The organism is Aeromonas sp. Y318-3, from assembly GCF_027706185.1.
GTDB lineage: Bacteria > Pseudomonadota > Gammaproteobacteria > Enterobacterales > Aeromonadaceae > Aeromonas > Aeromonas veronii.
In genome coordinates this window covers 312,460-427,802 of record NZ_JAPDCN010000002.1, presented here as the reverse complement: position 1 = coordinate 427,802, position 115,343 = coordinate 312,460, and the positions used below count along the sequence as shown (strand labels likewise).

General features: G+C 59.8%; 102 protein-coding genes, 3 tRNA genes and 1 pseudogene (2 of these 106 only partly in view). 51 read left to right on the top strand and 55 right to left on the bottom strand.

Features of this window, described 5'->3' with window-relative positions; genetic code table 11:
• From asrB to cysG, 3 genes are all read left to right on the top strand, one after another.
• A protein-coding gene (gene asrB, locus OKB77_RS04445) for an anaerobic sulfite reductase subunit AsrB (protein ID WP_058058511.1) crosses the window boundary here: on the top strand, positions 1-573 show its 3' portion. It extends 267 nt beyond the left edge of the window; the window shows 573 of its 840 coding nt (coding positions 268-840); its start codon lies off the left edge, out of view; it ends in the stop codon at positions 571-573.
• 11 nt (positions 574-584) lie between these two features.
• A complete protein-coding gene (asrC, locus tag OKB77_RS04440) occupies positions 585-1,595 on the top strand; it encodes a sulfite reductase subunit C (RefSeq protein ID WP_150388917.1) in 1,011 nt (336 codons plus the stop codon).
• Between the two features lie 197 nt (positions 1,596-1,792).
• Positions 1,793-3,184: a siroheme synthase CysG gene (cysG, locus tag OKB77_RS04435; RefSeq protein WP_150388916.1), complete on the top strand. Its 1,392-nt coding sequence runs from the start codon at positions 1,793-1,795 to the stop codon at positions 3,182-3,184.
• 100 nt (positions 3,185-3,284) lie between these two features.
• Here the strand turns inward: cysG and OKB77_RS04430 are convergent, their stop codons facing one another.
• From OKB77_RS04430 to OKB77_RS04390, 9 genes are all read right to left on the bottom strand, one after another.
• Complete coding sequence (locus OKB77_RS04430) at positions 3,285-3,887, bottom strand: hypothetical protein (RefSeq protein ID WP_150388915.1); 603 nt, start codon at positions 3,885-3,887, stop codon at positions 3,285-3,287.
• A 252-nt stretch (positions 3,888-4,139) separates the two neighbouring features.
• The gene (locus OKB77_RS04425; RefSeq protein ID WP_005333757.1) at positions 4,140-4,457 is read right to left on the bottom strand and encodes a heavy metal-binding domain-containing protein; all 318 of its coding nucleotides are present in this window, start codon (positions 4,455-4,457) and stop codon (positions 4,140-4,142) included.
• A 172-nt stretch (positions 4,458-4,629) separates the two neighbouring features.
• Complete coding sequence (gene dedD, locus OKB77_RS04420; protein ID WP_040066443.1) at positions 4,630-5,430, bottom strand: cell division protein DedD; 801 nt, start codon at positions 5,428-5,430, stop codon at positions 4,630-4,632.
• Positions 5,431-5,504: 74 nt separating this feature from the next.
• Positions 5,505-6,764 (bottom strand): bifunctional tetrahydrofolate synthase/dihydrofolate synthase, encoded by a 1,260-nt coding sequence (gene folC, locus OKB77_RS04415; RefSeq protein ID WP_190973230.1) that lies wholly within the window; start codon positions 6,762-6,764, stop codon positions 5,505-5,507.
• Between the two features lie 2 nt (positions 6,765-6,766).
• Positions 6,767-7,630, bottom strand: coding sequence for an acetyl-CoA carboxylase, carboxyltransferase subunit beta (gene accD / locus OKB77_RS04410; protein WP_005333765.1), 864 nt, complete (start codon positions 7,628-7,630; stop codon positions 6,767-6,769).
• A gap of 119 nt (positions 7,631-7,749) precedes the next feature.
• Positions 7,750-8,559, bottom strand: coding sequence for a tRNA pseudouridine(38-40) synthase TruA (gene truA, locus OKB77_RS04405; protein WP_040066446.1), 810 nt, complete (start codon positions 8,557-8,559; stop codon positions 7,750-7,752).
• Between the two features lie 200 nt (positions 8,560-8,759).
• Positions 8,760-10,964: a FimV/HubP family polar landmark protein gene (locus OKB77_RS04400; protein WP_150388913.1), complete on the bottom strand. Its 2,205-nt coding sequence runs from the start codon at positions 10,962-10,964 to the stop codon at positions 8,760-8,762.
• A 271-nt stretch (positions 10,965-11,235) separates the two neighbouring features.
• The gene (locus OKB77_RS04395; protein ID WP_040066449.1) at positions 11,236-12,252 is read right to left on the bottom strand and encodes an aspartate-semialdehyde dehydrogenase; all 1,017 of its coding nucleotides are present in this window, start codon (positions 12,250-12,252) and stop codon (positions 11,236-11,238) included.
• Positions 12,253-12,445: 193 nt separating this feature from the next.
• Positions 12,446-13,567, bottom strand: a complete 1,122-nt coding sequence (locus OKB77_RS04390; RefSeq protein WP_270816983.1) for a 4-phosphoerythronate dehydrogenase — start codon at positions 13,565-13,567, stop codon at positions 12,446-12,448.
• A gap of 248 nt (positions 13,568-13,815) precedes the next feature.
• On the opposite strand from OKB77_RS04390, the gene OKB77_RS04385 reads away from it, so the two are divergent.
• The 3 genes from OKB77_RS04385 (at position 13,816) to OKB77_RS04375 (ending at position 16,932) form a co-directional block, all read left to right on the top strand.
• Positions 13,816-14,559, top strand: coding sequence for a phosphatase PAP2 family protein (locus tag OKB77_RS04385; protein ID WP_150388911.1), 744 nt, complete (start codon positions 13,816-13,818; stop codon positions 14,557-14,559).
• Positions 14,560-14,658: 99 nt separating this feature from the next.
• Entirely contained in the window at positions 14,659-15,336 is a 678-nt protein-coding gene (rnt, locus tag OKB77_RS04380; RefSeq protein WP_005333780.1) for a ribonuclease T, read from the top strand.
• A gap of 273 nt (positions 15,337-15,609) precedes the next feature.
• A complete protein-coding gene (locus OKB77_RS04375) occupies positions 15,610-16,932 on the top strand; it encodes a Na+/H+ antiporter family protein (RefSeq protein ID WP_270816982.1) in 1,323 nt (440 codons plus the stop codon).
• Positions 16,933-17,066: 134 nt separating this feature from the next.
• Here the strand turns inward: OKB77_RS04375 and OKB77_RS04370 are convergent, their stop codons facing one another.
• The 6 genes from OKB77_RS04370 to ydiJ form a co-directional block, all read right to left on the bottom strand.
• On the bottom strand, positions 17,067-18,983 hold the full coding sequence (locus OKB77_RS04370; protein WP_270817007.1) for a putative bifunctional diguanylate cyclase/phosphodiesterase: 1,917 nt from the start codon (positions 18,981-18,983) through the stop codon (positions 17,067-17,069).
• 1 nt (position 18,984) lies between these two features.
• Positions 18,985-19,467 (bottom strand): molybdopterin-binding oxidoreductase, encoded by a 483-nt coding sequence (locus tag OKB77_RS04365; protein ID WP_270816981.1) that lies wholly within the window; start codon positions 19,465-19,467, stop codon positions 18,985-18,987.
• Positions 19,468-19,800: 333 nt separating this feature from the next.
• Entirely contained in the window at positions 19,801-21,702 is a 1,902-nt protein-coding gene (locus tag OKB77_RS04360; RefSeq protein WP_005337260.1) for a DEAD/DEAH box helicase, read from the bottom strand.
• Positions 21,703-21,882: 180 nt separating this feature from the next.
• Positions 21,883-22,344 carry a hotdog fold thioesterase gene (locus tag OKB77_RS04355; RefSeq protein WP_005352771.1) on the bottom strand — a complete coding sequence of 154 codons (462 nt, stop codon included), beginning with the start codon at positions 22,342-22,344 and terminating at the stop codon, positions 21,883-21,885.
• Between the two features lie 168 nt (positions 22,345-22,512).
• On the bottom strand, positions 22,513-23,001 hold the full coding sequence (locus tag OKB77_RS04350) for a hypothetical protein (protein WP_129503821.1): 489 nt from the start codon (positions 22,999-23,001) through the stop codon (positions 22,513-22,515).
• Positions 23,001-26,072: a D-2-hydroxyglutarate dehydrogenase YdiJ gene (gene ydiJ / locus OKB77_RS04345; protein ID WP_190973229.1), complete on the bottom strand. Its 3,072-nt coding sequence runs from the start codon at positions 26,070-26,072 to the stop codon at positions 23,001-23,003. Before ydiJ ends, OKB77_RS04350 begins: the two co-directional genes overlap by 1 nt.
• A 167-nt stretch (positions 26,073-26,239) precedes the next feature.
• On the opposite strand from ydiJ, the gene OKB77_RS04340 reads away from it, so the two are divergent.
• From OKB77_RS04340 to OKB77_RS04325, 4 genes are all read left to right on the top strand, one after another.
• Entirely contained in the window at positions 26,240-27,166 is a 927-nt protein-coding gene (locus tag OKB77_RS04340) for a cation diffusion facilitator family transporter (RefSeq protein WP_005361338.1), read from the top strand.
• A 300-nt stretch (positions 27,167-27,466) separates the two neighbouring features.
• Positions 27,467-29,002: a TerC family protein gene (locus OKB77_RS04335; RefSeq protein ID WP_064338218.1), complete on the top strand. Its 1,536-nt coding sequence runs from the start codon at positions 27,467-27,469 to the stop codon at positions 29,000-29,002.
• A 195-nt stretch (positions 29,003-29,197) separates the two neighbouring features.
• A complete protein-coding gene (locus OKB77_RS04330) occupies positions 29,198-30,319 on the top strand; it encodes an alkene reductase (RefSeq protein WP_111900571.1) in 1,122 nt (373 codons plus the stop codon).
• Between the two features lie 147 nt (positions 30,320-30,466).
• Positions 30,467-31,453 (top strand): zinc-binding dehydrogenase, encoded by a 987-nt coding sequence (locus tag OKB77_RS04325; RefSeq protein WP_111900572.1) that lies wholly within the window; start codon positions 30,467-30,469, stop codon positions 31,451-31,453.
• A gap of 111 nt (positions 31,454-31,564) precedes the next feature.
• Here the strand turns inward: OKB77_RS04325 and OKB77_RS04320 are convergent, their stop codons facing one another.
• Positions 31,565-32,629 carry an adenosine deaminase gene (locus tag OKB77_RS04320; RefSeq protein WP_111900573.1) on the bottom strand — a complete coding sequence of 355 codons (1,065 nt, stop codon included), beginning with the start codon at positions 32,627-32,629 and terminating at the stop codon, positions 31,565-31,567.
• A 197-nt stretch (positions 32,630-32,826) separates the two neighbouring features.
• On the opposite strand from OKB77_RS04320, the gene OKB77_RS04315 reads away from it, so the two are divergent.
• The 5 genes from OKB77_RS04315 (at position 32,827) to OKB77_RS04295 (ending at position 38,329) form a co-directional block, all read left to right on the top strand.
• Positions 32,827-33,576, top strand: a complete 750-nt coding sequence (locus OKB77_RS04315) for an HAD-IIA family hydrolase (protein ID WP_005337281.1) — start codon at positions 32,827-32,829, stop codon at positions 33,574-33,576.
• A gap of 54 nt (positions 33,577-33,630) precedes the next feature.
• Positions 33,631-35,205 carry a cation:proton antiporter family protein gene (locus tag OKB77_RS04310; protein ID WP_150388907.1) on the top strand — a complete coding sequence of 525 codons (1,575 nt, stop codon included), beginning with the start codon at positions 33,631-33,633 and terminating at the stop codon, positions 35,203-35,205.
• A gap of 129 nt (positions 35,206-35,334) precedes the next feature.
• Positions 35,335-35,703: a cupin domain-containing protein gene (locus OKB77_RS04305; protein ID WP_064338224.1), complete on the top strand. Its 369-nt coding sequence runs from the start codon at positions 35,335-35,337 to the stop codon at positions 35,701-35,703.
• A gap of 192 nt (positions 35,704-35,895) precedes the next feature.
• Entirely contained in the window at positions 35,896-37,560 is a 1,665-nt protein-coding gene (gene asnB / locus OKB77_RS04300) for an asparagine synthase B (RefSeq protein WP_005361356.1), read from the top strand.
• 244 nt (positions 37,561-37,804) lie between these two features.
• The gene (locus OKB77_RS04295; protein ID WP_150388906.1) at positions 37,805-38,329 is read left to right on the top strand and encodes an acyloxyacyl hydrolase; all 525 of its coding nucleotides are present in this window, start codon (positions 37,805-37,807) and stop codon (positions 38,327-38,329) included.
• 401 nt (positions 38,330-38,730) lie between these two features.
• Here OKB77_RS04295 and OKB77_RS04290 read toward each other — a convergent pair.
• The 11 genes from OKB77_RS04290 to OKB77_RS04240 form a co-directional block, all read right to left on the bottom strand.
• Positions 38,731-38,817: transfer RNA gene (locus tag OKB77_RS04290), tRNA-Leu, on the bottom strand.
• A gap of 41 nt (positions 38,818-38,858) precedes the next feature.
• Positions 38,859-38,932: transfer RNA gene (locus tag OKB77_RS04285), tRNA-Cys, on the bottom strand.
• 35 nt (positions 38,933-38,967) lie between these two features.
• Positions 38,968-39,043, bottom strand: a tRNA-Gly gene (locus tag OKB77_RS04280).
• A 181-nt stretch (positions 39,044-39,224) separates the two neighbouring features.
• Positions 39,225-39,779, bottom strand: coding sequence for a CDP-diacylglycerol--glycerol-3-phosphate 3-phosphatidyltransferase (gene pgsA, locus OKB77_RS04275; RefSeq protein WP_031227442.1), 555 nt, complete (start codon positions 39,777-39,779; stop codon positions 39,225-39,227).
• 199 nt (positions 39,780-39,978) lie between these two features.
• The gene (gene uvrC / locus OKB77_RS04270) at positions 39,979-41,832 is read right to left on the bottom strand and encodes an excinuclease ABC subunit UvrC (protein ID WP_270816980.1); all 1,854 of its coding nucleotides are present in this window, start codon (positions 41,830-41,832) and stop codon (positions 39,979-39,981) included.
• Positions 41,833-41,959: 127 nt separating this feature from the next.
• The gene (uvrY, locus tag OKB77_RS04265; protein WP_005337448.1) at positions 41,960-42,604 is read right to left on the bottom strand and encodes a UvrY/SirA/GacA family response regulator transcription factor; all 645 of its coding nucleotides are present in this window, start codon (positions 42,602-42,604) and stop codon (positions 41,960-41,962) included.
• A 212-nt stretch (positions 42,605-42,816) separates the two neighbouring features.
• Positions 42,817-43,566, bottom strand: a complete 750-nt coding sequence (gene kdsB / locus OKB77_RS04260; RefSeq protein WP_199416059.1) for a 3-deoxy-manno-octulosonate cytidylyltransferase — start codon at positions 43,564-43,566, stop codon at positions 42,817-42,819.
• Positions 43,563-43,751, bottom strand: coding sequence for a Trm112 family protein (locus tag OKB77_RS04255; RefSeq protein WP_005347033.1), 189 nt, complete (start codon positions 43,749-43,751; stop codon positions 43,563-43,565). Before OKB77_RS04255 ends, kdsB begins: the two co-directional genes overlap by 4 nt.
• A gap of 122 nt (positions 43,752-43,873) precedes the next feature.
• Entirely contained in the window at positions 43,874-44,869 is a 996-nt protein-coding gene (lpxK, locus tag OKB77_RS04250; protein ID WP_199416060.1) for a tetraacyldisaccharide 4'-kinase, read from the bottom strand.
• Entirely contained in the window at positions 44,869-46,632 is a 1,764-nt protein-coding gene (gene msbA / locus OKB77_RS04245; protein ID WP_005350892.1) for a lipid A ABC transporter ATP-binding protein/permease MsbA, read from the bottom strand. The genes lpxK and msbA overlap by 1 nt, the downstream gene beginning before the upstream one ends.
• A 104-nt stretch (positions 46,633-46,736) precedes the next feature.
• Complete coding sequence (locus OKB77_RS04240; protein WP_270816979.1) at positions 46,737-48,938, bottom strand: DNA internalization-related competence protein ComEC/Rec2; 2,202 nt, start codon at positions 48,936-48,938, stop codon at positions 46,737-46,739.
• 27 nt (positions 48,939-48,965) lie between these two features.
• Between OKB77_RS04240 and OKB77_RS04235 the strand changes: the two genes are divergently transcribed.
• Together OKB77_RS04235 and OKB77_RS04230 are read left to right on the top strand one after the other, a co-directional pair.
• Positions 48,966-49,484, top strand: a complete 519-nt coding sequence (locus OKB77_RS04235; protein WP_005350890.1) for a DUF2062 domain-containing protein — start codon at positions 48,966-48,968, stop codon at positions 49,482-49,484.
• Entirely contained in the window at positions 49,478-49,981 is a 504-nt protein-coding gene (locus OKB77_RS04230; protein WP_139741415.1) for a DUF2062 domain-containing protein, read from the top strand. The genes OKB77_RS04235 and OKB77_RS04230 overlap by 7 nt, the downstream gene beginning before the upstream one ends.
• 116 nt (positions 49,982-50,097) lie before the next feature.
• On the opposite strand, the gene OKB77_RS04225 is transcribed toward OKB77_RS04230, so the two are convergent.
• The 9 genes from OKB77_RS04225 to glpT form a co-directional block, all read right to left on the bottom strand.
• Positions 50,098-51,288: an amino acid aminotransferase gene (locus OKB77_RS04225; protein WP_005350888.1), complete on the bottom strand. Its 1,191-nt coding sequence runs from the start codon at positions 51,286-51,288 to the stop codon at positions 50,098-50,100.
• 145 nt (positions 51,289-51,433) lie between these two features.
• The gene (locus tag OKB77_RS04220; RefSeq protein ID WP_162518375.1) at positions 51,434-52,375 is read right to left on the bottom strand and encodes a hypothetical protein; all 942 of its coding nucleotides are present in this window, start codon (positions 52,373-52,375) and stop codon (positions 51,434-51,436) included.
• 171 nt (positions 52,376-52,546) lie between these two features.
• Positions 52,547-53,419, bottom strand: a complete 873-nt coding sequence (gene hdfR, locus OKB77_RS04215) for an HTH-type transcriptional regulator HdfR (RefSeq protein ID WP_270816978.1) — start codon at positions 53,417-53,419, stop codon at positions 52,547-52,549.
• The gene (locus OKB77_RS04210) at positions 53,419-53,790 is read right to left on the bottom strand and encodes a DUF413 domain-containing protein (RefSeq protein ID WP_005350885.1); all 372 of its coding nucleotides are present in this window, start codon (positions 53,788-53,790) and stop codon (positions 53,419-53,421) included. Before OKB77_RS04210 ends, hdfR begins: the two co-directional genes overlap by 1 nt.
• Before the next feature lie 298 nt (positions 53,791-54,088).
• Positions 54,089-54,571, bottom strand: a complete 483-nt coding sequence (eco, locus tag OKB77_RS04205) for a serine protease inhibitor ecotin (protein ID WP_005337529.1) — start codon at positions 54,569-54,571, stop codon at positions 54,089-54,091.
• A gap of 218 nt (positions 54,572-54,789) precedes the next feature.
• Positions 54,790-55,878 (bottom strand): glycerophosphodiester phosphodiesterase, encoded by a 1,089-nt coding sequence (gene glpQ, locus OKB77_RS04200; protein WP_005337531.1) that lies wholly within the window; start codon positions 55,876-55,878, stop codon positions 54,790-54,792.
• A 106-nt stretch (positions 55,879-55,984) separates the two neighbouring features.
• On the bottom strand, positions 55,985-57,472 hold the full coding sequence (gene glpD, locus OKB77_RS04195; RefSeq protein ID WP_270816977.1) for a glycerol-3-phosphate dehydrogenase: 1,488 nt from the start codon (positions 57,470-57,472) through the stop codon (positions 55,985-55,987).
• A 310-nt stretch (positions 57,473-57,782) separates the two neighbouring features.
• Positions 57,783-58,541: a DeoR/GlpR family transcriptional regulator gene (locus tag OKB77_RS04190; RefSeq protein WP_005347045.1), complete on the bottom strand. Its 759-nt coding sequence runs from the start codon at positions 58,539-58,541 to the stop codon at positions 57,783-57,785.
• 102 nt (positions 58,542-58,643) lie between these two features.
• Positions 58,644-60,002 (bottom strand): glycerol-3-phosphate transporter, encoded by a 1,359-nt coding sequence (gene glpT / locus OKB77_RS04185; protein WP_005337540.1) that lies wholly within the window; start codon positions 60,000-60,002, stop codon positions 58,644-58,646.
• A gap of 489 nt (positions 60,003-60,491) precedes the next feature.
• On the opposite strand from glpT, the gene OKB77_RS04180 reads away from it, so the two are divergent.
• The 4 genes from OKB77_RS04180 to OKB77_RS04165 all read left to right on the top strand — a co-directional run bounded on the left by OKB77_RS04180 (position 60,492) and on the right by OKB77_RS04165 (position 65,527).
• The gene (locus OKB77_RS04180; protein ID WP_005350866.1) at positions 60,492-61,340 is read left to right on the top strand and encodes an MIP/aquaporin family protein; all 849 of its coding nucleotides are present in this window, start codon (positions 60,492-60,494) and stop codon (positions 61,338-61,340) included.
• A gap of 54 nt (positions 61,341-61,394) precedes the next feature.
• Entirely contained in the window at positions 61,395-62,897 is a 1,503-nt protein-coding gene (gene glpK, locus OKB77_RS04175) for a glycerol kinase GlpK (RefSeq protein ID WP_270816976.1), read from the top strand.
• A gap of 226 nt (positions 62,898-63,123) precedes the next feature.
• A complete protein-coding gene (locus OKB77_RS04170) occupies positions 63,124-65,100 on the top strand; it encodes a methyl-accepting chemotaxis protein (RefSeq protein WP_270816975.1) in 1,977 nt (658 codons plus the stop codon).
• Positions 65,101-65,293: 193 nt separating this feature from the next.
• Positions 65,294-65,527, top strand: a complete 234-nt coding sequence (locus OKB77_RS04165; RefSeq protein WP_019446771.1) for a hypothetical protein — start codon at positions 65,294-65,296, stop codon at positions 65,525-65,527.
• 171 nt (positions 65,528-65,698) lie between these two features.
• On the opposite strand, the gene OKB77_RS04160 is transcribed toward OKB77_RS04165, so the two are convergent.
• Positions 65,699-66,601, bottom strand: coding sequence for a LysR substrate-binding domain-containing protein (locus OKB77_RS04160; protein WP_139433711.1), 903 nt, complete (start codon positions 66,599-66,601; stop codon positions 65,699-65,701).
• A gap of 191 nt (positions 66,602-66,792) precedes the next feature.
• On the opposite strand from OKB77_RS04160, the gene OKB77_RS04155 reads away from it, so the two are divergent.
• The 4 genes from OKB77_RS04155 to dkgB all read left to right on the top strand — a co-directional run bounded on the left by OKB77_RS04155 (position 66,793) and on the right by dkgB (position 68,991).
• Positions 66,793-67,179, top strand: coding sequence for a DUF6404 family protein (locus tag OKB77_RS04155; RefSeq protein ID WP_100654787.1), 387 nt, complete (start codon positions 66,793-66,795; stop codon positions 67,177-67,179).
• Positions 67,180-67,254: 75 nt separating this feature from the next.
• Positions 67,255-67,473 carry a hypothetical protein gene (locus OKB77_RS04150; protein ID WP_159163860.1) on the top strand — a complete coding sequence of 73 codons (219 nt, stop codon included), beginning with the start codon at positions 67,255-67,257 and terminating at the stop codon, positions 67,471-67,473.
• Positions 67,474-67,825: 352 nt separating this feature from the next.
• A complete protein-coding gene (locus OKB77_RS04145; RefSeq protein WP_270816974.1) occupies positions 67,826-68,122 on the top strand; it encodes a putative quinol monooxygenase in 297 nt (98 codons plus the stop codon).
• 65 nt (positions 68,123-68,187) lie between these two features.
• Positions 68,188-68,991, top strand: a complete 804-nt coding sequence (gene dkgB / locus OKB77_RS04140) for a 2,5-didehydrogluconate reductase DkgB (RefSeq protein ID WP_270816973.1) — start codon at positions 68,188-68,190, stop codon at positions 68,989-68,991.
• A gap of 161 nt (positions 68,992-69,152) precedes the next feature.
• Here dkgB and OKB77_RS04135 read toward each other — a convergent pair whose 3' ends face one another.
• Positions 69,153-70,163: an HAD family hydrolase gene (locus tag OKB77_RS04135; protein ID WP_270816972.1), complete on the bottom strand. Its 1,011-nt coding sequence runs from the start codon at positions 70,161-70,163 to the stop codon at positions 69,153-69,155.
• A gap of 340 nt (positions 70,164-70,503) precedes the next feature.
• Here OKB77_RS04135 and OKB77_RS04130 point away from each other — a divergent pair, with 340 nt between their 5' ends.
• Together OKB77_RS04130 and OKB77_RS04125 are read left to right on the top strand one after the other, a co-directional pair.
• Positions 70,504-71,682 (top strand): MFS transporter, encoded by a 1,179-nt coding sequence (locus OKB77_RS04130; protein WP_270816971.1) that lies wholly within the window; start codon positions 70,504-70,506, stop codon positions 71,680-71,682.
• 167 nt (positions 71,683-71,849) lie between these two features.
• The gene (locus OKB77_RS04125) at positions 71,850-72,521 is read left to right on the top strand and encodes an NAD(P)H-dependent oxidoreductase (protein ID WP_270816970.1); all 672 of its coding nucleotides are present in this window, start codon (positions 71,850-71,852) and stop codon (positions 72,519-72,521) included.
• Positions 72,522-72,636: 115 nt separating this feature from the next.
• Here OKB77_RS04125 and OKB77_RS04120 read toward each other — a convergent pair whose 3' ends face one another.
• The 8 genes from OKB77_RS04120 to OKB77_RS04085 form a co-directional block, all read right to left on the bottom strand.
• Positions 72,637-73,245 (bottom strand): HvfX family Cu-binding RiPP maturation protein, encoded by a 609-nt coding sequence (locus OKB77_RS04120; protein WP_201950474.1) that lies wholly within the window; start codon positions 73,243-73,245, stop codon positions 72,637-72,639.
• Complete coding sequence (locus OKB77_RS04115; protein ID WP_270816969.1) at positions 73,242-74,036, bottom strand: HvfC/BufC family peptide modification chaperone; 795 nt, start codon at positions 74,034-74,036, stop codon at positions 73,242-73,244. Before OKB77_RS04115 ends, OKB77_RS04120 begins: the two co-directional genes overlap by 4 nt.
• Positions 74,029-74,886 carry a DUF692 domain-containing protein gene (locus tag OKB77_RS04110; protein WP_270816968.1) on the bottom strand — a complete coding sequence of 286 codons (858 nt, stop codon included), beginning with the start codon at positions 74,884-74,886 and terminating at the stop codon, positions 74,029-74,031. Before OKB77_RS04110 ends, OKB77_RS04115 begins: the two co-directional genes overlap by 8 nt.
• The gene (locus OKB77_RS04105; protein WP_270816967.1) at positions 74,874-75,203 is read right to left on the bottom strand and encodes a hypothetical protein; all 330 of its coding nucleotides are present in this window, start codon (positions 75,201-75,203) and stop codon (positions 74,874-74,876) included. The genes OKB77_RS04110 and OKB77_RS04105 overlap by 13 nt, the downstream gene beginning before the upstream one ends.
• Entirely contained in the window at positions 75,196-76,155 is a 960-nt protein-coding gene (locus tag OKB77_RS04100) for an MBL fold metallo-hydrolase (protein WP_042081514.1), read from the bottom strand. The genes OKB77_RS04105 and OKB77_RS04100 overlap by 8 nt, the downstream gene beginning before the upstream one ends.
• Positions 76,156-76,283: 128 nt before the next feature.
• The gene (cydX, locus tag OKB77_RS04095; protein WP_005337572.1) at positions 76,284-76,394 is read right to left on the bottom strand and encodes a cytochrome bd-I oxidase subunit CydX; all 111 of its coding nucleotides are present in this window, start codon (positions 76,392-76,394) and stop codon (positions 76,284-76,286) included.
• A gap of 16 nt (positions 76,395-76,410) precedes the next feature.
• Entirely contained in the window at positions 76,411-77,550 is a 1,140-nt protein-coding gene (cydB, locus tag OKB77_RS04090) for a cytochrome d ubiquinol oxidase subunit II (protein ID WP_270816966.1), read from the bottom strand.
• The gene (locus tag OKB77_RS04085) at positions 77,550-79,121 is read right to left on the bottom strand and encodes a cytochrome ubiquinol oxidase subunit I (protein WP_270816965.1); all 1,572 of its coding nucleotides are present in this window, start codon (positions 79,119-79,121) and stop codon (positions 77,550-77,552) included. Before OKB77_RS04085 ends, cydB begins: the two co-directional genes overlap by 1 nt.
• A 122-nt stretch (positions 79,122-79,243) precedes the next feature.
• Between OKB77_RS04085 and OKB77_RS04080 the strand changes: the two genes are divergently transcribed.
• A complete protein-coding gene (locus OKB77_RS04080; protein WP_270816964.1) occupies positions 79,244-80,659 on the top strand; it encodes an aminotransferase-like domain-containing protein in 1,416 nt (471 codons plus the stop codon).
• Between the two features lie 93 nt (positions 80,660-80,752).
• Here OKB77_RS04080 and OKB77_RS04075 read toward each other — a convergent pair whose 3' ends face one another.
• Together OKB77_RS04075 and OKB77_RS04070 are read right to left on the bottom strand one after the other, a co-directional pair.
• Entirely contained in the window at positions 80,753-81,211 is a 459-nt protein-coding gene (locus OKB77_RS04075; RefSeq protein WP_270816963.1) for a GNAT family N-acetyltransferase, read from the bottom strand.
• 154 nt (positions 81,212-81,365) lie between these two features.
• Complete coding sequence (locus OKB77_RS04070) at positions 81,366-82,004, bottom strand: tellurite resistance TerB family protein (protein ID WP_042656069.1); 639 nt, start codon at positions 82,002-82,004, stop codon at positions 81,366-81,368.
• Between the two features lie 138 nt (positions 82,005-82,142).
• On the opposite strand from OKB77_RS04070, the gene OKB77_RS04065 reads away from it, so the two are divergent.
• Positions 82,143-82,610, top strand: coding sequence for an acyl-CoA thioesterase (locus tag OKB77_RS04065; protein ID WP_021230653.1), 468 nt, complete (start codon positions 82,143-82,145; stop codon positions 82,608-82,610).
• Positions 82,611-82,704: 94 nt separating this feature from the next.
• Complete coding sequence (rsmS, locus tag OKB77_RS04060) at positions 82,705-82,860, top strand: pleiotropic regulatory protein RsmS (protein WP_074042636.1); 156 nt, start codon at positions 82,705-82,707, stop codon at positions 82,858-82,860.
• A gap of 57 nt (positions 82,861-82,917) precedes the next feature.
• Here rsmS and OKB77_RS04055 read toward each other — a convergent pair whose 3' ends face one another.
• Entirely contained in the window at positions 82,918-83,760 is an 843-nt protein-coding gene (locus tag OKB77_RS04055) for a LysR family transcriptional regulator (RefSeq protein WP_270816962.1), read from the bottom strand.
• A gap of 176 nt (positions 83,761-83,936) precedes the next feature.
• On the opposite strand from OKB77_RS04055, the gene OKB77_RS04050 reads away from it, so the two are divergent.
• Positions 83,937-85,199, top strand: a complete 1,263-nt coding sequence (locus OKB77_RS04050; RefSeq protein WP_270816961.1) for a cyanate transporter — start codon at positions 83,937-83,939, stop codon at positions 85,197-85,199.
• Positions 85,200-85,249: 50 nt separating this feature from the next.
• Here the strand turns inward: OKB77_RS04050 and rluF are convergent, their stop codons facing one another.
• Complete coding sequence (gene rluF, locus OKB77_RS04045; RefSeq protein ID WP_270816960.1) at positions 85,250-86,281, bottom strand: 23S rRNA pseudouridine(2604) synthase RluF; 1,032 nt, start codon at positions 86,279-86,281, stop codon at positions 85,250-85,252.
• A 446-nt stretch (positions 86,282-86,727) separates the two neighbouring features.
• Here rluF and OKB77_RS04040 point away from each other — a divergent pair, with 446 nt between their 5' ends.
• Entirely contained in the window at positions 86,728-88,308 is a 1,581-nt protein-coding gene (locus OKB77_RS04040; protein ID WP_270816959.1) for an alpha/beta hydrolase, read from the top strand.
• 214 nt (positions 88,309-88,522) lie between these two features.
• Here the strand turns inward: OKB77_RS04040 and OKB77_RS04035 are convergent, their stop codons facing one another.
• Positions 88,523-88,891, bottom strand: a complete 369-nt coding sequence (locus tag OKB77_RS04035; protein ID WP_193860805.1) for a VOC family protein — start codon at positions 88,889-88,891, stop codon at positions 88,523-88,525.
• 204 nt (positions 88,892-89,095) lie between these two features.
• Complete coding sequence (locus OKB77_RS04030; RefSeq protein ID WP_042056561.1) at positions 89,096-89,359, bottom strand: hypothetical protein; 264 nt, start codon at positions 89,357-89,359, stop codon at positions 89,096-89,098.
• A 214-nt stretch (positions 89,360-89,573) separates the two neighbouring features.
• Here OKB77_RS04030 and OKB77_RS04025 point away from each other — a divergent pair, with 214 nt between their 5' ends.
• The 9 genes from OKB77_RS04025 (at position 89,574) to gloA (ending at position 100,429) form a co-directional block, all read left to right on the top strand.
• The gene (locus tag OKB77_RS04025) at positions 89,574-92,717 is read left to right on the top strand and encodes a DUF3427 domain-containing protein (protein ID WP_270817006.1); all 3,144 of its coding nucleotides are present in this window, start codon (positions 89,574-89,576) and stop codon (positions 92,715-92,717) included.
• A 181-nt stretch (positions 92,718-92,898) separates the two neighbouring features.
• The gene (gene rsxA / locus OKB77_RS04020; protein WP_005337600.1) at positions 92,899-93,480 is read left to right on the top strand and encodes an electron transport complex subunit RsxA; all 582 of its coding nucleotides are present in this window, start codon (positions 92,899-92,901) and stop codon (positions 93,478-93,480) included.
• Between the two features lie 2 nt (positions 93,481-93,482).
• Positions 93,483-94,061 (top strand): electron transport complex subunit RsxB, encoded by a 579-nt coding sequence (gene rsxB / locus OKB77_RS04015; protein WP_005350799.1) that lies wholly within the window; start codon positions 93,483-93,485, stop codon positions 94,059-94,061.
• 14 nt (positions 94,062-94,075) lie between these two features.
• Positions 94,076-96,787: an electron transport complex subunit RsxC gene (rsxC, locus tag OKB77_RS04010; protein ID WP_199428664.1), complete on the top strand. Its 2,712-nt coding sequence runs from the start codon at positions 94,076-94,078 to the stop codon at positions 96,785-96,787.
• Positions 96,788-96,798: 11 nt separating this feature from the next.
• Positions 96,799-97,851, top strand: coding sequence for an electron transport complex subunit RsxD (gene rsxD / locus OKB77_RS04005; protein WP_005337606.1), 1,053 nt, complete (start codon positions 96,799-96,801; stop codon positions 97,849-97,851).
• A 43-nt stretch (positions 97,852-97,894) separates the two neighbouring features.
• Positions 97,895-98,527 (top strand): electron transport complex subunit RsxG, encoded by a 633-nt coding sequence (gene rsxG, locus OKB77_RS04000; RefSeq protein WP_005359614.1) that lies wholly within the window; start codon positions 97,895-97,897, stop codon positions 98,525-98,527.
• 15 nt (positions 98,528-98,542) lie between these two features.
• Positions 98,543-99,304, top strand: coding sequence for an electron transport complex subunit E (locus OKB77_RS03995; RefSeq protein WP_407704807.1), 762 nt, complete (start codon positions 98,543-98,545; stop codon positions 99,302-99,304).
• A 13-nt stretch (positions 99,305-99,317) separates the two neighbouring features.
• A complete protein-coding gene (gene nth, locus OKB77_RS03990; RefSeq protein WP_199428665.1) occupies positions 99,318-99,959 on the top strand; it encodes an endonuclease III in 642 nt (213 codons plus the stop codon).
• Positions 99,960-100,015: 56 nt separating this feature from the next.
• Positions 100,016-100,429, top strand: coding sequence for a lactoylglutathione lyase (gene gloA / locus OKB77_RS03985; RefSeq protein WP_005347113.1), 414 nt, complete (start codon positions 100,016-100,018; stop codon positions 100,427-100,429).
• Between the two features lie 86 nt (positions 100,430-100,515).
• Here gloA and OKB77_RS03980 read toward each other — a convergent pair whose 3' ends face one another.
• The gene (locus OKB77_RS03980) at positions 100,516-101,391 is read right to left on the bottom strand and encodes a flagellar protein MotY (RefSeq protein WP_333563152.1); all 876 of its coding nucleotides are present in this window, start codon (positions 101,389-101,391) and stop codon (positions 100,516-100,518) included.
• Between the two features lie 207 nt (positions 101,392-101,598).
• On the opposite strand from OKB77_RS03980, the gene OKB77_RS03975 reads away from it, so the two are divergent.
• The 4 genes and pseudogenes from OKB77_RS03975 to OKB77_RS03960 all read left to right on the top strand — a co-directional run bounded on the left by OKB77_RS03975 (position 101,599) and on the right by OKB77_RS03960 (position 105,320).
• A complete protein-coding gene (locus OKB77_RS03975; protein WP_005359609.1) occupies positions 101,599-102,564 on the top strand; it encodes an autotransporter domain-containing protein in 966 nt (321 codons plus the stop codon).
• Positions 102,565-103,189: 625 nt separating this feature from the next.
• Positions 103,190-103,729: a hypothetical protein gene (locus tag OKB77_RS03970; protein WP_270816958.1), complete on the top strand. Its 540-nt coding sequence runs from the start codon at positions 103,190-103,192 to the stop codon at positions 103,727-103,729.
• Between the two features lie 87 nt (positions 103,730-103,816).
• Positions 103,817-104,200, top strand: a complete 384-nt coding sequence (locus OKB77_RS03965) for a hypothetical protein (protein ID WP_270816957.1) — start codon at positions 103,817-103,819, stop codon at positions 104,198-104,200.
• A gap of 80 nt (positions 104,201-104,280) precedes the next feature.
• Positions 104,281-105,320, top strand: a pseudogene (locus OKB77_RS03960) (IS481 family transposase).
• 223 nt (positions 105,321-105,543) lie between these two features.
• On the opposite strand, the gene OKB77_RS03955 reads toward OKB77_RS03960, so the two are convergent.
• Positions 105,544-106,680 (bottom strand): porin, encoded by a 1,137-nt coding sequence (locus OKB77_RS03955; protein ID WP_139472845.1) that lies wholly within the window; start codon positions 106,678-106,680, stop codon positions 105,544-105,546.
• 396 nt (positions 106,681-107,076) lie between these two features.
• Here OKB77_RS03955 and dinG point away from each other — a divergent pair, with 396 nt between their 5' ends.
• From dinG to OKB77_RS03940, 3 genes are all read left to right on the top strand, one after another.
• Positions 107,077-109,149, top strand: coding sequence for an ATP-dependent DNA helicase DinG (gene dinG, locus OKB77_RS03950; RefSeq protein ID WP_139411342.1), 2,073 nt, complete (start codon positions 107,077-107,079; stop codon positions 109,147-109,149).
• 142 nt (positions 109,150-109,291) lie between these two features.
• Positions 109,292-109,951: a YccT family protein gene (locus OKB77_RS03945; protein ID WP_270816956.1), complete on the top strand. Its 660-nt coding sequence runs from the start codon at positions 109,292-109,294 to the stop codon at positions 109,949-109,951.
• 181 nt (positions 109,952-110,132) lie between these two features.
• On the top strand, positions 110,133-111,029 hold the full coding sequence (locus OKB77_RS03940; protein ID WP_047439244.1) for a histone deacetylase family protein: 897 nt from the start codon (positions 110,133-110,135) through the stop codon (positions 111,027-111,029).
• A gap of 135 nt (positions 111,030-111,164) precedes the next feature.
• On the opposite strand, the gene ylqF is transcribed toward OKB77_RS03940, so the two are convergent.
• Complete coding sequence (gene ylqF, locus OKB77_RS03935; RefSeq protein ID WP_270816955.1) at positions 111,165-112,115, bottom strand: ribosome biogenesis GTPase YlqF; 951 nt, start codon at positions 112,113-112,115, stop codon at positions 111,165-111,167.
• 323 nt (positions 112,116-112,438) lie between these two features.
• Between ylqF and OKB77_RS03930 the strand changes: the two genes are divergently transcribed.
• The 3 genes from OKB77_RS03930 to OKB77_RS03920 form a co-directional block, all read left to right on the top strand.
• Positions 112,439-113,836 (top strand): alkaline phosphatase, encoded by a 1,398-nt coding sequence (locus tag OKB77_RS03930; protein WP_005334065.1) that lies wholly within the window; start codon positions 112,439-112,441, stop codon positions 113,834-113,836.
• Positions 113,837-113,847: 11 nt separating this feature from the next.
• Entirely contained in the window at positions 113,848-115,239 is a 1,392-nt protein-coding gene (locus OKB77_RS03925) for an alkaline phosphatase (RefSeq protein ID WP_270816954.1), read from the top strand.
• Between the two features lie 72 nt (positions 115,240-115,311).
• Positions 115,312-115,343: the beginning of a hypothetical protein gene (locus tag OKB77_RS03920; protein ID WP_224970212.1), read on the top strand. Its footprint extends 655 nt past the window's final position; 32 of the gene's 687 nt are visible here — the first part of the coding sequence; the start codon lies at positions 115,312-115,314; its stop codon lies beyond the right edge, outside the window.

Genomic DNA, 115,343 nt, shown 5'->3' with positions numbered 1-115,343 from the left:
GCGCTGTTTGCCCTCGATGTGGGCGACAAGGTGTGGATGCGCGGCGTCCACGGCAACGGCTATCCGCTGGAGACCTACCGCAACCAGCACCTCATCGTGGTGGCGGGCGGTACCGGCGTCGCGCCGGTCAAGGGGCTGCTGCGCCGCTTCAGCAAACATCCGGAAGAGGTGAAATCCCTCGACATGATCCTCGGCTTCAAGAACGAGCAGGCGGTGCTCTATCGCCACGAGATGCCGCTCTGGGCCGAGCAGCAGAACCTCATCGTCACTCTGGATGAGGGTAAGGAGAGCGAGCAGTTTCGCATCGGCCGGGTCACCGACTACATCGACCAGCTGGATCTCGCTGACAAGGAGGATATCCAGGTGATCGTGGTCGGCCCCCCCATCATGATCCGCTTCGTGGTGCTCGCCTTCCTCGAACGGGGCATCCCCAAGGATCGCATCTGGGTCGACTACGAACGCCGCATGGCCTGCGCCGTTGGCAAGTGTGGCCACTGCCGGATGGGCGACACCTATATCTGCGTGGATGGACCGGTCTTTCGTTTTGACCAGGCCCAGCATCTGATCGACTGAGGGAGAACACCATGAGTCTCGATATCGACATCATCAAGGCCCGCGCCAAGAACGAATACCGCCTCTCCAAGGTGCGCGGCGAAGCGATGATCAGCGTACGCATTCCCGGCGGGATCATGCCCGCCCACCTGCTGGCGGTGGCCCAGCAGATCGCCGAACAGTACGGCAACGGCCTGATCCACCTCACCACCCGCCAGAAGCTGGCGATGCCCGGCATCAAGTATCAGGACATGGACAAGGTCAACGCCGCCCTCGAACCCTTTATCAAGGAGATCGAGGTGGAGACCTGCGGCATCGAGGTAGAGGACACCACAGCCGGTTACCAGACCATCGGCGGGCGCAACATCGTCGCCTGTCAGGGCAACACCATCTGCCAGAAGGGCAATATCGACTGCACCGGGCTGGCCCAGCGGATGGAGAAGCACCTCTACCCCAACCCCTATCACCTCAAGATGGTGATCGCCGGCTGCCCCAACGACTGCGCCAAGGCCAACATGGCCGACTTCGGTATCCTCGGCATCGCCAAGATCCACTTCAATGCCGAGCGCTGCATCGGCTGCGGCGCCTGCGTCAAGGCGTGCAGCCACCACGCTGTGGATTGCCTCGCCATCAAGCATGGCAAGGCGGTCAAGGAGGAGAGCAAGTGCATCGGCTGTGGCGAATGCGTGCTGGCCTGCCCGACTATGGCCTGGCAGCGGGATCCCAAGCAGCTCTATATGGTCAAGCTGGGGGGACGCACCAGTAAGAAGACCCCCCGTACCGGCAAGCTGTTCCTCAACTGGGTGACCGAAGAGGTGCTGCACGCGGTGATCAAGAACCTGTTCGAGTTCGAGGCCGAGATGCTGGATGGCAAACCCATCTACCTGCACATGGGTCACCTTATCGACCGGGCCGGTTATCACAAGTTCAAGGAGCGGGTGCTGCGCGGCGTCACCCTCAACCCGGAAGCCATGGTCGCTGACCGCATCTTCTGGGCCGAAGATCAGTACGTCGCCAACATGCATGTCAAAGCGGTGCAATAGGAAAAACCTCGTTTGGGGAAGCGTGATCAAGTGGCCGACACCGGTGGGGATCTGTCGTGGGCCCGGGCGTAGATCACCCTTCCCCTTTTTTATTCCCGTCGGGGGATCTTTCCCCCGACCATCCGGGGTGCGTCACGGCGCGCCCTGCTATCTCGCCCGGCGCGGCATTGCGAGCGGGCCAGCATCCGGAGCCTGTTATGGACTTTCTCCCTCTCTTCTGTCAGCTGCAAAACAAGCCGGTCCTGATCGTCGGCGGCGGTGAGGTGGCGGTGCGCAAGGCGCGCCTGCTGCTCGATGCCAAGGCGAAGATCACCATCAATGCCCCGCATCTGGAACCCCAGCTGATGAGCTGGGCCGAGCAGGGTCGCCTGACCGTCTGCGCCGCCAGCTTTCATCCCGAACTGCTCGATGGCAAGTGGCTGGTGATCGCCGCCACCAACCAGCAAGAGGTCAACCAGCAGGTCTTTCATGAGGCGAACCTGCGCCAGATCTTCTGCAATGTGGTGGACTCTCCGGCCCACTGCAGCGCCATCATGCCCGCGATCATTGACCGCTCGCCGCTGATGGTGGCCATCTCCAGCGCAGGCGCGGCGCCGGTACTGAGCCGCCAGCTGCGGGAAAAACTCGAAGCGTTGCTACCGCAACACCTCGGCCAGCTCGCGGCGCTGGCGGGCAAGCTGCGCGAGAGGGTCAAACTCATTCCGGACAAGCTGGCCCGCCGCCGCTTCTGGGAGCGATTCTTTAGCCACGATCGCCTCGCCCGCCAACTGGCCCGCGGCCAGCAGCAAGCTGCCGAACAGAGCGTCGCAGAGCTGCTCGATGAGCCGCTGCAGAGCAAGGGAAGCGTAACCCTGGTCGGCGCAGGCCCCGGCGATGCGGGGCTGCTCACCCTAAGCGGTCTGCAGCAGTTGCAGCAGGCGGATGTGGTGGTCTATGACCGACTGGTCTCGCAGGAGGTGTTGGCGCTTGTGCGCCGGGATGCCGAGCGGATCTTTGTTGGCAAGGAGGCGGGCCGCCACTGCGTACCCCAGCAGGCGATCAACCAGCTGTTGCTGGAACAAGCGCTGCTGGGCAAACAGGTGGTGCGGCTCAAGGGGGGCGATCCCTTTATCTTTGGCCGGGGTGGCGAGGAGCTGGAAACCCTGGCCGAGGCGGGCATCCCCTTCTCGGTGGTACCGGGCATTACGGCAGCCTCAGGCTGCGCCGCCTACAGCGGCATTCCCCTCACCCACCGCGATCACGCCCAGCGGGTGCAGTTCATCACTGGCCACGACAAGGAGGGCAATATCGCCCAGGAGTGGTCGGCGCTGGCGGCCCCCCGCCAGACCCTGGTGTTCTACATGGGGCTGGCCCATGCCGCCCGCATTCAGGATGAGCTGCAAACCCACGGCATGCCCGGTCACACCCCGGTGGCGCTGGTGGAGCAAGGCACCCAGCTCAGTCAGCGGGTGGTGCGCGGCGAGCTGCAGCAGTTGGCCGAACTGGCCCGTCAGGTGAAGAGCCCGAGTCTCATCATTATCGGCTCGGTGGTCACTCTGGCCGACAAGCTGGACTGGTATGGGGAAGCCAACGCCATCCACGGCATCTAACCCCGCACGACTATCATCCAATAGAGACAACAAAACAGAGAGCGGCCATGCCGCTCTCTGTTTTTTGCATCAATGACCAAGCCGTGGCACGGCGCGTCTGTTACTCCAGTGTGATGGGGCCGGTGTTCTGAACATCGCTGTCATTCCAGTCGCTCTCATCGCGAATACGCGGATCCCCCTGCAAGGTGTAGAGGATAGAGCCCTGACGAAACTGCAGCGCACCATCGGCCCGTTTCGCCTTCACCTTGACTCCGTTGACCCACACCTGCTCCTTGCCATCCACCTGAATATTGGCCACCGTGGCGCCTGTCTCGCGGTTCTTGGCGATCCACTTGCCCTGATAGGGCGAGTCCCCCTTGGCCATCGGCAGTGCGGCTGCCTTGCCCGCCGACCAGGCGTGCACGGTGCAAAAGCCGTGGGCCCGGCGATCATGCTTGATGTCGTAATCCAGCGTGGGTTCGCTGGCGGGCAGATCGAAGGTGATCCCGATGACCACCTTGCCGTTTGTGGCCGAATAGGCGGCGGGCGCCAGCGTTTTCAGGGTCGCCTTCTTGCCATTGATAAAGACGTTGCCCCCTTGTGACTTGACCCGGATATCGGTGGGACAAGTCGCGCTGAAGTTGGGCAGCGCCGCGAGGGCACTGCCGGCATGGGCGGTCATGGCCAACATGACAAGGGTCAGCAGAACAGGTTTTTGATTCATTTTGATACGCCTTCAAGAGAAGAGAACCTCGTCCGTGAGCAGTGTCGTTCCTGATGGCGGCACTCTAGCTTGACCCTCTCGGGCTACCCAGTTAAAAAAAATAAAACCGGTCAGTGGAGTTATTAATAAATATAAATATTTAAAATCAATATTTTAAGTGACAACCCCTCCAGCCACCACGTATCAGACAGGCAATAAAAAAGCCGATAACCCGGTTATCGGCTCATTGCCCATGCAGAGGCGGGTGCCCGATCAGACCACCACGGCGGTGCCACTGATGCTGACCATCAGCATGCTGCCATTTTGCCCCACCACCTCGTAGTCGATATCGATGCCGACCACTGCGTTGGCACCAAGGGCCGCTGCGCGCTCTTTCAGCTCATCGAAGGCGATCTCGCGGGCACGGGCCAGCTCTTTTTCATAGGCACCGGAGCGGCCGCCGATGATGTCGCGGATCCCGGCAAAGAGATCCTTGAAAATGTTGGCGCCGAGAATGGCTTCGCCAACCACGATGCCGCGGTATTCACGAATGGTTTTGCCTTCCAGCGTGGGGGTCGTCGAGAGGATCATCTTGAACTCCTGTGAGTAGCAGAAGGGCTCAGACTACCCCAACTGCCCGAAAATCCCAACCGGAGGGTGACCTGTACGACGCCGTCCTTAAAAATCACGGCGGCCAGATAAAAAAACACCGCGCAAAGGGCGCGGTGTTTGTTTCAGAGGGACATTGCCAACGGCACCGCCGTTACGGATTGTAAGAGACCACCGAGCCACTGAGGCCGGTCATCTGGGAGATCCGCCCCTGCATGCCCTGCAGTTTGGCCTTGGAGACATCCGGTCCGATAAAGACCCGGTTGAGCTGACCCTGCACCGGTGTGCGCGGCGAGGTGTGGGCAGAGTAGCCCGCCGCCCGCAGCTTGCTCACCAGCGCGTTGACGCTGTCGACGTTCTTGAAGGCGCCAAGCTGAAGGATCCAGCTGCCCTGCGCCGGTGCCGCAGCAGGCGCGGGAGTGGTCGGCTGGGTCATCTTGCTTTCAATCAGATCGTCGAGGGACTTGATCTGACCCGCCTGCGGCTTGGTCGGTGCGGGTGCCTTGGCCACTTCAACCGGTTTGGCTGGCGTCGGCTTGGGTGCTGGCTTTGGCGGTTCTACCGGTTTTTTGGCCACCACTTCCGGCTTGGGCTGTGGCTTGGGTTGGGCATTCTGTTGCGGCTGAACCGGTGCCGGTGCGGCAGGGGTTGTCGCCGGCTGCGCACCGTTGCCCTGACCGGCGAGGGTCATGGGGTCAGCCACCTCTTCCACTTGCCACTGCTGGGCCGCAGAGGCCTGTTGCTGGCTGGCCAGATGATCGGCTGGCAGGCTGCTGGCTGCCGAGACCTGCAGCGCGGGCTTGGCAGGCTCCAGCTCGGGGCGCAGCGGGATCTTGGCAAAGGCCTCCTCCTTTTGTGCCAGCTTGTGACCATCCAGCAAGTCCGGCAGGAAAATAACAACCAGGGCCACCAGGATGACGGTGCCCACCAGACGGTTTTGAAACTTCGAGGCCAAGTTGAATCCTACCTTTACGTAACTCAATATGCGATTTGGCTCCCCGCCCGAAGGCCGGGGAGCCGGGGTGTGGCCTAGACGGCGACACCCGCCAGAATGTCGGCGACAGTGTAAAACGAACCAAACACAATGACCATATCGTCCGGACTCGATGCGGCCAACGCTGCCTGATAAGCGGCGCTGACATCATCAAACTCTCTGGCAGGGCCCTTTCCCTCCCCCAGCGCCGCAGCCAGTTGCGCAGCAGTGGCGGCGCGCGGGCCGGTGAGGCTGGCCAGATACCACTCGCCAATCAGACCATCAAGTTCGGCAAGGGATCCCGCCATGTCCTTGTCTTTGAGCATGCCGACCACGGCGCGGCGCACACCCGCGCAGGGCATCTTGCGCAATTGCGCTGCCAGATAGGCTGCCGAATGGGGGTTATGGGCTACATCGACGATCACCAGCGGCGCACTTTGCAGCTGCTGCATCCGGCCAGCCAGACGGGCATTGGCCAGCCCGTCACGAATGGCGGACTCCGGCAGCGGCAAGCCGAGGGACTCCAACGCCGCCAGTACGGTCACCGCGTTCATCAGCGGCAGCGCCGGTTTTGGCAGATCCCGCCACTGGTTGAGGCCGTGATAATCCCAACCGCTCTCGTGCTCATCGCCACGAAAATCGATACCAACCTGACGCAGGTTGGCGCCAAGACGCGCAGCTTCGCTCGCGATAGTCGCAGGCGGATTGGGCTCGCCACTGATGGCGGGTTTACCGGCGCGATAGACCCCAGCCTTCTCCACCGCCACTGCTTCGCGGGTATCACCCAGCCAGTCGCAGTGATCGAGGGCAATGGAGGTGATCATCGCCACATCGGACTCCACCACGTTGGTGGCGTCGAGCCGACCGCCCAGTCCCACTTCCAGCAGCAGCACATCGGGGGCGGCGCGGCAGAAGAGCCACAAGCCAGCCAGGGTGGCGAACTCGAAGAAGGTAAGGGCAATCTCGCCACGCGCCGCTTCCACTTCGGCAAAAGCGGCGCAGTGATCGCTGTCGGACAGCTCTTGCCCGTTGACCCGCACCCGCTCGGTAAAGCGCAGCAGATGGGGCGAGGAGTAGACGCCGACCTTGTAGCCTGCGGCCATCAGAATGCTGGCCGCCATGGCACAGCTGGAGCCCTTGCCGTTGGTGCCCGCCACCGTGATCACCTTGAACGGCAGCTGGGTGAGATCCATGCGCCGGGCGACAGCACCGACCCGATCCAGCCCCATGTCGATATTGACCGGATGGATCTGCTCCAAATAAGAAAGCCAGTCGACAAGCGACCGGCTTTGGGATTGTTGCATGTTTGAACTCATCTTCACTCTTCGATGACGTGAGTATTCAGCATTTTGGCAAGCAGGCTGGCCAGACGGTTACGCATTTCGCGGCGATCGATGATGATATCGATGGCACCCTTTTCCAGCAGGAATTCGGAGCGCTGGAAGCCTTCCGGCAGCTTCTCGCGCACGGTCTGCTCGATAACACGCGGGCCGGCAAAGCCGATCAGCGCCTTGGGCTCGCCCACGTTGATGTCACCCAGCATCGCCAGACTGGCAGAGACGCCACCCATGGTGGGGTCGGTCAGCACGGAGATATAGGGCAGGCCCGCCTTGGTGAGTCGGTCCAGCGCTGCACTGGTCTTGGCCATCTGCATCAGGGAGAAGAGGGCTTCCTGCATGCGAGCACCACCAGAGGCGGAGAAGCAGACCAGGCCACGGCCTTCCTTGATGCACTCCTCGACGGCGCGCACAAAGCGGGCACCGACCACGGAGGCCATGGAGCCACCCATGAAGGAGAATTCGAACGAACAGGCGACAACCGGTACCCCTTTGAGGGTCCCTTTCATCACCACCAGCGCATCTTTCTCCGCCGTCTCTTTCTGAGCGGCAGACAAACGATCCTTGTAGCGCTTGGAATCCTTGAATTTCAGTACATCCTGCGGCTCCAGCTCGGCACCGATCTCGGTACGACCCTGCTCATCGAGGAAGCTCTCGAGACGGGCGCGGGCGCTGATGCGCATATGATGATCACACTTGGGGCACACTTCGAGGTTGCGCTCCAACTCTGCCCGGTAGAGCACCTGTTCACAAGCACTGCACTTGGTCCACACCCCTTCCGGAATGTTGTGACGACGGGGCGCAGTGATCTTGCTCTTGGGAAGAATCTTCTCAAGCCAGCTCATGGAATTCCTTAATGCTTTTGTGCCTGACAAAACGCATCGAGCCTAGATTGTTCAATGACTTAATAGCTCGATGGCAACAAATGACGGGTCATTAAACCACAATTTTTCGGGCGCAGTTACTAAAAACTGGTCGTACCCGGTGCCGAGTCCGGCAGCCACAGCGGGCCGAGCGGCAACTGCGGTAGAGCAAACTCGGCTGGGTAATCCACGTCGACCAGATAGAGGCCACCGGCCTTGGCGGTCGGCCCGGCCAGATTGCGATCCTTGGCAGCCAGCACCTCGGCAATCCACTCCACCGGTTTGAGCCCCTGCCCCACCAGCAGCAGGGAGCCGGTGATGTTGCGCACCATATGGTGCAGGAAGGCGTTGGCCTTGATGTCGAGCACGATGTAGGGGCCGGAGCGGCTGACACACAGATGGGTCACATTGCGCCACGGGGTGTTGGATTGGCAGGCGACGGCACGGAAGGTGCTGAAGTCGTGCTCCCCCAGTAGGCTCTGGCCCGCCTGGTGCATCAACTCCGCATCGATGGTCTCGTGGTAGTGGCTGACGCCACTGCCGAGGATCGCCGGCCGGTAGTTGTGGTTGTAGATGACATAGCGGTAGCGACGGGCGGTGGCGCTGAAGCGGGCGTGGAAGCTCTCGTCCACCTGCTTGACCCAGCGCACGGCGATATCCGGCGGCAGGTTGGAATTGAGCCCCAGGGTCCAGGCCCCTTCGGCACGGTTCGCCTCGGTATCGAAGTGGATCACCTGACCGGTCGCATGGACACCGGCATCGGTGCGTCCGGCACACTGGATGGAGACAGGGTGGTTGGCAATCCGGCTCAGCGCCGTCTCCAGTTCAGCCTGCACGCTGATCACTTCACGCTGACGCTGCCAGCCGAAATACCGGCTGCCGTCATATTCAATACCTAGGGCAATTCGCATGGATAAACTTGTCTTGTTGTGAAAACGCAGTGAAAGAAACGGGGCGGATTATACGCGCTCAGCCTGAAAAGTCCCACCACGCACGCAATTGGCCCAGATTGAGAGCCTGCGCGGCCATACTCGCACCGTTGCAACTCGCCAAAAGAAGAGGGCAGCCTGCTGGCTGCCCCCGTTTTGCTGATCCCGTGATGGGAAATGCTTTAGCCCAACCGCTTGAGCAACTTCTCGGCTTCGGCGCGCTGGTGATCGCTGCCCTGCTCCGCAGCCTCTTGCAGCAGCTCGCGGGCGCTATCCTTGTCATCAATCTCGAGGTAGGCACGGGCCAGATCCAGCTTGGCCCCCACACCGCCGTCGTCGGCATCCACGTCAAATCCGGTGGATTCCGGCAGCACCTCGGGGAAGCCATCGAGCCCCACATCCAGCGAGAAGCCCTGATACGGCTCCTGCTCCGGCGCGGTGGCATCCGCTTCGGCCAGCAGCTTGTCGATCTCGACGTAGCCACTCTCCTGTGCCTGCTCACGGGGCTGGAGATCTGCCGGATGTGATTCCACCTCGGCGAACGCATCTTCGAAATCGGAGAGCGCCAGCTCGTTGGGATCCCACTCCAGATCCAGCTCCGCTTCCTTCGCCTTGACAGGCTCAAGACCGAGCTCGGCCAGCATGGCATCCGCACTCTCGTCGGCGTCCTCTGCGGCACTGAGATCAATGGCGTTGTCATCTTTCCCTGTGGCGGGCTCGTCGAGGGCACTGTCGAAATCGCCGAGATCGAAGCTCGCCAGATCGTCGTCAGCGGCACCGACTTCGTCGATGGAGCTCAAATCGGGCTCGAGGTCGGCGGAGAGATCCGCATCCAGCTCGGCAAACAGGGCTGCCTGCAGCTCCTCTTCGCTCATGATCTCGTCAGCGGCCTTGGGCTTGGGGTTGAACTCGCTGGCCAGATCCATGGCGGGCTCGTTGGCCAGCGCGATAGGCTCATCCAGCGAGAGATCGAGATCCGGCACAAGGTCCGGGTCACGACTGGCTGGCTGGGCCGCCATCCGCTCGGGCTCAAAGCCCTGCAGCTCCATCTCGCCCTCGTCGCTGAACACCAGATCGACATCCGGCTTGGCGGCCGGCTCGTCAGGCTCCATCGGCATAAAGCCATCGGGGGTGTTGAGATCCGGCACCGGGCGCACCGGCTCGTTGTCGGTCACATCGACGCTCAGCAGATCATCAAACTCGCTCTGCTCCTGATCCATCATCATGGCGGTGGATTCGGAGAGGCTCTTCTCCTGCTCTTCCAGTTCGCGGCGGGCCCGGGCACGCAGCCACAGGGTCACCAGCGCCAAGACCAGCAGCACAGGCAGCAGAATGATCATGGCGAGGTTGAGCGGTGAGGAGAGCAGATCCATCAACCAGTTTTTCTCAGGCTCAGGCTCGGCTGCCACCGGCGGGACCGGTTGAGCCTTGAGCTCGGCAATCTCTTTTTGCAGCGCCGTCTGATCCTGCAGCTGGGCCTTGAGGGTCTCCACCTCTTCGGTCAGGGATTGCAGACGCAGCTTGAGCCTGTGGTTCATCTCGGTCACCTGGCCGAGCTGGGCATTGGCATCTTCCAGTGCCAGCGCCATCTCGGTGGCCGGTTTGCCCACCGGTTTATCCAGATCGGAAGGCAGAGGCGCCGGGGTGGTGCCTTCTGCTGCGCTCGGAGCAGGTGCTACCGCCTCTTTCGGCGCAGGCTCGCTCACCTTGGCCACTTCTTTGGTTTCAGCAGCCGGTTGCGGTGCCACCACCGGGGCGGGAATGGGGGCGGCTTTCGCCACTGGCAGCGGCGCAGGCGCAGCCTTCACCGGCTCGGTCTTGGCGGCTTCCACCTTCGCGGGCTTGGCGGCAGCCGGCTTGGCTGTATGGGCCTGCTTGTCAGCCAGATATTTGGGGCTTAACCCCTTCCAGCTGGCGTTGTCGCTACGGAACTTGGCGCGGGCCTGAGCATCAGTGATGACGCTCGCCTCGGCCGCGGTCGGCAGCAGAATGCGGGATCCCACCAGAATGTGGTTGATATTGCCATCGGCAAAACTGCGGGGGTTTTTCTCGTAAATCGCCACCATGGTCTGGTAGACGCTGACCCGATTGGAGGGGCGATATTTGCTCGCCAGGCTCCAGAGGGTATCGGTCGGACGAACAGGGCCATAGCTACCGGCATTGGCAGTGACCTGACGCACCACCGGCTGGGCGGTTGTACGCACCGGTTGTGCGACGGGTCTGGCGACCGGCTGCGCCAGTGGCTGGGAATTGACGGCGGGAGGTGCGGGTTCGTCAGGGCCTTTTAGCTCGACAAAAAAAGGCTCCCGCGCCGAGTCTTCAGCCTGGACGGTGCCCAGCAGACCCAATGCGAGTAGCGTTGCCAATGTTATGCGGGAATGTCCCATATTCGTTCCTTCGTATGACGGCCCTATCACATTGAAAAATCTGGATAGTTACCCCAAAACAGTCGGTTCAATATAAATCAGGCTCGCCTGGCAAGCCAGCAGTCCGACACATTTAGCACCCAACTTGACCCTGAGTGTAGGAAAAAACTTAATCAGTTGATATCGCAACAGAATCTTGAAGTGACGGAGTGCGGCATGGGTCACACCCTGGTTTGATCACAGGCCGGATGCGCAGCACTCCCTGCTGCGCATCTGTGGCATCTGACCAGCCTTACAGATAGTCGCGAACCAGCAGCTCGGCAATCTGTACACTGTTGGTTGCCGCGCCCTTACGAACGTTATCGGCCACGATCCACATATTGATACCACTCGGGTGAGAAATATCCTGGCGTACCCGACCCACCAGCACCTCATCCTTGCCGGTTGCGTCACGCACCGGGGTCGGATAGTCCCCTTCGTCATCAAACAGGGTCACACCCGGCGCACTGCGCAGCAGATCCTTGACCTGTTCGGCATCGAGCGGCTGGTGCAGTTCGACGTGTACCGCCTCGGCGTGGCCGTAGAAGACCGGCACCCGCACGCAGGTGGGGTTCACGGCAATGCTGGCATCCCCCAGGATCTTCTGGGTTTCCCATACCATCTTCATCTCTTCACGGGTGTAGCCGTTGTCGGTGAAGCTGTCGATCTGCGGGATCAGGTTAAAGGCGATCTGTTGCGGATAGAGGGTCGGTTCCACCGGACGACCGTTGAGCAGATGAGCTGTCTGACCTGCCAGCTCGCTGACCCCCTCTTTGCCGGAGCCTGATACGGATTGATAGGTGGCCACGTTGATGCGGGCAATGCCCACTTCGTCGTGCAGCGGCTTCAAAGCCACCAGCATCTGGATGGTAGAACAATTGGGGTTGGCGATGATGTTGCGATTGCGAAAATCGGCCAGCGCATCCGGGTTCACTTCCGGGATCACCAGCGGGATATCTTCGTCGTAACGGAAGCAGGAGGTGTTGTCGATGACGATGCAGCCGTGTTCGGCAGCAATCGGCGCCCACTTGGCAGAGACCTCTGCACCGGCGGAGAAGAGTGCGATCTGTACCTGGCTCCAGTCAAACTCCTCCACATCGAGGATCTCGAGGTTTTTGCCGCCAAAGCGCACGGTATCACCGGCGCTGCGGCTGGAAGCCAGCGGATAGAGGGTCGCTACCGGAAATTCGCGCTCTTCCAGGATCTCGATCATCGCCTGACCCACGGCGCCGCTGGCACCCAATACCGCTACGTTAAACTGCTGGCTCATTCTGTTCTCCTCTGATAATGCTGCAATGGCGCCGGGTGGCGCCATGGTCGGCAGGCTCCCGCACGGCGAGATGACGCTGCCTGATATGGCTGAGCCAGCGCAGTAGTATCTGCGCCAGCTCAGTAAAAAAGGGGGTCGAGGTAGCCAGTACGGCTCACCTCTTCCAGTTATCTTCCAACTCCTAGTCCCCGATTCAGGGGCGTGACAGCGCAAATCCCAGCTCGCCCAGCGCCTGGTCGGCAAACGCCCCCTCAACCTGCAGGGAGGATAGTTCACGGCGCTCGGGATAGTGTTTGCGCTGCTCGTCAAAGCTGCCGGGCAAGCCGAGTCGGGCCCGGAAACGGGCATCATCGCGGCGCACATCATAGACCAGATGAACCAGCTGCTTGATCAGCGCCTGATCCGGCGCGCGGCCCGGCACCACTGCCTGCACATCGGGGGCGGGCAACAGCCCACTCAAATCCTGACGAGGCTGGTGTCCCAGCTGCTGGCACAGCGCCTGGTAGAGCATCCAGGTACCGCGCGCCTTCCCCTCCAGGCTGTAACCAGCGATATGGGGGGTGGCAATCTCGGTATGGGGCACCAGCGCAGCCAGTGGCTCGGGCTCGTTCTCCCACACATCCATCACCAGTCGCAAAGGCGCATCGCCCAACTGGCGCGCCAGCAGGGCCCGGTTATCCCACACCTCGCCCCGGGAAGCATTGATCAGGATCTGCCCGGCAGGGCGCGCGGCAATCTGTTCGGCATCGAGCAGATGGTAGGTGGCATCCTGCCCTTCACGGGTAATGGGCACATGGAAGCTGACGATATCGGCACCAAGAGCGGTCTGATAATCGACAAAGCCCGCATCGGGGGTATTACGCGCCTTGGGTGGATCGCTGCGCAGTACCCGCATGCCGAGCGCTTGGGCCTTGCCAGCCACACACTCGCCGGTATTGCCCGCGCCAATCACCGCCAAAGTCATGGCCGAGAGGTCGAGTTCATAACGCTCCGCCAGCACCAGCAGGGCGGAGAGCACATAATCCCCCACCGAATACTTGTTGCAACCGGGGGCGCTGAAGAAGGGAATATTGCGGCTTGCCAGCAGGGCCTTGTCCACATGGTCTGTGCCTATGGTGGCGGTGCCGACAAACCCGAGTTTGGGGCTGGTCGCCAGCAAATCGCCGTTGACGCGGGTGACCGAACGCACCAGCAGCACATCGGCATCCAGCAGATCGTGTGCCTGCATCTGCCGCCCAGGCAAGGGGATCACCTCGCCAAATTCGGCAAACAGCTCCACGGCATGGGGCATATTCTCATCAACGACTATCTTCATCGGGCTCTCTTTGGTCACAACCGCCACGGGGGCGCCATTCTAGCGCAAAGCCGCCCGAGATTTCAGCCTGTGATGCAATCCGGCGCGAAAGGGGACCACATTGCGCGGCAGCCTCTCCATCAACCCGCTAAAACAGAGGATGTCGCCACAAATGTGTAAGCAGAGGTAACAAACGTGCTGCTCGGCTTTGTCCGGGCATGTCACGGTGGCACAATGCCCCTCTTTTTTCGCGATCGCCCATACCCACCATGCCGCCACACGCTTCGTCGCTCCCAACGTCAACCGCCTCACTCACCCGCAGCCAGGTGCTTGGCTTCACTGCCCTGTTGATCCTGCCCCTGCTGCTGCTCGCCACCCTGCCCTGGCAGCCTTTTCTGACCGGCTCCCTGCAATCAGGTTGGTTATGGTGGTCATACGCCCTCACCCGCATGGTCGATCTTCCCGGGATCGGGGTCAGTGGCGCCCTCTTGCTGTTGCTGACCCGCTACAAACTCAAACTGGAGCTGGCTCCCTTCATTGCGCTGGGGTGTGTGCTGGCAACCTTGCTCGCCAGCGACTGGGTGCTCAAGAGCCTGATCAAACACCTGACAGAAGAGCCCAGACCCTATCTGCTCTGGCTTGAGAGTCAGGCGCTGATCCCGGCCATCAAGCACTTCTACGCCAGTAGCATCGATGTGCGCACTGAACAGGTTCACGCCGCCAGCCAGTTGCTGGCCCTGCCAGAGTGGCTCGGCCACCACTGGCAGGCCGAGGTGAACTACGCCTTCCCCTCCGGCCACAGCATCGCCGCCATCAGCCTGGCCCAGTTCTTTGGCCTTATCTGGCTTGCCCGCGCCCCCACAGGCGTCTGGCTGCTGCCGTTGTGGGCGCTGGGGGTTGGTCTGTCGCGCATGGTAATGGGAATGCATTGGCCGGTGGATGTGCTGGCCAGCGCCCTGTTGGGCACGCTCACGGCGCTGATTGCCGCCCGCTGGTGGCTGCACAGATATTAAATCGAGCGCCACCTTGCCGCGGTATCCTGCGTGGGATGGGAGGACAAGCCTGTGCTTTTTTGCCATAATGCCGCCTCATTTTATCCCGACCGAGATCCCATGACCGACGCAGTTCATACCCTCAAGGGCCGTTTCCGTGGTTTTTACCCCGTCGTCATCGATGTTGAAACAGCCGGGTTCAACGCCAAGACCGATGCCCTGCTCGAAATCGCGGCTTACACCCTGAAAATGGATGAGCAGGGCTGGCTCGTTCCCGATCAGGTATTCCACTTTCATGTCGAGCCCTTCGAAGGGGCCAACCTGGAAAAGGCTGCGCTGGAGTTCACCGGCATCGACCCCTACAACCCGTTGCGTGGCGCTGTCTCGGAAAAAGAGGCGCTGACCGAGATCTTCAAGGGGATCCGCAAGGGGATGAAGGAGCAGGATTGCGGCCGCGCCATCATAGTGGCCCACAACGCCACCTTCGATCACGGCTTCGTGATGGCTGCCGCCGAGCGCGCAGGCCTCAAGCGCAATCCGTTCCACCCGTTTGCGACCTTCGACACCGCAGCTCTCTCCGGATTGGCGCTGGGGCAGACCGTGCTGGCCAAAGCGTGCCAGAGCGCCCGCATCCCGTTTGACAATAAAGAGGCGCACTCTGCCCTCTATGACACCGAACGCACCACAGAGCTGTTCTGTCATATCGTTAACCGCTGGAAGAGCATGGGGGGTTGGCCGCCAGCGCATCCGGATGATGACACAACCGATGCCCCTGCCGACGATGAGGGACAAGAATAAACGGATGAAGGCTGCCACTGGCAGCCTTCGCTTTTTGGGGACGTGATTGATTGCACGGCGCACCGGAAATCGCCATCAAGGTCACTATCCACCGCTGCGCACGGGATGCACGGAGACAAACAGGTCACAAACCCTCATGTTGAGCAACCTTGTGCCACATGTTGCTGCGATATAAGGGGTTTGACTGATTTTTTACTCGACATTTGTCACATTTTTCGCAAACTAACTCCCCTTCACATGACAGACAGCAATAACAAACTATAAGGAAATCAAATGAATCCAGTTGTTATCGCAGTCGGGCTGATGCTGGTGCTCAGTCTGCTGCGGATCAATGTGGTGGTCTCCCTGGCGCTGGGGGCCATAGCTGGCGGCCTGGTCGGTGGGCTGTCGTTGACCGATACCCTCAGCACCTTCAGTGGTGGCCTGGGCGGTGGCGCCGAGATTGCCCTCTCCTACGCCATGCTGGGCGCCTTTGCGGTTGCCATCTCCCGCTCCGGGATCACCGACCTGCTGGCCCGCAAGGTGATCAACCAGTTGGGCAAGGATGCCAGCTCGACCCGCATCATGTGGGTCAAAACCCTGCTGCTCTCTTCCGTGCTGGCCGTGGCGATCTCCTCCCAGAACCTGATCCCGGTTCACATCGCCTTTATTCCCATCCTGATCCCGCCGCTGCTGCATGTGATGGCGCAGATGCAGATCGACCGTCGTCAGGTGGCCTGTGTCATCACCTTTGGCCTGACAGCTACCTATATGGTGCTGCCGGTCGGCTTTGGTGGCATCTTCCTGAACAACATTCTGGCCAAGAACCTGATTGATAACGGCGTGCCCATCACCACCAGCCAGATCCCGCTGGCGATGGCCATTCCGGTCGCCGGTATGGTACTGGGCCTGCTGATTGCGGTATTCATCAGCTATCGCAAACCGCGCCAGTACGATCTGGCCAAGATCCTGGATGCCGAGCCCGAAGCGGTCGAGCTCAACCTTACCCACATCTGGGTGGCTCTGCTGGCCATTGGCGTGGCGCTGGGGCTGCAACTGATGACCAACAGCATCGTACTGGGTGCACTGGCCGGTTTTGTCATCTTCACCTGCGGCGGCGTCATCAAGTTTCGCGAAAGCCAAGATGCCTTCACTCAGGGGGTGCGGATGATGTCGCTGATCGGCTTCATCATGATCTCCGCCGCCGGTTTTGCCGCGGTGATGAAGGCAACCCACGGGGTCGACTCTCTGGTTCAGGTGGTTGCCTCAGGCATCGGCCAGCACAAAGGCATCGCCGCCTTCCTGATGCTGCTGGTGGGTCTGCTCATCACCATGGGGATCGGTTCTTCCTTCTCCACCGTGCCCATCATCGCCACCATCTATGTGCCGCTCTGCCTGCAGCTTGGCTTCTCACCGATGGCGATCATCGCCTTGGTCGGTACCGCTGGCGCGCTAGGGGATGCGGGTTCACCGGCCTCCGACTCGACGCTGGGCCCCACCTCCGGCCTCAACGCAGATGGTCAGCACGACCATATCTGGGACAGCGTGGTGCCCACCTTTATTCACTACAACATCCCGCTGGTGATCTTCGGCTGGATTGCCGCCATGGTGCTCTGATAGCCCCTCGGGCTGCGACCTCTGCACATCACAATGCAAAACAAGAAGGCGACCAGATGGTCGCCTTCTTTATTTATTCGGCTAGATAAACAACAGCACGGTAGCTTGTGGTAACGGTGAAAAGGCACCGCTCGCTAACCAAGCGCCACCTCCTGCATGATGCTCCGATTGATAAAGTAGCGATGGCAGAACAGCAGAAAGTCCTGTAGTGGCAAGGGCCTGGAGTAGAAATAGCCCTGAATTTCATCCACGCCGATGCTCAACACCGCCTTCAGCTCATCATTGTTTTCCACCCCTTCCGCCACCACCCGCACACCGAGTTGATGAGAGAGGCTGGTGATCGCCTCGACGAACAGCGCCTGACGGGTGTCATTGTCGATGGCCGTGATAAATGAGCGGTCGATTTTGAGCTTGTCGAAATAGAGTTCCCGCAAGTAGGAGAACGATGACCAGCCGGTGCCGAAATCATCGAGGGCAACCCGCACTCCGATCTGACGCAGGGTATCGATGATCTGCTTGCTCAGCTCGATATCATCCAGAGCAATCGTTTCGGTCAGCTCGACGATCAGCTGTTGCAGGCTTAGCGGCCCCTCTCTCATGTTCTCATCCAGCTGGGCTGCCAACCCCATAGTGAACATGGAACTCGAGAGGTTGACCGAGATCTCCAGCGGTTCAATCAAGTCGCTCGGGAAAGTGGCGAGATCATGTTGCAAGCGCCGGAAGATCCATAACCCGAGCGCCTCCCCCAGCCCGTTATCTTCCGCCAGCGAGATGATATCGAGGGGCGGAATAAACCCGTACTCCGGGTGATTCCAGCGGATCAGTACCTCAGCCCCCAGTCGCACCCTACCTTGACCACGGACAATGGGCTGATAGTAGAGGCTCAATTGCAAATTGCTGTGGTGCTGGATCAGCTCGCGCAACTCGGTCGACAAACGGCGGTTGCGCAGATAGTGCTGATACATGCTGCTGGAGAAAACCACGTAACGATTCAGCCGCTTGCGCTTGGCACTGTCGAGGGCGATATCGGCAAACAGCAGCATCTCCTCCGGCGTGTGTACCGGTCGCACGTACTGGCTGACCCCCATAAAGACCCGCACCCGGTGGGCGGGATCAGTCGCCAAGGCGAGCCCGGCAAGTTCGTTACGCAGCTGCTCCAGAAATGGAAAGCGCAAATAGGTGGGCATAACGCCGGAAATAATGATGGCAAACTCATCGCTACCGGTTCGGGCGGCAAAGAGACCGTCAACCGATACCGCGCGGATCCGCTCGGCCAGTTGCGTCAGCAATGCATCCCCCACCTCGTAGCCCAGGCTGTCATTTACCTCCCTGAAATGGCCAAGATCCACCAGACAGACGGTCACGCTGCTGCGCCCCCCTTTATGTCCCGTCAGCTGCTTGAGGTGTTTGATCAAGGAGGCCCGGTTTGGCAAGCGGGTTAGCGCATCATTCCACGCCAGAAAGTGCTGGTGGCGCACTTCGCGAAACAGCATCAGCAGCATCACCACGGTCGCCAACATCAAGAAAGCCAGAATGAAGAAGTTTTGGATACGCGACGAGTTGAGTACCTGCCGCTGGGCAATAGCGGATGGGCCGGTGAAATTTTTCACCATCACATCGCGGATGGCAGCCAGATCCCGAGCCAACTCCTCGGCGAAACGAGCAAGTTCTTTCGAATCTCGCTCTCCACTGACCACGACCTGCTCATACTTCTCGAACAGGGCCATGATCTTCCCTACCGCTTGTTCAGCACCAAAGCGAGCTCGGACCTGCTTTGCCTCTTCACCGTGCAGGAAGACATCGAGGCGGTTCCAGGCAATATCAAAACGCTTGTTCATCTCTTTCTGACTGGTCGAACCGGTGCGATAGAGAGAGAGCGCCTCATCAAAGCCACGGATTTCCAGCTCCAGCTGCGCCAACGCCCAGGCGGAGAGTTGGGTATAGCGGGTCACAGCATTAAAAGCACGGTCATAGTTCCAGACCGACCAGATGGCGACCCCCAAAAAGGCAGTCACCATCAGGATCAAGCTCAGAAACTTGCCGCGCAGCATCTTATTTGCTCTCAATCGCCGTCAGTTGCCACACCATCCGGCTGTGATAGAGCTCCTTGTTCAGCTCCGGGTGATCAGAGAGGGGATAGATGATCCAGAGCGGCCCCTTGTTGCGCAGGGTCAACACCTTGCCATCCTGCTTCTCGGCCAGCAGTACCGCATATTTATCTCCATCTTCCAGCGGCACAGCCGCCCAGTAGTCATTGATGGCGACCGCCTTGACCTCCCCACTCTTGAGACCATACATCTTGACCAGATCTCGCAGCAGCACGCCACGATAGGTGTGATCCCCCTCGGTCCAGGGGGTCTGGGTCTTGACCTCTGTCTGAGGTAAGGCCTCAAACTCGGCCCGGGTCAACACGATCTCCCCTTTACCATGGCAACAGCCATCCCCCTTGATCTTGAGGAAGGGATCATCAGCCAATACCATGCCAGAAACGAGACAGCCGGATAACAGCAGCATCCTGCCAAGCCATCCACCCATGATAGACCTCCGTATCGTACTGTTTGTTTTATTGGTTTCACTCTACTCACCCACATGACAACGGCAGAGTCACAATGCAAAACAATGTTGCTGCAACCAGCTCACCACATCAGGCAACCAGCATCAGGCTGTACCCGAATGCCACCAAAAGCATGGCATCCAGGCTCCGAATGTCACAACTGCATCGGAAAATATTCATGTCCCTTTGGCTCACGACCTGAGTTGTGGAACAGAAATATGACCCCCACACAGGCAAACTGACGGTACAGTCCCTATCGCAGATACAAAAAAAGGCCGCTCAATGAGCGGCCTTCTTCATAACGGGATCAGCAATCAGCTTTCGCGACGCTTGCCACCGAATTTGCGATCTTTGTTGAAGCCACCTTCACGGCGCTCCCCGCTCTTGTTGAACGGACGGTCACCCTGGGGACGGCGATCCTTGTTGAAAGGACGGTCGCCACGGAACGGACGATCACCACGGGGCGGACGGCTGCTGGTGTTGCCACCGGCCGGCACTTCGGTGTAGCGAGTGATTTGCAGCGGACGCTGGCAAACACGGGCTTTCTTGATCACTTCCAGTACATCGGCGGTCATGCCTTTCGGCAGATCGACGGTGGAGAAGTCATCAGCGATGTCGATGTTGCCAATGAAGCGGCTCTCGATGTTCGCTTCGTTGGCGATGGCGCCCACGATCTGGCCCGGCTTGACGCCGTGATGGGCACCCACGTCTACGCGATAGCGCTCCATCTCCACGTCCGGGTTGTCTTTCAGCGGACGCGGCTCCAGGGACGGCATCCGACGGGCAGGACGATCACCACGGTCACCGAAGTCACGACCGCCACGGTCGTTGAAGTCACGGCGCTCGAAGCCACCACGATCGTTGCCAGCATTCAGCAGCGGATCCGGAATGGAGTCATCCAGCAGCAGCGGTTGGTCACCCTGTACCAGCTTGGCCAGTGCGGCAGCCAGCTCCAGCGGATCGGCAGAATCCTCTTCGATCAGCTCGTTTACCAGATTGTGGTAGATCTCGAGCTCTTCACCCATCATGGTTTCGCGGATGCGCTCCTTGAACTTGGCCAGACGATGCTGGTTGATGTCCTCGGTGCTCGGCATCTTCATCGGCTCGATGGCCTGACGGGTTGCGTGCTCGATGGCGCGCAGCATGCGACGCTCGCGCGGAGCAACGAACAGGATGGCTTCGCCTTTACGACCGGCACGACCGGTACGACCGATACGGTGAACGTAAGATTCGGTGTCGTACGGAATGTCGTAGTTCACTACGTGAGTGATACGCTCAACGTCCAGACCACGGGCGACAACGTCGGTGGCGATCAGGATGTCCAGCTGGCCCTGACGCAGCTTGTCGACGGTACGCTCACGCAGTTTCTGCGGGATGTCGCCGTGCAGCGCTTCACAGGCGTGACCACGGGCGGCCAGCTTGCCAGCCAGCTCTTCGGCAGCGTTCTTGGTACGTACGAATACCAGCAGGGCTTCGTAGGATTCCACTTCCAGCAGACGGGTCATGGCGTCCAGCTTGTGCAGACCGGTCACTTGCCAGTAGCGCTGGCGAATAGTGGTCGCGGTAGCAGTCTTGGAGGCGATCTTGATCTCTTTGGGCTGCTTCAGGTGCTTCTGGGCCACGCGACGGATCTGCTCCGGCATGGTGGCAGAGAACAGGGCAACCTGACGAGTGCTCGGGCACTGCTCCATGATCCAGTCAACGTCGTCGATGAAGCCCATACGCAGCATTTCATCAGCTTCGTCCAGTACCAGAGCTTTCAGGCCGGAGAGGTCCAGGTTCTTGCGACGGATCAGGTCCATCACGCGGCCCGGAGTACCAACGACAACCTGGGCACCGCGACGCAGAGCGCGGGTCTGGGTTTCGTAGGAGGCACCGCCGTAGATGGGCAGTACGTGGAAATCGGGCATGTGGTGGGCGTAGCGTTGGCACGCTTCAGCCACTTGCAGCGCCAGTTCGCGGGTAGGCGCCAGCACCAGGATCTGGGTGTTGCGGTTACCAGCTTCCAGACGAGACAACAGAGGCAAGGCAAAAGCAGCGGTCTTCCCTGTACCGGTTTGCGCCTGCCCCAGCAGATCGTGTCCCGCCATCAGGTGGGGAATTGCTGCGGCCTGGATTGGTGACGGGCGCTCATAGCCCACGTCCTGCAGCGCTTTCAATACAGGCGCGGCCAGTCCAAGCTCACTAAAAAGGGGCAGTTGTTCGGTATCAGACATAGATTCTTCCAGATTAAGGCAGGCGGCTAACACCGCGGAATAGCAAAAAGGCGGCGATTATAGCGCCACTTTGTTCTGCTGTCTTGAAAAATGTGATAAGCCTCTCAAGACGTTGGCAATTATAGAGGGATCTGGCGAGTATGGCTTGCTTATTTTGCACTCATAGTGCGTTATTGCAGATCACTCCTCGCTGGAGTCCTTGCCCCGCTTGTGTTTGAGCACCGCCATGGTCAGTCGGCTGGTGCACAATAAACGTTCACGTTCGTCCCGAATTTCAATCTGCCACACCTGGGTTGTTGCTCCCAGATGAAGCGGCGTGCAACGCCCGGTCACCACCCCTTCCCGCTTGGCTCGCAGATGGTTGGCATTCACCTCCAACCCCACACAGTAGCTATCTGGCCCGACCGCCATATTGGCGGCAATCGATCCCAAGGTTTCCGCCAGCACCACGGATGCGCCGCCATGCAGCATGCCAAGGGGCTGGTGAGTGCGATGATCCACCGGCATGGTCGCTTCAAGCCAATCGGCGCCAAAAGCCGTGTAGACGATATCGAGATGGGCCATCAGGGTGTTGCGAGAGGTGGCGTTGAGCCCCTCCAGACTCATGGGTTTACGCCAGATGGGCGCAATATCGTGACTCATTGCGAGCAGACTCCTTATGTAAGCGATGAATGCGTACCGATATGAGTGAAACTCCCTCCATCGGCAAAATGGTTCGGTTATATGAGTTGTTGGTTACCAGGTGACGTGTTAACAACGCAGCCCCGACCCGGAGCTGCGTGTTACACAATCATGCCCTTAAGCGGGATGTCACCAGGGGTAGGTAACGCCGGGCCACTCGGACCAAGGCACATCTCGCCCCGGCAAGCGGGGGGCTGGCCACTGCCACACCCTGGCGAGCCACTCGCGCAGCTGAATCTCCAGCTCCTCATCCGTGATGGGCGCCTCGGCCACCTTCCAGAAGAAGAGCTCCACCGCTACCTCAGGCAACACCGAGGGGTAAAGATAAACCCCGCCCCAGAATTGCGGCTCCCGATCCGGGCTCCAGAGGCCATAGGCAAAGGAGCGCTTGGCCAGAAACTCCGACTGCTGCCACTCCAGATCCCCTTCGTGCTGGCTCAGGCTGAAGTTGGCGGAGGGCCAGAGATCATGCGGGCGAAACAGCTGATGGAGCTGCTCGCGCTCGCGCAACATGGCGACAAACTCCACCACCGCCTGAGCGGGAGTGGCGGGTAACAGCAAGAAACGTGGATGCCGATAGGCCTTCGGCACCCGAAACCGCTTGGGGAACGTCAGCATCAGAGCAGCTCCAGCAGGGCTTGCAATGGATGTTTGAGCTTTTCCCCCTCCATCCGCTTGACCTGACTACGGCACGAATAGCCGGTCGCCAGACAGCGCGCTTTGGGTAGACGGGCGAGCGGGTCAGCCCAGCTCAACCCATAAATGCCCTTGGAGTTCTCCACCAGTTTGACATCGTGACCATAGGTGCCCGCCATACCGCAACACCCCACAGAGACCGGCTGCAAACTGGCCCCGAAGCGGCCAAACAGGGTGCTCCAGTCACCGTGAGTGGAGGGCTTGGCGGTCTTCTCGGTGCAGTGGGCAAAGAGATACCAGGGCTCGCTCCCCTCCTCGCTCTTGGTCTTGTCGATTCGAGCAGGCAACTGATCTACCGGCAGCGAGAGCAGCCACTCCTGCGGCAACAACACCTGAAAATCACCGCGGGCCGACCCCAGCGCCTTGGCATACTCATCGCGATAGCAAAGCACCATGGCCGGATCCACCCCCACCATGGGAATGCCAAGCGCCGCCACCTTGTTGAGGAACTGGGCGCTGTTGGCGGCGGTGCGGGCAAAGGCCCGCAGGAACCCCTTGATATGCTGGGGTTTACCGTTGGGTTTAAAGGGCAGCAAGTAGGGCTGGAAGCCGAGCTTGCTGGCGAGTTTCACCAGGTCGCGCACCACGGGGGCGTCGTAATAGCTGGTGAAGGGGTCCTGCACGATGAGCACCACCTGCTTGCGCTGCTCGGCACTCATCCGCTCCAGACCCGGCAGATCAAAATAGCGGGCGCGGTTATCGTGCAGGCTCTCGGCCAGGGTCGGCACCGAGAGCAGCGGCACATCGACCATGCCGATGCTCTTCTCGGTCGCCTTCTGGGCCCACTCTTTTTCGAGGAAGAAGTTGACCAGCTTCGGCGCCTTGGCAAGCAGCGGCGCATAGCTCTCCACCGTGCCGACGAAGTAATCCTTGGGGGCGCGCAGGTAGCGGCCGTGATAAAGCTGCATAAAGCGGGCGCGAAAATCGGGCACATCCACCTTGATCGGGCACTGGCTGGTGCACGCCTTGCAGGCCAGACAGCCCGCCATCGCCTCCATCACCTCGTGGGAGAAATCATACTCGCCGCGCTGTTTGGCCCAGCTGTTGCGCACCTTGTCCACCAGCTGTTTGAAGCGCACACCACCGGATTGCAGCGCCACCTCTTCCGCCAGCGGGTCAAAGCCCTGCTCCGCCAGCTGACGCAACCATTCACGCATCAGACCCGCCCGCCCTTTGGGGGAGTGGCGGCGATCACGGCTGATCTTGACCGAGGGGCACATGGGGGAGTCGGTCTCGAAGGTGAAGCAGAGACCATTGCCGTTGCAATCCATGGCGCGGGTGTAGCTGGTGCGCACCGCGAGCGGGATCTGGCGGTCATACTTGCCGCGCTTGGGGCCATCCACCGACACCAGCTCGGCGCCGCTACCGTAGGGGATGCAGATCTTGCCCGGGTTGATGCGGTTGGCAGGGTCGAATACCCCCTTGACCCGCTGCAGCTCTTCCCACAGCTCGCCAAAAAAGGCGGGGCTGTATTCGGAGCGAAAGCCCTTGCCATGCTCGCCCCACATCAGACCGCCATATTTGGCGGTCAACGCCACCACCTGATCGGAGATGCGGCGCAGCAGCACCTCCTGCTCGGGATCGCACAAATCCAGCGCCGGACGCACATGCAGCACACCGGCATCGACGTGGCCAAACATGCCGTAGTCGAGGCCGTGGGCATCCAGCAGAGCGCGAAACTCCATGATGAAATCGGCCAGGGATTCGGGCGGCACGGCGGTGTCTTCAGTGAAGGCCACTGGCTTCTTGCGCCCTTCGGCGTTGCCCAGCAGCCCCACCGACTTCTTGCGCATGGTGTAGATGGTTTCGATGCTCGGCAGGTGGTCACACACCTGATAGCCGATGATCCCCGCCTCCCCCTTGGCCAGCAGGTCGTCGATACGACGGCAGAGCTCTGCCACCTTGGCCTTGTGTTCCGCCTCGTCGGTATCGGCAAACTCGACGATGTTGAGTCCCTGCAGATCCTTGCCGGGCACATCCTGAATAAGTTCTTTCACCGAATGCCAGATGATGTCGGCGCGAGCCAGCCCGAGCACCCGGGAGTCCACCGTCTCTACCGAGAGAGCCTGCGCCTGCACCATAAAGGGGGCATTGCGCAGGGCGGAGGGGAAGCTGTCGTACTTGACGTTGACCAGGGTGCGGTAGCGCGGGATGGGGGTGATGTTGAGTTTGGCTTCGGTAATAAAGCCCAAGGATCCTTCCGAGCCGCACAGCACCCGGCTCACATCCAGCGTGTCGGTATCGGGTTGATAGAGGTGCTTGAGATCGTAACCGGTCAGAAAGCGGTTGAGCTTGGGGAAAGTCGCCTCGATGTCGGCGCGGCGCTCCTTGCCGATGCGATAGAGGGTGCGATAGATCTCCCCTTCGCGATTCTCCAGCGCCAGCTTGTCGGCCAGTCGCTCACCGGTCAGCGGCTCGGTGGCCATCAGGTCGCCGTTCTCCAGCACCGCTTTGAGCCCCAGCACGTGATCCGAGGTTTTGCCGTAGACCAGCGACCCCTGCCCCGAGGCGTCGGTGTTGATCATGCCCCCTAAGGTGGCGCGGTTGGAGGTGGAGAGATCCGGCGAGAAGAAGTAGCCGTGGGGCTTGAGATAGACGTTGAGCTGGTCTTTCACCACCCCGGCCTGGGCGCGCACCCACCCCTCATCCAGATTAATTTCCATGATCTGGTTCATATAACGGGAGAGATCGACGATAATGCCGCCGCCCAATGACTGACCATTGGTGCCGGTACCGCCACCACGAGGGAAAAAACTCAGGGAGGCGAACGCCGGCTCTGCGGCCAGCTTGAGCATTGCTGCTATGTCGTCCGCACTGCGCGGATAGAGAACCGCCTGAGGTACTACCTGATAGACGCTGTTATCCGTCGCCATCGCCAACCGGCTTGCATAAGACTTTTCGATATCACCACGAAATGCGCTGCGCTCTAGCAACTCAAGAAACTGCAGGGTTGTGGGTGACAAACTGTCCTGGTAATCGAGTCTCGGGATCATGAATCCTTGTTCCCATCCTTTGCTTGATGCCGGCACGCCGGCGACAACGACTGGCCAGCCGCCTGTCAATGGCAGTCAGGCCAGTCCGCTCACATGTGAGCGGGCAGTATATCAGCTAGAAAACCGCTTGCGCTTGGCAATATTCACCATTTGAAAGGAGGACTTTTATGGCTCACCACAGCCATGTTATCAGTACGCTGGTCACCACCGAAAAACAGGCGCTTACCCTGTCGCTGTTCGGTTGTATCACCTTTGCCATCTTCGGCATCGGCTACGGCCTCTTCGTCGGTTCCAACGCCATCATGCTCGATGGTATCTTCACCCTGTTCAGCATGGGCATGACAGGCCTCGGTCTTGTTACCGCCTATCTCGTTACCCGCCCTTCCGATGCGCGCTTCCAGTATGGCTACGCCCACTTCGAGCCCATCACCAACGTCATCAATGGCACCATTATTCTGCTGCTCTGCCTTGGCGCTCTCTATAGCGGCATCACCACCCTGCTGGATGGCGGACGGGAGATCGATCTCGGCCACGCCCTCATCTATGCCGCCGTCTCCACCTTCTTCTGCGCCATCATCTATCGCATCGAAGCCCAGGTCGCCGAGCAGGTAGACTCCGAGCTGGTGCGGGTCGACTCCAAGGAGTGGCTGGTGGATACCCTGCTCAGCGCCACCCTGCTTATCGGTTTCGTGGTCGCCATCGGCCTCGATGCCATCGGCTACGGCCAATACAACCGCTACATAGACCCGGTGCTGGTCTCGCTACTGGCCCTCTGTGCCACCCTCATTCCCATCAAGGTGCTCGGTCGCAACCTGCGGGAAGTGTTGAAGATCGCCCCCAAGGGAGATGTGCCACGGCAAGTCGAGCAGGAGATCGAGGCGCTGCGCCAGCGCCACGGCATCGAGTGCTACAGCCATCTGGCCAAGAGCGGTCGCCGCTTCGATCTGGAATTGAACATTCTGGTGGCGCCGGGTCAGGAGTGGCCCGTCGAACGTCAGGATGCCCTGCGCCAGGAGCTCTGGTCTCGCCTTGGCGACACCCTGGGCGATGCCTGGCTCTCGGTCTGTTTCACCCGCGAAAAGCGCTGGTTGTAACGACCGCACGGGGGAGCGCGGCACCGCCGCCTCCCCTGTCGCATCACAACCCCATCACGCCTCGCTGACGCTGCTCTTGCCAAATTGGCGCCAGCCGCTATCATCAGGGCTCATTTTTCACCCGAGGTTTTATTGCCCATCATGGACAATCCCCGAAGTTGCCCTTCGTCTCTCTCTGTCAAAGCCTATCTTTTTCTGCTTAATCAGCGCCTCTGAATAACACCTTTGCCTTGCTGTTACTGCGGCCATCGTGCGCCGTGATCACTGTTTGCTCTGTCTGTTTTTATTGAGGTCGTCACAATGGAATTGCTGCTGGATCCCCATATCTGGATCGGTCTGTTTACCCTGATCATTCTGGAAATTGTGCTGGGGATCGACAACCTGGTCTTTATCGCCATTCTGGTGAAAAAACTGCCCCCCGCCCAGCGGGACAAGGCACGCGTCATCGGCCTGTCGCTGGCCCTGCTGATGCGACTTGGGCTCTTGAGCGTCATGTCATGGCTGGTCACCCTGACCACCCCGATTTTGCACCTGTGGGATCACCCCTTCTCCGGTCGGGACCTGATCCTGATGGGGGGCGGCCTGTTCCTGCTGTTCAAGGCCACCTCCGAGCTACATGAGCGGCTGGAAGCCAAGCCCCAGGATGATGGCCCGGTCGGCGCCTACGCCAGCTTCGGCGTGGTGATCGCCCAAATTCTGGTGCTCGATGCGGTCTTCTCGCTCGACTCCATCATCACTGCCGTCGGCATGGTGGAACACCTGGGCGTGATGATGGCCGCCGTGACCATCGCCATGGTGGTGATGGTGCTCGCCTCCAAACCGCTGACCCGTTTCGTCAACGCCCACCCCACTGTGGTGGTGCTCTGTCTGAGCTTCCTGCTGATGATCGGCTTCAGCCTGGTGGCGGAAGGATTCGGCTTCCATATTCCGAAGGGTTACCTCTATGCAGCCATCGGCTTCTCGGTGCTGATCGAGTTTTTCAACCAACTGGCCCAGCGCAGCGCCATGCGTCACGAATCCAAGCAACCGCTGCGCGAGCGCACCACCGCCGCCATCTTCAAATTGATGGGCAGCAAGGCCTATCAGGATCAGCCGGATGACGATCTGGATGCCGCACCTGCCGAGCCGCTCAGCTTTGGCGAGGAGGAGCGCTATATGGTGACCGGCGTACTGTCGCTGGCCGAGCGCTCCATTCGCACCATCATGACCCCGCGCTCGGAGATGGCCTGGATCGATATCAACGACTCCAGCGACGAGATCCGCGCCCTGCTGCAGCGCGAGCCCCACAGCCTGTTCCCTATCTGTGACGGGGATCTGGACGAGGTGATCGGAGTGGTCAAGGCGCGGGACCTGCTGTTTGCCTTGAACGAAGGGCAATCTTTAAGTGAACTGGCCAAGCAGAACGACCCCATTATCGTGCCGCAAACCATCAACGTGATCCGTCTGTTGGCGGAGCTGCGCAAAGCCAAGGGGAGCCTTATTCTGGTCTCCGACGAGTTTGGCGTGATCCAGGGGCTGGTCACCACCCACGATCTGCTGGAGGCCATCGTCGGCGAGCTGCCGGATGAGGACGAAACCCCGGATATCGTGCGCGATGGCGAAGGGTGGCTGATCAACGGCAGCACCAACATCCACCATGTGGAGCAGGTGCTGGAGCACGAGGGGCTGGTAAGCGAGAGCGATGAATACGTGACCCTGGCGGGCATGCTGCTCTCCCACTTCGGCACTCTGCCCACCCCGGGTCAGCAGTTGCAACTGCAGCAGCTCAACTTCGAGGTGATCGAGGTGAGCGAGCGGCGTATCGAGCGGGTGAAAGTGATGCCCGCCACGGCTTGAGCCTGCCACCAGCAGAATACAGAAGAGGGCCAGACGGCCCTCTTTTTTATGCTTCAACTTTATGCCTCAACGCCTCTTTCCCGACGGTTTGCACTGATTGCTGCATCAAGCACAATTCTCTTGTGCAATTACCCCCCTTTTTCACAACAAGATGGCGGCATAAAGTGGCCTCACTTCCACCATGAGGAACTCAAGATGAGCCACGATCACCTGTTCTGCCCGCTGCGCCTCGGCCAGCTGCACCTTGCCAATCGCATCGTCATGCCCCCCATGACCCGCTCCCGTGCCAGTCAGCCGGGTGATGTGGCCAACGCCATGATGGCGAGCTACTACGCCCAGCGCGCCGAGGCGGGCCTGATCATCAGCGAAGGCACCCAAATCGACCCCATGGGCAAGGGCTATGCCTGGACGCCGGGGATCTACAGCGCCGAGCAGATCGCTGGCTGGAAACTGGTGACCGATGCCGTGCACGCCAAGGGGGGCACCATCTTCGCCCAGCTCTGGCACGTGGGCCGCGTCACCCATCCGGATAACATCGGCGGCGCCCAGCCCATCTCCGCTTCAGCCCTGCCCGCAGTGGGCGTCAAAGTGTTCGTCGATAACGGCAGCGATGCGCCGGGCTTTGTCGAGACCGTCACTCCGCGCGCCATGACTCAAGCCGATATCCATGCGGTGGTAGGCCAGTTCCGTCAGGCGGCTCGCAACGCCATCAGCGCCGGTTTTGACGGCATCGAGTTACACGCCGCCAACGGTTATCTGATCAACCAGTTCCTCGACTCCGAATCCAACGCCCGCACCGATAGTTATGGCGGATCGCTGGAAAACCGGCTGCGCTTTCTCAAAGAGGTGACCGAGGCGGTAAGTAGCGAAATCGGGGCCGAACGTGTCGGGGTGCGTCTTGCGCCGCTCACCACCCTCAACGGCACAGTCGATGCCAACCCGCAGGAGACCTATCTGGCGGCCGCCCGTCTGCTGGGCCAGCTCAACGTGGTCTACCTGCATATTGCCGAAGCGGACTGGGACGATGCCCCCCTGATGCCGGAGAACTTCAAGCAGGGTCTGCGGGATGCCTTCCCCAACACCCTGATCTACGCCGGTAAATATGATGGCGAGCGGGCACGCGCCGCCCTCGAAGCGGGCTGGGCCGACATGATTGGCTTTGGCCGTCCCTTCGTTGCCAACCCGGATCTGCCGAACCGGCTGCGCCACGGCTATCCGCTGGCCCCCCACGATCCGGCCACCCTGTTTGGCGGCGGCGAAAAAGGGCTGACCGACTACCCCGTCTATCAGGCCGATGACGCAGCAGCCAGCCGCTGATTACCAATGGCCAACCGGCCACGTAACGCAGGCCCCACTGGTTGGGGCCTGCCGTATTGTTGCGCATTAGCAACAGTGATATGACTGACCGAATCACTGTTGCAATGATCTCGTTGTTATCTCCCCTCGCTTTCACAAGGAGTCATCATGAATCACACCCAAGCCTGGTGCTGGCATGCCCCCGGTGAACCGACCCAGCTTACCCTCGCCGATCTGCCCTTGGCACCGCTCGCCCCTGACGAGGTGCTGGTGGCAAACCGGGTCATCGCCTTCAATCCGGTGGACTGGAAGCTGATCGAATATGGCCACTCCAACTGGCAGGATGGTCAGGTGCCCGGCGTCGATGGCATGGGCACTATCGTGGCCCTCGGCGCCAACGTCAGCCATCTGCGTCTCGGCGCCCGGGTCGCCTATCACACCGACCTGCGCCACCACGGCAGCTTTGCCCGCCACACCCGGGTACCGGCCCGCGCCCTGCTGCCGGTGCCCGATGCCCTGAGTGACGAGGCGGCCGCCGCCCTGCCCTGTCCCGGCCTCACCGCCTGGCAGGCGCTGGCCAAGCTGCCGCGCCTGCACGGGGAAGCGCTGCTCATCACAGGTGCTGGCAGCAGCGTCGGCCGCTTTGTGATGCAGCTCGCCCTCCAGCAAGGAGCGCGGGTCTTTGCCAGCGCCAGTCCACGCCACCATCAGTGGCTCAAACAGATCGGTGTGCAGGGTGTAGCCGATTATCGGGATCCCGACTGGCTGGCCACCCTGCAGGCCGCCAACGGCAACGAGCCGTTTGAGGGGATCATCGATCTGGTCTCCAGCCAGCAGGCAGAGAGCTTGCTGCCCGCGCTGGGCTACTACGGTCACATGGTGACTGTGCTCGGGCGTATCCCGCACAATCCGCTGCCCGCCTTTGCCCATTGCCATTCGTTGCACGAGATTGCACTGGGTGCCCAACACGCCTTTGGCTCGGACAAACAGTGGAGCCGACTGGTGGCCGCCGGTGTCGCCATGATGGAGCAGATGGCGAGCGGCGAGCTGACCCTGCCGCCGCTGATGGTCGGCGATTTCGAGGCGCTGCCCACCCTGCTCGAGCGCTTCAAGCGCGAAGGACAGGGCGAGAAGTTTCTGGTGCGAGTGGCATAACGCTGACCTTCCCTGATAACCACACCGACCATTGAAACGAAAGAGGCCCGCCAGTGATGGCGGGCCTCTCTTTATATAGTGCATGTCATCTCGACTTCATTGGCGCCTGACTCAATACAGGCTCACCCCGTGAGTTGCGGCATAACTGCGGATCTCCCGGGTCAGCCGCGCCTTGTCGGCCAGAGAGAGCCAGCTCGCCTCCACCGCATTGAGCGACAAGCGGCAGAGCTGGCTCATGGTCGCGCCAAGGCCATCGGCCAGCGCCACAAAGTTGGCATTCATATAGCCGCCAAAGTAGGCAGGGTCGTCCGAGTTTATGGTGACGCAAAGCCCCTGCTCCAGCAGCCGCAACACATTGTGCTGGGCCATATTGCCGAACACCTTGAGCCGGGTGTTGGAGAGGGGGCAGACGGTGAGCGGCAGCCGGGTATCCGCCAGATAGCGCAGCAGCTCGGGATCGTCTGCCGAACGCACTCCGTGATCGATGCGGCATACCTGCAGCTCGTTGATCGCCTGCCAGATGTAGTCGGCAGGCCCCTCTTCACCGGCGTGAGCCACTACCGGCAGCCCCAGCTCGCGGCATTTGGCAAAGACCCGGGCAAATTTAGTGGGCGGATTGCCCCTCTCCCCGGAGTCGAGGCCGATGCCGTGAATCCGTGACAGGAAGGGCATAGCCTCTTCCAACGTAACGAACGCTTCATCCTCGCTCAGGTGGCGCAAAAAGCTCATGATCAGCCGCCAGCTGATGCCAAACTCCTGCTCCCCGCGCTGCAGCGCCCGCTCGATGCCGCCGAGCACGGTAGCAAAGGAGATACCGCGGGCAGTGTGGGTCTGCGGGTCGAAGAAGATCTCCACATGCACCACCTTGTCGGCGGCGCACAGCTCAAGATAGGCCCAGGTGAGGTCGAAGAAGTCCTGCTCGGTCACCAGCACGCTGGCGCCGCGATAGTAGAGGTCGAGAAAGGATTGCAGGCAGTCAAAGTCATAGGCGGCGCGCACGCTGGCCACGTCGGGCCAGGGCAGTGGCACACCGTTGCGGCGGCCCAGCTCAAACATCAGCTCGGGTTCGAGGCTGCCCTCGATATGCAGGTGCAGCTCCAGTTTCGGCAGTCCGGCGATAAATTGCGCGGCGGTGAGGTGTTCGGGGGTGACTGGCTTGGGAATCGGGGTGTCCATGGCAACGGCTCCATCAGCAAAGTGATCCGGCGTCAGCCCCTCCACCAGACTGACCCGACGGCAGCTTTATTGTGCACCGAAGTGACGAGACAGGGGAGACTTGTCATCAAACAGACTTATAATGGCGTCACAAAAATCATAAATGATTGAACATCTTAACGATTGGCGGCTCGCCTGCGCCCTGACAAGGAGTTTTCATGAAGAAGAACGTCATCTGCGATATCGACGGTGTCATCCTGCACAACAACGATCTCATCCCCGGTGCCGACCGTTTCGTCCATCGCCTGCTGGAGCAGGGCAGCAAGCTCTTGTTCCTCACCAACTACCCAGCCCAGACCCAGAAAGATCTGCAAAACCGCTTCCGTTCCGCAGGTATCGAAGTGCCGGAGGAGTGCTTCTATACCTCCGCCATGGGCACCGCCGACTTCCTCAAGCGTCAGGATGGCAAGAAGGCCTATGTGATCGGTGAAGGGGCGCTGACCCACGAGCTCTACAAGGCCGGTTTCACCATCACCGATATCGACCCGGACTTCGTGGTGGTGGGCGAGACCCGCAACTACAACTGGACCATGATGCAACAGGGGGCCAAGTTCGTCGATCAGGGAGCCCGCTTTATCGCCACCAACCCCGACACCCACGGCCCCATGATGCACCCGGCCTGCGGCGCCCTGTGCGCCCCCATCGAGCGAATGACCGGCAAGAAGCCGTTCTATGTCGGCAAGCCGAGCGCCTGGATCATCCGTGCGGCGCTCAACCGGATGGAGGCCCACTCCGACGACACCATCATCATCGGCGACAACCTGCGCACCGACATTCTGGCGGGCTTTCAGGCCGGTCTCGAGACGGTGCTGGTGCTCTCCGGGGTGAGCAAGGTCGCCGATATCGACCGCATGCCGTTTCGCCCGAACCATATTTTCGACTCCGTGGTCGACATCGATATAGTCTAATCACCACCCAAGCGTTAAACAGGGCAGGTCTCTCCTGCCCTTGCAGGATCTGTTATGGAACCCATTCTGATCGCCGTGGCTTTTGGTTGCGGCATGGTAGTCAATCTGATTGGCCTGCCCCCCCTGCTCGGCTTTCTGGCCGCCGGTTTTATCCTTAACGGCATGGGATATGAAAATACTCCCGCCCTCAGCGAGGTAGCCGATCTCGGCGTCACCCTGCTGCTGTTCACCATCGGCCTCAAGCTCAATATCAAAACCCTGATGCGGCGCGATGTGTGGGGCACCACCAGCCTGCATCTGCTGCTCTCCACCCTGCTCTTTACCGTGGTGCTGCTGGTCTGCAAGGGACTGGGGCTTGAACTTGCCCTGTCGCTGGACTGGAAGCTGGCGCTGCTGCTGGGCTTTGCCCTCTCCTTCTCCAGCACCGTCTTCGCGGTCAAGGTGCTGGAAGATCGCAGCGACATGAATGCCCTCTACGCCCGCCTCGCCATCGGGGTGCTGGTCATGCAGGATGTGTTCGCGGTGGCGTTTCTGGCGTTTTCCAGCGGCAAGTGGCCCAGTATCTGGGCACTCTGGGTGCTGGGGCTGCCGTTGCTGCGCCCGCTGCTGTTCAAGCTACTGGAGCGTGCCGGGCACGGCGAATTGCAGGTGCTGTTCGGGGTGTTTCTGGCGCTGGTGGTCGGGGCCGCCGGTTTTGAAGTGGTCGGCCTCAAGCCGGATCTGGGGGCGCTGATCATCGGCATGCTGCTCGCCTCTCATCCGGCTGCGGCGGGATTGGCCAAGGCGCTCTTCAACCTCAAAGACCTCTTTCTGGTCTGCTTTTTTCTCACCATCGGCCTCAACGGCCTGCCGACCCACGACACCATGTTGCTGGCACTGGCGCTGGTGCTGGCCCTGCCGCTCAAAAGTGTCCTCTACTATCTGGTCTACAGCGGCGCTCACCTGCGGGTGCGTACCGCCCTGCTCTCGACCCTGGCGCTCACCAACTTCTCGGAGTTTGGCCTGATCGTCGCCGCCATCGCCGCCAAGGCAGGCTGGCTCTCCCACGAGTGGCTGGTGGCGGTCTCGCTGGCACTGGCGGCCAGCTTTATGATCTCCGCTCCCCTCAATGCCCAGAGCGAGCGCATTTACCACCGCATCGGCCACTGGCTGCGGGGATTGCAGGCGAGCAACCTCCATCCGGAAGACAGACCCATAGAGCTTGGCGATGCCGGGGTGATCATCCTCGGTATGGGGCGGATCGGTCAGGGAGCCTACTTCGAGCTGGAGAACAAGTACGGCAACGTCATCCTCGGGGTGGAGAACGACAGCGAGAAGCTGCCCACCCTGCGCGCCCAGGGGATGAACGTCATCGAGGGGGATGCCACCGATACCGACTTCTGGGACAAGGTGCTGCTCTCCAATCAGGTCAATCTGGTGCTGCTGGCGATGCCCCATCACTCGGGGAATCTCTACGCCATCGAGAAGCTGCGCAGCCACGGGTTCAACGGCAAGATAGCCGCCATCGTCCGCTTCGAGGATGATATCGCCTCCTTGCAGGAGCAGGGGGTGGATGCGGTGTTCAACGTCTACAACGAAGCGGGCAGCGGCTTTGCCCGTCATGTGATCCGCCGCTTGCAGCCACTTTGAGTCGTCGGGCTGCGGCTCTTGGCAAGGGAATGCACATCGTTTAAGTTATGCACAACCTCGTTTAATAAAACGAACAAACGCGGGGCCTGGATGGCCCCGTTTTCATATCCCCATTGCCAGGGAGGCACCATGAAGACCCTCAACGACTGGATTTTGCTCGATCGCCATGAGGCGGCCCCTACCCCGCTGATGCCAGCCCCCGAGCGCATTAAAGCGGGCAACCCGGCGCAAACGGTGTGGAACCACTACTCCGACCCAAGCCAGCAGTTTCACGTGGGCTTCTGGAGCTGCGAGCCCGGCCGCTGGACCATTCACTACACCGAGCACGAGTATTGCCAGCTGCTGGAGGGGGATGTGGTGATCCACGACAGTGAGGGCGGCCAGCTGGCCCTCAAACCCGGCGATCAATTCGTGATTCCGGCAGGCTTTGTCGGCGAGTGGGAGACCCTCACCCCCTGTCGCAAGGTCTATGTGATCTTCGAACCCGCCTCGGCTTGACGTTCACGTCACCCTGCCCCGTTGCCGCAGCCATTATTCTGTTGATCCGCTTGACGCTTACGGCATGATTTTCAGCGGTTTTCCCGCTTGCAAAAGGTTTTTCCGCTAGGCATTGTGTCTGACGAGGAATGTAAATGGAATTTCGAGCCCAAACGTGGGGGGCTCATATAAAAATCAAGAGGATTACCGCCAATGTGTTCAATTTTCGGCATTCTGGATATCAAGTCCGATGCAGTTGCCCTGCGCAAATCGGCGCTGGAGATGTCCAAGCGACTGCGTCACCGCGGGCCTGACTGGTCCGGCGTCTACAGCTCAGACAAAGCCATTCTGGTGCATGAGCGTCTGGCCATCGTCGACCCGGGCAATGGCGCCCAGCCGCTCTACAACCCCGAACGCACCCATGTGCTGGCGGTCAACGGCGAGATCTACAACCACAAAGAGCTGGAGAAAACCCTCAAGGTCGACTTCCAGTTCCAGACCAAATCCGACTGTGAAGTGCTGCTGGCCCTCTACAAGGAGAAGGGCCCGGCGTTTCTCGACGATCTCAACGGCATCTTTGCCTTCATTCTTTATGACGCCGAACAGGATGCCTACCTGATTGGTCGCGACCACATGGGAATCATCCCCCTCTATACCGGCCGCGACGAGCACGGCAACTTCTATGTCGCCTCCGAGATGAAGGCGCTGGTGCCGGTCTGCAAGAGCGTCGAAACCTTCCCGCCGGGACACTACCTCTGGAGCAAGGATGGCGAGCTAAAACAGTGGTACAAGCGCGACTGGATGGAATACAGCGCGGTCGAGCACAACGTCAGCGACAAGGCCGAGCTGAAAGCCGCGCTGGAAGCCGCGGTCAAACGCCAGCTGATGTGTGACGTGCCTTATGGCGTGCTGCTCTCAGGTGGGCTGGACTCCTCCGTCATCTCCGCCATTACCAAGCTCTATGCGGCGCGCCGCATCGAGGACGATGGCAAGAGCGAAGCCTGGTGGCCGCAACTGCACTCCTTTGCCGTCGGTCTGGAAGGGTCGCCGGATCTCGCCGCCGCCCGTAAAGTGGCCGATCACCTCGGCACCATCCACCACCAGATCCACTTCACCGTGCAGGAGGGTCTGGATGCCCTGCGGGACGTCATCTATCACCTCGAAACCTATGACGTCACCACCATCCGCGCCTCCACGCCCATGTATCTGATGGCCCGCTACATCAAGGCGATGGGGATCAAGATGGTGCTCTCCGGCGAAGGCTCAGACGAGCTGTTCGGTGGCTATCTCTACTTCCACAAGGCGCCCAACGCCCGCGAGTTCCACGAAGAGAACGTGCGCAAGCTCGCCTCTTTGCACCTCTATGACTGCCTGCGCGCCAACAAATCGATGGCCGCCTGGGGGGTGGAGGGTCGCGTGCCCTTCCTCGACAAGGAGTTCATGGACGTGGCGATGCGTTTGCAACCTGCCGACAAGATGTGCGGCAAGGGCAAGATCGAGAAGCACATCCTGCGCGAAGCGTTCGAAGATCTGCTGCCCCACGAAGTGGCATGGCGTCAGAAGGAGCAGTTCTCCGACGGCGTGGGTTATTCGTGGATCGACAGCCTAAAAGCCATGGTAGAACAAGAGGTGACGGATCAGATGTTCGAGGCGGCCGCATTCCGCTTCCCCATCAACACCCCGCTCACCAAGGAGGCCTACTTCTACCGCGCCATCTTCGACGAGCACTTCCCGCTGGAAGCCGCCGCCCGTACCGTGCCCTACGGCAAGTCGGTCGCCTGCTCCACCCCCACCGCGCTGGAGTGGGATGCCAAGTTCAAGGAGATGGCAGATCCCTCCGGCCGCGCCGTGATGGACGTGCACCAGCAGGGCTACTGAGCCTGCACGCCAAACCGGGCGGGTAACGCCAGATAGCAAAAAGCCCTTCACCATGGTGAAGGGCTTTTTCATCTCCCGCAGTCGCGCCCGCCAAATCACATCAGACCATCACAGATAGTTGATTTTTCATAAATATTTAATTTTTTACCGAGTGACCATGCATTGACAGGGAGCGCGTCGATTGACTATGCCTGAAGGGTGATCAACAGGATCACCAGGATGACAACAAGGATCGGGAGGGGGCATGGACGCTAACACTCTATCAAGGATCGGCCTGCTGACAGCACTGCTGGCCAGTCCGTCTGCAATGGCAAATGACAATGTCGTGGTACTGCAGCTTGGCAAGGCCTTCAGCAATGAAAAGCTCGACATCAACATCGCCGACGCCAAGTTCCACCACATGTTCTGGCGCTGGGGAGACTCAGGCTGTCAATTTGGGCTGGGGGTACGTGCCGGTACGCTCAAGGTAGAAGATGAAGAGACCGCCAGACTGGGGGGCGGCGCCCGTATCGAATGCCAATGGGGTAACTGGGTGACCTGGCTCCCCGGCGAAATGGTCTGGCTCAATCAGCATCAATTTGGTACCCGCGGCCACGGCTACAAGGATTACGGCGGCCCCTTCCAGTTCACTCTGGGTATCGGCCTCGGTTACGCCATCACCAAGAATTGGCTGATCGGCTATCAGTATGAGCACATGTCCAACGCCTATATGTATGACAAGAACCCGGGGCTGGACAGCCATACCTTCCATATCGAGTACCGGTTCTGATTACAGGCTTATGCCTTGGTCTGTAGACTACGCAACGGAATACAGGTGTGCATGGTCCAAAACGAGCAGACGATAACATCGTTCACCAACGGCGATGCCACCCAGAAGAAGAATATCGACGTGCAGCTAGAAGAAACGCAGGAGTGATAACTGGATCCGAGAATGGCCCCACAATGTGGGGCCATTCTCATTTCTGTCTGACAGCACACCGAAACATGGCCAGGGAAAGTCGCCGCATGAAGTGCGCCGTCAGGCAGAGCTGCATCCTACAAGAAGATCCTGTTACTCCACATGACAGGAAGGGTGAACCACTTAAAAAAGCGCTGTCGCCACTTTGGCGCCATTTAGGCAAAAGAAAAGGCCACTATATCTAGTGGCCTTCTGTAACTCTTTGATTTTAATGGTGCCCGAGGCCGGAATCGAACCGGCACGACGCGAACGTCGAGGGATTTTAAATCCCTTGTGTCTACCGATTTCACCACTCGGGCACCGCAATCGGTATCAAGCTCGCGTGGCGGGCTTGTCAATATGGAGGCACGTTCCGGAGTCGAACCGGACTAAACGGATTTGCAATCCGCTGCATAACCGCTTTGCTAACGCGCCATGCAAAAGAGAGTTGGCTCTCTATTGTCTGAATTTGGAGCGGGAAACGAGACTCGAACTCGCGACCCCGACCTTGGCAAGGTCGTGCTCTACCAACTGAGCTATTCCCGCATTGGTCTGGCTGACTGCCTGACTACGAGGACGCATTCTAGCGATGTTCCTCGCCCAGTCAACCAGAAATATTTAATTACCTGATCGTTCGGGCATTTTTTGCCCTTTTTGAACAGTTTTAGCGCCTTTGGCCGTTTCCTGCCTCAAATCAGCGGAAACCTCACCTTGCGGCGCAAGTGACTCACAGGTTGGCGTGGTGGGTCAAATCGCCCCAGGCCGCCTTCATGTACTGGAACATCGACCAGAAGGTGAGCACGGTGGCGACATAGAGCATCACATAGGCGAGCCATACCATCCAGACGTTGTATTGCCAGATAAGACCGGTGAGCGACACCATCTGGATCATGGTCTTCCACTTGCCAATCCAGCTGACCGCCACCGAGGAGCGTTTGCCGAGCTCAGCCATCCACTCACGCAGGGCGGAGATGATGATCTCGCGGCCAATCATGGTCATGGCGGGGATGGTCACCCAGATGGTGTTGTAGTGTTCGACGATAACCACCAGTGCGGCGGCGACCATGATCTTGTCGGCAACCGGGTCAAGGAAGGCGCCAAAGGCGGTGGACTGATTGAGCTTGCGAGCCAGATAGCCATCAAACCAGTCGGTGGCAGCGGCCAGAATAAAGATGATGGCGGCAGCCAGATAGGACCATTGATAAGGCAGATAGAACAGGATGACGAAGACGGGAATGAGCAAAATCCGGAAAAACGTCAACAGGTTAGGTATATTTGTCATTATTTTCAGCCACTTCTTGTACGTCGCTACATAGTGCGCCAAAGCCGATTTGCGATGCAACCGCACTGGCGCCCGTCTTGGTCTTTTTAATCCATCAATCTTCTCAAAATGCGAGGGCCATTATGGCATTTACGGCCCCCCCGCGTCACGGCTCTTGTGCATCAAGGAGTTAGCGATTTTGCCATGCTGCTAACCCTGCTCAGGCGCTGTGCAAGCCATCGTGGATGGTCTGGGCCAGCTCCTGACTGATGCCGGGTACCTTGGCCAGTTCATCCACGCTCGCCTTTTTGACCTCCTGCAGGCCGCCCAGATATTTGAGCAGCGCCTGCCGCCGCTTTGGCCCCACCCCCGGAATATCCTCCAGCGTGCTGCTGGTGCGGGCCTTGGCCCGTCTGGCCCGATGGCCAGTAATGGCAAAACGGTGGGATTCATCGCGAATATGCTGAATAAGGTGCAAAGCGGGCATATCTGCCGGCAAATGCAGTTCTTCGTGGCTCTCCCCCATGATGAGAGTTTCCAACCCCGCCTTGCGGGTGACCCCCTTGGCAATCCCCACCAGCAGCGGATATTTACCGCCGAGAAACTCCAGCTGACGGGCCAGGATCTCTTCGGCGCGGCGCAACTGACCGAGGCCACCGTCAATAAACAGCACGTCCGGCACCTTGTCCGGCTCCTGCTGCTTGCCAAAGCGGCGCTCCAGCGCTTGCTCCATCGCCGCGTAGTCATCACCGCCAGTGATACCGTCGATATTGAAACGACGATATTCCGATGAGAGCGGCCCCTCCCGGTTGAACACCACGCAAGAGGCCACGGTGCGCTCCCCCATGGTGTGGGAGATATCGAAACACTCCATGCGGGCGATGGGGCGCTCCAGCTCCAGCAGCTCTTCCAGCTGGTCGTAGCGGGCGGTGATGGTGCTCTTGTGAGCCAGCCGCGAGCGCAGCGCCGTCTCGGCGTTGATAGAGGCGAGCTTGATAAAGCGGGCCCGCTCGGCGCGGGTACGGCTCACCACCCGCACCTTGTAGCCTGCGGTCTGGCTCAGAGTCTCGGCGATGACGCTTTCGTCCTCAAGGGCCACATCGAGCAGCACCTCGCTCGGGATCTGCCGCCCCCCCTGCCCCGACAGATAGAACTGCAGCAGGAAGGATTGCACCACCTCGTCAAGCGGGGTGTCAGCCGGCACTTTCGGGAAGTAGCTGCGCGAGCCGAGCACCTTGCCCTGACGGATAAAGAGCACGTGAATGCAGGCCGCACCTTGCTGGAAGGCGACCCCCACCACATCCAGCTCGTCCAGTACGTTGCCGCTCACCGACTGCTGTTCGGTGACCCGGCGCAGCGCCAGGATCTGATCCCGATAGCGGGCCGCCTCTTCAAAGCGCAGATCGCCGCTGGCAGACTCCATCTTGCCAACCAGCTCGCCAATCACCTGCTGGTTCTTGCCCGCCAGAAACAGCTTGGCCAGCTCCACCTGCTGGGCATATTCGGCTTCGCTCACCAGTCTAGGAACACAAGGGCCAGCGCAACGCTTGAGCTGGTAGAGCAGGCAGGGACGGGTGCGGTTGGCATAGACCGCATCTTCGCACTGACGCACCGGAAATATTTTCTGCATCAGATGCAAACTCTCGCGCACCGCGCCGCCAGAGGGGTACGGGCCGAAGTACTCCCCCTTCACCTTGCGGGCACCGCGATGGACGCCGATGCGTGGATGCTGGTGCGCGGTGATGATGATCCAGGGGTAGGATTTGTCGTCCCGCAGCAGCACGTTGTAACGGGGCTGGTACTGCTTGATCAGGTTGTGCTCGAGGATCAGCGCCTCAGTCTCGGTGTGGGTGACGGTGACCTGGATATCGGCGATCTGTCGCACCAGGGTGCGAGTCTTGATGCTGTCGACGTTGGTGCGAAAGTAGGAGGCGAGCCGCTTTTTCAGATCCTTGGCCTTGCCCACGTAGATCACGGTGCCACCGCTGTCATACATGCGGTAGACGCCACTTTGATGGGTGACGGCGCTCAGAAACGCCTTGCTGTCGAAGAGAGGTTCGGGAGAGAGGATCATCAGCTACTCGGCTCACACAAAGGCAAAAATTGACGGGCAGAGCATACTGCCCCCGCCGCCTGAAAAGCAAAAGGGCAGAAAAGCAAAAAGGCGGCACGCGCCGCCTTTGTGACCACACGCCACCCGATTAGAGGGTATCGGCATCCAGCATGCCATAGCGAATGGCCAGATGGGTCAGTTCCACGTCACCGTTGATCCCCAGCTTGCTGAACAGCCGATAGCGGTAGCTGTTGACCGTCTTCGGGCTCAGGTTGAGCTGCTCGGAGATATCAGTCACCTTCTGCCCCTTGGTGATCATCATCATGATCTGCAGCTCGCGCTCGGAGAGGGACTTGAAGGGATTCTCGTCAGCGGAGGCAAACTGGCTGAGGGCCATCTGCTGGGCAATCTCCGGGGAGATGTAGCGCTGACCGGAGTGCACCAACCGGATCGCCTGGATCATCTCGTCGGGGGCTGCCCCCTTGGTCAGGTAACCGGCGGCGCCGGCCTGCATCACCTTGGTGGGGAACGGATTTTCTGAATGAATGGTCAGCACTATGATGCGCACATCGGGGCGGATCCGCAGAATTTTGCGGGTCGCTTCCAGACCACCAATACCCGGCATGTTCATGTCCATCAGGATCACGTCCGGATGGTGTTGGCGACAGAACGTAACTGCGGTCTCGCCGCTCTGTGCCTCACCCACCACCTTGATCCCGCGCACATCTTCAAGAATGCGTCTTATCCCTGTACGCACCAGCTCATGATCATCGACCAGGAATACATTTATCACCCAAACACCCCGTTTTATCTCGTTTTAGCCGCCCGGTTAGGGTTAACAGGGCGTCTTGCATCATAACCAAACTCGTCGCTTTGGCAAACCATGCACGCCAAAAGTTTGAGAAAACCCATGTTTAGCGTTTAAAATCAAATAATTATATAAAATTTCAAAACAAAAAACGGTGCCTTGCGACACCGTTTTTCATGACGTTAGTGCTGTGGCCATCACTTGGCCAAAAAGGCGCGCACCTTCTCCAGATCGGCCTGGGTATCCACCCCGACCGGCGGCGCTTCAAGGGCCTGGGCGACATGGATCTTCTCCCCGTACCAGAGCACCCGCAGTTGCTCCAGTGCCTCGACCTGCTCCAGCACGCTCGGTGCCCAGTCTACGTAACGCTGGATAAAGCCGGCGCGATAGGCGTAGATACCGATATGACGCTGGTAGTGGTCACCAATCTGCTCGTGACTGTTGGCAAAGCGATCCCGATCCCAGGGAATGCTGGCGCGACTGAAGTAGAGGGCGTAGCCATCCTTGTCAGTCACCACTTTCACTGCGTTCGGGTTGAACGCCTCTTCGGCATCCTGGATCGGCACCGACAGGGTCGCCATCGGCGCCGTGGCGGCGGCCAGATTATCCGCTACCTGACGAATGATGGCGGGCGGAATGAGCGGCTCATCCCCCTGCACATTGACGATGATGGTATCGGCGGCAAAGCCGTAGTGACGGCACACCTCGGCCAGACGCTCGGTGCCGGACTGGTGATCCGGTGAGGTCATGCACACCTCGACGCCGGTGCTCTGCAGTGCCTGCTGTACCCGCTCGTCATCGGTGGCAACGATCACCCGATCGGCACCTGATTGCAGGGCTTTCTCCACCACGTACTGCACCATGGGTTTACCATGGATATCCGCCAGCGGCTTGCCCGGCAGACGAGTTGACGCATAGCGAGCAGGAATGACGACGACGAAACTCATGACGGCAGCTCATCGCTGTTGAGCGGACGGGCACGGTTCTCCAGTAGTACCGGGATCCCCTCTTCCAGCGGATAGGCCAGCTTGTCGAAGCGGCAGACCAACTCATGAACTGCTTTGTTGTAATGCAGCTTACCCTTGCAGACCGGGCAGGCGATGATGTCGAGCAACTTGATGTCCAAAGCCAAAACGATACTCCTTCACGATGTCGCGCTGGCGGCTTCATCACGCCAGCGATGGATGTCGAGCAACCAGATATTCCATACGGGACCGCTATTGGTCCACTTCTCCCCCGCTCAGGCAAGAGAGATTAATCTTGCGCCCTGGTCGCGCCCTTTGCCTTCACCCCCAGCTTGTGCAGCAGGGCATCGAGCAGGGAAGCGGGCAACTCGGCACTGACCGGCAGATACCACCAGTTTGCGAGGGCAAACGGACGACACTTGACCGCATCCTTCTCGGTCATCAGCAGCGGCTTGCTGGCAAAGCGGCCAACCAGCTCATCCCGATCGAAGGGGTGATGATCGCCGTAGGCGGCCTGCTGATCCAGCGGGTAGCCGAGCCCTTCCAGGGTGGCAAAGAAGCGGGGAGGATGACCGATCCCCGCCAGCGCATCGACCGGCCCCGACAAGGGGGCAGCCAGCGGGGCATCGTCGCATACCCGACGCGGCGCATCGGCGACCAGTTGCATGGGGTACTCCCCCTTGCCCGGCTCGCCGCCGTTGCAGATGATGGCGTCCACCCGTTTGAGGCGAGTGACCGGCTCGCGCAGCGGCCCCATCGGCAGCAAGCAGGCGTTGCCGAAACGGCGCATCCCATCTACCACCACCAACTCGATGTCGCGGGCCAGCGCATAGTGCTGCAGACCATCGTCGGTGATGATGATATCCACCTCACCGCTCTGCTCCAGCAGTCGTACCGCGTCGGCCCGTTTCGGAGCAACCACCACGGGGCAGCCGCAGCGCCGGGCAATCAGCACAGGCTCATCTCCGGCCTGCGCCGTGGTGCTGGTCTCATCCAGCCGATAGGGGTAATGGGGCGCCTTGCCACCATAACCACGGCTCACCACCCCGGGGCGATAGCCGCGGGCTTGCAACTGCTCCACCAGCCAGACCACCACCGGCGTCTTGCCGTTACCCCCCACCGAAATATTGCCCACCACGATCACCGGCAAGGAGGAGCGATACCCCTTGCACCAGCCGTGACGATAGGCGTAGCGGCGGGTGCCGCTGATGATGGCAAACAGCAGGGCAAAGGGGGCCAGCAACCAGCGCCAGCCACTTTTGCGATACCAGAGCCGTTCCAGCATCAGGCCTTGCTTCCCGCGTTGCCAAACTGAATGGCGCGCAGCTGGGCATAAGTGCCGCGCTGCTCCATCAGTGCTTCGTGGTTCCCGCGCTCGACGATATGGCCTTCGTCGATCACCAGGATCTCGTCTGCCTTCTCGATGGTGGAGAGACGGTGGGCGATCACCAGCGAGGTACGCGCCTTGCAAAGCTCGTCGATGGCCGCCTGAATGTGGCGCTCGGACTCGGTATCGAGGGCCGAGGTGGCCTCATCCAGCAGCAGAACCGGCGCATCGCGCAGCAGAGCGCGCGCAATGGCAACACGCTGGCGCTGACCACCAGAGAGGGATGCACCGTTTTCGCCAACCACAGTGTCATACCCGTTGCTCATCTTGCTGACAAACTCGTCGGCGTGAGCGATACGGGCGGCCTGCACGATCTGGTCGCGGCTGTATTTGTCTTCTGCGGCGTAGGCGATGTTGTTGGCCACCGAATCATTGAACAGGTGAACATGCTGGGAGACCAGCGCGTACTGCTTGCGCAGCTCGCTCAACTTGTATTCGCGAATGTTGATGCCGTCCAGCAGGATCTCGCCCTGATCGATGTCGTAGAAGCGGGTCAGCAGGCTGGCAATGGTACTCTTGCCAGAACCGGAACGGCCCACCAGCGCCACTGATTTACCCGCCTCCACCTTGAAGCTGACGTTGTGCAGCGCCGGGGTGTCCTTGGTCGGGTAGGTGAAGGTGACGTTGCGAAACTCGATCTCGCCGCGGGCACGCTCCAGAGTGCGGGTGCCGGTATCCTGCTCCGGCTCGGTGTCGAGCAGGCCAAACAGGCTGTGGCAGGCGGTGATGGCGCGCTGGAACTGGTTGTTGACGTCGGTCAGGCTTTTCAGCGGCTTGAGCAACATCATCATGGAGGTGATCATGACGGTAAACGTACCGGCAGTCAGAGTTGACTTGACGCTGTCGATGGTCGCGACGTAGAGGAAGGCCGCCAGCGCGATGGACGCCACCATTTGCACAACAGGACTGCCGATGGCATCGGCGGCGACCATTTTCATGGTCTGCTGGCGCATGTTGTTGCTGACCTGGAAGAAGCGTTTCTCTTCAACCTTCTGGCCACCAAACATCAGCACCTCTTTGTGCCCTTTGAGCATCTGCTCGGTGGAGGTGGTGATATCCCCCACCGCCTGCTGAATGTGACGGCTGATCTGGCGGAAACGGCGGCTGATAAGGCCGATGATGATGCCCACCAGCGGGCCAACCACCAGGAAAATCACCGACAACTGCCAAGAGTGCCAGAACATCAGGCCGAGCAGACCGACCACGGTCGCCCCTTCCCGCACCAGGGTCACTAGCGTGGTGCTCGCCGCCGAGGAGACCTGACTGGCGTCATAGGTCACCTTGGAGAGCAGATGACCAGTGTTCTGACGGTCGAAGAAGCTCATCGGCATTGCCACCATGTGATTGAACACCTGCTGTTGCAGACGCATCACGACGTGGTTGCCAACCCAGGCCATGCAGTAGTTGGAGAGAAAGTTGGCGACACCGCGCAGGGCCACGATGCCGAGGACGAAGAAGGGCATCCATTTCAGAACGGTGCTGTCGTTGCCATTGATGCCCTGATCGATCAGCGGCTTGATGGAGTAGACAAAGGTGGTATCCACGGCGGCGTAGCCCAGCATCCCGATGATGCCACCGACCAGGCCCAGCTTGCGATCACGGACATAACCGAGCAGGCGTTTGAATACTGGCCAGCTCTCTTGTGAGGTTTCTTGTTGCATGAATAGCCGTTAGTAATGGAAATGACGGGCTATTCTAGCCAAAGCGCAGGCTTACACCAAGCGCCGCCACCTATATCGCATTCCTACACGGCAGAAATGGCCGATTATTGCTCAAACCACACGCGCGGTCGCCACCACTCGCCACTGCGCCGGTACCAGGGCCCCAGATCTCGCTCGGCAGTGACGCTCAAGCCCGCTGCGGTGGGTTTGACCAGCATCGCCCCTTGCTGACCGGTGATCCACTGGCGGGCATCCCGATAGCGGGCCACTACATCGGGACGGGGAAAGCCCCACTGATTCATAAAGCCGGCGCTGTGGATCACCTCCTGCGCCGCTACCGCCGCAACAAACGGGGGCGTGGAGGAGGTGCGACTACCATGATGGGGGCTCACCAGCAAGGTGCTGGCCAACCCCTCCCCCTCCAGCGCCACCAGCCGCTGCTCGGCTTGCCGCTCGATATCTGCGCTCAGCAGCACGCTGCGCTGCCCATCGCTGATACGCACCACGCAGCCATCGTTATTGCGCCCGCCACCGGGGCGCTCGGGCCAGAGCACTGCAAACGAGAGCCCCTGCCAGCGCCACTGTTGCCCACGCTGGCAGAGCGTTGTTCCCTCACTGAAGGGGTAAGAGGAGAACTCGTGGCGCACCGGCATGGCGCTGAGCAGTCGCTTGCGATTGCCGGCATGGTCCCGATCCTTGTGGCTGATGATGAGGCGATCGATGACCCGGATCCCCAGATGGCTCAGCTGGGGCAGGATCACAGCGTCCGCCATGTTGTAGCCTCCGGGATAACGATCGCCGGTGTCATAGAGGATGGCTCGCTCCCCCTTGCTGATCAGCACCGCTAGCCCTTGCCCCACGTCCAGCACCCGCAGTTGCCAGCGGACAGGCGTTGGCCAGAGCGCCAATAACAGCGCACACAGACCCGGTAGCCAGAGCCAGCGTGCCGGGCGCCACTGCGCGGCGAACCAGAGCAGCAACAGCAGGGAGCAGAGCGGCAGCCACCAGCCGGGCAGTGGCCACCACAGTTGCAGTTGATCGGCCAGCCAGTTCAGGATCGTCAACACCCACCCGAGCCCCAGATCCGCCAGCCAGAACAGGCCGTAGGCAAGCGAGGTGGATAGAGGCGCCAGCAGCACACCGATCAGGGCCAGCGGGATGATGGCGATACAAAAGAGCGGCACCGCCAACAGGTTGATCACCATGGCAAGGGGCGCTATCCCCTCGAACAACGCCAGTTGCAGCGGCAGCAGACCGAGCAGCAGCCAGAGCTGGATCTGCCAGAGCCCCGGCTTGTCGTGGACATATCCCACCAGCAGCAAGATGGCCACCGCCAGAAACGAGAGCCAGAAGCCGGCCGAATAGAGGGCGAAGGGATCCCAGAGGGTCAATACCACAAAGGCCCACAGCCAGATGCGCCAGGCCGGCCACTCCCGCCGGCTCCAGTGCAGCACACTCCACACCAGCACCATGATCAGAGCCCGCTCGGTCGCCACCGCAAACCCGGCCAACGCGCTGTAGACAGCGGCAAACAGCAGAGAGGTGATGATGGCGCCACGCAGACCAAACAGCCTGCCCAGCCACCACCCGAGCACCGCCACCAGCGCAATGTGCTGCCCTGAAATGGCGATGATATGGGTCAGGCCGCTGCCGCGAAACAGCTCCCACTGGGCATCTGTGATGCCGCTCTGCTCGCCAAAAGTGAGCGCCGCCAGCAAGGGGGCATAGTCAAGCGGACGCCAACTCTCGGTCGCGGCCCCCAACCAGCGTTCACGCCAACCCGCAGGTGCCTGTTGAATATCTATCACCCGACGCAGATTGCCGGTGGCGGTGATCCCCTTGCCCAGCAGCAGACGCCGCCCATCCAGCCCCGCCTCGTTGGCCAGACCGTGAGCCGGTTTCAACGAGGTCACCAGGGTGATCCGGCTGCCTACTGTCATGGCGGGCAATGCCTGATAGGCATTGACCCGGATCAGGGGCTCAGGTGTCACCGGTTGCTCGTCGAGGGTGCTCACCCGCAGCAGCAGCCGGACAAATTTATCCCCCTCGGGCTCTGCACTTTGCAGCTCTGCGGTTATCATGTGGCTCGTCTGATCGCCCAACCGCTCCAGCCAGGCCAGCCGATAGGCAAGATTGGCCTGCATCCAGAGGATGCCGAGCAGGAGAAACAGCCACCGCCAGGCACGGCAATATGCAAGGGGGATCAGCAGAGACAGCAACAGGCCCCCCCATGCGAGTGAAGGTAACCATGGCCAGAGCAGTGAGGAGCTTGCCCCCAGGGCAAACGACAACAGACGTAGATCCATGGAGCAAGTATTTAGCAAGGTTTCAATATGCCCAAACGACTCATTAAACGCTGGATGCCCGATCAGCAAACCCTGAAAGAACACAAGCACCTGCGGCTGTTCGGCAAACTGCTGCTCGATGCCAACCTCTGGCACCTCAACCGCCGCTCGGCTGCCGGGGCATTTGCGGTGGGCCTCTTCATGGCCTGGGTGCCGCTCCCCTGCCAGATGCTGCTGGCCGCCGGTGGCGCCATCCTGTGCCGGGTCAATCTGCCGCTCTCGGTGGCGCTGGTCTGGCTCTCCAACCCCTTTACCATGCCGCCCCTGCTCTATGGCGCCTATCTGGTAGGTTGCCAGTTGCTGGGACATTCGGCGCAGCAGATAGAGATTGAGTTCACCTGGGAGTGGCTGGTCTCGGTACTGGGCACAGTGGCACCGCCGCTGTTGCTGGGCTCGCTGATCCTGGCCCTGCTCAGTTCCCTTATCGGCTACACCCTGATCCGTACCTTCTGGCGGATCAGCACGGTGCGCCAGTGGCAAAAACGCAAGATGGCCCGCCCATGCTGAGTCGCTGGTTTGCCCGCTTCAAGCTCGATCCCGATACCCTGCGCCAGCAGAAGTGGTTTGCCCTGTTTGGTGAGCGACTGCTTGCCCCTGCCCTCTGGCAAGGGGGCACCCGCGCCCTGAGCGGCGCGGTGGCGGCCGGGATCTTCGCCTGCTGGTTCCCCATCCCGATGCACTCGCTCATCGCAGTCGGTCTGGCGCTGGCATTCAGCCTCAACCTGCCGCTGGCGCTGCTGGCGGTCTGGTTCAACAATCCGCTGACTTTGCCGTTCATGTATCTCTACGCCTATCGCACCGGTTGTCTGGTACTGCACCAGACGCCGGAGCCTTTCCACCTCAACTGGACCCTCCACTGGCTGGAGCAGGAGGCTGCGACCCTGGTGCCCCCCTTCCTGCTCGGCAGCCTGCTGCTGGCGGTACTCACCGCCCTGAGCGGCGGCGCCCTGACCGCGCTGCTGCTGCAACTGCGCAAACTGTGGCAAGGTGCCCGCCACCAGTGAGCCCACCTTCCCATCGTTTGACGATCAGCCGTTGGCGATCAAAAAAGCCCGTCACCAAGGTGACGGGCTTTTTCATGGCATAGTGCTGCATAGTGCCAGAGCATCAGGCGATGCGATTACAGCACCTTGGCAATGGCCTCGCACAGGGGATCGATATTGGCGCGGGTAATACCGGCGACGCTGATCCGGCCTGAGCCGACGATGTAGATGGCAAATTCGCTCTTGAGGCGCTCCACCTGATCCTTGGTGAGGCCGGAGAAGGAGAACATGCCGTTCTGCTCGCGGATAAAGCTGAAATCCTGGCTCACGCCGAGGGCAGCCAGCTTCTCTACCAGCAATTCGCGCATCTCGCGAATACGCACCCGCATGGCGGCCACTTCTTCGACCCACTCGGCATAGAGAGCCGGATCGCTCACCACGGCGGTGACCACAGCGGCACCGTGTGACGGCGGGTTGGAGTAGTTGGCACGGATCACGGTCTTGACCTGAGTGAAGGCCACATCGGCGATCTCCTTGGTCGCGCTGACCAGCGTGAAGGCGCCGACCCGCTCGTTATAGAGGCCGAAGTTCTTGGAGAAAGAGCTCGCCACCAGCAGCTCGTCATGGCACTCGGCGAAGATGCGCAGACCTTCGGCATCCTCTTCGATACCACGGGCAAAACCCTGATAGGCAAAGTCAAACAGCGGCAACCAGCCGGCGGCCGCACTCTGCTTGGCCAGTGCGCGCCACTGATCGCTAGTGGGGTCGATACCGGTCGGGTTGTGGCAGCAACCGTGCAGCAGCACCAGCTCACCCGGCTGCACTTCGGCCAGCGAGGCCTGCATAGCGGCAAAGTCGAGTCCCTTGGTGGCGGCGTCGTAGTACTTGTACCACTTGACGGTCAGGCCCGCGGCCTGGAACACGCTGACGTGGTTGGCCCAGGTGGGATCGGAAATCCAGATGGTCTTGGCCAGACCGTTGCGCACCACGAATTCGGCCGCGATACGCAGGGCACCGGTACCGCCCGGCGCTTGGGCTGTCTTGGCACGGCCACTGGCAACCAGCGCAGAGTGCTGCCCGAACAGCAGTTGCTGCACGATGCGGCCATATTCGATATTGCCTTCAATACCGAGGTAGTTCTTGGTCTTCTCGTCGGTCAGCAGCTTCTGCTCGGCTTTCTTGACACAGTGAAGAATGGGGGTGGCACCGGACTCGTCCTTGTAGATCCCTACGCCCAGATTGATCTTGTGGCTGCGAGAGTCAGCGCGGAAGGCTTCGGTCAGGCCCAGGATCGGATCCGCTGGGGCGGCAACAACCTTTTCAAACATGGTATTCCCTGTATTCCGTTGAGTTCGTTGGGTGGCAAAGCGGCTTGATAAACAAAAGCGCTCATCTGGCGAGCGCTTCGTCAACTCTTTATATCACCGCGTTCAATGAGGGAAAACCGCTTTTTGGCTCGCTTTCAGACCAATTTCAACCAACGGCATGCCACGCTGGCGCCAGTGCGCACACCTCGGCCGACAAGCCACCATTGGACTCAACCAAACCGCTACAAACTGCTAACAATGACTTGGGGATCCGGCTCGGTTCCCACGGCCTAGCCTCGGTCAAAGGTTGGGCATACGCACTGAGAATGGGGGCCAGATCACGGGGCAGCCACCAGCTGGCCGGACGACCCAAGCGCTGGGCCAGCGCCTGCAGCCGATCCACCCCGGCAGGGTCGAGGGCGGTGAGATGACTCCACAGCACATTGGGGGGCAAGGCGGCCACCACCTGCTGCAAGGCCAGAGGAGCCGATGGGGGAGCCCACACCAGCAAGGTGCCAGCATCAAGGGGCATCTCGGCAAAGGCGCCGACGCTGTCTGTGGTGATCACCCGCTCGATACTCCCCTCCCCCCACAGGATCTTGCCAAGACCCGCCAGGGTGCGCTCGGGCAGGGCCACCTCCCCCAGCGCCTGCAACCAAGGGCCTGCGTCGATCAGGGTGCCGCCGCTAAAAAAGAGGCTGAACGGCTGGGCTGCGCGCAAGCGCAACAGCTGATCGGCGCAGAGCCGGATCCCCTTGTCCTCGAAATCGATCTGCTCGTTGGGGGTGAAGTTCACCTCGCTCTTGCGATAGAGCGCCGCCAGCACCCGTTCGTTGATCTGCTCCCCCAATTGCCAGCCCTGAGCATGCAACCACTCCTCGGGCTCGGGAGGAGCGGTGGCGATCTCGGCCAGCATCAGCTCGCGGGTGAGATAGCGCCGCCCGGCCGGGGTGAGCTCATAGCTGTGGCTGCCATGGGCGAGCAGCAGCTGGTTATCCTTGAGCAGGCCCACCAGCGGTTGCCACTGGCGGCCACGGATCACCACAGGTGAGTGGCTCAGCAACTGCTGCGCCAGTGCCCGCCATTCGGGGTGACTAAAGTCGATCAATTACAATCCATCCCTGTCAGTGCTCAATCGGATAAACAGCCTGAAAAGGTACCGTTACAGACCGATGACGCCAAGCCTCCCGCGCCAATTACGTGACTTCGCTCCCTGCAATTTTCCCCAAACAGAAGAGCCCACCGTGGGGTGGGCTCTTTCTTGGATAACACTCGACGCTTATTCGACGTTGAGACGCAGCTCGGCGTCGTGCCAACCCAGTGGCAGGGTCAGCAACTGATCGATCAGCTCCCGGCGATCGGATTTCTCCAGATAGGCGAGATAGAGCGGACGGCTCAGCGGCTGGCCCCCCTCCACCAGATGGAGCACCCCCTTCTCGAGGAAGGGGCTGACCATCCGCCGTGGCAGGTAGGCAGCGCCACCGTTGGCCAGCACGAACTGCAACGCCATGCTGGCGGAGCTGGAGTGCAGCACCGGGGTCTTTTGCAGGCTCTGCAAGCGGCTGGGTTGCGGCTCGAAGCTGGTACCCCAGTCGAGGTGGATGTGCGGCATCTGCATCAGGTTGTCGGCATTGGCGGCCGGATCCCGGCTCACCAGCTCGAACACCAGCTCACCGATGGGATGCAGGGCAATCTCGTCGATCTTGGTGGGCTCGGAGAGCAGGGCCAGATCGAGGGAGCGCTCCAGCAACTGGCGGCAGAGGTGCTCGCGGGAGGCTGTTTCCAGCCGCACCGCCAAACCGGGCGCCAATGCATAGATGTGATTGAGCCAGTCGTTGAAATCGAGCTCCCAGAACACCGCGGGCGCGCCGATGGCCAACTGCTGGCTGAATCCTGGCGAGAGCGCCACATCCTGCTTGGCACGACCAAGGGTGTGCAAGATGGCGTCTGCGTAGGGCAGCAGACGCTCACCGGAGGCGGTCAGGCGGATGTTGTTGCGATGACGGGCAAACAGACTGACACCCAGTTGCTGCTCTAGCTGGCGGATCCGGAAACTCACCGCCGACTGGGTCAGGTAGAGATTTTCAGCAGCCCGGCCAAAGTGCCGGGTCTTGCTCACCTCGATAAAGGTCCGAAGCAGCTCGGTATCCATTAATCGATGGACTCGTCACTGCCACCGCCGCTGCCACCACCGACATCAAAGCTGCCGCCACCGCTGCTCTCTTCGCTGGCGCCGCCAACGACGGTGCAGAGGCGATGAACGCGCTTGGGACCGATCACCTTGAGGTATTTGAACCACACCTTGGCATGGGGGTTGGCACCGGCTTCGCCGGATTTGACCTGTTCGACGAAGGCGGACTCGACATCGTCACGGGGTGCAAGGTTGCCCTGGTAGAGTGCCAGCATGGCGGTACCATACTTTTCCAGACTGTCCGCTTCGGCCACAGTGAATTCGCCACTGCGACGCAGGCCACGGGGAAAATGTTTGAAGTCGTTGAAACGCTTGTCTGATTCGAAGCTCATAGTGCTCTTTTTTCTGGTTAGTTTGACCTTTGCGGGCAAGTATCATCAGGCCATCGCCGAGTGCAAAATCAATTTTCTCACTATGTTAATAAATATCTTTTATCGAAGTCACTTTGCCCCATCGTTGACGCCGATTTTGTGGCATAACACACAAAAAACGTTGATAAATAATAAACTTATGTAAACGTGCAGCCAATTTGCACGTCACTTTTTGGACTGTGCAGGCAAAAATAAAGCGCCATACGGCGCTTTATTTATCACATCAGGTGAACCAGCTGAACCTTTGGTTCAAACATGCTTACTCAATCATGGCCGGTTGGGCCAGGTTGTCGGCACGCCACAAACGGTAGCGCACTTCATACTCCTGCGGCACGTAGATCACGAACGGCAGTTTTGAGTTGTAGTTCACGAAGAAGCCCTGACCGTAGATCTGGACGAAGGTCTCTTTCTGCTGGTTATCCGGGCACATCATCAGGGTGCTGATGGGGTCGGAAACCTTGCCCAGTTTCAGGTAGTTGTAGCCCCAGCCTTTGACGCTGTGCTGTTCCAGGTTGCCTGCAAAACGCGGTACGTTGCAATCAACCATCATTTTTTTGCCGACCTGCAGCTCGACCATCATGTCGGCTTCTTTCTCGACTTCAGGCAGGCGGATCACCACACGTTCCTGATTCACGTCAGCGGCTGGGAACATGCTGATATCAAATTTTTTCGGCTCGGCGGCAAAGGCATGGCCACCCAGCAACAAGGCGCCCAGCAGGCTAAAACGCAATACGGTTTTCATCTGTACCTCATGGGGTTGGTTCAACGCCGCTAGACTAACCGCTCTGCCGATTTCATGCCAGCGATCTGCTACGTAAAAACTGCGTAAAATGATGCAGATCCGGCACACCATGACGTGATCTGGCTATTTTCTGACAGGGCGCACACTCCCGTTGCGGGAACCTGAAACAAAAAGCGAGGCCAATTGGCCTCGCTTTGCATTCAAATGGCGCCAGAGTGCTATTTGGCCGCCTCTTGATGGGCCTTGATGACGGCCACCGCCTTGTCGGGGAAGTCGCTGAACACCCCATCCACATCGGCCTGATAGAGGAAGATGTTAAGGAGATCGGTGAAGTCCTTGGCATAGGCCGGGATCTGCCCCTCATCCTGACGGAAGGTATAGGGGTGAACTTTCAGGCCCGCCGCGTGGGCTTCTTTTACCATGCCGGTGAAGACCGGCTTGCCCAAAGTGCCCGGCTCGGTGACGATCATCGGTTTCCACGGGCCAATCCCTTCGGCATAGCTGGCGATGGTTTTCATCGCTCCCGGCTTGAACATCCAGTCATAGTTGTAGGGGGTCGCCTTGCCCTTGGCGTCGTAGACCATGGTCTCGTTCCAGTCGGTCTCGGCCATCAGTTGCACCAGTTTCAGATCCATACCCATGGCGGGCATCAGCTCGCTGTTGATGCGCTTGAGTTCATCGGCATCGAAGCACTGCAGATAGACCTTGTCATCCTTCCCGGTGTAGCCGTACTCCTTGAGCACCTTCAGCACCGCCTTGGAGATATCCTTGCCTTCGTGACGGAACAGCCAGGGCGCCTTGATCTCCGGGTAGATCCCGATGTTCTTGCCGGTGCTCTTGTTGAGCCCCTGGATCATCTCGATCTCCTCCTGGAAGGTGTGGATCTTGAAGTCTGACTTCCAGAGCGGGAAGCGGGCCGGATAGACCGGCACCTGCTTGCCATCCACCAGCTGGAACGGTTCGGTCATGCGCAGGGAACGCACCTCATCCAGGGTGAAATCCACCACATAGTAACGGCCGTCCGGACGGGCACGGCCGGGGAAGCGCGCCGCCACATCGGTGATACCATCGAGGAAGTGATCGTGCATCACCACCAGCTGGTCATCCTTGGTCATCACCAGATCCTGCTCCAGATAGTCAGCCCCCATGCCATAGGCCAGCGCCTTGGACTCCAGAGTATGCTCGGGCAGGTAGCCGGAAGCGCCACGGTGGGCGATCACCACCTTGCCTTCATCGGCAGCCAACACGGGTAATGAGAGGGATGCCCCAAGGCTCAAGGCGATGAGGGAAACGGCGAGTTTTTTCATATGTGATGCTCTTTATTATTGTGTGTAGGTAATTGTTCTATCAGAGGTTTGTTGCATATTTACGGTGGAAAGCGGTGGGCAGCTGCGCACTGCCCACCGTCACGCATCAGCTCGCCTTGCGCAGAGCCTGATGGTATTGGTCGAGCCAGATCTGCAGCATCTGCTGCTCTGACTCGTTCAGGCGCAGCCCCAGCTTGCTGCGGCGCCAGAGGATATCATCCAGTGAACAGGCCCACTCCCGCTCGATGAGATAACGCACTTCCGACTCGTAGAGGCCGCCACCGAAGTGAATGCCGCGATCCTCTTTCAGCCAGAGACGGGCATGGGCGCCATAGGCCTCGGCAATGCGCAGGGCGCTGCGATCATCGAGCCAGTCAAACTCCAGCGCAAAAGCGCGGGCCAGCTCGCGTACCGAGCAGTCAAACTCGCCGCCGGGCAGACGGCTGGTCGCAGTCCAGTCATCCCCCATCTGGCTAAACCAGGGCTTGAGCTTGTTGCAGGCGGCCTGCGCCAGCTTGCGATAGGTGGTGAGCTTGCCGCCAAACACCGACAAGAGCGGCGCACCGTCAGACTCGCCAGAAAGTTCGAGGGTGTAGTCGCGGGTCACCGCCTGCGGCGAGTCTGACTCGTCGTCACAGAGCGGGCGCACCCCGGCGTAGGTCCAGATCACATCTTTCGGCGCAATTTGGCGAGTGAAGTGGGCGTTGACCACCTTGCACAGGTAGGTAATTTCGGCCTCGCTGATCTTCGCTTCCCGCGGGCTGCCGTGGTGCTCCACATCGGTGGTGCCGATGAGGGAATAGTCCTGCTGATAAGGGATGACGAAGACGATGCGGTTGTCTTCGTTTTGCAGAATATAGGCCTCTTCGCGCTCATGGATGCGCGGCACTATCATGTGGCTGCCTTTAATAAGGCGAATGCCGCGGGGGGATTTCTCGTGCAGGCTCTCGTCATAGAAGGTCTTGACCCAGGGGCCCGCCGCATTGACCAGACCACGGCAGGTGACGGTGAACTGCTCGCCCCCTTCCCGCTCCAAAGTGAGCGTCCAGTGTTTGGATCCGCGCACCGCCTTGATACAGCGGGTGCGGGTCTGCACATCGGCCCCCTTGTCACGGGCCATCATGGCGTTAAGCACAACCAGCCGGGCATCGTCGACCCAGGCATCCGAGTATTCAAACCCCTTATTGATCCCTGCGGTCAAGCCATCTTGCGGCAGGAAGCGTACACCACAGCTCCCCTTGAGCTTGTCGCGCTTGGCCAGATTGTCATAGAGGAACAGACCGGCGCGGATCATCCAGGCCGGACGCAGGTGTGGACGGTGCGGCAGGCGAAAACGCATGGGACGAGCGATGTGAGGCGCAATACCGAGCAGCACCTCACGCTCCGCCAACGCCTCTTTGACCAGCCGGAATTCGTAATGCTCGAGATAGCGCAAACCGCCGTGGATCAGCTTGCTGGAGTTGGACGAGGTGGCAGAGGCGAGATCTTGCGCCTCAAACAGGGCAACCTTCAGGCCCCGTCCTGCCGCATCGGCTGCGATGCCGACCCCGTTGATGCCGCCACCGACGACGACCAGATCATAATGTTCGCTCATGTTCACCTACTTTCATTTTTATGATTGCTATAACAGCAATGTTTGATTTCGCTCATTTTAGAACATGAAAATACAACAAACGAACATTTTATGGTGAAAGTGTGATCGCCACAGCCCGCCAGAGGTGGCAAAGAGGACAGGTCAGCTGAGCAAATGGCGTCGGGCCAACATCGGCGAGTTAATAGCCAAAAAAACCAGATTGAATAGTGGTTTTGGCAATACCCATAAAGGGGTGAGATGACGCAGGAACGGGAAAGAGAAAGGAGGCCGCCCTGACGGGCGACCGGCACAGCCTTGGCGTGTTTCGCCGTCAGCAGATGTGGCAGGCTATCTGGTGTTGCGCCATCAATCGCGTCAGCTTTTCCGGTGGCTCCTGATCGGTAAAGAGGGCGTGGATCTGGCTGAGATTGCCCAGATTGACCATGGCATTGCGACCGAACTTGGTGTGGTCGGCGGCCAGGAACACCTGACGGGAGTGAGCGATGATGGCCTGGGCAATCTTCACCTCGTGATAGTCGAAATCGAGCAGGGAGCCGTCGTTGTCGATCCCCGAAATCCCGATGACGCCATAGTCCATGCGAAACTGACCGATAAAGTCGCGGGTCGCCTCCCCCACGATGCCGCCATCGCGGTTGCGGATCTCGCCGCCGGCAATGATGACGGTGAAGTCATCCTTGGCCGTCAAAATGCTGGCTACGTTGAGGTTGTTGGTGACGATGCGCAGCTCACGGTGATCGAGCAGGGCGCGGGCAATAGCTTCGGTGGTGGTGCCTATGTCGATAAAGAGCGATGAGCCGTCGGGAATATTGGCCGCTACCTCGCGGGCGATGCGCTCTTTCTCCTTGAGTTGCATCACTTTACGGGCGCTGTAGGCGGTATTGACGGTACTCGAATGCAGGGAGGCACCGCCGTGATGGCGCCGGATCTTGTTCTGTTCGGCGAGATCGTTCAGATCCCGGCGAATGGTCTGGGGGCTGACGTCAAAGTGGGTCACCAGATCGTCGGTCGAGACAAATCCCTGCCGCGTCAGGACGTCCAGGATCTCCAGATGTCGTTGGGTTTGCTTCACGCTTGCACTCCGATGATGAGACAAAAAAAGGCCCCGGCAGATGCGGGGCCTTTTGGCAGTTTACCTGATCCCCTTTGGGATCAATAAGCTGAGGATCACGTTTTATGCCTTATGGGCAGCCGCTTTCTTGGCCGCAACGGCAATGTTCTCATGCTTGAGGGTCATCGCCAGCAGGATGATGGAGAGCACACAGGAGACGGTCAGCACCATGAAGCCGCCATCCCAACCGAAGTGGTCAACGGTATAACCCAGCATGGCGTTGGCTGCCACGGCGCCGCCCAGATAACCGAACAGACCGGTGAAACCGGCCGCAGTACCGGCGGCTTTCTTCGGTGCCAGCTCAAGAGCATAGAGGCCGATCAGCATGACAGGGCCGTAGATCAGGAAGCCGATAGCCACCAGCGCCATCATGTCGATGGTCGGGTTGCCGGCCGGGTTGAACCAGTAAACCAGCACAGCCAGGGTCACCAGCACCATGAACAGGATACCGGCCGGGGCGCGGCGGCCCTGGAACATCTTGTCAGAGATCCAGCCACACAGCAGGGTGCCCGGAATACCGGCCCACTCGTAGAGGAAGTAAGCCCAAGAGGAGTTGTCGACGGTGAAGTGCTTGGCCTCTTTCAGGTAGGTTGGCGCCCAGTCCAGCACACCGTAACGAATGAGGTAAACGAAGGCGTTAGCGATCGCGATGTACCACAGCAGTTTGTTGTGCAGCACGTACTTGACGAAGATCTCCTTGGCGGAGAACTCCTGCTCGTGGCTCTCGTTGTAATCCTTCGGATAGTCGTTCTTGTACTCCTCGATAGGAGGCAGACCGACCGATTGCGGGGTATCACGCATCACGAAGAAGGCGATCACTGCGATGGCGGCCGCCGCTGCCGCAGGCACATAGAAGGCGCTGCGCCAGTCGTTGAACCAGCCCATCCCGAGGATAAACAGCGGGCCAATCATGCCGCCACCCACGTTGTGCGCCACGTTCCAGACCGCAACCACTTCGCCGCGCTCTTTCTGTGACCACCAGTGCACCATGGTGCGACCGCAGGGCGGCCAGCCCATGCCCTGTGCCCAACCGTTCAGGAACAACAGCACAAACATGATGGCAATGCTGGAGGTGGCCCAGTGCATGGTCCCCATCATGAACATGATGGCAGCCGAGAGCAGCAGACCGGCGGAGAGGAAGTAACGGGCGTTGGAACGGTCAGAGACGTTCCCCATCAGGAACTTGGACAAACCGTAAGCGATGGAGACCCCGGAGAGCGCGAAACCGAGATCACCACGGGAGAAGCCCTGCTCGATCAGATAGGGCATCGCCAGACTGAAGTTTTTCCGTACCAGATAGTAGCCAGCGTAACCGAAGAAGATCCCGAAAAACACCTGCCAACGCATGCGTTTGTAGAAGGGGTCGACCTTGTCAGCCGGGAGCCTGTCGATGTGCGCCGCAGGCCTGAAGAGACTAAGCATGTTCTGCTTCCTTATTGTTGTTATGGGCGGTTGAGGATGCCCTGACCATTCCAACGAATCATGTGAGTCCGCTGATTCGTAAGCGAGCCTATTGTGCTCATATGCGCTCATTTAATCTGTGATGCATGCTCAAATATTGCAGTTTTATTACAAATAAAAGCTCCAAATGAGAAATCACTCAGCAAGCGCCAGCCCTTGTGTGGCAAGGGTTGCGAGATACCCCCTAAGTGGTAACTGGCGGTTATCAAGATGCTTTACGTCACATTTTCTTAGCAATGAGTGGGATCTTGTCCACATTTCCTATGGAGGGGGGATGGTGAAATTATTGGGAAGGGTTATTTTCTGTCACGACCGATAACGAGCGCAAACGAGCATAACGTTTGCGCAAGACGCAAAAACAACAAGGAAACGTTTTCGGCAGCAACGGATAGACACAAAAAGATAAAACGGAACATCAAACCTCTACGGGTGGATATAAGGAACAAAAGTATGAGCATACAAAGACCCAATACCCTGCTTGGCGAGTGCATCGCCGAGTTTATCGGAACCGGCCTGCTGATATTTTTCGGCGTCGGATGTGTGGCGGCACTGGTGCTGGCAGGCGCCAACTTCGGGCAGTGGGAAATCTCCATTACCTGGGGTCTGGGTGTGGCCATCGCCATCTATGTGACCGGCGGCATTTCAGGTGCCCACCTGAACCCGGCTGTAACCCTGGCGCTGATGACCTTCTGCGGGTTCGACAAGCGCAAGGTAGTGCCCTACATCATCGCCCAGATGGCCGGTGCCTTCTGCTTCGCCGCCCTTGTCTACTTCCTTTATGGTAACCTTTTCACCCAGTGGGAAGTGACCCATAACGTGGTGCGCGGCAGCGTCGAGAGCCTCGGCACCGCCGGGATCTTCTCCACCTACCCCAATGCCCTGCTGACCAATATGCAAGCTTTTGCCGTCGAGTTGGTGATCACCGCCGTCCTAATGCTGGGCATCATGGCGCTGGGTGACAACAACAACGGCGCTCCCAAAGGTTTCGCAGCCGCTCTGCTGATCGGTATCCTGATCGCGGTGATCGGCGCCTCCCTTGGCCCGTTAACCGGTTTTGCCATGAACCCGGCCCGTGATTTTGGTCCGAAACTGTTCGCGTTCTTTGCTGGCTGGGGTGATGTTGCCCTGACCGGTGGTCGTGACAACCCCTACTTCTGGGTTCCGATCCTTGGCCCCATCGTTGGCGCCCAGATTGGTACCGCTCTGTATGTCAAAGTGCTGGCTCCCTGCGTCCCGGGCAACCGTGTCGTCACCACCGAGCAAGCGACCCAAACCGCCAAAGAAGAGGCTGCCGCATAAGAGCGGCCCCCTCCAACGTATAAAAACGTGGAAAATAGAAACGTGGAGAACATCATGTCTGCTGAAAAGAAATATGTCGTCGCTCTGGACCAGGGAACCACCTCTTCCCGCGCCATCGTGTTTGATCAGGATGCCAACATTGTCGGTACCTCCCAGCGCGAATTCACCCAGCACTACCCGAAAGCGGGCTGGGTAGAGCACGACCCGATGGAGATCTGGGCGACCCAATCCTCCGTCTTTACCGAAGTGCTGGCCAAGACCGGCCTGCGCAGCGAAGAGATCGCCGCCATCGGTATCACCAACCAGCGTGAAACCACCATCGTCTGGGAAAAGGCCACCGGCAAGCCCATCTACAACGCCATCGTCTGGCAGTGCCGCCGCACCGCCGCCATCTGCGAGGAGCTGAAAGCTCGCGGTCTGGAAGAGTACGTTCGCGAGAACACCGGTCTGGTGCTGGATGCCTACTTCTCCGGTACCAAGGTGAAGTGGATCCTCGACAACGTGGAAGGTGCCCGCGAGAAGGCGATGAACGGTGAGCTGCTGTTCGGCACCATCGACACCTGGCTGGTCTGGAAGATGACCAATGGCGAAGTGCACGTCACCGACCCGACCAACGCCTCCCGTACCATGCTCTACAACATCCGCGAGCTGAAGTGGGACGAGAAGATGCTGGACGAGCTGGGCATCCCCATGTCCATGCTGCCGGAAGTGAAACCCTCTTCAGAAGTGTACGGCTACACCACCCGTGGTGGCGGCTCCCGCATCCCCATCGCCGGTATTGCCGGTGACCAGCAGTCTGCCCTGTTCGGCCAGCTCTGCTTTGAAAAAGGGATGGCCAAGAACACCTACGGCACCGGCTGCTTCATGCTGATGAACACCGGTACCGAGCCGGTTCGCTCCAGCAACGGCCTGCTGACTACCGTTGCCATCGGCCCGAAAGGGGAAGTGAACTACGCGCTGGAAGGTGCAGTGTTCATGGGCGGCGCCACCATCCAGTGGCTGCGTGACGAGCTGAAGATCATCCACGATGCCCGCGATACCGACTACTTCGCCTCCAAGGTGGGTGACACCAACGGCGTCTATCTGGTGCCGGCCTTCGTCGGTCTGGGCGCGCCCTACTGGGATCCGTATGCTCGCGGCACCATGGTCGGTCTGACCCGTGGTGCCAACCGCAACCACATCATCCGCGCCGCGCTGGAATCCATCGCCTATCAGAGCCGCGATGTGCTGGATGCGATGCAGCAGGACTCCGGCATCAAGCTGGCAGCCCTCAAGGTAGACGGCGGCGCCGTAGCCAACGACTTCCTGATGCAGTTCCAGGCTGACATGATGCACACCCCGGTGGTACGTCCGACCCGCATCGAGACTACCGCCATGGGCGCCGCCTTCCTGGCAGGTCTGGCAGTCGGCTTCTGGAAGAGCTCGGACGAGCTGGAAGACAAGTTCAGCGTGGACCGCGAGTTCATCCCGCAGATGGACAGAGACGATCGCGCCAAACGTTACAGCGGCTGGCAAAAAGCAGTTGAGCGTTCACGCCGCTGGGCTGAAGAGGATTGATCGGGCACCCGACATTCCGTTGAGATAGACACCAGAGAGGCCGACCGCAATGTCGGCCTCTCTTTTTATGCTTTCCCTTGCCGCTTTCTGCCCCCTTCCCTGCTCATTGCTCCCTCCTGTTTTTCTGCCACCCTCTGTTGTCACCATCCGCCACAACGCAATTGGGTTCTCTATCTATAATCATCATCTGGGTCGCATATGCGACCTTATTTATGAGGAGAGCGATATGGAGAGGGCGATACACCGTTTTACACTGCACTCACTCTGGTCAGGGCTCGGGATCCGCACCCGGATCCTCGCTGGCGTGGCGATACTGATGGCCATCGCCATCAGCTGCATCACCTTGATCCTCGAGCAGATATCCCACAGTCAGGCCCAGCAGCGGGTCGAACGCTACGAGCTGCCAAGCAGTGTGGATCGCATTGCCAACCAGCTGACAGCGCAGCTTATCCAGCACCTGACCGAGGCGCAGGCGCTGGCCAGCAACCGTTTTGTCATCGACTGGCTGACCGCTGGTATGCCAGAGCAAGAGTGGCCCGCCATGGAACGCTACTTTCAGGATCTGCAACGGCGGATCGGCGGCAACGTCTTTATCGCCCCCCGCCAGAGCAGCACCTTGATCAACTTCAGCGGCGGCCCCATCGCCCAGAAATCGCTGAGCGAATCAGACCCGAAAGATGGGTGGTTTTTCGGCTTTCTCAAACGCAGCAAACCCTATGAGCTGAACCTCGACATCTCGGATTTTGACAAGCGCGCCTCCCTCTATATCAACACCGCCGTCACCCACGAGGGCAAGACCCTGGCAGTGGCAGGCACCTCCATCGACATGAGCGCCCTGAGCAAACTCATCAGCGGCTACCGGATCGGCAAGAGCGGTCAGGTCTATCTGGCGGACATGGAGGGCAATATCGAGATCCACCCCGAGCAGGAGGTCGAGGGGGCCGCCCACCACCAGCAATCTTTCCTCGATACCGTCAAACGGCTTATTCCCAATGCCCGGGATCAGGTGGCCGTAGAGGCGCTAACACTGGAGGGGCAAACCTACCTCATCGCGGTGCGTTACATCCCCACCCTCAACCGGCTGCTGATTGGCGAGATCAACAGCGCCGAGCTGGAAGAGGGACTGCAGGAATCCCGCCAGCTCATCATCATGGTGTCGCTCGCCATCGGCGGGATCGCCATGCTGGCCTCCGCCTGGCTGGCTCACTCCATCAGTCGCCCGATTCGTCAGGCAGCCGATGGCATGCACCACATCACCGCCGATCGGGATCTGGCGACCCGCCTCGACTTCTCTGACGAGTCGGAGCTGGGCATGATGGCCCAAAGTTTCAATCAGCTGATCCAGAGCCTGAACCAGAGTTTCTCCCGCTTCCAGCAGTCAGGCAGCGCCCTCTCCGCGCAGTCGTCCCAATCCATGCAACAGGCCCAGGCACTGGCAGGAGAAGCATGCCAGCAGGCCCAGAGCATTCAGGAGCTGACCACTGTGGTCACCACCATCGGCGACAACGCCGAGCAGATCGCCAGCCGCTCTGAAGGGGTCAACGACGTAACCCAACGCATCGCCAACCATATGCTCAGCATCGAGCAGGATGTGACCCAGAGCGCCGCGCAACTCGACACCTTGCGCAGCAGCATCGGCAGCTCCTCGGCCCTGCTCGATGAGGTGGTGAAAGACAGCAACAACATCACCCAGATCATGAATCTCATCCGCGATGTCTCGAACCAGACCAACCTGCTGGCCCTCAATGCGGCCATCGAAGCAGCCCGGGCGGGGGATATGGGACGGGGCTTTGCGGTGGTGGCCGATGAGGTACGCCAGCTGGCGGTACGTACCCAGACCGCCACCAAGGATGTGCAGGATCTTATCTTGCGCCTGCAGGAGGGAACGCGGCAGGCCAGCAGCTCGATGGCAGACTCCCGCAACCTGAGCGAAGAGGGATACAACCGGATGAATCAGGCCAGAGAGGTGCTGGTTGATGCCACCAGCCAAATCAACCAGACCGCCCTCGAGATCAACGAGATCAGCGCGCTGGCGCAGGCGCAGAATCAACAGATGGGGCAAGCCAGAACGGCGCTTGACGAGCTGGCCATGGTGGCCGAACACCAGCGGGAACACGCGCAGGAGAGCAATGCCGCCAGCCGCGAACTGTTCGAACTGGCCAAGGCCATCGACGAGCAGATCCGCCAATACCGGATTGGCTAGGCCCGGCGCTTCCCTCTCTCCCTCTCAATAACCAAGACGCCACCACAGGGTGGCGTTTTCATTTTGCAAATCATTTTGCCTGCGCTCTCGAAACGGGAATGACGACAAAAATCGCAAGGCATTGATAATTAACATGAAAAAATGTGGAATGGCCATTGCTTAGTGATATCAGACTCAACAGAGGGATATCGCCATGAAACCGACCACCAATCAAGCGCCCGTAGCCCACGTCGCCACTCAAAAAGAGACACTGACCCCCCGCGAAGGCACCTTCCTGATGATGGTGGCCCAACTGGTGGTGCTCACCTGCATCGTACTGGCCGCCACCGTCGGCGGCCTCTCCTGGCAGTGGACCCTGCTGCTGGCCATTCCACCGGTGATCGGCGGCGCCCTGCTCAGCCGGGTATGGGGCAAACTGCCCCGCTAACTGCGCTTCAGCTCACACACCTTCCCGAACCGGCGGCCGACCCTCAAGTCGGCCGTCTGTTTATCTGCCACCTAGCTAATGCTGATTGGCCGCAACGAAGGCTCGGCTTGTTCTTCGCCAAGCAAACCGCAGCGACGAACCGTTCAAACAAACCGCACAAACCAACCTGAACTACAGGGTATAGCTGCCCAACTGCTCTTTGAGAAAATCGAGCCAGACCCGCAGTCGGATATCCCGCTGGGCATCGGAGTAGAAGACTGCATTGATGGGGCGCGAGGCGCCGCTGTTACTGCGGGACAGCACCTCCACCAGCGCGCCGCTCTCCCGATCCGGCCCGGTCATAAAGTCCGACAGACAGACGATCCCCTGCCCCGCCAGCGCCAGCTGACGCAAGGTTTCACCGCTGCTGGCACGCAGGCTGGGGGTGATGGCAAAGCGATCCCCCTGCTCGGCACTGAGCAGCGGCCAGTGGTTGAGGTGATCGGGATGCAAAAAGCCGAGCAGCTCGTGACCGCTCAGCAGATCCGCCGGTTGGCGCGGGGTGCCGCGCTCGCTCAAGTAAGCAGGAGAGGCCAGCAGCCGCAGCCGCGAACGACCCAGCGGCAGCGCGCGCAGGGAGGAGTCGGTCAGCTCACCGATGCGGATGGCCATGTCCACCCGCCGCTCCATCAGATTGATAAAGCCCTCCGAGCTGTGCAGCTGCAACTCGATGGCAGGGTAGCGGCGGCGAAACTCGCCGATGATCGGCACTAGCCGGTGCAGGATAAAGGGGGTGGCCGCATCGACTCTCAACACCCCTTCGGGTTGTTCCCGGCGCATCAGCAGATGCCCCTCCGCCTCGCTCATCTCGGTCAGGATCTTCACCGCCCGCTGATAGAACCAGCTCCCCTCCTCGGTCAGACTGACCCGGCGGGTGGTGCGATTGAGCAGCACGGTTGAGAGCTTCTCCTCCAGCCGCTTGATGCCGCGACTCACCACCGAGTTATCCATACCGAGGTTCTCCGCCGCCTGGCGAAAACTGCCCGCCTCCACCACCGCCACAAACAGGGTCAGTTCATCAGAATGGGTCTTCATTGCTGTTATCCGGACAAGAGTTATGGGCCTTTATAGGCGTAGCTGCTGTGGATTGGCAAGCGTGCTCAGACAGACGATCTTGTTTTTCGAAGAGAAATAATCAGAGAGAATCACTATCTCTCATCCTGTTTAATCAGTAGAATGCGATCAAGAGGAATCGTATGAAGCCCGACTATCAAGGGAATAAATTAATGGAGTTTGAAGAACGGCTGGCTATTGCCCATCAACTACTGGCTGACAGTGGCCTCAAGGAATTTCACTACAATCCGTGGCTGTTCAAATTGCTGCGTAAACTCGGCGTCCCCGTCAAGCCGCCTTATTACGCGGGCTGGCTTACCAATTTCCTCTGTTCCGGCCTATCTATTGCGCCGTTATGGGGTCTGATTATGTGGACATTCGTCTGGCATCCAGAGGGAATGGATCTTTTATCAGCCCTGTTCAACACAGCCATGTTCGCTGGCGTATTTGGTCTTTTCACCTTAATTGGACTCTGGCTCAAGCGCCGGCAGCTTGGATTGACCCCATGGGAGCAGTTGGAGCACCAGCACATCAGTGAAGGCACAGCAGAAGAAGGTTAAAGCTCCTGCTGCCGATTGAAACTGAGTGCAATACAGGCTCTGAAGAGCACACTTTCACAGACTCGGACTCTCACCTTGCCAGATTTCGTTAAATTTTTTATCAGCTTTTCAATTAACTGCCTCATCCAAACCGCCATTGGCCTCTTGGTTCTCGCCTACAGGCTTTTCCGCCACCACAATGGCAACTGGCGCAGCTATCGACGAAGCTGGGATCCTCTCCCTCTATTTGCCTCCATTTTCCTTGGCATGGTGATCGCAAAAAAGCTTCATCCGGCCATCATGGCAGCCTTGTAATGATTGGCCATAGCTTGGACGTTTACAGCCACAAATAATCAAGTAGTTCACTAGATGATCAAACAGTTGAGCCCTCACTGTGAGATAAGCACTGGATCAAAGCGTCCATACGGGCCAGTAATATCTCTTTGCGGGTTTTAGGTGGTTTGCCATTGAATGCGCAATCCGCGAAGGTGAGCTGGTGACTCATGCAGAAACAGGGTTGTTGACTACAAATTCAGACAATCAGTCATAAAAATTTCTCACTACTGTTATTGCTGCTCTCCACTCAATACTGTTTTGCGACCAGCACCCTGTTTCCAGTAAGTCACGGCAGGCATACTGGCCCTTCGTTTTTGCCAAGGAGGTTCAGATGTCATCACCCGTGATTGTGATTGCCCAGCTTGAAGCCAAACCCGAATTCGCCGCCCAGTTTCGCGCCGCCCTTGAGTCGCTGATTGCGGCCACCTTGCAAGAGGCGGGCTGCCAGCGCTATCAGCTGCATCAGGACTTGGACAATCCAAACAGCTGGATGCTCTACGAGGTATGGGAGAGCGAAGCCGCCCTCACCGCCCATCAGGGTCAGCCCCACTTTACCGAATTTGTCGCCAAGGCCGAGCCCTGGTTTGCCAGCAGCACCATTCGCCGCTATCAGCCGCTGGGCACCTGACTGGCCCTAGAGCCTGTTTCTGTTCAGCCCATCAAGGGCCAACCACCACCCCATTGAGGAACGAGATGATCAATATGCCACCCATGGGTCTGGGCACCTTTCGCCTGAAGGGCGAGCCGCTGCTTGCCACCCTGACCAACGGTCTGGAGCTGGGCTATCGCCATATCGATACCGCCCAGATCTATGACAACGAAGCCGAGGTCGGCGACGTGCTGACCCGCAGCACTGTTGCCCGTCACGAGATCTACCTGACCACCAAGGTGTGGACCAGCGAGTTTGGCCCGGGCAAGCTGATCCCGAGCCTTGAGGTGAGCCTCGAAAAACTGGGCACCGACTATCTGGATCTGGCGCTGATCCACTGGCCCTCCCCCAAGGATGAGGTGCCGATGGCGGTCTATCTGGAGCAGCTGGCCGAGGCCAAAGCACAAGGCCTGACCCGCGAGATCGGGGTCTCCAACTTCACCGTGGCCCAGCTCAAACAGGCTATCGAGATTTTGGGGCCGGGGGCCATCGCTCACCAGCAGATCGAGGTTCATCCCCTGCTGCAAAACCGCAAGGTGGTCGAGTTCTGCAAAGCCCAGGGTATCGCCGTCACCGCCTATATGCCGCTCGCCTATGGCAAGGTGCTGAGCGAGCCGCTGCTGATGGAGATTGGCAAGCGCCACGGGGTATCGGCGGCGCAGGTGTCGCTGGCCTGGCTGCTGGCGCAGGGCATGACAGTGATCCCGAGCTCCACCAAGCGGGAGAATCAGGCTGCCAATCTGGCCGCTCTCGATATCACTTTGAGCTGCGAGGAGATGGCCGCCATCGCCACGCTGGATCGGGGCGAGCGCTGCGCCAATCCCGACTTTGCCCCTGCATGGGACTGACGCGAAAGGCGTGAGACTAACGCGAAAGAAAGGCTGGCTCGCCAGCAAGCCAAATTAAACAGGGAGAGCATCATGCTCTCCCTGTCTCTTTTCTTGCCTCACGCTTTGCAGCGCTTGCTGAACGTCCAGTCGCCATATTGATACCAGATACAGCCCCGCAATCAGGGCGCGTTCTGGCAAAGGGCGGGATCGAACACCTGATTCCAGTCTGATTTCATATCGACCACCACCCAGCCCCGCGCTTTTGCCTGTGCCAGCCCGTCGATCAGCTTGCCGCTGGCTGGCGGATGACTGTCGTAGGCGTATTCGCGCTTGGCATCGGTGTGGTGCACCAGCAGGCCGAAGGTGTGGTAATCCGGGTTGGTCGAGGTGTATTGCAGCATGGGCACGTCGCCATCGCTGTTACCAAAGGCGCCGACCGGACGCTGTCCCATAAAGAGGTGAATGGCGGCCGGTTTCGCCTTGCTGTCATCGAAATAGGCGCCGTTCATGGTCTTGCGGATCTCGCTGCCCTCCCCGGTCAGGGCAAACTCGCCGAGGGTAAAGGAGCCAATCACCTGCTGGGGTGGGATGCCATACATCTGCTCGGACATCACCCGCATAAAATCGACGCCACCGCCAGAGACAATCCAGGTCTGGAAGCCATTATCCCGCAGATACCCCAGCAGCTGCTTCATCGGCAGATAACCGAGCTGATCGTAGTGGCAGCCAAAACGGGGATCCTTGCTGCTGTTGACCCAACGGCTAACCCGCTCGGCAAACTCGGTGGTGGTCATGCCGCTGTGGGTCAGTCCCACCAGCTTGGCGAGCCCCTTCTCCCCCGATTTGGCCACGGCCTTGAGGTCATTGTTCAGCACTGCCGCGACGATGGGGTCGGCCTTCCACTCCGGGTGTTCCGGCGCCAGGCGCTTGATCTCGTCCATCGCAAACTGCAGCTGATAGGTCATGGGCGCTTCCGGCCAGAGGGTGCCGTCATTGTCAAACACCACATGGCGCTTCTCTGGCGGAATAAAAGTGGGCTGCTGCTGATCGGTGGCATTAGTCACCCAGCGGGTGATCGCCTGCTTGGCTGCCGTGTCATTCCAGGCAGAGAGGGGATCGCTCTGGCCGGCCTGTACCGCAAAGGCGCCGCACAGCAGCAAAAGAGAGGAGAGTCGATTCAATGTCATCATGTTACCTGTCAGCTGGATATTGCCTGTCGATGAAAACGCACGGCCATCACAACACCGGCGCGCATGGGTTCAACACACACGGGTTTCACAGGAAAAATCCTATGGCTGCCAGCTTGTACTGGAGCTTAAGCAAGCTCAGAAAAGGAGCAGCGTTCATCCCGTTCTGCGAGGCAGATCACTGCGTTGCGCTCACGCCGCGGGCAACACAATCCCCTCCCACTCAGCGCTATTGCTGCTGATTTGGCAAAAGTAATTTGATGTCACCGTCATTTTTGCCAACAAAACCCATCGGCATACTGGCGCCATTCTCCCGTCGGGAGTCCCTAACCAAGGAGTTGTTATGCCACTGGCGTTATTTGCCCTTACCTTAAGTGCCTTTGCGATCGGCACCACCGAATTTGTGATCGTGGGGCTCATCCCTACCATAGCCCAGCAGCTCAATGTCTCGCTCCCCTCGGCGGGCCTGCTGGTCAGCCTCTATGCCCTTGGGGTAGCCATCGGCGCCCCCGTGCTCACGGCGCTGACCGGCAAGGTGCCACGCAAGTGGCTGCTGGTAGGGCTGATGGCGCTCTTTACCGCCGGCAACCTGCTGGCCTGGCAGGCACCGGGTTACGAGAGCCTGATCGTGGCCCGCATCCTGACCGGATTGGCGCACGGGGTCTTCTTCTCGGTGGGCAGCACCATCGCTACGGGTCTTGTGGCCAAAGAGAAGGCGGCGAGCGCCATCGCCATCATGTTCAGCGGCCTTACCGTGGCGCTGGTAACCGGCGTACCGCTCGGCACCTGGATTGGTCAGGTCTTTGGCTGGCGTGAAACCTTTCTGGTGGTGAGCCTGCTCGGCCTCGTCGCCATGGTGGGTAGCCTGCTGCTGATCCCGAGCAACCTGCCCAAAGGGGCAGCCTCAACCATCCGCGAACAGCTCTCGGTACTGACCAAAAAGCCGCTGCTGCTGGTCTACGCCAAAACCGCCCTTGGTTATGGCGGCGCCTTCACGGCCTTCACCTTCCTCGCCCCCATCCTGCAGCAGGTGAGCGGCTTTAGCGCCGGTGCGGTGAGCCTGATCCTGCTGGTGTACGGGGTATCGGTTGCCGTCGGCAATATCTGGGGCGGCAAGCTGGCCGACAAGATGGGCCCATTGCCCGCACTGAAACTGCTGTTTGCCGGTCTGGCGCTGGTGCTGCTGGCCCTCACCTTCACCGCCCCCCATCCGGTGCTGGCCGTGCTCACCGTGCTGGTGTGGGGCGCCTTTGCCTTCGGCAACGTGCCGGGTCTGCAGGTACTGGTGGTGAAGCAGGCCGCGCTGCACACCCCCAAGGCGGTGGATGTGGCATCGGGCCTCAATATTGCCGCCTTCAACGTCGGCATTGCGCTGGGATCTGTGGTTGGTGGCTTGGTGGTTGAGCACCTCGGCCTGATGCACACCCCCTGGATCGGCGCCCTTATCGTGCTGCTGGCCTACGGGTTGACCCATGTCAGCGAGCGCCGCGAAGCCCTCCGGCTCGCTGCCTGTCAGACATAAGCTGCGCCAGCAGGCGTCACGCAAGGGCGTGGCGCCTGCTGCAATCGGCGCGGCAGGCTTCTATGCTGTGACACAGCGTCAACCCGGCAACTATTTCAGCAACTGTTTCAGTGACTTTTTCAGCAACCAAGCCTGTCACCCTCGCATCATTTGCCACGGAGTCTGTTATGAAGGTGCTTATCGTCTATGCCCATCCCGAACCGAAAAGTTTCAACGGTGCCCTCTTCTGCCACGCCATCAGGGCGCTGGAGCAGGCGGGCCACACAGTGATGACCAGCGATCTCTATGCCATGGGCTTTGATCCCGTCTCGGATCGGCGCAACTTCACTGCAGCCAGCGATCCCGATTTTCTCAAGCTGCAACTCGAAGAGCTGGCTGCCACCGAGCAGGGCAGCTTTGCCCCGCAGCTGGAGCAGGAGATGCAAAAGCTGGAGACGGCCGATCTGCTGATCTTCCAGTTTCCGCTCTGGTGGTTTGGCCTGCCCGCTATTCTCAAGGGGTGGGTGGATCGGGTCTTTGCCATGGGGCGGGTCTATGGTCAGGGCCATATCTACGAGAGCGGCAAGTTTCGCGGCAAGCGGGCGTTGCTGAGCCTCACCACCGGCGGCCCCGCCGAGACCTATCTGCCCGACGGCTTCAACGGCGATATCGACGGGGTGCTGCGTCCCATCCAGCGCGGGATCCTGCAATTTGTCGGCTTCGACGTGCTGCGCCCCCATATCTGTTATGCCCCGGTGCGGGTCTCGCAAGAAGAGCGGGAAGCCTGGCTCGCCCAGTGGGCCAAACGCCTTGGCCAGATTGAGCAGGAGTCCCCCATCGCGGTTGGCCGCTACCAGTAACAGCTGACGCAGCTGACACGCCCACCCCACACAGCACAAAAACAGCGAGCGGCCCCCGGCCGCTCGCTATTTTTCACGCTCTGTCGTTATGGTTTTTGTTATCCGTGGGCAAGCCTTATGCCGTCTGTTGCACGCCTGCTTTGCCGGTCACCGCCCGCTTGAGCCAGTAGTCGAGGCTGACATAGCGGCCCCCGCCGTAAACCAGCAGCACCAGCAGCATCACGAAGTAGGTGGCGGCAAACTCCATCCCGTTGTTGAGCATCACGGGATCACCCAGCTCAGTGATGTAGTTGTAGCGACCGGGGAAGTTGGCGGCCAGCCACTCGATAAAGCCGTTGAGGCGCAAGGTGGCCTCCATGCTGCCGGTGGCGATGGCATCCCAGCCGTGCTTCCAGTGCACCATGGCGCTCGCCACGCTCATCAGGAAGATGGTGGGAATGGCCATGATGCGGGTAAAGAGGCCAAGGGCAATGCAGATGCAGCCCAGCACCTCGGTGCCCGCCGCCAGAAAGGCGAGCAGGGTCGGGAACGGCAGGTTGAGCCCCCCTTCTGAGACTGGCGCACCAAACCAGGCAACGGTGCCGGCAAAGCCCATCACCTTGGAGTGGGCCCCCACATAGATGACCGGAATGAGATAGAGACGAATGGCCAGCAGGGCCAGAAAATCGAGCCGCTTGCACTGGGCTACCGCCCGCTCGTACCACTGGATAAGGGTGTTGTTCATGGGAATTCTCCTTGGTGTTTGCTAAATGGGGGCAAGGGAGTGCCAGGCTGGCGCTCGCCAACGGACAAGGTCAGCAGACCCAGCCGGTAAAAATGGCGCGCCCACTCGCTCAGATCAAAATCACTGCGAACCTGTTGCACCTGTTGCTGGAACGCGGCTTGGGTGCTCCCCGGCTGCTGTTGCAGCAGCTGGATCAGGGCCACATCCCATTCGCGCAAGCGCTGGGTCACCACCTGATGATCCGGGCTGCGAAACAGGCCATAGAAGTGGCTGCCCTGCCGGGTCGGCACCACGCCGCTGCGACGAATGGCAAAGGGGAGCTCAAGCAGTTGCAGGGTGGGATTGAGCGTAAACGAACTCTCCGCCGTTACCTCCTCCCCCGGCAACACTTGCGGCACCACCCCTTCATCAATCTCGACACAGAGGCAGGCCCACTCGTACTCCAGCAGCGCCAGCCGCTGCCTGGGCCAGTTGAGGGTGCCCTCGCCATGGCGATGCTGCACATAGCGGACAAACTCGGTGGCGATATGGTGAAACTCGGGAGCCTCGGCGCCGTGCGCGATGACAAACCCCTCCACCAGCTGCCACCTGTCCACCGGCGCCCAGTGAGCGTGGGTGAGCGGAAAAGCACTCTCCAGCACCGACTCCACATTGGCGCGCACGCTGCGGGCATAGTGGCTGGCGATGCCATCCTGTGGCAGCCGCACCCGGCTCGCCAGCCAGGCGGTCTGCTGCTGCATTCGCTGCGGCGCCGTTTTGGGCGCAGTGATCAGTGATAACCGTCTATCCATAGCGTACCTCCCGCACCTGATGGTCGATCGCCTCGCAACAGGCGCCGTGCACCCGCGCCAGCTCGGCCTCCAGCTCTGCCAGCGGTGGCAAATGGTGATCCCGCTCCAGCAGCAGGGGGCGCAGGCCATGGGTCTGCACCGTATAACGGGCCAGCGCCACCACCTCCTCGCACACCGGTTTGCCATGGGTATCCAATAAAGTGCCGTCCGCCTCTTCCAGATGACCGGCGATATGGAAATAGCGGATCGCATTGCCCGGCAGCCCGGCAATCATCCGCTTGGGGCAGTAACCGTGGTTGCGGCTGTTCACAAAGACGTTGTTAATATCGAGCAGCAGCTCGCAGCCGCTGCGCGCCACCAGCTCGGCGAGAAAATCCTCCTCCGGCATCTCGTGGTCATAGCCGTGGTAGTAGGAGATATTTTCCAGCACCAGCGGGCGGGCCAGCGCCTCCTGCACCTGCGCGATCCGCTCTACCAGATAGGGGATGTTCTCCCACTGGCGCGGCACCGGTAGCAGTTCGTAGAGATAACCCTGTTGGTCGCGGGAAAAGCTCAGGTGCTCGCTGTAGATCTCGATGCCGAACTCATCCAGAAAGGTGCGGATCTGGCTGAGCAGGGTGCGATTGAGGGGCTGGCAATCGCCAAGGGAGAGGCTGAGGCCGTGGGCCACCAGCGGGTAACGCTCGACCAGCTGATGCAGCTGCGCCCGCTTGGCGCCGCCGATGGCCATCCAGTTCTCCGGCGCCAGCTCGAGAAAGTCGATGCCGGGGCGGACGGTGCCAGCGCAGAGCGCATCCAGATGCTCCTGACGCAGCCCGATCCCCCGACTGCGGGAGCTTATTGGCCGCATACCCCCTCCGTCATCTTGCTGCCCTTGCTGGAGCTGTCACCATCAATCCCCTCGCCCGCCACGCCACACTTGCCATCGCGGGCGCGTACCAGCCGCCCCTGCGGATCACTGTCGAGGGCTTGCTTTTCAAAGCGCTTCTCGGTGCCGCACTTGCCCGCCGCACACTTGCCGCCGTGCTGTTCGCTGGGGGCGGCCTTGACCGGCGTATCGCTCGGGGTGGCCGCCAGCGCCAGCCCCGGGGTCAGGGCAATCAGGCTGGTCATGGCGATGGAGAGGGTCAGTTTGCCGGTGGTTTTGTTGCTGCTTGAGTTACTCATGAGCGGACTCCTTGACGGATGAAACGGGATAGCTGGAGAGATCGCGGGCGGCCACGATCTGACCGTGGAACTGCTGTTTGACGATGGCCATCGCCTCTTTCTTGTGATTGAGGCCAACCCCCATCCAGTGGTTGAGCACCAGCAGCTTGGGATTCACCTCGGCGGCAATCTTGGCCACCACAGATGGCTTGGCGTGAAGCGAGGCTGAGACGGGGTCGGCCCCTTCGTGGATGGCGAGCGGCATCACCAGAATGTCAGCCCCCTTGGCAAACGGCACAAAGGCCGGGTTGCTGCCGTTCTGATCCGCCGAGATAACGATGGTCCCCTCGGCGCTCTCGATGCGATAGGCCAGACAGGGCACGTCACCGTGAGGGATGCCGAGTGCGGTGATGGTCAGCCCATCCTGCTGATAGACGGTGTGAGGCTGCGGGCTCTGGTAGGGCACATCATGGAGGGTGATGGGGAAGAGGCCATCGGTGCCATCCTTGAAACCGCTCAGGTAGGCATAAGCGCCCTTGTCTTTGTTGAAGAGGGCATCAAAGTAGCCGCTCATGCTGGGGAAGGCCGAGCCGGCCTCTGGCCCCGCCAGATCCAGCGGATCGCTGCGCTCGAAGAAGTAGGCCCCCTTGAGCAGGGCGGGCAGGTCGGTCACATGGTCGGTGTGGAAGTGGGTGATGCCGATAAAATCGACCTCTTCGAGCTTGGCCCCCGCCTGGCCGAAGCGCAGGTAGACGCCGCCACCGGCATCGATCAGGATGCGGGATTTCCCCTTCCACCAGATCACCTCGCTGGAGGAGGCGCGCAGATCGTCGGAGATGGGGCCACCACTGCCGAGCACCTGCAGGGTGAAGGTTTTATCCAGTGGCGTCAGTTGTACCGGTTCGGCACAGGCCGGGGCGACGGTGAGCGCGCACCCGATGGCCAGCGCCACCGCTTTCAATCTCTGTTTCATCACAATTACCTGTCGGTTGGTTGTCAGTTGAAAGTGTGTCGTGTGTGTCGTTTAAAGAGGGGGAGAGAGGGGCCGATGGCGACGTATGAACGCCAGCCACCGGCCGTGGCGGGGCGCGAGCCCCGCCGTCAGTTACCGTCCCGTTCGTCCGCCTGCCAGCGCGCTTCCAGCCAGAGCAGGTTGCACAGGCCCAGCAGCAGGGCGAATCCGAGGCCCAAAATCCAGGTGAAGTACCACATAGCAGATCCCTTGAGGTCAGTAGAGTTGATGGCTGTCGCGCTTGATGCGGGCACGGTCGAGCTTGCCGCGCACCACTCGATAGACCCAGCCGGTGTAGCCCAGGTTGATCGGCATCAGCACCAGCACGAGGCCGAACATGATGGCCAGGGTCTTGTAGCTGGAGGTGCTGTCCCACAGGGTCAGGCTGCTGACCGCATCGAGGGATGAAGGCAGCACGAAGGGGAACAGGGCGATGGCTACCGAGCAGAGCATGGCGGCACAGGCAATGGCGCTGGCCAGCAGCGCAATTCGGCCCCGCTCCAGCCAGGAGGCAATCCCGCTCACCAGCGGCGCCAGCGTCCCGATGATCGGCACCAGCCACAGCAGCGGATAGTCAAAGTAGTTGCGCAGCCAGCCTCCGGCGTGGGGGATCACCCCCTTCATCAGCGGGCTGATGGCAGCATTCGGGTCAAAGGGTTGTGTGCCGACACCGGTCAGCTGAAACCCTTGCAGATCCACCAGATGCCAGCCGGCCAGCAGATAGCAGAGGCTCACCAGCGGGGCCAGCAGGATGGCAATCCCCCGTGCACGCAGTGCAGGGGTGCCGGTCACCTTGGCTTGCAGAAAACCGGCGCCGTGCAGCAGCAACAGGCTGATGGCAGTGGCCAGCACCGAGAGCAGCCAGCCCCAGTGGAAGTCGAACGCGCCGTAGTGCAGGCGCAGCGCCGTGTCGAAGCGAAACGGCAGCCCCTCCATCACCAGACCGATCGCCGCACCGAGGATGAGCGCCGGTATCAGGCCACCGGCCACCAGCGCCCGATCCCACCAGCGGCGCCACACCGGCTCGGCCAGCTTGCTGCGATAGTCAAAACCGACCGGACGCAGAAAGAGCCCGAGCAGCAGCACCACCATGGGGATGTAGAGCCCCGAGAAGGCGGCGGCATAAACCAGCGGCCAGGCGGCGAACAGGGCACCGGCACCGGCAATCAGCCACACCTGATTGCCCTCCCACACCGGCCCCACGCTGTTGATCACCAGACGGCGGTCGTCGTCATCTTTCGACACCACCGGCAGCAACATGGCGATGCCGAGATCGAAGCCATCCATCACGATAAAACCGACCATCATGAAGAGCACCAGCGCCCACCAGATGAGTTTCAGGGTTGCGTAATCCATCAGGCGATCCTCGCAAGTTCGGGTTGTTCACCGCTGTAGCGGCCGGTATGGAGAATGGCGGGCCCCTTGCGGATCACATGGCGCAACAGGAACAGCTCCACCACCAGCAACAGGGTGTAGATGGAACAGATAGCAATCAGGCTGAACCAGAGTTGGCCCGGCTGAAGCAAAGAGACCGAGGCCGAGACCGGCAGCACATCGCTGATGGTCCAGGGTTGACGGCCAAGCTCGGCCACCAGCCAGCCCGCCTCGATGGCAATCCAGGGCAGCGGAATGCTCCAGAGCAGGGTCTTGAGCAGCCGTGGCGAGTCTTGCAGCCGGTTGCGGCAGAGCTGGACAAAGCTCACCACCATCAGCCCCAGCATGGTGACGCCAAGCCCCACCATCACCCGAAAGCCCCAGAACAGTGGTGCCACTGGCGGGATGGAGTCATCGACCGCTTTGGCAATCTCCGCCTCACCGGCCTTGGCGATATTGCTGGCATAGGGGGTGAGCAGCATGCCGTAGCCGAGATCCTTGCCGTGCTGCTCGAAGCGGGCGCGGTTGGCCGGGGTATCATCGCCTTGCCGGATCTGCTCGAGAGCCTCGGCCGCCACCATGCCGCTACGAATGCGCGCCTCGTTCTGCACCTTGATATCCTTGAGGCCGGTCACCGCCTCGTCGATGGAGCGGGTGGCGATGATCCCCATCAGATATGGGATCTTGATGGCGGCGTGGGTGGTCTCTCCCTGCTGATCCGGGAAGCCGAACAGGGTAAAGGAGGCTGGCGCTGGCTCGGTCTCCCACTCCGCCTCGATGGCGGCGAGCTTGACCTTCTGCACCTCGCCGGTGCGATAGCCCGACTCATCCCCGAGCACTATGACCGAGAGGATGGCCGCCAACCCGAAGCCGGAGGCAATGGCGAAGGAGCGCAGGGCAAACTGCACTTCCGTCTTGCGCAGCAGATACCAGCTGCTCACCCCCATCACGAACATGGAGGCGGCCACATAGCCCGCCGCAACGGTGTGAACGAACTTCACCTGCGCCACCGGGTTAAAGAGCACGGCGGCGATATCCACCAGCTCCATGCGCTGGGTCAACAGGTTGAACTCGGCCCCCACCGGGTTTTGCATCCAGCCGTTGCCGATCAGGATCCAGAGCGCCGAGAGATTGGAGCCGAGCGCCACCAGCATGGTCACCAGCAGGTGCTTGCCGCGGGAGAGCTTGTCCCAGCCGAAGAAGAAGAGCCCCACCAGGGTCGATTCGAGGAAGAAGGCCATCAGCCCCTCGATGGCCAGCGGGGTACCGAAGATGTCCCCCACATAGTGGGAGTAGTAAGCCCAGTTGGTGCCGAACTGAAACTCCATGGTGATCCCCGTGGTGACCCCCATGACGAAGTTGATGCCAAACAGTTTGCCCCAGAAGCGGGTGATGTCCTGATAGATCACCTTGCCGGTCATCACATAAGCCGACTCGGCGATCACCAGGATCCAGGACAGCCCCAGCGTGAGGGGCACAAACAGGAAGTGGAACAGGGCCGTGGCGCCAAATTGCAGGCGAGACAGGCTGACCACGTCATCCGGATTGATCATGCGTCACTCTCTTTTGTTGTATTTGCCTTGCACGTTTCGTGCGTGACAAGTACATCACGGAGCATGACACCTATAACAGATGCAGTTATATTGAATTACACCTATAACAGTTGATCCAGATCATGTCCCTTTACCAGCAGTTGGCCGACCGCCTGCAAAGCCAGATTGACGATGGTATCTGGCAACCGGGGGAGCGCATCCCCTCCATTCGCCAGAGCTGCAAGACCCACGGGCTCAGCCCCATGACGGTGTTGCAGGCCTATCAACTGCTCGAAAGTCAGGGGCGGATCCTCGCCCGCCCCCAGTCCGGCTACTACGTCAAAGCCGCCTCACCACAGGTCGTGCAGCACACGCCGAGCCAGACCCACTACAGCGGCTCGGTGGATATCAACGATCTGGTGTTCGAGGTGTTGCAGGCGAGCAAATCGCGGGATCTGGTGCCCCTTGGCATGTCGGTAGCAGACCCGACCCTGTTCCCCCATCCCCAGCTCGGGCGGGCCCTGGCCAGCTGCATGCGCAAGCTCGATCCCTTCAGCACGGTGGCCGACCTGCCCCCCGGCAACGAAGCGCTGCGCCGCGCCATCGCCCAGCGCTACGCCAGTGACGGGGTGGCGGTCAATCCGCAGGAGATCATCATCACCACCGGCGCCATGGAGGCGCTCTCCCTAAGCCTGCAGGTGCTAACCGAGCCCGGTGACTGGGTGGTGGTGGAGTCCCCCACCTTCTATGGCGCCCTGCAGGCCATCGAGCGACTGAAACTCAAGGCGGTGGAGATCCCGGTTATTCCGGGGGTGGGCATCGACCTCGACCTGCTGGCTGACGCCCTCACCCGTATTCCGGTCAAGGCGTGCTGGTTGATGGGCAATGTGCAGCACCCGCTGGGCCACACCATGCCGGATGGTCACAAAGCGCAGCTGATGGCGCTGCTCAACAGCCACGGGGTGCCGCTGGTGGAGGATGACGTCTATGCCGAGGTCTACTTCGGCCGCGAGCGCCCCAAGCCGATCCGCCACTGGGATCAGCGTGGCGACAGCCTGCTCTGCAGCTCCTTTTCCAAGTGTCTGGCGCCGGGCTTTCGGGTCGGCTGGGTAGTGGCGGGGCCCCATGCCGAGCGGGTGCAGCGGCTGCAGCTGATGTCCACCCTCTCCACCAATGTGCCGAGCCAGCTGGCGCTGGCCGAGATGCTGCGCCAGGGCGGAGTCGATGCCCACTTTCGCCGCCTGCGCCACACCCTGGCCCAGCGCCAGCAGCAGATGCGGGCGGCCCTGCGGCGCTTGCTTCCGGACGAGGTGCGGATCTCCTCCCCCGATGGCGGCTACTTTCTCTGGCTGGCGCTGCCTGCCCATTTCGACAGCCGCGCCCTGCACACCAAGGCTCTGGGCAGCGGTTTTTCAGTGGCCCCCGGCGCGCTCTTCTCCAGTCAGGGGCAACACAACCACTGCTTGCGCCTCAATAGCTCCCATCCCTGGAGCGAACAGCTGGAGCAGGCCCTCACCCGACTGGCGGCGCTGATTGCCGCGCAACTCGGGGAAAAGTAACGAGGCAAAGAGCCGCTGACGAAACGAACAAAGGCCCGTAACGGGCCTGTGTAGTTGGGGAGTGACGCGCCTTGGCTCGCCATCAGAAACTGGTTATCTGGCCATGATCTGCGACTGCACCTTGAAGCCCAGCGCCTCGTAGAGCGCTTGGGCACGCTCGTTGAAGGCCATCACCTCCAGCCGGATTTGCTGAGCATCACGGGCCTTGGCCCACTGGTCGCAATGGGCGATCAGCGCCTTGCCAATCCCGCGAGAACGGTGCTGCTCATCCACCACCACGGAGCCGATCCGGCAGATAGGCAGCTTGCTGAGAAACGGCACGCTCTCATTGATGTCGATCCGCGCCGTCAAAAAGCCCACCACCCTGCCATCCTGCTCGGCAACGCAGAACAGACGCCCTTCCGCGCCGATGGCGCTCAGCAAAAATGCCCGCTCCTCTGGCGAAGGGGGGCAGAACACTTCGGGATAGTGCTGATGGTGGATCTCTCCTATCTGCCGGTTCAGCTCGACAATGGCGTCTATATCCAGTTCGCTTGCCTTGCGTATCTCCAACGGTTGCTCCTTGCAAAAATGGTGATGGTCCTGCGCCATCTTAGGGGCTGTGTCCCGCAATCCAAATAGCCTCATCCCTATCTTTTGGCGGGCAGCAGAAACAACAACGCCCCTTGAGCGGGGCGTTATCGGCAATCCATGGCGGTGAGGGGTATCAGGCGGGGGCGTTAAGTTGGGCCACCTGCCGCTCGATGCTTCCCTTGAGGTTGTCATCGAGCTTGAGGGCGCGCGCCAGTTCGTCGAGATAACCGCGCTCCATAAAGTGATCCACCTCGATGGCAAGCAGGGAGGCAAGATAGACCTCGGTGGCCAGCTCCATGTCGGTCACTTCCCGCGCCAGCGCGTGGGGATCGAGGGGGCGGGCCAGCTCGGCGTCAATCCAGCGGGCGACATCGCTCTGGCCCTGTTCGGTCAGGTACTCCTGAATTTTCTGGCGCTCGGCACCGTCGATATGGCCATCGGCCCGGGCCGCAGCCACCATGGCGCGCACCAAGAGGGCCGCACGGGCATCCAGCGCATTGCCTTCCAGCCCACTGATGGGATGGGTGGGCTGGGCCGGAGCCGCCTGCTGGGCCTGCCAATCCTGATAGAGCTTGTAGGCCAGCCCGCCAAGGGCCGCAGCGCCCCCCACGGCAGCGGCCTTACCGCCATATTTGCGCACTTTTTTATTGCCCAGCAACAGACCGAGCGCACCACCGGCCAGCGCCCCCTGCATCTGCCCCTTGCGCTTGTCTCCGCCTTCGTTGAGCCAGCCTTTGCCAGCCCCCAGCAACTGTTCCAGCATCTGTTTCATGGTGTCACTCCTGCGGCTATGTTCCCGTCGATAGAGCAAGATAGTGACCCCGCCCCCCTGAATCGGGGATGAACCCTTGACCGGGCAGGCCGATGGGGCAAAGCTCAGGGAAACCCTTCAGGCAATAAGGATGTAACTGTGCCAAATCGCGAACTGACCCTGCAATTTCTGGCCGAACCCTCCGACGTCAATTTCGGCGGCAAGGTACACGGCGGCATGGTGATGAAGTGGATCGATCAAGCGGGCTATGCCTGCGCCGCTGGCTGGTGCGGCGGCTATGCGGTGACCGTCTATGTGGGGGGGATCCGCTTTTTGCGCCCCATCCAGATTGGCCAGCTGGTAGAGGTTCACGCTCAGGTGATCCACACCGGCACCACCAGCATGCATCTGGCGGTGGATGTCTACAGCCGCCACCCCACCGACACCGAGCGCCACAAGACTACCCACTGCATCATCATCTTTGTGGCGATGGATGAGCAGGGCAAACCGACCCCGGTGCCCCAGTGGCAGCCGGTGAGCGAGAGCGATCTGCAGTTGCAGCAGTACGCCAAAAAGCTGATTGCCCTGCGCGAGGAGATCGACAAGGAGATGCGTCAGCACCTCTGACCTTCATGCCTCACAGCCCGACAGAGCGGGCGCTTTCGGCCAACGGCGGCGCCCCTGTATAATCCCCCCTCTTCCCGCAACCGGAACCCTGCCCATGTCACTGGAAACTGCCCCGCCCGAGGTGAAACTCGCGGTGGATCTGATTGAACTGCTGGAGACCAACCAGCTGGCCCCCGAACTGGTGCTGGCGGCACTGGCCATTGTGAAACAGGATTACGAGCGCAAGCTGGCGGAGGGGAAGGATCACTGATCGGCCCTCACACTTTGTTGCGCTTTTTCAGACTTCAACTTTTCCCCATACCGCAAATTACTGCGGCCCCATCACCTCGTCACAGAGGGCTATCAGGGCCGCGCTCAAGCGGGTGAGCGGCTCGCCCCCGCTTCCCCCGGCATGGAGGGCCAGCTCCACCGGCGCCACCCTAGGCCACTGGGTCAGGGCCAGCTGATCGGCGGGCATCAGCCGTTTGGGTAGCAAGCTCACGCCAATACCCGCACTCACCGCCCCCTGCAAGCTGGCGAGGCTGGCGCTGACATAGGCGATACGCCAACGCCGACCGAGGCCATCGAGCGCCTCGGTCATCTGCCGCCGATAGAGCCCTTCGCTCGGGAACACCACCAGCGGCAGCGGATCCCGTTCCCGTGCGGGCCAGTCGCGACTGTCGACCCACACCAGCGGCTCGCGCCAACTGGCAAGGGGCGAACCCTTTCCCCGAGTCTGCTTGACCAGCGCCAGATCCAGCTCCCCCGCCTCGAAGCGCTGCCAGATCTCGTGGCTCAGGCCACTTTGCACCTCCAGCCGCACCTCGGGGTAGTCGCGGGCAAAGGCGGCCAGCACAGGGGTGATGGCGCCTGCGGCAAAATCCTCCGGCACCCCGAGGCTGAGCGATATGCTCCCCTCGCTCACCTGCTCCTCAGCCTGCGCCAGTAGCGCCAGAATGCGGCGGGCCAGCCCCAGTAATTTTTCCCCCTCCGCCGTCGCCACCACCTGACGGCCAGCACGATCGAGCAGCGGGCAGCCGAGCTGCTGCTCAAGGCGGCGGATCTGCTGGCTGATGGTGGATTGGGTCAGATGGACCCGTTCACCGGCGCGGGTAAAGCTGCCGGTGTCGATAATGGCGACAAAACTGCGCAGTAACAGGGGATCCAGCATGGGGCACTCCATTTACAAAATCACTGAAACTCATTCTATCATTTAATTTCCAAATGACTTTCGAGCCCGCTAGGCTGGCGTTTTTGCTTCCTTTGACGGTGATCTGCCATGTTCAGCCCCGATGACTCCGTGTCCCCAATGCCCCATGTCTCTCTCAGAACCGGAAACTGCACCCGATGAATCAACAAAATGCGGATCATCCCGCAGGCCAGACCGCCCTGCTGGTGCTGGTGATCCTGACTGGCCTTAACCTGCGCCCCTTTCTTACCGCCATCGGCCCGCTGGCCCAAGCCATTGATCAGCGTCTGGCGCTGGGGATGAACACCCTAGCCTGGCTTACCCTGTTGCCACTGTGGCTCATCGGGGTCGGTGTGCTGCTCACCCCCAGCCTGCGGCGGCGCGCCAGTGCGTGCCAACTATTGGGGGCGGCCCTGCTGCTGCTCGGCATTGGCAGCGCCATGCGCTTCGATGCCCAAAGCGGCGCCCTGCTGATCGCCAGCGCGGCGCTGTGTGGATTGGGCTCGGCACTGGTGCAGGGGGTGCTGCCCGCCCTTATCAAGCAGGCCTTCGCCCGCAAGGTGCCGCTGGTGATGGGGATCTTCTCCGCCTGCATGATGGGGGGCGGGGCGCTGGGGGCCAGTCTCACCCCAAGGCTGGCGACGAGCCTCGACTGGTCGCGGGCGCTGGCGCTGTGGAGCCTGCCGGTGCTGCTGGCCCTCGTCTGGCTGGTGTGGCAAGTGCGTCTGCCACGGGCCGCCGCGGTCGCCATTCCCGATGGCGAACAGCGGCTGATCACCCTGCCACGCAGCTGGTTGCTGATCGTCTGCTTTGGCATCATCAACAGCGGTTACGGCATCGTAGTGGCCTGGCTGGCCCCCGCCTATATGGCGCAAGGGTGGAGCGCCGCACAGGCGGGCGAGCTGGTCGCCTGGCTGGCACTGGCGCAGACCGCCAGCGGCCTCGGCCTGCCGCTGCTGGCGGCGCGCAGTCTGGATCGGCGGCCGTGGATGGGCCTTGCCATCGCCATGCAACTGGCGGGATTCGGCGGCCTCTGGCTGGCGCCAGCCAGCGCCCCCATTCTCTGGTGCATGCTGTGCGGCGCCGGTCTTGGCGGCAGTTTTTCGCTCATCATGGTGATTGCGCTCGATCACCTGCCAGACCCGCGCCGCGCGGGCACCCTGAGCGCCCTGATGCAGGGATTCGGTTTTATGCTGGCCGCCACCGGCCCCTGGGTGGCGGCGCGGCTCTATCACTATGTGGGCGACTTTGCGGCCGCCTGGCAGTGGCAACTGGGGGGCTTGCTGCTGATGAGCCTGCTGGTGCTGCGCCTCGACCCGCGCCACTATCCTCGTGTCATGGGGTTAACGACCGCCAGCGAGCCAACCCTTTCGGCCCCCCTCCCAACCAGCTCTGCGGCCCAAAGCAACACACCGGCCTGAGGCCGGTGTGTTGGAGATGACTGGCGGCTGACGTCACTCAGGGGTGCAACTCAGCGCCCCTTCTTCTGCCGCCCGGTGTTAGCGGTGCGCGGCTTGCCTGCGGCCGGTTTGCCACCCTTGGGTGCTCCTTTGCCTGCACTGCCCTTGCCAGCGCCGCCCTTGTTGGCAGCACCTTTGCCCGCACCACCCTTGCCCACCGGCAGCTTCTTCTCGAAGGCTTCCGGGCCCGGCACATTGGGACGCCCGCCAATCTCGTGATCATCATCGCGGCGCGGCTTCTTGCCCTGCCCCGGTTTGGCGCTTTGCACCGCAGGGGCCTTGGCCGCCTTGGGCTTGTCGCCTTTGGCCGGTTTCACCTCGGAAGAGGAGTCCTCAATCAGCTTGAACAGATCGATCAGCTCGTCGTCGGTGAGATCGCGCCACTCGCCCACCGGCAGCCCCTTGAGGCTGACATTCATGATGCGGATGCGCTCCAGCTTGGTCACTTCAAAACCGAAGTGCTCGCACATCCGGCGGATCTGGCGGTTCAGTCCCTGCACTAGCGTGATGCGAAAGACGAACGGCGCCTCTTTCTTCACCTTGCACTTCTTGGTCACAGTACCGAGGATCGGCACCCCGGCCGCCATGCCGCGCACAAACTCGTCGGTCACCGGCTTGTCGACGGTCACCAGATACTCTTTCTCGTGATCGTTGCCCGCCCGCAGGATCTTGTTGACCAGATCGCCGTGGTTGGTGAGGAAAATCAGTCCCTGCGAATCCTTGTCGAGCCGCCCGATGGGGAATACCCGGGTGCTGTGGTTGACGAAATCGACGATGTTGTCCTTCTCGCCCGCCTCTGTGGTACTGACGATGCCCACCGGCTTGTTGAGGGCGATCAGCACCAGACTGTCTGCCTCGCGCGGCTCGATCACCTGACCGTTTACCTTGACCAGATCGCCAACCTGCACCTGATCGCCAATCCCGGCCCGCTTGCCGTTGATAAAGACGTGGCCCTGCTCGATAAAGCGGTCGGCCTCGCGGCGCGAGCAGATGCCGCTCTCGCTGATGTATTTGTTCAGGCGCATGGATTCGTTAGCCAGCATGAGTCACCTGCCACAGGATCTGGGCCACGCCCGGTTGTGCCATCGGCTGTGCCGGGGAGGCTGTCTGCTGCATCAGCCAATTCACTACGTCAAAGTTCTGCATACCATTCCATCTTCAAAAAAGGCCAATGCCAGCTTATCCATCAAAAAACGCCGCTACAGTAGCATAATTGCCCCCGTTCAGGGGCGGATAGTTGCAGGGCCGCAGCGCCCAAGCGGGCATCCGCGAACAAGTTCACGCCGCCAGATGGCCCGCGATGCAACCTTTGAATGGCCAGCCTGATGCCAACGGCGGGATCTGGTGCCCACAGCCAGCGCAGCCGAATGCCATCAACTATACATATCACCTTGTTTCCATTAGGCTTTAAGCCGGTTGGCAGCGCCTTGGATGCTGCGCCAAACTCACCCGCCCAAAGGCGGCCCCCCCTATCGCCAAGGATTGCACCATGCTGGCTCACACTCGCCGCCTTGTTCGCCGTGCTCTGCTGACCCTGTTGCTGCTGTTGCTGACTGCATGGGCGGTGATCGCCTACTTCGCCTGGCAGGCAGCGCCGCTGCAGCTGTGGCACACAGTGGTGCCCCCCGAACTCAGTGTCGATGAGCTCGATAGCAGCGACTGGCAAGCCTATCTGACCCGCGAAGCAGAGCTGTTCGAGCTGGTGGCCAGCGAGGTGGTCGCCAAGACGCCGCCAGCACAGCAACTGGCCAGCAATCGCTACTATCAGGACTCCCCCATCAACCCCGCCCGCTTTCCGCAGAACTGGAACCGCTCCTACCTGCTGCGCCCCGAGGGGGAAGTCAAAGGGGTGGCGGTGCTGCTGCACGGCCTGACCGACTCCCCCTATAGCCTGCGCCATCTGGCCAGACGTTATCAGCAGCAGGGCTTTATTGCGCTGGGGCTGCGGATCCCCGGCCACGGCACCGTGCCCGCTGGCCTCGTGGATGTGGATTGGGAGACCTGGCTGGCCGCTACCCGATTGGCGGTGCGGGAGGCCAGATTGCTGGCGCCGGGCAAGCGGCCGCTGCATCTGGTGGGCTTTTCCAACGGCGGCGCGCTGGCGGTGAAATATGCGCTCGATGCGCTGGCCGACCCGAGCGGTGCGCTGGCAAAACCGGATCGGCTGGTGCTGATCTCCCCGATGATCGGGGTGACCCGCTTTGCCCGCTTCGCCGGGCTCAAGGCCGTGCCTGCCCTGCTGCCCGCCTTTGCCAACGCCGCCTGGCTCGACACCATGCCGGAGTTCAACCCGTTCAAGTACAACTCGTTCCCGGTCAACGGGGCGCGCCAGTCCTATCGCCTGACCCACGCCATCCAGCAGCAGGTGCGCCAGCTGGCCGCCAGTGGCAAGCTGGCGGCGTTTCCCCCCGCCCTCACCTTCCAGTCGGTGATGGACTACACCGTCAGCACCCGCTCCATCATTGCCGATCTCTACCACTACCTGCCGGCCAACGGCAGCGAACTGGTGCTGTTAGATATCAACCGCAGCACCCTGTTTGGCCCGCTGATGAGCTCGGCCTCCGAACTGGCGCTACACCGCTTGCTGCCAAACGCCCCCCAGCACTATCGCCTCACCGTGGTGGGCAATGTGGAACCCGCCTCCCCCGCGACGCAGGCCAGAACGCTGGCCAGCGCCGACCAGCCTGAGCAAGTTCACCCGCTGGGTATCGATTATCCCAAGGAGATCTACTCCCTCTCCCACGTGGCGCTCCCCTTCCCGATGGACGACCCCCTCTATGGCATGGCGGCGCACCCGGAGCAGCGGGAGCAATATGGCATCAATCTCGGCGGTCTGGCCCTGCGCGGCGAGCGCGGTGTGCTGATCGTCAACCCCGGCGCCCTCACCCGCACCTCTTCCAACCCTTTCTACCCCTATCTGCAGCAGCGGGTGATGGAGACCCTCACCGCCCCTCCCGTCGCCCGGCCTGCCGCCGTAACCCCTGCCAGCAGTGGTCAACCTGATGCGGCCTATCAGGCCGAGCTGGAGCAGTTTTTACAGGAGAGCGATGAGAGCAGCTCGCCTTTCTAGGGCGTCTCTGCCAGAGCGGCCGACGGTGCTTGGCGCGATAGCGATACAAGAAAGGGGCCGTCAATTGACGGCCCCTTTCTGTTGCTCATGGCGATGGGAGTGATGGCTTGGTGGGCTCAGGGATAGATGCTCACTTCTATCAGATTCTGATCCGGGTCGAGGAAGTAGAGTGATTCTGATAGATGTTGCACAGTCAGGCGCCGCGCCAACCCTGTCAGGGGTAGATGCTCACTTCTATCAGATTCTGGTCAGGGTCGAGGAAGTAGATGGATTCTATCGGCCCGCAGGCACCGCTTTTGGTCACCGGCCCCTCGACAATCTCCACCCCGTGGCAGGCAAGCTGGGCCATCACCTGCTCCAGTGGCCAGCGGGTGATAAGGCAGACATCCCCCGACCCAACCTGCGCCCGGTTGCGCGGCTCCTGCCCAAGCAGTTGCAGATTGATCTTCTGGTTGCCAAACCCTACCGCCCGGCGCCCCGCACTGAAGGTGATGGCCTCCATATTGAGCACCGAACTGTAAAACGCCACGGCCCGTTCGATATCACTGACCGTCAATACCAGATGGTCGATATGGCTGATCATGGTTACCTCCTGGTGGTGATCTGGCTGATGTGACCGACATATGCCCGCAAGCATCCAACTGTTGCCGCCACGGCGGGCAACCCCATCATACCCGGCAAGGGGAAGCCCATGTGTGTCGTGGCGCGCAAAGAGAGCGCAAATGATGATGTAATTTTTAAGGGGTGTTCAGTTGGGCGTTGCAATGGCTGCTGTTGTCGCGTTTGGCTAACTCTTCACTGGCATTAATGCTTCTGGAGTCATCACAATGAGCGGGATGGCCAGCGCCTGACTCAACCGCTCCGCCAGTTCGTAGGCAGGGCCGATGGTGTCGTAGTCTGCCACACAGGTTGCCAAGGCACAGCCGTTGCTCTCTTCGACTCGCAAGTAAACGCTGTAGCCTTGAACGGTCAGACCGCTGTCACGCACCACTTGTATCTCACCTTCCTGATTGATGGCCTCAAGTTCAACCGCTACCGGTTTCTTGAACATCTGTACTCCTCAGTCACTGCAGATAGTGGCAGTAATAAAGCCCAGCATGGGGTAAGAAAAAAATGCTGCCACATCTTGAATCTGTGAGCCACGTGAAAAAATTAATAATACGGGCTCCATAACCAAATATGCCACCGATAATAACATGCTGATTTAGATGAAAAAAATGATATTATCTCTTTCTTCTATAGACAATGTTCGAGGCTCGTGCGTGATGCAACAATGCGGTATTTATGAACAGCTCATTACTCAACTGCTGACATCTCGACTCGACCGCGAGCACTTTTACGTAGGGGAACGCCAGCTTGAACCTGCCGAAGCGGCAGTTTGGTTATCCAGATTTCTGAGCCGGGTTTTGGAATATGCGGTGGGCTCGGTAACTGGAGAGGATCAGCTGCAACGGCAGATCAAGCTGGCTAACCAGTTATTGCTTTGGCTAAAGGATCGCACCCAAGACCCAGACTTTATTAGCGAGCACCTCATCGATAGTCAGGGAAAAATTCTGACAGCGCTCTACCAGTTGGATAACCCCATCTCCGCCAATTTAAAACAATATGCCGAGGATATTTTCCCTCTGACAGGTCTCACTCAGAGCGAACTGTTTTGTGGCAGCAATGCGGGTTTGTCGATGGAGTCGGAGATTAAACGGGAAATATTATCGGCAGATAGCATCTGCTGGCTGGTCTCATTTATCAAATGGGCAGGTATCCGGATTTTCCGTCATGAGCTGGAAGAGTTCACTCGCAGCGGCCGCCAATTAAAAGTAATTACTACCTCTTATATGGGGGCGACCGACGCCAAGGCAGTTGAATTTTTAGCCAGCCTCCCAAATACCGAAGTCAAACTCAGCTATAACACCCAGCGCGAGCGGTTGCATGCCAAGAGCTATCTCTTTTGCCGAAATACCGGCTTTCATACCGGCTATATAGGTTCCTCCAATCTCTCTCACTCTGCCCTCACTAGCGGCTTGGAGTGGAACCTAAAAATCACCTCGCAAGAGATCCCTCATATTATCGAGAAATCCCTAAGTACCTTTGAAACCTATTGGGAATCCGATGATTTTGAGCTGTTTGATGGCAAGCTCGAAAGCCGTACAAAATTGCAGCATGCACTGCAAGAGGCCCGTGGGGATGGGGACAAAAATAGCCCTGCCTATTTCTTTGATATCACGCCGTTTCCCCATCAACTGGAGATCCTTGAACAATTGGCGATGGAGCGCGCTTTACACCAGCGCTTCCGTAACTTGGTGGTTGCGGCCACTGGTACAGGGAAAACCCTGATCTCCGCTTTTGATTTTGCGCGTTTTCTGAAAACCAAACCCGACGCCAAGTTCCTGTTTGTCGCCCACAAAGAGGAGATCTTGCGCCAAGCATTAGCCTCGTACCGCGGTGTGCTCAAGCAATCCAATTTTGGCGAACTCTTGGTCGGCGGCGCCGTGCCAACCCACTACCGTCAACTATTTGCCTCGGTGCAATCCTTGAATAACCAGCTGGCTAATTTACGTCTTAGCCCAGATTATTTCGATTACATCGTCATTGATGAGGTTCACCATATTGCGGCGGCCAGTTATCGCGGTCTGCTCGCCGCCTTTGAACCTCACATTCTGTTAGGATTAACCGCAACGCCAGAGCGCCATGATGGCGGTGATATTCTTGCCGACTTTTGTGGTGTCATCGCAGCAGAGATCCGCTTGCCCGAGGCTATCAATCGTCGCCATCTCTGTCCGTTCCAATATTTTGGTATCGATGATGATACTGACTTGCGCCAAGTGGCTTGGAAAAATGGCCGTTATGACATCACTGAGCTCACCAATATCTATACCCACAATCAGCAGCGGGTACAGAAAATCGTCCAGAGCCTCAATGAGATCGTCACCGATATTACCAAGATCAAAGCACTGGCATTTTGTGTGAGCCGTGAACATGCCGATTTTATGCGCAAGGCCTTTTTATTGAAGGGCATCAAGGCTGATATTCTCACCAGCGATAATCGAGACGAGCGGCATAGTAAACAACAAGATTTGCGCACTGGGGTTATCAATATTCTCTGCGTGGTGGACATCTTCAACGAAGGGGTTGATATCCCGGAAGTCGATACCTTGCTGTTTTTACGACCAACGGAAAGTCTCACCATCTTCTTACAGCAATTAGGGCGCGGCCTGCGGCTGGCGAGCGATAAAGAGTGCTGCACCGTGTTGGACTTTGTTGGCAATGCCCGTGTTGAGTATGACTTTGCCCAGAAATTCCGGGCACTGGTGGGCAAAACCAACAAGGCGATCAGCCACGAGATCAAACAGGGCTTCCCTCACGCCCCCTTGGGTTGCCGCATCGAGCTCTCAAAACAGACCCAAGAGTTAATTCTGAGCAATATCAAGAAGGCGACTCTCAATACCTCGCGCCTTATGGGCCTGATCCGCCGTTTCTCACAGGATTGCGATTTACCTCTGACACTAGCGAACTTTTTGAAGCTCTACCCTCACATTAGCCTTGAGGAGATCTACAAGCGCGGCAATTGGAGCGCCTTGGTCAAACAGGCCCACAACCATACCATTTCTGAAATGAGCGATGAAAAGCTGTCGACTCTCTACACCCGGGCCATCAAAACCCGGCTATTGGGCTGCGATGCGCTCCATTACTTGAACTTCTTACAAACCTTGGTGGCAGACGCATTTACCTTAACGGCCGAGCACGATGCACGCATGGCCTTGATGTGCCATTACGACTTCTGGCAACAGAGCGGCCCCACTGCTGGCTTTAGCTCCTTGGCGCACAGCCTGAAACAACTCAATCAACCTGAATTAAGGGCCGAGCTGGCAGATCTGTTGCCCATGCTGATCAACCGGGTGCAGCACGAACAAAGCGCCATGCCAAACCTTCCCGGTAATCCACTGCAGCTGCATGCCCGTTATGCCAGAGAGCAGGTGCTGGTTGGCTTTGGCGCGACTACCTTCGCGCAGCAACCCACTGCTCGCGAAGGGGTCTATGTCATCGCAGAGCAACATATCGAGTTGCTGTTCGTGACCTTGAACAAAACGGAACAGCACTTCTCCCCCACCACCCGTTATCACGACTACGCCATCAACGAGTCGCTGTTTCATTGGCAGAGCCAAAACAGCGCTCGCCCAGAACGGGGTAAGGGGCTGAGTTACATAAACCACAGAGCAGAAGGTAAGCGCTTGTTTCTGTTCGTCCGCGAGCAGAGCAAAGATGAATTTGGCCGCACCCTTGGCTTTGTGAACTTTGGTGAGGTGGAGTACGTATCCCACACAGGCAGCCAACCGATGAACATAAAATGGCGTCTCACTACTCCGATGCCGCCATTTATGTGGAAAGAGGCCGCCAAACTGGCTGTTGGTTAGTAAGGCTTCTCACCCGGTGGGGATATGACGCAAAACCCACCGGATTCTCGCCCAAAACCCCGGCTAAATTATCCAGTTGCATAATAACCATGCGGCCTTGCGGTTGTTTAACTGGCCCTAACGTCAGATAATACCGCCCGCCTTCAAACCCCGATAACCCGACTTTCAGTGACGGTAATTGATGACTGAGTACCTGCTTTTATTGATCGGCACCGTGCTGGTTAACAACTTCGTGCTGGTGAAATTCCTCGGCCTCTGCCCCTTTATGGGGGTCTCCGGCAAGCTGGAAACCGCCATCGGCATGGGGCTGGCGACCACCTTCGTGATGACCCTCGCCAGTGCCAGCTCCTATCTGGTGGAGCACTATATCCTGCTGCCGCTGGATATCGCCTATCTGCGCACCCTCGCCTTTATTCTGGTGATCGCCGTGGTGGTGCAGTTTACCGAGATGGTGGTGCGCAAGAGCAGCCCGACCCTCTATCGCCTGCTGGGGATCTTCCTGCCCCTCATCACCACCAACTGCGCGGTGCTCGGGGTGGCGCTGCTCAGCATCAATGAGCGACACGACTTTATCCAGAGCGTGATCTACGGCTTTGGCGCCGCCACCGGCTTCTCGCTGGTGTTGATCCTGTTTGCCGCCATGCGCGAGCGTCTGGTCGCCGCCGATGTGCCCGCGCCGTTTCGCGGGGTGTCGATTGCCATGATCACCGCCGGTCTGATGTCGCTGGCCTTTATGGGCTTTACCGGCCTTATCAAGATATAACCATGATCCATATTCTCTTTGCCATTCTGGTGCTCACCCTGCTGGCGCTGGCGTTCGGGATTATCCTGGGCTTTGCCGCCGTCAAGTTTCATGTGGAAGCAGACCCCATCGTCGACCAGCTCGATGCCCTGCTACCCCAGACCCAGTGTGGCCAGTGCGGCTATCCCGGCTGCAAACCCTACGCCGAGGCACTCGCCAACGGCGATCAGATCAACAAGTGCGTACCCGGTGGCGAGGCCACCATGCGCAAGATTGCCGATCTGATGGGGGTCGAGCCCCAGCCACTGGGGGGCAGTGACGAGGCCGCAGTGCCAGTCAAGAAGGTCGCCTTTATCCACGAAGATCAGTGCATCGGCTGCACCAAGTGCATTCAGGCCTGCCCGGTGGATGCCATCGTCGGCGCCACCAAGGCGATGCATACCGTGATTGCCAACGAGTGCACCGGTTGCGATCTCTGTGTCGATCCCTGCCCGACCGACTGCATCGAGATGATCCCGGTGCCCACCACGGTCGATAACTGGAAGTGGGATCTCAATAACGTGCATGTTCCGGGCAAGATTCCGGTCAAGATAGTGGAATAAACAGCGGAGCAACCATGCATTCCTTACTCGAACGTATCAAAGCCGGCACGCTCTGGGACTTTCACGGTGGCATTCACCCCGCCGACAACAAGCTGCAATCAAGCCAGAGCCCGGTGGTAGACGCCGGTCTGCCACCGCGCCTCATCATTCCGCTGCGCCAGCACGCAGGCCCCGCCGGCGATCTGCTGGTGCAGGTGGGCGACAAGGTCAAAAAAGGGCAGCCGCTGACCCGTTATGCCAAGGGGCGGGTCGTCCCTGTCCATGCCTCCACCTCCGGCACCATCACCGAGATTGGCAACCACACGGTTGCCCACCCCTCCGGGCTCGGCGATCTCTGCGTCATTCTCACCCCGGATGGGGAAGATGAGTGGGGCGAGCGCAATGGCAAAGCCGATTACTGGAATCTGGAGCGGGGCGAGCTGCTCGAGCGCATCCAGCAGGCAGGGGTCGCGGGCCTTGGCGGCGCCGTGTTCCCCACTCACAGCAAGCTCGACGGCCGCGGCCAGCTCACCGAGATCCTGATCGTCAACGGGCTGGAGTGCGAACCCTACATCACCACCGATGATCGGTTGATGCAGCAGTACGCCGACGAGATCATGGATGGCATCCGGGTGCTCAAGCACCTGCTCAAACCGAAACTCACCCTGATCGGGGTAGAAGACAACAAGCCCGAGGCGATCGAGCAGCTGACCCGGCACGCCACCGATGAAGATGTGCTGGTCAAGACGGTGCCGACCAAGTACCCCTCGGGTGGTGCCAAGCAGACCATCGAGCTGCTCACCGGCCGTCAGGTGCCCAAAGGCGGCCGCGCGGTCGATATCGGCATCATGGTGCTTAACGTGGCCACCGTGTTTGCCATCAAGCGCGCCATTATCGACGGCGAGCCGCTGATCGAGCGGATCGTCACCCTCACCGGCGACAGCTTCAAAAAGCCCGGCAACGCCTGGGTGCGCCTCGGTACGCCGGTGCGCTGGCTGTTGCAGCGTTTCGAGCTGCAACCGGAAGCGGAGCAGCGGGTGATCATGGGGGGCCCCATGATGGGCTTTACCCTGCCCCACGCCATGGTGCCTGTGGTCAAGGCCACCAACTGCCTGCTGGCACCGACGCAAGCCGAACTGCCCGCCCCCGGCCCGGAGCAGCCCTGCATCCGTTGCAGCGCCTGCGCCGATGCCTGCCCGGCCACCCTGCTGCCGCAAGAGCTCTACTGGTACAGCCGGGCCAAGGAGTATGACAAGGCCGAGAAGCTCAACCTGATGGACTGCATCGAGTGTGGCGCCTGCGCCTGGGTCTGCCCGAGCGAGATCCCACTGGTGCAGTACTACAAGATCGCCAAAGACGACATTCGCGAAGCCCGTGCCGAGGCCGAAAAAGCCGAACGCGCCAAGCAGCGTTTCGAGGCCAAGCAGGCCCGCTTCGAGCGGGAGAAAGCGGCCCGCGAAGCGCGCCATGCCGAAGCCGCCGCCCAGCGCCGTCAAACCATGACGGCCGCAGGCGGCGAAGATCCGGTGGCAGCGGCACTGGCCCGCATCAAGGCCAAGCAGGATGCCCCCATCACAGCCATTACCGCCACCGCAGAGGGCTTGCCTGACAACAGTGCCGTGATTGCCGCCCGCGAAGCCCGCAAACGGGAAGCGGAAGCGCGCCGCGCCGCCAAGCTGGCGGAGAGCGCAAACAGCGACACTGCCGCTGCGGCGCAACCCGCCGAGGCGGTTGACCCCGCCAGCGATCCCAAGAAAGCAGCCATCGCCGCCGCACTGGCGCGCGCCAAGGCCAAGAAAGCCGCTCAGGCAGGCGAGAGCGCCGAGCCTGTGACTGCCGAAGCCGTTGCTGCGCCTGCGGTAGATGCTGATCAGCAAAAGGCAGAGGTTGATCCGAAAAAGGCAGCGATTGCCGCCGCCATTGCCCGTGCCAAAGCCAAAAAGGCCGAGGCCAGTGGCGAGCCGGTAAGCGCAGCCAACAGCGCAACAACCGACGCTGACACCCAAAGCGATACACCCGCAGATCCCAAGAAAGCGGCAATTGCTGCTGCCATCGCTCGTGCCAAGGCCAAAAAGCTGGCGCAGCAGGGCAACAGCGCTGAGGGCGACCTGACCGCAAATGCTGGCACCAGCGAATCCGCTGCAACCCAAAGCACTGCGCCATCTGCGGCCAGCGAAGCGGTCGATCCCAAGAAGGCCGCTATCGCCGCTGCCATTGCCCGCGCCAAGGCCAAAAAGCTGGCCCAGCAGGGCGAGAGTGCCGGTGCTGAAGGTGCGCAGAGTGAGCCAGCTGCCAGCGCACAGACCCGCGACATGACGCTAGCCAAGAGCGAAGTAACCACCAGCCACAGCGATACGGCTGCAAGTGAGGCGGTCGATCCCAAGAAGGCCGCTATCGCCGCAGCCATCGCCCGGGCCAAGGCCAAAAAGCTGGCGCAGCAGAGCGAGCGTATCAGTGCTGAGGTAGAGAGTGCCGGTACTCAGGTAGATAGAGCCGGAACTGAGGGTGAGCGCGCACCGACCGAGCCGATGCAAACCGATGCCGCCAGCAGTGAGCAACCACTTGCCGTCGCAGAGGCGCCTGAAGCGAGCGCCCCTGCGGCTGATGCCCCGGTTGATCCGAAAAAAGCGGCCATTGCAGCCGCCGTGGCCCGCGCCAAGGCGAAGAAGCTGGCGGCCGAGGCGGCCAGAGCTGCAGAGACCGCCGCTGAAGATGCCCCGTCAGCCGACCGAACAACCACAAGGTAATCGACAGACTCATGTTCAATATTGCGACTGCGCCGTTTGCCCATAACCGCAAACAGACCCGAACCCTGATGCTGCTGGTGATCCTGGCCTGCGTGCCGGGCTTGCTGGCTCAGACCTGGTTCTTCGGCTGGGGCTCCTTTATCCAGATCCTGCTGGCGTTGGTGACAGCGCTGCTGTGCGAGGCGCTGGTGCTCAAGCTCCGTGGCCGCGCCATCAAGCCTGCCCTGATGGATGGCAGTGCGGCGCTCACCGCCGTGCTGATCGGTCTCTCCCTGCCGCCGCTGCTGCCATGGTGGATGCTGGTGGTGGGCACGGCCTTTGCCATCATTGTCGCCAAACACCTTTACGGCGGACTGGGCCAGAACCTGTTCAACCCGGCCATGGTCGCCTATGTGCTGCTGCTGGTCTCCTTCCCGGTGCAGATGACCAGCTGGCTGCCGCCGGAGAGCGTGCGCGCCTACAGCCTCGGCTTTGGTGATGCGGCGTCGGTGATCTTCACCGGCTTTAGCCTCGACGGCTATAGCATGGCCCAGCTCAAGCAGGGGGTGGATGGTCTCACCATGGCGACCCCCCTCGATACCCTGAAAACCGGCCTGACTCAGGGGCTCACCACCGGCGAGATCCTGAGCGGCCCGCTGTTCGAGGGTTGGGGCGGCATCGGCTGGAGCTGGGTCAACCTCGGCTACCTGCTGGGCGGCCTCTTCCTGCTGCAACAGAAGGTGATCAACTGGCGCATTCCCACCGCCATTCTCGGTGCCCTGCTGGCGGCCTCCACCATCGGCTATCTGGTGAGCCCGGATGCGACTGCCACGCCGATGTTCCATCTATTCAGCGGCGCCACCATGCTGGGAGCCTTCTTTATCGCCACCGATCCGGTCAGCGCCTGCACCACGCCGCGCGGCCGACTGGTCTATGGCGTGCTGATCGGGGTGCTGGTCTACATCATTCGCCGCTTTGGCGGCTATCCCGATGCGTTCGCCTTTGCCGTGCTGCTGGCCAACCTCTGCGTACCCTTTATTGACAGCCTGACTCGCCCGAAAGTGTATGGAGCCCGTCGCCAATGATGTTTCTGCCCTTTTCCACCATCACAGCTGACGGAGCCCGGACATGTTAAAGAGCATGCGCAAGAACGGCCTTATTCTGGCGATGTTCGCGCTGGGCTGTACCGCGCTGGTGGTACTGACCAACGAGCTGACCAAGGATAAAATCGCCCACCAGCAGCAGCTGGAGAAGCAGCAGACCCTCTCGGTATTGCTGCCGGAGGGGAGCTATGACAACGATCTGGTGGCCAGCTGCAAGCAAGTCACCAGCAGGAAGTATCTGGGCAGCGATCAGCCGCAAGCCCTCTATACCGCCAGCAAGAATGGCGTGGTGACCGGCTATGCATTGGAGGCGATTGCGCCGGATGGCTATAGCGGGGCGATCCGCATCGTGGCGGGTTTTGATGCCAAGGGCACCATCACAGCCGTGCGCGTGCTCGCTCACAACGAGACCCCGGGCCTGGGTGACAAGATCGAGCTGAAGAAATCGGACTGGATCAACAGCTTTGCCGGAAAATTCCTGACCCATGACAACGAGCCCCAGTGGGCGGTGAAGAAGGATGGCGGCGAGTTTGATGCCTTTACCGGCGCCACCATCACCCCGCGAGCCGTGGTCAAGGCGGTGAAGAACCTGCTGAAACTGCAGCAGGAGCAACCCGAACTGCTCAGCAACGCCCCGGCTTGTCCGGCGGCGAACTAACGGAGTCGAGCCATCATGAAACAGATGGAACAGATTGAAACGGGCGCAACCCCGATTGCCGAGCTGGAAAGCCGCAAGGGCGAGCTCAAGGAGCTGATGAGTCAGGGGCTGTGGAAGAACAACCCCTCGCTGGTGCAGGTGCTGGGGCTCTGCCCGACCCTCGCCGTCTCCTCCACCTTTACCAATGCGCTGGGGCTGGGCCTTGCCACCATGGCGGTGCTGGTCTGCTCCAACCTCGCCGTCTCGCTGGTGCGCAACTGGGTGCCGAAGGATATTCGCATCCCGGTCTATGTGATGATCATCGCCTCGCTGGTGACCAGCGTGCAGCTGCTGATGAACGCCTACACCTATGGCCTCTATCAGGCACTCGGCATCTTTATCGCCCTGATCGTCACCAACTGCGTCATCATCGGCCGCGCCGAGGCCTATGCCTCCAAGAACCCGCCGCTGTTGGCGGCCCTCGACGGCCTGATGATGGGCCTTGGCTTTACTCTGGTGCTGCTGGTACTGGGCGGCATGCGCGAGATCATCGGCATGGGCACCCTGTTTGATGGCGCCGAGCTGCTGCTGGGCGAGTGGGCCAAATCCCTGCGCATCGAGCTGTTCCACGCCGATGCCAGCCTGCTGCTGGCGATTTTGCCGCCGGGCGGCTTTATCGGGCTGGGACTGTTGATCGCCGCCAAGAACGCCATCAACGACTGGCGGGACCGCAAACAAGCAGCCACAGTGGCCCACTGCAACGTTGCCCCGGCTCGCGTCCGGGCGACCGAACTATGATCGGACGCAAGGCATGAACAACCAGAAACGCAGAGAGATCCTCGAGCGACTGCGGGAAAACAACCCCCACCCCACCACAGAGCTCAACTTCAACTCGCCATTCGAGCTACTGATCGCCGTGCTGCTCTCGGCGCAGGCGACCGATGTCAGCGTCAACAAGGCGACCGACAAGCTCTATCCGGTGGCCAACACCCCACAGGCGATGCTGGATCTCGGGGTCGAGGGGCTCAAGAGCTACATCAAGACCATTGGCCTCTTCAACACCAAGGCCGAGAACGTCATCAAGACCTGCGCCATCCTGCTGGAGCGCCATGGCGGCGAGGTGCCGGAGAACCGCGAAGCGCTGGAAGCCCTGCCGGGCGTCGGCCGCAAGACCGCCAACGTGGTGCTCAACACCGCCTTTGGCTGGCCCACCATCGCCGTCGATACCCATATCTTCCGGGTATCGAACCGCACCGGCTTTGCGGTGGGCAAGAATGTGGATCAGGTGGAGGAGAAGCTGCTTAAAGTGGTGCCCGCCGAATTCAAGCTGGATGTCCACCACTGGCTCATCCTGCACGGGCGTTACACCTGTCTGGCTCGCAAGCCCCGCTGTGGTTCCTGTATCATCGAGGACTTGTGCGAGTACAAAGAGAAGGTCTATCCCGACAGCTGATAGCCTCGCAACCGAGATTGAAAGCAGTACACATCACCAACCCGGAGAACTGAGCAATGAGAATTCTGCATACCATGCTGCGTGTCGGCGATCTGCAACGCTCCATCGACTTCTACACCCGCGTCCTTGGCATGAAGCTGCTGCGCAAGAGCGAGAACAGCGAGTACAAGTACACCCTGGCTTTCGTCGGTTACGGTGACGAGAAGGATGAAGCGGTGATCGAGCTGACCTACAACTGGGGGGTGAGCGAGTACGAACTGGGCTCAGCCTATGGCCACATCGCGCTGGAAGCGGACGACATCTACGCCACTTGCGACGCCCTGCGTGCCGCCGGAGCCAAGATCACCCGCGAGCCGGGCCCGGTCAAGGGCGGTACCACCGTCATCGCCTTCGTCGAAGATCCGGACGGTTACAAGATTGAACTGATCGCCAAGAAAGATGCCGGTACTGGCCTGGGTGACAGCTTCTAAGCTATCCGACTCCCGCTGCCGAATGGCAGGATCACAAAAGAGCGCAGATGCGCTCTTTTTTTGTGCTTCTCTGACCGGGGACCGTGCTAGATCTCGCCATTACGCCCCATGCTGATCACCACCCGCCGGTTCTTGGCACGTCCCTGTTCGGTTTCGTTGGAGGCGACGTGCTGCTTCTCGCCATGCCCCTCCACCGAGATCTTGCCGGGATCGATCCCCAGATCGACAAACACCTTCTTGATGGCATCGGCCCGCTTCTCGGAGAGTTTCAGGTTCGGCCAGCGGCCGCCATAGCTATCGCTGTAGGCGTCGATCACCACCACGTCGATGCTCTTGTCCGCCTTGATAAACTCGCTGATCATCGCCAGCCGCCGCTTGGAGGGGATGGAGAGCTGATCGCTGTTCTTGTCATAGGTGAGCACGCTAAAGGCGATATCGTTGAAGCTGTAGGGCAACAGCCCGCTCAGACAGTCGATAAAAGCCTGATATTTGACCCGAAAGTTGACTGACGACAGCGATACACGCACCGCACGGTTCTGGCGATACCAGTCCCGATACTGGAAAGTGGGCATTCGCCCCCCCTCCAGCTCGTCGAGCATGGTCCAGGCGGTTTGCCCCTCTACCAGCCCATCGAACTGCTGATAGAAGCGCAGCTGGCTCACTTCTCGCCCAGCTATTCCCGGGCGCCATACCGGCGGCATGATGCCAAGGCTCACCGTCTGGGTCTGGGCCTGTGGCCGCTTGCCCTTGAGCTCGAAGTCGAGGTTGATCTTGCGCCCGGCGCGGCTGACAAAGGCCCCCGTTCCCCAGTTGGGAATAGGGTGCTCGAGGCGACACTCAATCTGGGTATCGGAGGTCAAACGCCAGACGGATTGATCCAGACCGGCACCAAATTCGGTGACCCCAGCCTGTAACTGCATACTCACGGATATGCTGACCAACCCCAACACCCAAGCGTCCAATTGCTTGTCCTCCACACGATCTCACAAGAGATATCGGCGGCAAGAGGCCAAGCTTTAGCGACAAACTGCAAAGGCGTGCCGTTGGTGTGGCAAAGGCTTGCCCCCAAGCGGCGCTCACTCTCCCCCTCTTTGCTCCGTGCCAACCGGCAGGAAGCTCGCTACAGTAAAATCAGGGCAATCAGACGCCGCTTATCGGGAACCAAACTCATGCACCGCTCTTGCTCCTCTTTATTGCAGATGTTGTTGCCAATGCTGCTGGCGCTATCCGGCGGCGCCGTCAAGGCCGCAACACAGGATCAGGAGTGGGCACAGGAGCGCGCCAATGCGGTGCTCTCGCTGATGACCTTCACCGTGGTGCCCGACATCACCGCCAGCAACCTCGATATCGGCAGCGGCACCAATCAATCTGCTGCCCTCAACATGACCCAGATCGGCGGCGGCGCCACCATGAGCGAAGCCGTTCCCATCTATCTGGAAGGGGCGATCGGCTTTAGCCGCTACGATCCCCAGTTTGTGGTGAGCAACGGCACCGAGAGCCGCACCCTCCCGACCAAATGGAACAGCCTGACCGCCTCTGGCGGGATCGGCTGGGATATCGCCCTCCATGAAGACCCGCGCGGTGGCCACTGGGTGCTGCGCCCCATCGCCAACGTCTCGCTCGGTACCATGGCCAGCGATCTGCGGATCGGCAACTGGCTGCTGGAGCGCACCAAGGGCTACTCGCTGGATTTTCTCGATGGTGGGCAGCTCAATATGTACGGACTGGGAGGCTCGCTGATGCTCGACTACGAGCTCTTTTCAAAGACGCAGGATATCGATATCGAAGTGCGCTACTCCTACCAGCACCTGCAGAGCTTTGGCGGCACCTCGACCAGCGTCCGTGGTCACGCCGAGGCGGAGAACCTCGGTCTCTATCTGCGTCGCCGGGCCCCGCTGTTTGACTGGACTCTGCTCGACAGACCGGTGCGCTATGTACTGGAGGGGGCTCATACCGCATATCTGGGGGAACAGCGGGGGTTGCTTGGCTTTGACTCCCTCAACTCTATCGGCGCCGGTCTGGAGCTGGACAGCAGCAAATACGACATCATAGTCACCCGTACCCGGCTGGTTGCCCGCTATATGTTCAGCCACAATACCAGCGGTTATTCCATCGGGTTGGCCATGAGTTTCTAAGTCGTTATTTTTGCCTGACAAAAGTGGGCAATCCTCAGTGAACGCACAGTAACACTCCAGATAATCACGCCCTATTGACGGAGGGTTTATTTATCCTGACCCTTTCATATGCCTCACCACCCCATCATATCAGGTAAAAATATCCACCTGCTGGTAGGCTAATTCCCCCCCTCGCACACCGAATATTGGAGTTTTTTGTCTGTGTATTTACGGCGCGCAATGGCTGATTGGTCCTGTGATGTCGCCAGCCTGTACTCGCTTGCAACAGAGAAAATACTCAACTCCAGATATTGCAGCCCTATGGCCAACTTTATCGACACCCATAAGGAACCATCCTGGATGGTCCCCCATCTTTTGCACAGTGACTTGAACCACACCTAACTCACTGTTTTAAATGATTTATAGTTTTTCATACTTTATGAATCCAATTAATCCTGTTTTATTTTACTTAGATCACCCGACTGCTAAATTTGGCGTCATCCCGGCAGGACGAGGCGCACTGAAACGACTGACTGCGGGCTACCGATAACAGGTGTGCAATGAGCACAGAAATAACGTTCAGGCATAGCAACCGTTATTTTGACGACATCACACTTGCTGACCCTTGTTGATTTGAGGTTATCTGATGAAAAAAACGCTGCTTGCTCTCTCTGTATTGGTCATGACCGGAACCGCATATGCAGGGGTGCCTGATTTATCCGCTAGCTGTCCTGGACATATTAATCTTCGCGTCGAAGATGGCACGGCTTATATCAATAACCAGCAAGTTACACTTAAAAAAGTGAATTCAAATTTCTACGAGGCGAGCAAGGGGCGCACCACCCTCTCCATGGTGAAAAATGGCGACTGGGGCATCACCTATTTTGTCAAAAATGGCGACAGCGGCGCCTGCCAGCTCAATGACGATGAGAACGATGACGACGGCGATGGTGAGAGCGCCAGCAGCAGTGCCTACAACGGCAGCACTGCGCAAACCAAGGTTGCCGAGAACGCCTGCATGAACGCCGTCGCCAGAAAAGCGGGCGTCAGCCGCAGCAAACTGACCCTCGACTATGTGGCCGACTCCCAGGCGGGGATGATGATTGATATCAAGGGGCCCCATGACCGGCTCTGGCACTGCCTCACCGACGCCCGCGGCCACATTTCTGGCATCAATCAGGACTGATTTCGAGCCACGGCTCAGCGGGGCCCACACCGACCGTGGGGGCTCCACCCCTTATCCATTGCAATTATTTGATACAGGAAAATGAAGATGAGATCCAAACAGACTCTGCTCAATGTCGCCCTCGGTTGCCTGCTCGCGGTCGGTATCTCCGGCTGCGCCGTGGCCAAAACCCATCACGGCCACAAGACCCATGCCCAAGCGCACGCTCAGGAAGGGGCCGTGCAGTATGGCGACGAGAGCCCGTGGGCTGGCAACTATAAGGCGGTCACTGACGATGGCCGCACCGTGGCCGAAATTCACGTCGATACCACAGGGGAGACCTATATCGATGGCAATCAGGTAAAACCAAGCCACAGCGGCAGCGACTACCTGAAATTCAAGCAGGAGACCATCACTTACACCCTGCGCAAAAGCGGTGCCAGCTGGAAAGACAGCGATGCCGGCACCAGCGGCCGCATCCTGTTCGATTGATAACCCCGACACCGGCCTTGCCAGACACCAAGCCCCGCCAAGGGGCTTTTTTGCACCTGCAAAATACTATCAGCCTCTGCATGACCACCAACGAGAAAGTAGCACGTCGCAAACTCAGCCTGCTAGAGCTCGCCATAGAGCTCAATAACGTCAGCAAAGCCTGCAAACTCATCGGCTACAGTCGTCAGCAGTTCTACGAAATTCGCCGTAATTTCCAGACCTATGGCGCCGAGGGATTGCTCGACAAATTGCCCGGCTGCAAAGGGGCTCATCCCAATCGGGTCGCTCCCGAGATTGAACAGGCCACCCTCGATTACTCCCTCACCAGACCAGCTCATGGCCCGCTGCGAGTCGCGCAAAAACTGGCTCTGCAAGGCATCAATGTCAGTGCGGGCGGTGTGCGTGGCGTGTGGCAACGGCACGACTTGCTCTCCAAACACGACCGTTTGTAGCGCCTCGAGAAAACCCATAGGGAACAAACCATTGAGCTCAATGACGAGCAAATTCGCCTGCTCGAACGCTTTAGCCCCGAGTTCCGCGAACGCCAGATAGAGGTTCATTACACCGGGAACTGGTGGCGATCGACACCTTCTTCGTTGGCGCGCTCAAGGGGGTTGGCAAGGGGTATCTGCAAACCGTGCTGGACTGCTAGAGCCGCCACGCCAGGGGGCGGCTCTACACCAGCAAGCTGCCGGTGACCTCGGTTCATGTGCTCAATGAAACGGTGCAGCCGTTCTTCGAAGCCCACGAGGCACGGGTCTATACCATCCTGTCGGACAACGGGCGCGAGTTCTGTGGGCGCCCTGACCACCATCCCTACGAGCTGTTCCTGCAACTGGAGGGGATTGAGCACCGGACAACCAAGGTGCGCAGGCCACAGAGCAACGGCTTTATCGAGCGACAGCATCGCACACTGCTGGATGAACACTTCCGAATCAAGGGGAGAACGACTTGGTATGAGTCGGTGGAGCAGATGCAGACAAACCTGGATAGCTACCTGGAGCACTACAACACCCAACGGCCACATCAGGGCAGGATGATGGAAGGGCAAACCCCCTACAACATGTTCAAGAAGGGTCTGAAATTGATACCGAAGGAAGTGCGCACTAAAGTAGCGTAAACAAGACACCGATTTGAGGCCGGTGTCAGGTGATAACTAGATCTGTACAAATTAACCGAGACCGGCAATTTGCCAACTATCACTAGAAATTACAATCCGGCGATTCACCAGAACTCCGTTACGCAATAGCAATGCAGCCAAAAAGAAAATGGCCGAGATATCATCTCGGCCATTCGTAGCCTGGTCAAAGACTCAAGCCAGGATATTACTCATGTGCAACTTATTAGAAGTTGTACTGCATACCGAATTCAAACTGGTCGTCTTTTTCACCAGCATTTTCGATTGCATAGTTAGCGTAAGACTTCAGATTGCCAGTAAATGCATATTCAACACCGAGTACTACACGGTCAAAAATATCGGCATAACCAGCACTCTTACCAGTATAAGTTGCTTCGCTTTCTAGGAAGTTATAGCCAGCAAGCAACTTCCAAGCATCGATGGTATAAGAACCGGCGATTTCATAACCACGAGCTTTCATGCTTTCATCTGCATAAGACTCAATCTTGGATTGGTTATACATGGCACCAACGTAGAAGGCATCGTACGCATAAGACGCGCCCAGAGCCCAATCTTCTTTAGATTTGGCGCGAACAATCTCATCACCAAGAGTAACAACGACACCGTCAGCAAGGCTTCCTGCGGTCACATCTTCAAACTTCTTGTCTTGGTAACTCGCACCAAAACCAAAGCCGTTGGTGAAGTTATAACCAGCGCCGACCGCATAACCGTTTTTCAGGCCCGCGTCATTAGCATTGTTCTGACCACCTGCTGTGGTGTTAATACCAACTTGCTCATCAGATGAATAGGAGCTGTTGTGGCTGATGTAGGAAGCATTAAAGAAAGCGCCATCCCATGCACCACGATAAATCACTTGGCCTTCTTGACGACCGTCGTCCAAGTTGCCTACGTTGCCCAACTCTTCGAAGATATCGGCACGGTCACGAACACCCCATTTAGCAGCGGTATCAGTCTGACCAAACAGGAATTGACCGTACTGGGAACCATCAAAACCGGCAAAAACATGACGCGAAGCGAACTGTTTATCATCAGCACCTGAGTTTTCTGATTCGACCTGCCACTCACCCATGGCCAGAGCAGACCATGTATTATTCAGTGCGACCTTACCACTCAGCCCCATACGGGCATAGGTGTTGACCTCGCCCTTCTTGGTTTGAAACTGATCCTTTACAAAGCTATTTTTAGTCGTATCAAAACTCGCGCTGTCTTCCTCACCTTGATAGCGAGCATGCACGCGACCGTTCACATCAAATTTGGCGCCATCTTTGTCATACACGGTAGCAGCGTTGGCTGCGGAAGCGAACAGAGCCGGGATAGCAATTGCCAGAATTGTCTTTTTCATAGTTTCCAATGCCTACTGTAAGTTAAACACTAAGTCGTTGTTATTCCCTGTGTTAGCGATGTTCTTTGCATCACTATGCCGCCGAGACTAGCACCGGATTTTTTGAACCGCAATGAAAAAACTTGGAACTTTTTATGGAAATCATGGTCCCCAAGATGAAAATGTGATGCACATTTCACTTGAGGCTCGCTCGAAGGGAAAACGTTTGCAATTAATCCTGCTGATTATTTGGACTCAAATAGTCTATTTTGCATGCAAACAACGCTAACTACCTGATAAACAACCAAAGTGGTCTGATCAGCGTAAAACTGCCGTGATAATGGCTGTTGCCTCGACCTCACCAAGGGGTTGCGGGTATCCTTGTCCTTCGATTAACCCCTAACTGGCCCTCTCTTCATGCTCTCTACTCGCCTTAAAGCCACCATTCGTCAAACCTATCGCCAGATTTCGGATGGATTACCCGGCTTTGTGCCGCGCAAAGAGCAGAACTTTCTGGTGGCAGAGATAGCCAAAACCCTGACCGGCGAGTACGACAAACAACGCCGTATTCTGGTGGCCGAAGCGGGCACCGGTATCGGCAAATCCCTCTCCTATGCGCAGGGCGCCATTCCGGTGGCACGGCTCACCCAGAAGAAGCTGGTGATCTCCACCGCCACAGTGGCCCTGCAAGAGCAGCTGATCCACAAAGACCTCCCTTTTTACCACCGCCACAGCGAGCTGCCGTTTCGCTTTATGCTGGTCAAGGGGCGGCAGCGTTACTGCTGCGAACATCTGCTGGAACAGGCAGCCAGTGGCGCCGAGATGGCCAACTTCGAGCTCGACTTTGGCAGTCTGAGCAAATCCAAACCATCTGACAGCGACAAAGATCGCTACCAGGCCCTGTGGCAGGCCTACACCAATGGCAAATGGGACGGGGATCGGGACAACTGGCCGGAACCCATTCCCGACACTTGCTGGGATCGCATCGCCGCCGACCGCCACACTTGCAACAAGGCGCTGAGCCATCACCAGCACTGCCCCTTTCATCGCGCCCGCAACGACATGGAGAGTGCCGATGTGCTGGTCGTCAACCATGCGCTACTGCTCTCCGATCTCACCATGGGCGGCGGCATCATTCTGCCGCCCCCTGATGAGTGCATCTATGTGCTGGATGAGGCCCATCACCTGCCCACCATCGCCCGGGATCACGGCGCGGCGTCGGCCAGCGTCAAAGGCTCGCGCCGCTGGCTGGAGAAGCTGGTACAAAGTGCAGGCAAGCTGGCGCGGACGCTTAATAAGGAAAGCCTGCTCGACCCCCAACTCAAACTGCAGGATGCGCTGGCCTCCATCCAGCCCGACCTGAAGGCGGTCGAGCAGTGGCTAAGCGCCAACGATCGGCTGTTTGGCAGTGAACCCCACTACCGCTTCGCCGAAGGGGTATTGCCGGATCCCCTGCCCATGCTGGCGGAGAATCTCAAGGAGTCGAGTAAGAAGGCGCTGCGGGCGCTGGATCGGATGCAGGGGGCCATAGGTGAAGCGCTGAAAGATGGCGAGATCCGCCGCAAGGAGGCCGAACCCCTGCTGGCCGAGAGCGGTTTTCATCTGCAGCGGCTGGAGAGTTTCTGCGCCCTGTGGGAGATGCTGGGGCGCCATGTTCCGACCGGCAAAACCCCGCTCGCCCGCTGGATGGCCAAGAGCGATGACGGCGATATCTGGCTGCACGCCTCACCGATTGAGGTAGGCTATCTGCTGGAAGAGTGGCTTTGGTCGAAATGTCTGGGGGCCGTGCTGGTCTCCGCGACCCTTACCGCCCTCTCTTCTTTTAGCTATTTTCGCCATCAGGTGGGGCTCAAGGAGCACGACGGCACTCGCTATCTACGCCTGCGCTCCCCCTTTGATTATCAGAAAGCCGAGCTCTATCTGCCCAAGATGGAGCACGAACCCAACTCGCCGGCCTTTACCAACGAACTCATCAGCGTGCTGCCCCGCATCTTGGCGGGCAAGGAGGCAAGCCTGGTGCTCTTCTCCTCCTATCGCCAGATGAATGAGGTGGCCGTTGGCTTGCGAGCCAAGGGACTCTCGCTGCTGGTGCAGGGGGAAGCCTCCCGCAATGCCCTGCTCACCCTGCACAAACAAAAATGCGATGGCGGTCAGGCCAGCATCCTGTTTGGTACCGGCAGCTTCTCGGAGGGGCTGGATCTGCCGGGTCACTATCTCACCAATCTGGTGATCACCAAACTCCCCTTTGCGGTACCCAACTCGCCGGTCGAGGAGGCCACCGCCGAGTGGGTGGAGCAGCGAGGGGGGAACCCCTTTCTGCAACTGACAGTGCCGGAGGCATCGCGCAAACTGATCCAGGCCTGTGGCCGCCTCATCCGCAAAGAGGCTGATCGGGGACGGGTCACCATTCTCGACCGCCGCCTGCTGACCAAACGTTATGGCAAGGGGTTGCTTGATGCTCTCCCCCCGTTTACACGGCGGATCGAGTAAATCAGTCTGCCGCTATTGACAAACAAACTGACAGCGGCGCAAACATCGAGCACCAGAAAGAGCCATTGCCGCAGTAGGCCAAACCTGTAAAAATGAGCCCCTGTTTTCAGTGGGCAATCGCCTGACTGTTCAAGGAGATGAAATGAAACTGACTGTTCTGGTACCGGCGCTGGCTGGTCTGTTGTGGGCCGGTAGCGCCCTTGCTGATGCCCAATTGGAAGTGACCACCCCGTATGTCGTCCAGCTGATCGATGGTCAAGCAATCAATCCCTCATTACTCGATAACACCAAAAAGTTTCCACTTAGCGTTGGTAAACATCAGCTCGTGGTTGCATTTGAAGGCAATTATTCTAATCGAGACGAAATCAAGCTGGTGACCGCCGAGCCGCTGGTGCTGAACTTCACCGCTGCCGACAACCAGCAGCTGGTGCTGGACTATAAAAAGCCCCGCAACGAAGCAGAAGCCAAACAATTCCTGAAGGATCAGAAAGTCACGCTGAAAGACAAGGTCAGTGGTCAGCAAGTGAGTAGCGAACAGTTCGTGATGCCGAAAGTAGAGGGCTTCCAGCTGACCCGTGACTATCAGCAAGAGCTGATCAACATGGGCAAAGCCTTCAACCAGCCCAAAACCGTTGCCGTCTCTACTGCTGCCGTGATGGCTGCCGCCAGCGCACCGGTTCAGGTTGCCCCCAGCAAGGCTCAAAGCAATCCGGAAGCGCTGACCCAGTTGCAAAACTGGTACAACAAGGCAGATGCGGAAACCCGCAAAGCCTTCCAGATCTGGGTTATCCAGCAGCAATAAGCCGGACTGAGAGATTGACTGAAAGGGGAGCCAAGCTCCCCTTTTCCATATCCTGCGGTCTCACTCACGACGCGTCTTGATTTGTGCGCTGCCACTTCCCCTTTATATAGGGAGTGTATATATGGATTCATCTGCTGATTTCATATATAGAAAGCGCCACCTTGCCAGGGAGAATGGCACCATGTCGTTGCGCATTTTCTATCACCCCCTCTACTCCTCCCTGACGCTACCCGAGCGCCATCGCTTCCCGCTGGCCAAGTATCAGGGGCTGTTTGAGCACCTGCAGGTGCAGGGTTACCCCCTTGGCGAAGCGCCGGCCGCTACCCGGGAGCAAATCTGTCGCATTCACGATGCCGATTATGTCGCGGCGGCCCTGAGCGGCCAGCTTGAAGAGCGCGCCATCCGCAAGATCGGTTTCCCCTGGTCACCCATGCTGATGGAGCGCACCTTGCGCTCGGTGGGTGCCACCGTTGCCGCCAGCCGCCATGCTCTTGAGCAGGGCTGCGGCTTGCAGATCTCCGGTGGCTACCACCACGCCCATCGCGATCACGGCAGCGGTTTTTGTCTGTTTAACGATTTGGTGATTGCCGCCCAGGCTTGCCTCGACGAGGGGCGCTGTGAACAGGTGCTGATCGTCGATCTCGATGTGCATCAGGGAGATGGCAGTGCGGCCCTGTGCGCCGGACGGCGCGATATCATCACCCTCTCCCTTCATGGGGAGCACAACTTCCCCTATCACAAAACCACCTCTCACCTCGACTTTCCGCTGCCAAGCGGCATGGCAGACGATGCCTATCTCACCACACTGCAACAGGCACTCTCGCTGGCACTGCGCCTCTATTCGCCGGATCTCATCCTCTATCAGGCGGGCGTCGATGTGCATCATGCCGACGAACTTGGTTATCTCTCCCTGAGCGATGAAGGGGTTCGCCTGCGCGATGCCATGGTATTTGACTGTGCAATCAAGCATGGGTTGCCTGTCGCCGCAGTGCCCGGTGGCGGCTATCGCCGCGACTGGCAACAGCTGATCCCGCTTCATATGTCGCTGTTTGAGACGGCGCGCCACCGTTTTGGTTGATGACATGCCTTTATATGTCGGGCACTTCACCAGATAAAACAGAAGAGGCGACCCTGGGGTCGCCTCTTCGTGTTTCGTCATCTGGGTCACACAAGCTCGCTCGTTGTCAGGCAAGCTCGGGACGCCTGAGGATAACTATTTCTGACGCTTGCGGGCGTACTTGCGACGGGCGCGGGCCTGACGCTCCTCTTCCCGCTCGGCCTTCTCTTTGGCTTTTTGCTCGGCTTCTGCGGCGGCCTCGACAATCTCGACGCTCACCATCTCCGGCGTCTCCAGCGAGATGCGCCCCAGCAAGCCTGAGCGGAACTCGTTGATCAGGATCTCGGACGCCTTGTGCAGGTCGGCCAGCCCCCCCTTGCGCATGAAGCCACGCTGGCGAGCGATCAGATCCAGCAGCTCGATCTCGGTCTCGGGCAACTCGTCAATCTGATAGCGCGCCTTGATCCGCTCCGGATACGCCTTGAGGAAGTAGTCAGCGGCGAACATGGCGATGTCCGCATAGTCATAGACGGTATCCTTGATAGCCGCCGTGATGGCCAGCCGATAACCGCAGGAGGGCGGGTTGAGCTTGGGCCACAAAAAGCCCGGGGTATCGGTCAGGATGACGTGGTTGTCGAGCTTGATCCGCTGCTGGGACTTGGTCACCCCCGCCTCGTTGCCGGTGCGGGCAATGATACGCCCCGCCAGGGTATTGATCAGGGTGGACTTGCCCACGTTGGGGATCCCCATGATCATCGCCCGCACGCCGCGCAGCTCAAAATTGCGCTCCGGCAGCATTTCGTGGCAGAGGGTCAGCAGTTGCTTGATCTTCTCCGGCTCTTGTTGCGTCAGCGGCAGCGCCTTGATCCCCTTCTCTTTTTCCATGTGCGCCACCCACAGATCGGTGATCGCCGGATCGGCCAGGTCCGCCTTGTTCAGCACCTTGATCACCGGGGTATCACCACGCAGCTCGGGCACCAGCGGGTTTTCGCTGGAGAAGGGGATGCGGGCATCGAGCATCTCGATGATCACATCGACCTGGGGCATGACCTCGGCAATCTCTTTGCGGGCCTTGTGCATGTGACCGGGGAACCAGTTGATGGACATATCCGTTACTCTCTGTGGGGGCTGCGGGCGCGCGCATGGAACAACAAGCGCTCTGCCGCGGGCATCGAACGAAGGGGGCGCATTTTACCTGCTGCGGGCCTCTTTTGACAGGTCATTCTAACCATCACCTCCTCAAATCAGCAAACCGCCGAGGCGGAGCGACCTTGCCGGAAGCGACCGGACCAACTGGCTCAATTGACAGATAACACATTGATATAGTGTAACATTTTCATCACTTTTTCACACAACCGTCACCGATAGTCAGTAAAAGTGTCATCTGCCCCCTCTAGGCTGCGCTCAGGTTATACAAGGAGCGAACCCCAATGAGAAAAATGGCAGGACTTGCAGTGATGATCGGCGCCGCCCTGGCTGCCGGCTGCAAATCAGACAATGACACGGTGGCGACCAAGCCCGCAGCCCAACCCACCAACGTCATCTTCTTCCTCGGTGACGGCATGGGCCTCAACACCCTGACGGCGGCCCGCATCTACGGTGTCGGCGAAGAGGGTGATCTCACCATCGATACCCTGCCAGAGACGGCCTTTATCAAGACCTTCTCCCACGATGCCCAGGTCACTGACTCGGCCCCCTCCATGGCGGCCTACATGACCGGGGTCAAGAGCAACAACGGCGTCATCAGCATGGACGGCGACGCCACCTATGAGAGCGACTGCAGCAAGAGCGCCGGCAAGCCGGTGACCACCCTGCTGGAGCTGGCCAAAGCCGATGGCCGCGGTACCGGTGTGGTAACCAGCACCCGGGTAACCCACGCCACCCCGGCGGCTACCTATGCCCATATCTGCAACCGGGATCTGGAGGCAGATATCGCCGTCCAGCTGGTACCGGGCGGCAAAGGCTACAACAGCGCCCTCAAGGAGGGGCTGGATGTGGTGCTCGGTGGCGGCAGCAGTTTCTTCCTGCCTAAAGCCGACAAGGGCAAGCGGGAGGATGGCCGCAACCTCATCAGCGAAATGCAGGCCAAGGGCTACCAGTTTGCCAGCAATCTGGATGAGCTGAACAAGGCCGATGCGGGCAAGCCACTGCTGGGCCTGTTTGGTTCCAGCCACATGAAATATGACCTGGACCGTCCCGCCAGCGAGCCGTCACTGGCCCAGATGACCCTGGCCGCCATCAAGCAGCTCAAGGGCAAAGAGAAGGGTTACTTCCTGATGGTGGAAGGGGGTCGCATCGACCACGCCCTGCACGACACCAACGCCAAGCGGGCGCTGCAGGACACCATAGCCTTCGACAACGCCATCAAGGCCGCCATCGACGAGGTGAAAAAGAGCGACCCCGAGCTGAAAAACACCCTGATCGTGGTCACCGCCGACCACGACCACACGCTAGTGCTCAACGGCTATGCCAAGCGCACCGGCAAGACCACTGCCGACAACCCCGGCGTACTCGGGCTGGTGAAGAACTACGAGACTGGCGAGCCAAGCAAGGATAGCGAGGGCATGCCCTACACCATCATAGGTTTTGGCAACGGCTACAACCGGGTAGATGGCCCGCGCAGCAGCGTTGCCCCGCTCGACGATGCCACCGTCTCCGCCAATGACTACCACCAGGAAGTGGTGGTCAAGGTAGGCGAAATCGGCAACGAGACCCACGGCGGCACCGATGTCTTCCTCGGCGCCATCGGCAAGGGGGCGGACAGCTTCCATGGCTCACTCGATAACACCGCCGTGTTCGGCAAGATCAAGGCTGCGGCCAAGCTGTAAGGAGCACTTTCATGAGCAAAAAGATGAACACATCCATCAAGCACACGCTGGTCTGCGCAGCCCTGTTCAGTGCGCTGGGCGCAACCTCCCAGGCACAGGCCGGTGATGCCAAAAACGTCATTCTCTTTATCGGTGATGGCATGGGCCCCACCGTGCTCACCGCCACCCGCCTGTTCAAGGTGGGAGAAGAAGGCAATCTGGAGATGATGAAACTGCCGCGCAGTGCCCGCATCAAGACCTTCTCCAACGATGCCCAGACCACCGACTCGGCCCCCTCCATGGCGGCCTACACCACCGGGGTCAAGATGAACAACGAGGTGATCGCCATGAGCAGCGACACCAAAGCCGTTGCCCCCGGCAAAGACGTCAATGGCAACAAAACCGTCAACAATTGCAGCAGCGATAACGGCAAGCCGGTGCCCACCATCCTAGAGCTGGCCAAGGCGGCAGGCAAATCGGTCGGGGCCGTCACCACTACCGAGCTGACCCACGCGACCCCGGCGGCTACCTACGCCCACATCTGCCATCGGGATGCCGCTTATGACATCGCCGCACAAGCTGTTCCGGGAGGAACTGGTTTCAACCAGGCGCTGGGGGATGGGGTCGATGTACTGATGGGTGGTGGTGCCAACCACTGGACCCCCTACAGCGCCAGCAACAAGGGCGGTCGCAATGACAACCGCGACCTGACCGCCGAGATGAAGGCGCAGGGATACAGCTATGTCACCACTCAAAGTGAACTGGCCAAGGTCACCAGCGGCAAGGTGCTCGGTCTGTTCAGCAGCAAATCCCACCTCGACTACGAGCTGGATCGGGTCGCCAAGGGGGTTGCCAATACCCAGCCGTCCCTCTCCGAAATGACCGCCAAGGCGATCGACCTGCTGAGCAAAAACAGTCAGGGTTACTTCCTGATGGTAGAAGGCGGCCGGATCGATCATGCCCTGCACGGCACCAACGCCAAGCGCTCGCTCACCGACGCGGTGGCACTGGATGAGGCGGTCAAGACGGCGCTGGGTAAAGTGGATCTCAGCAATACCCTGATCGTGGTCACCGCCGACCATGACCACACCATGACCATTAACGGCTACTCCGCCAAGGGCAATCCGGTGCTGGATCTGGTTAAAAATGGCGACGGCTCGACCCAGAACGACGTGGATGGCAAGCCCTTCACCACCCTGGTGTTCGGTAACGGCCCCAATCGTGCGGCTGTGCGCCCGGTCCTCACCAGCGATCAGGTGATGGCCAATGACTATCTGCAGGAGACCGGCGTCAAACTGACATCGGAAACCCACGGCGGCGGCGATGTGATGCTGTTTGCCGATGGCGCCGGCAGCAACCGCTTCAAAGGCACGCTGGATAACACCAAGGTGTTTGGCAAATTGCGGGAGGCGCTCGGCCTGTAAGCAGCAGGGGCCCGGCTGCATCTGAGCAATCGACTCAGCGGCCCGGGCCCCGGCTCTTTCGAGCGACAGATGATGATGCGACTTTTGCTTTCGTTATGGCTGCT

Coding starts and splice junctions, on each gene's coding strand:
- asrC (WP_150388917.1), top strand. CDS start 585: ATGAGTCTCGATATCGACATCATCAAGGCCCGCGCCAAGAACGAATAC.
- cysG (WP_150388916.1), top strand. CDS start 1,793: ATGGACTTTCTCCCTCTCTTCTGTCAGCTGCAAAACAAGCCGGTCCTG.
- OKB77_RS04430 (WP_150388915.1), bottom strand. CDS start 3,887: ATGAATCAAAAACCTGTTCTGCTGACCCTTGTCATGTTGGCCATGACC.
- OKB77_RS04425 (WP_005333757.1), bottom strand. CDS start 4,457: ATGATCCTCTCGACGACCCCCACGCTGGAAGGCAAAACCATTCGTGAA.
- folC (WP_190973230.1), bottom strand. CDS start 6,764: ATGAGTTCAAACATGCAACAATCCCAAAGCCGGTCGCTTGTCGACTGG.
- accD (WP_005333765.1), bottom strand. CDS start 7,630: ATGAGCTGGCTTGAGAAGATTCTTCCCAAGAGCAAGATCACTGCGCCC.
- truA (WP_040066446.1), bottom strand. CDS start 8,559: ATGCGAATTGCCCTAGGTATTGAATATGACGGCAGCCGGTATTTCGGC.
- OKB77_RS04400 (WP_150388913.1), bottom strand. CDS start 10,964: ATGGGACATTCCCGCATAACATTGGCAACGCTACTCGCATTGGGTCTG.
- OKB77_RS04395 (WP_040066449.1), bottom strand. CDS start 12,252: ATGAGCCAGCAGTTTAACGTAGCGGTATTGGGTGCCAGCGGCGCCGTG.
- OKB77_RS04390 (WP_270816983.1), bottom strand. CDS start 13,567: ATGAAGATAGTCGTTGATGAGAATATGCCCCATGCCGTGGAGCTGTTT.
- OKB77_RS04385 (WP_150388911.1), top strand. CDS start 13,816: ATGCCGCCACACGCTTCGTCGCTCCCAACGTCAACCGCCTCACTCACC.
- rnt (WP_005333780.1), top strand. CDS start 14,659: ATGACCGACGCAGTTCATACCCTCAAGGGCCGTTTCCGTGGTTTTTAC.
- OKB77_RS04375 (WP_270816982.1), top strand. CDS start 15,610: ATGAATCCAGTTGTTATCGCAGTCGGGCTGATGCTGGTGCTCAGTCTG.
- OKB77_RS04370 (WP_270817007.1), bottom strand. CDS start 18,983: ATGCTGCGCGGCAAGTTTCTGAGCTTGATCCTGATGGTGACTGCCTTT.
- OKB77_RS04365 (WP_270816981.1), bottom strand. CDS start 19,467: ATGGGTGGATGGCTTGGCAGGATGCTGCTGTTATCCGGCTGTCTCGTT.
- OKB77_RS04360 (WP_005337260.1), bottom strand. CDS start 21,702: ATGTCTGATACCGAACAACTGCCCCTTTTTAGTGAGCTTGGACTGGCC.
- OKB77_RS04355 (WP_005352771.1), bottom strand. CDS start 22,344: ATGAGTCACGATATTGCGCCCATCTGGCGTAAACCCATGAGTCTGGAG.
- OKB77_RS04350 (WP_129503821.1), bottom strand. CDS start 23,001: ATGCTGACGTTCCCCAAGCGGTTTCGGGTGCCGAAGGCCTATCGGCAT.
- ydiJ (WP_190973229.1), bottom strand. CDS start 26,072: ATGATCCCGAGACTCGATTACCAGGACAGTTTGTCACCCACAACCCTG.
- OKB77_RS04340 (WP_005361338.1), top strand. CDS start 26,240: ATGGCTCACCACAGCCATGTTATCAGTACGCTGGTCACCACCGAAAAA.
- OKB77_RS04335 (WP_064338218.1), top strand. CDS start 27,467: ATGGAATTGCTGCTGGATCCCCATATCTGGATCGGTCTGTTTACCCTG.
- OKB77_RS04330 (WP_111900571.1), top strand. CDS start 29,198: ATGAGCCACGATCACCTGTTCTGCCCGCTGCGCCTCGGCCAGCTGCAC.
- OKB77_RS04325 (WP_111900572.1), top strand. CDS start 30,467: ATGAATCACACCCAAGCCTGGTGCTGGCATGCCCCCGGTGAACCGACC.
- OKB77_RS04320 (WP_111900573.1), bottom strand. CDS start 32,629: ATGGACACCCCGATTCCCAAGCCAGTCACCCCCGAACACCTCACCGCC.
- OKB77_RS04315 (WP_005337281.1), top strand. CDS start 32,827: ATGAAGAAGAACGTCATCTGCGATATCGACGGTGTCATCCTGCACAAC.
- OKB77_RS04310 (WP_150388907.1), top strand. CDS start 33,631: ATGGAACCCATTCTGATCGCCGTGGCTTTTGGTTGCGGCATGGTAGTC.
- OKB77_RS04305 (WP_064338224.1), top strand. CDS start 35,335: ATGAAGACCCTCAACGACTGGATTTTGCTCGATCGCCATGAGGCGGCC.
- asnB (WP_005361356.1), top strand. CDS start 35,896: ATGTGTTCAATTTTCGGCATTCTGGATATCAAGTCCGATGCAGTTGCC.
- OKB77_RS04295 (WP_150388906.1), top strand. CDS start 37,805: ATGGACGCTAACACTCTATCAAGGATCGGCCTGCTGACAGCACTGCTG.
- pgsA (WP_031227442.1), bottom strand. CDS start 39,779: ATGACAAATATACCTAACCTGTTGACGTTTTTCCGGATTTTGCTCATT.
- uvrC (WP_270816980.1), bottom strand. CDS start 41,832: ATGATCCTCTCTCCCGAACCTCTCTTCGACAGCAAGGCGTTTCTGAGC.
- kdsB (WP_199416059.1), bottom strand. CDS start 43,566: ATGAGTTTCGTCGTCGTCATTCCTGCTCGCTATGCGTCAACTCGTCTG.
- lpxK (WP_199416060.1), bottom strand. CDS start 44,869: ATGCTGGAACGGCTCTGGTATCGCAAAAGTGGCTGGCGCTGGTTGCTG.
- msbA (WP_005350892.1), bottom strand. CDS start 46,632: ATGCAACAAGAAACCTCACAAGAGAGCTGGCCAGTATTCAAACGCCTG.
- OKB77_RS04240 (WP_270816979.1), bottom strand. CDS start 48,938: ATGGATCTACGTCTGTTGTCGTTTGCCCTGGGGGCAAGCTCCTCACTG.
- OKB77_RS04235 (WP_005350890.1), top strand. CDS start 48,966: ATGCCCAAACGACTCATTAAACGCTGGATGCCCGATCAGCAAACCCTG.
- OKB77_RS04230 (WP_139741415.1), top strand. CDS start 49,478: ATGCTGAGTCGCTGGTTTGCCCGCTTCAAGCTCGATCCCGATACCCTG.
- OKB77_RS04225 (WP_005350888.1), bottom strand. CDS start 51,288: ATGTTTGAAAAGGTTGTTGCCGCCCCAGCGGATCCGATCCTGGGCCTG.
- hdfR (WP_270816978.1), bottom strand. CDS start 53,419: ATGGATACCGAGCTGCTTCGGACCTTTATCGAGGTGAGCAAGACCCGG.
- OKB77_RS04210 (WP_005350885.1), bottom strand. CDS start 53,790: ATGAGCTTCGAATCAGACAAGCGTTTCAACGACTTCAAACATTTTCCC.
- eco (WP_005337529.1), bottom strand. CDS start 54,571: ATGAAAACCGTATTGCGTTTTAGCCTGCTGGGCGCCTTGTTGCTGGGT.
- glpQ (WP_005337531.1), bottom strand. CDS start 55,878: ATGAAAAAACTCGCCGTTTCCCTCATCGCCTTGAGCCTTGGGGCATCC.
- glpD (WP_270816977.1), bottom strand. CDS start 57,472: ATGAGCGAACATTATGATCTGGTCGTCGTCGGTGGCGGCATCAACGGG.
- glpT (WP_005337540.1), bottom strand. CDS start 60,002: ATGCTTAGTCTCTTCAGGCCTGCGGCGCACATCGACAGGCTCCCGGCT.
- OKB77_RS04180 (WP_005350866.1), top strand. CDS start 60,492: ATGAGCATACAAAGACCCAATACCCTGCTTGGCGAGTGCATCGCCGAG.
- glpK (WP_270816976.1), top strand. CDS start 61,395: ATGTCTGCTGAAAAGAAATATGTCGTCGCTCTGGACCAGGGAACCACC.
- OKB77_RS04170 (WP_270816975.1), top strand. CDS start 63,124: ATGGAGAGGGCGATACACCGTTTTACACTGCACTCACTCTGGTCAGGG.
- OKB77_RS04165 (WP_019446771.1), top strand. CDS start 65,294: ATGAAACCGACCACCAATCAAGCGCCCGTAGCCCACGTCGCCACTCAA.
- OKB77_RS04160 (WP_139433711.1), bottom strand. CDS start 66,601: ATGAAGACCCATTCTGATGAACTGACCCTGTTTGTGGCGGTGGTGGAG.
- OKB77_RS04155 (WP_100654787.1), top strand. CDS start 66,793: ATGGAGTTTGAAGAACGGCTGGCTATTGCCCATCAACTACTGGCTGAC.
- OKB77_RS04145 (WP_270816974.1), top strand. CDS start 67,826: ATGTCATCACCCGTGATTGTGATTGCCCAGCTTGAAGCCAAACCCGAA.
- dkgB (WP_270816973.1), top strand. CDS start 68,188: ATGATCAATATGCCACCCATGGGTCTGGGCACCTTTCGCCTGAAGGGC.
- OKB77_RS04135 (WP_270816972.1), bottom strand. CDS start 70,163: ATGATGACATTGAATCGACTCTCCTCTCTTTTGCTGCTGTGCGGCGCC.
- OKB77_RS04130 (WP_270816971.1), top strand. CDS start 70,504: ATGCCACTGGCGTTATTTGCCCTTACCTTAAGTGCCTTTGCGATCGGC.
- OKB77_RS04125 (WP_270816970.1), top strand. CDS start 71,850: ATGAAGGTGCTTATCGTCTATGCCCATCCCGAACCGAAAAGTTTCAAC.
- OKB77_RS04120 (WP_201950474.1), bottom strand. CDS start 73,245: ATGAACAACACCCTTATCCAGTGGTACGAGCGGGCGGTAGCCCAGTGC.
- OKB77_RS04115 (WP_270816969.1), bottom strand. CDS start 74,036: ATGGATAGACGGTTATCACTGATCACTGCGCCCAAAACGGCGCCGCAG.
- OKB77_RS04110 (WP_270816968.1), bottom strand. CDS start 74,886: ATGCGGCCAATAAGCTCCCGCAGTCGGGGGATCGGGCTGCGTCAGGAG.
- OKB77_RS04105 (WP_270816967.1), bottom strand. CDS start 75,203: ATGAGTAACTCAAGCAGCAACAAAACCACCGGCAAACTGACCCTCTCC.
- OKB77_RS04100 (WP_042081514.1), bottom strand. CDS start 76,155: ATGAAACAGAGATTGAAAGCGGTGGCGCTGGCCATCGGGTGCGCGCTC.
- cydX (WP_005337572.1), bottom strand. CDS start 76,394: ATGTGGTACTTCACCTGGATTTTGGGCCTCGGATTCGCCCTGCTGCTG.
- cydB (WP_270816966.1), bottom strand. CDS start 77,550: ATGGATTACGCAACCCTGAAACTCATCTGGTGGGCGCTGGTGCTCTTC.
- OKB77_RS04085 (WP_270816965.1), bottom strand. CDS start 79,121: ATGATCAATCCGGATGACGTGGTCAGCCTGTCTCGCCTGCAATTTGGC.
- OKB77_RS04080 (WP_270816964.1), top strand. CDS start 79,244: ATGTCCCTTTACCAGCAGTTGGCCGACCGCCTGCAAAGCCAGATTGAC.
- OKB77_RS04070 (WP_042656069.1), bottom strand. CDS start 82,004: ATGAAACAGATGCTGGAACAGTTGCTGGGGGCTGGCAAAGGCTGGCTC.
- rsmS (WP_074042636.1), top strand. CDS start 82,705: ATGTCACTGGAAACTGCCCCGCCCGAGGTGAAACTCGCGGTGGATCTG.
- OKB77_RS04055 (WP_270816962.1), bottom strand. CDS start 83,760: ATGCTGGATCCCCTGTTACTGCGCAGTTTTGTCGCCATTATCGACACC.
- OKB77_RS04050 (WP_270816961.1), top strand. CDS start 83,937: ATGAATCAACAAAATGCGGATCATCCCGCAGGCCAGACCGCCCTGCTG.
- rluF (WP_270816960.1), bottom strand. CDS start 86,281: ATGCTGGCTAACGAATCCATGCGCCTGAACAAATACATCAGCGAGAGC.
- OKB77_RS04040 (WP_270816959.1), top strand. CDS start 86,728: ATGCTGGCTCACACTCGCCGCCTTGTTCGCCGTGCTCTGCTGACCCTG.
- OKB77_RS04035 (WP_193860805.1), bottom strand. CDS start 88,891: ATGATCAGCCATATCGACCATCTGGTATTGACGGTCAGTGATATCGAA.
- OKB77_RS04030 (WP_042056561.1), bottom strand. CDS start 89,359: ATGTTCAAGAAACCGGTAGCGGTTGAACTTGAGGCCATCAATCAGGAA.
- OKB77_RS04025 (WP_270817006.1), top strand. CDS start 89,574: ATGCAACAATGCGGTATTTATGAACAGCTCATTACTCAACTGCTGACA.
- rsxA (WP_005337600.1), top strand. CDS start 92,899: ATGACTGAGTACCTGCTTTTATTGATCGGCACCGTGCTGGTTAACAAC.
- rsxB (WP_005350799.1), top strand. CDS start 93,483: ATGATCCATATTCTCTTTGCCATTCTGGTGCTCACCCTGCTGGCGCTG.
- rsxC (WP_199428664.1), top strand. CDS start 94,076: ATGCATTCCTTACTCGAACGTATCAAAGCCGGCACGCTCTGGGACTTT.
- rsxD (WP_005337606.1), top strand. CDS start 96,799: ATGTTCAATATTGCGACTGCGCCGTTTGCCCATAACCGCAAACAGACC.
- rsxG (WP_005359614.1), top strand. CDS start 97,895: ATGTTAAAGAGCATGCGCAAGAACGGCCTTATTCTGGCGATGTTCGCG.
- OKB77_RS03995 (WP_407704807.1), top strand. CDS start 98,543: ATGAAACAGATGGAACAGATTGAAACGGGCGCAACCCCGATTGCCGAG.
- nth (WP_199428665.1), top strand. CDS start 99,318: ATGAACAACCAGAAACGCAGAGAGATCCTCGAGCGACTGCGGGAAAAC.
- gloA (WP_005347113.1), top strand. CDS start 100,016: ATGAGAATTCTGCATACCATGCTGCGTGTCGGCGATCTGCAACGCTCC.
- OKB77_RS03975 (WP_005359609.1), top strand. CDS start 101,599: ATGCACCGCTCTTGCTCCTCTTTATTGCAGATGTTGTTGCCAATGCTG.
- OKB77_RS03970 (WP_270816958.1), top strand. CDS start 103,190: ATGAAAAAAACGCTGCTTGCTCTCTCTGTATTGGTCATGACCGGAACC.
- OKB77_RS03965 (WP_270816957.1), top strand. CDS start 103,817: ATGAGATCCAAACAGACTCTGCTCAATGTCGCCCTCGGTTGCCTGCTC.
- OKB77_RS03955 (WP_139472845.1), bottom strand. CDS start 106,680: ATGAAAAAGACAATTCTGGCAATTGCTATCCCGGCTCTGTTCGCTTCC.
- dinG (WP_139411342.1), top strand. CDS start 107,077: ATGCTCTCTACTCGCCTTAAAGCCACCATTCGTCAAACCTATCGCCAG.
- OKB77_RS03945 (WP_270816956.1), top strand. CDS start 109,292: ATGAAACTGACTGTTCTGGTACCGGCGCTGGCTGGTCTGTTGTGGGCC.
- OKB77_RS03940 (WP_047439244.1), top strand. CDS start 110,133: ATGTCGTTGCGCATTTTCTATCACCCCCTCTACTCCTCCCTGACGCTA.
- ylqF (WP_270816955.1), bottom strand. CDS start 112,115: ATGTCCATCAACTGGTTCCCCGGTCACATGCACAAGGCCCGCAAAGAG.
- OKB77_RS03930 (WP_005334065.1), top strand. CDS start 112,439: ATGAGAAAAATGGCAGGACTTGCAGTGATGATCGGCGCCGCCCTGGCT.
- OKB77_RS03925 (WP_270816954.1), top strand. CDS start 113,848: ATGAGCAAAAAGATGAACACATCCATCAAGCACACGCTGGTCTGCGCA.